Origin of the sequence: Robiginitalea sediminis, from assembly GCF_002198115.1 — a bacterium.
GTDB classification, from domain to species: Bacteria; Bacteroidota; Bacteroidia; order Flavobacteriales; family Flavobacteriaceae; genus Robiginitalea; species Robiginitalea sediminis.
In genome coordinates, this window is sequence record NZ_NGNR01000001.1 from 1,105,332 (window position 1) to 1,220,674 (window position 115,343).

Below are 115,343 nucleotides of genomic sequence, written 5' to 3' on the forward strand. Positions count from 1 at the left end.
GCCCCGGCGCAGGCGGGGCGGTAATCCTGGGTTTTAGGTATTTTGGATGGGGAAGGTATGGTGCTTTCCATGCTTGTCCGGCGCCCTGAACGAGGTAAAGGGATCAGCGCCCCGGCGCAGGCGGGGCGGTAATCCTGAGGGTATGGTATTTTGGATGGGGAAGGTATGGTGCTTTCTATGCTTGTCCGGCACCCTGACCGAGGATAAGGGATCACCGCCCCGTCGCAGGCGGGGCGGTAATCCTGGGGTTTGGAGTTTTTGTAAGGCACGGGGAATAAAAAAAGCCCATAGCCGCCATGGCCGCTATGGTGCTTTCCATGCTTGTCCGGCACCGGGTGTATAAACGACTGGGCGCCTGCCTCTTTATTCCGAATCTTTCCCGGGTAAGTCCCTGCTCTTTTTTTGGAGAAGCTTTTGAAAGATGTGCAACGAATTCGTAAACTTGTCCCCAATGCGTTTGAAAACCCCCCGGAATTTTAGTAAATTCAGGGGTTCGCAACGCCAATTTTAATTTTTTAATTCCAATTTTTTTATATCTTTAGCCGCATAACTAATCTAAATTTAAGTTTGAAAAAAATGAAAAAATTATTCTCATTCCTGGCTATGGCTGGGCTATTTGTAATAGGTACCAATACGGTAAGCGCTAAAGCGTCGGCAGCTGTTGCCAACATGACTTCAACCTTGGCCACAGCCACTATTGCCCTTCAGGATGAGGCCGCTGCGGCTTCTGAGGATAGAGGTTTCACCCAGGTTCTTAAAGAACAATTCATCCAGGGTGGTGCAGGCTTCATGGGGATCGTACTGCTCTGTTTGATCCTCGGACTTGCCGTTGCCATCGAGCGGATTATCTACCTTAATATGTCAAGCACCAACACCGGAAAACTGAAGCAGCAAGTGGAAGATGCCCTTGCTTCAGGAGGGGTGGAAGCCGCCAAAGAAGTTTGCCGCAATACCAAGGGCCCGGTTGCCTCGATCTACTACCAGGGTCTGGACCGCGCCGGTGAGAGTATCGAATCTGCCGAAAAAGCGGTTGTAGCTTACGGCGGTGTCCAGATGGGGCAGCTCGAGAAAAACGTTTCCTGGCTTTCCCTGTTTATCGCCATTGCGCCCATGCTTGGGTTCATGGGTACGGTAATCGGTATGATCCAGGCCTTCCAGAAAATTAGCGCCGTGGGTAACCTGAGTGCATCACTTATCGCCGGGGATATCCAGGTGGCACTTCTTACTACGGTATTTGGTCTGATTACTGCGATCATCCTGCAAATCTTCTACAACTACATCATTGCCAAGATCGACAGCATCGTCAATGATATGGAAGATTCATCGATCTCCCTGATCGATATGCTGGTGGATCACAAGAAGTAAGTCGGACCCCTAATACCACAAGTATGCACAAGTTTGTAAAAATAGGATTAGTCGTATTGGGCGCCATCGGAGCAATCCTCTGGTCCCAGCTGCCGGGCACTGAAGTCCCGGTTGGGGAAGCCGTGGAGAGCGGGGCCGTACACTGGATGTTCATGATTATGTACCTCCTGCTGGCCGTCGCCGTGCTCTTTAGCCTGGTGTTCACCCTGAAGAACCTTTTCGCCAACCCGCAAAGCCTGAAAAAGACCCTCTTCGGAATCGTAGGTTTCTTGCTGGTCGTTGCCATAGCCTACGTGCTATCTGACGGTGCCGATGGCACAGTGGAAGCCATGGCAGACCGCGGTGTAGCGACTACCGAGAGTACTGTGAAGAATATCGGTACGGGTCTGAATGTATTTTTTATACTGGTTATGATTGCCGTGGGTTCCATGGCATGGGGCGGACTTAAGAAGATGACGAACAAGTAAAAAACAGGATTATGCCTAGAAGAGGAGCACCACCGGAAGTAAATGCAGGCTCGATGGCGGATATCGCCTTCCTGCTGCTGATTTTCTTCCTGGTTACCACAACCATCGAAACCGATGCGGGGCTGGACCGGATGTTGCCGCCCATTGAACCGCCGGATACCGATGTGGTTATCAAGCAGAAGAACATCTTTACGGTGAACATCAACAAGAATGGCCAGCTCCTGGTAGAAGAGGAACTGATAGACCTTAAAAACCTGAGACAGGCGGCCATCGATTTCCTGGACAACGGAGGAGACGGTACCTGCAACTACTGCAAGGGCCGTAAGGATGCCAGCTCGTCGGACAACCCGACAAAGGCGATCATTTCCCTTAAGAACGACCGCGAGACCAAGTATGCCACCTACATTACGGTTCAGAATGAATTGGTAGGGGCCTACAACGATCTGCGGAACCGGGAATGCCAGCGCTTGTTCGGCCGGGATTTTACTGAAATGGAGGCGGAATACCTGAACCCTGAAACGCCTTCCGAAGTTCGGGAGGAACTCAAGGACAAGGTTAAGCGGATTCAAGACCTGTTCCCGCAGAAGCTTTCCGAGGCCGAGACATCTACGAACTAAAAAACACGAGCGAGTATGGCTAAGTTTAACAAGAAAAAGGATGGGGATCTCCCGGCGGTATCTACGGCTTCGTTGCCGGATATCGTGTTCATGCTGCTGTTTTTCTTCATGACGGTAACGACTATGAAGGACAGCACCCTGATGGTGGACAATACCCTTCCGAATGCGACAGAGGTCAAGAAGCTGGAGAAGAAGGACCGGGTCATCTACATCTATGTAGGGACACCCACTTCCCAGTACCAGAAGACCTTCGGGACGCAGCCCAAGATCCAGCTGAACGATAAGTTTGCGGATGTGGGAGATGTGGGGGATTTTATCCTCCAGGAGCGTGCCAAAAAGTCCCAGGAACTCCAGAACGTTCTGACCATAGCCCTGAAGGTGGACAAGGAAGCCAACATGGGCCTGATATCGGATATCAAGCAGGAGTTGCGCAAGGTAAACGCCCTGAAAGTGAACTACACCACTTACGAGGGGGACGCCTTCCGGAACCTGCAATAATTTTTTTCAACACTTAAGTAAAAAACGCTTCATTCCGGTGAAGCGTTTTTTTGTTTCACTATGAGCCGTTGCCTTACCTGCTTTACTGCACTACTCCTGCTGATGCTGCCCCTGGGCCTCATCGGGCAAGAGGATTTAAAGGCGGAGCCTTCCGCATCCGATGCCAGGGAGTGGTACCTGGAAGACCAGTTCTATCTGGGCCTTACGTATAACCTCCTGCTGAACGCTCCAGATGATATTGCCTCCAACAACCTCTCCTACGGCGTGTTTACCGGTTTCATCAAGGATATCCCCATCAACCGGCAAGGGACCTGGGCCATTGGAGTTGGTCTCGGCTACGGGGTTAATTCCTATTATTCCAATCTCAGGGCCATCCAGACGGCCGATGGTATCCAATACCTCAATGCGGACTTGGGGGGTTCGTTCAAGCGGAATAAACTGGAAACGCACCTGATTGAGGTCCCCCTGGAATTGAGGTGGCGCAATTCCACACCGGAAGAATATCGTTTTTGGCGAATTTATACCGGCGTGAAATTCGGCTATATCGTCGGGACCCGGTCCAAGTTTGTTACCAGCGACTTTACCGACAGTTTCTTCAACCCCGACACGGAAAACTTCCAATACGGCCTTACGCTGAGTATTGGGTTCAATACCTTTAACCTCCATGCCTATTACGGCCTGAATTCCCTCTTTGAGGATGGGGTCGCAGACCCGCAGGGCGCCCCCTTGGAAGTCGCCGCCCTCCGGCTGGGGCTGGTATTTTATATTCTTTAGTAGGGACTAATCCCTTTCACACCCAGAACTGCAACAGGATGAGTTGGGACACCAGGCCAATAAGCCACCCGGCCAGTACAGCAGCCCGTCCATGGGCGCGGAGGTAGAGCCGGGCGGTCGCTACCAGGCCTGTACAGAAGGTGCAAAGGCTGATAGCCAGGACAATGTTCTTTTCGAAGTGGATGCTCAGGGCAATCATATAGAGCAGGAGGCTGCCTACCCCGGCCATATGCAGGCTTACTACCTTCCCGGCCAATGCCAGGGCCAGGCAGGCTGTAGTTGCCGTGATGATGCCGAGGCAGAAAAAATAGATTTCCGGGGTGTAATGGTTGGGGATGACCCTGAAGAGAATCATAAGCATCAACCCGAGGAAGATCAGCATAGGATAAATCCGCTCCCTCGCCTGTAAAAGCAGATTACTCTTCATAAGCCCCAGGTTCCTGAAAATAAGCAGGCTCACGATAGGGATAATAACGGTCAGGATGAATACGGGGAGCACATTACCGCCCTGGAATTCCAGGGTATGGAACTTGGGGGTCATCCGGAAATAAAAAAGGATGCCGTACACCGGGATAAGCAAGGGGTGGAGGAGGTAGGTGATTACCCGGCTTAAGACCCGCATCATATTTCTTTTCGAAGCCTTGCCACTGGGATGCCCAGCTGTTCCCGGTATTTGGCCACCGTGCGGCGGGCAATGGGGTAGCCCTTCTCCTTCAGGACCTTGGCGAGTTTCTCGTCGGTAAGCGGTTTGCGCTTGTCTTCATCCCCGATTAGGGTTTCGAGGATTTTCTTGATCTCCTTAGTGGAGACATCTTCCCCTTCCACATTCTTCACGGCCTCCGAGAAATAGTCCTTTATAAGGCGGGTGCCATAGGGGGTATCCACATATTTGCTGTTGGCTACCCGCGATACGGTGGAGACATCCATCCCGATCTGGTCTGCGATGTCCTTGAGGATCATGGGCCTGAGGTTGCGTTCATCCCCGGTGAGGAAATACTCCCGCTGGTAGTTCATAATGGCGCTCATAGTCACAAACAGGGTTTGTTGCCGTTGCTTGATGGCATCTATAAACCATTTGGCGGCATCCAGCTTCTGTTTGATAAACAAGACAGCGTCCTTTTGCTCCTTAGACCGGTCCTTGGCGCTCTTATATCCCGCCAGCATATTGGAATACTCCCGCGAGACATGGAGTTCAGGGGCGTTGCGGCTATTGAGGCTCAATTCCAGTTCCCCGTCTACAATCCGGATGGCAAAATCCGGGACCACGTGCTCCACGATCTTGGTGCCCCCGGAGTAGGATCCTCCGGGTTTCGGGTTGAGTTTTTCGATCTCGCCAATGGCATCCCGCAGTTCATCTTCCCCAATGCCGTGTTTCTGCTGGAGTTTGTCGAAATGCTTTTTGGTGAAGTGCTCGAAGGATTTTTTCAGGATCTCCTTGGCCCGTTCCACGGCCGGGGTAGGCGTTTTCCGGTCCAGTTGCAGCAACAGGCATTCGTCCAGGGACCGCGCCCCAACTCCGGGTGGGTCCAGCTGCTGGACTTTTTCCAGGACTTCGAGGATGGATTTTTCGTCTGTAAACACATTCTGGGTGAAGGCCAGGTCGTCCATGATGTCCGAGATGGGACGTCGGATATACCCGCTTTCGTCCACACTCCCTACCAGGAATTCGGCAATAGCCCACTGCTCGTCGTCCAGGTATTCGGTGTTAAGCTGGTTCATCAGGTACTGGTTAAAGGAAACCCCTGCGGCGTAGGGTACCTGACGCTCCTCGTCGTCGTCGCTGTAGTTGTTGGTGCGCACCCGGTAGTCCGGGATTTCGTCGTCACTCAGGTAATCGTCTATATTGATGTCCTCCGCATCGATGTGCTCGCTTCCGCCTTCGTCCTGGTAGAGTTCCGAATAATCATCCTCCAGGGACTCGCTTTCTTCCCTTCCGGATTCCAGGGCCGGGTTCTCCTCCATTTCCTGCTTCAGCCGCTGTTCAAATGCCTGGGTAGGCAACTGGATCAGCTTCATCAGCTGGATTTGCTGGGGCGAGAGCTTCTGGGAGAGTTTGAGTTGAAGGTGTTGTTTCAGCATAAGCCCAATATAAATGCGCCGGGAACTTCCCTAAAATTACGGAATTCCCTTAGAATTCGGCGTTCTGCGGGGTGCGGGGGAAGGGGATTACATCGCGGATATTCCCCATGCCGGTGGCGAATTGCACCAACCGCTCAAAGCCGAGCCCAAACCCGCTGTGTACGGCCGTTCCGAAACGCCTCAGATCCAGGTACCACCACAGTTCCTTTTCTTCGATGCCCAGTTTGGCCATTTTCTCTTTCAGGACCTCCAGGCGCTCTTCCCGTTGGGACCCGCCTACGATCTCCCCGATACCCGGGAAGAGGATATCCATCGCCCGAACCGTTTTCCCATCCTCGTTCAGGCGCATATAAAATGCCTTGATCTCTGCCGGGTAGTTAAAGAGGATTACCGGGCACCCGAAGTGTTTCTCCACCAGGTAGCGTTCGTGCTCGCTTTGCAGGTCTGCACCCCATCCTTCTATGGGAAACTTGAATTTCTTCTTTTTATTGGGTTTGCTGTTGCGCAAAATGTCGATGGCCTCGGTATAGGTAACACGCCTGAAGGGCTGGTCGGTAACAAAGCGGAGCTTCTCCAGAAGGCCCATCTCGGAGCGCTCTGCCTGGGGTTTGCGTTTCTCCTCATCGGCGTATCGCTGGTCCAGGAAGGCGAGGTCCTCCTGGCAGTGTTCCAGGATATAGCGGATAACTTCCTGTATAAAGTCCTCGGCCAGGTCCATGTTCATATCCAGGTCGTAGAAGGCCATCTCGGGCTCAATCATCCAGAATTCAGCCAGGTGCCGCGAAGTGTTTGAATTCTCGGCACGGAAGGTGGGACCAAAGGTGTACACCTTACCCAGGGCCATGGCATAGGCCTCGGCCTCCAGCTGGCCGGAAACCGTCAGGTTGGTTTCCTTCCCGAAGAAATCCTGGGTGAAATCCACCTGTCCGTCCTCGTTCAGGGGAGGGGCTGATGCAGGGAGGGTGGTTACCCGGAACATTTCCCCCGCACCTTCTGCGTCGGAACCTGTTATGATAGGGGCGTGGAAGTAATAAAAGCCCCGGGACGTAAAGTACTGGTGCACGGCAAAGGCCAGGGCCGACCGCACCCGCATTACCGCGCCAAAGGTATTCGTGCGGACCCTGAGGTGGGCCTGCTCCCGCAGGAACTCCATGGAGTGCTTCTTGGGCTGTATGGGGTACTCCTCCGGGTGGGCGTCGCCGAGGATGTCCAGCGCCTTTACCTGGATTTCCACGGATTGTCCTTTCCCCTGGCTTTCCACCAATGTCCCGCTTACACGGATGGCCGCCCCAGTGGTAATGCGCCTTAAGACGTCTTCCTCCATCTGTTCAAAATCGACCACACATTGCAGGTTCTGAAGCGTGGAACCATCGTTCAGGGCAATAAACCTGTTGGAACGGAAGGTACGGACCCAGCCGGATACGGTTACTTCCTGCAAGAGATGGGATCCGCTCAACAAGGATTGGATTGGCGTAGTCATGTGGAAATTGTCATTCGGTTAACGGGGGTTAAAGATACACCATTACCGCAATTGAATGGCTCAAACCCCCCGGATTTATTCGGTATCTTCCTCTGCGAGGATGTCGATCTGCGGTTTTTTCAATACCTGCTTATTGGCAATATTCCGCTCCAGGGACAGTAAGAGGGACGGCAGCAGAATCAGGTTGGCCAGCATGGCGAAAAGAAGCGTTCCCGAAACCAGGGCGCCCAGGGCCACGGTACCCCCGAAACTGGAGATGATAAAAACCGAGAACCCGAAGAACAGGACAATGGAAGTGTAAAACATGCTCACCCCGGTCTCGCGGAGGGCGGCATAAACCGACTGCCGTATTTTCCACTTGTGGGTGGCGAGTTCCTGCCGGTATTTCGCCAAAAAGTGAATGGTGTCGTCCACAGAGATCCCGAAGGCAATACTGAAGACCAGGATGGTGGAGGGTTTGATGGGGACCCCCACAAAGCCCATAACCCCCGCGGTTATAATCAGCGGCAGCAGGTTGGGGATCAGCGAGATAAGGATCATGCGGAACGACCGGAACAGGTAGGCCATAAACAGGGAAATCAGCCCGATGGCCAGGGCCAGGGAAAGGATGAGGTTGCGCACCAGATACTTTGTGCCCTTTAAAAAGAGCAGGGCTTTCCCGGTCATAAAAACGGTATAGCGCTCCTCCGGGAAGATCTTGTCAATTTCGGCCAGGAGGTCGGTCTCGATTTCCTCCATCCGCTCGGTTGGCATGTCCTTCATGTAAGTGGTCATCCGCGCCACCTGCCCGGTGGTGTCCACAAAGCTTTTCAGCAGGTTGCTGTTGCCTTCGGATTTCCGCGCAAAATCCAGGATGAAGTTGCTCTCCTGGGAGGTGGGCAACTGATAGTATTTCGGGATGCCGTTGTAGAACGCCTGTTTGGAGTACTTCACCAGGTTCACCACCGATACCGGTTTAGACAGCTCCGGGGTCTCTTCAATAAACGTGCCCAGCTGGTCCATCCGGCGGAGGGTTGCCGGCCTGATAATACCGTTGCGCCTCTGGGCATCAATGACGATTTCCACAGGCATAATCCCGTCAAATTCGGATTCGAAGAAGCGGATATCCCGGAAGAATTCCGTTTTCTTCGGCATGTCTTCAATAGGGCTCCCGGAAATCCGGATCTGGTAGATACCGATGATGCTTGCCATGAGCAAGACGATGGTGAGCAGGTATACCGCAATGCGGTGGTTGCGTACAATATGCTCCATCCAGTTCACAAAGGCATCTATCCAGCGCTTGTTCAGGTGCCGCAGGTGCTTGGTTTTGGGCAGCGGCATAAAGCTGTACAGGATGGGGATAATCAGCAGGGACAGGATAAAGATCCCCAGGATATTCAGGGAGGCCACAATGCCGAACTCGGTCAGCAGCTTGCTGTCGGTAATGATAAAGGTGGCAAAGCCGGAGGCCGTGGTCACATTGGTCATCAGGGTGGCATTCCCGATTTTGGAAATAACCCGCTGCAGGGACAGGGCCTGGTTCCCGTGCTTGTTTACCTCCTGCTGGTATTTGTTGATCAGGAAAATACAGTTCGGGATGCCAATCACAATGATCACGGGGGGAATCAGGGCCGTAAGCACGGTAATCTCATACCGGAGCAGCCCAAGGGTGCCGAAGGCCCACATCACTCCGATGACCACGACACAGACGGAGATCAGGGTGGCCCGGAAGGAACGGAAGAAAAAGAAAAAAATCAGGGAAGTCACCAGGAGGGCGGCGGCGATAAATATCCCGATCTCATCTATGATGTTCTGGGAATTCATGGTGCGGATGTAGGGCATCCCTGAAATGTGGACATCCAACCCTGTTTCCGCCTCGAACTCGGCCACCAGGGTCGAGAGGTCGTTGAGGACAAAATCCTTTCTTACCGGGGTGTTTACCAGGTCTTTGTCCATGTAAACCGCTGTCTGGAGTGTCCCCGTGTCCGCATTAAAAAGGAGTTTTTCGTAGAAGGGGAGGCGGTGGAACAGCTCTTCCCGGAGGCTGTCCAGTTCGGATTGGCTGCGGATATCGGAGGAAATCCAGGGTTGGAGGGTGAACTCCTGCCGGAGGGTATCCTTGACCAGGCGTTGCAGGTTTTCCGTGGAGAGTACGAAATCGACTTCAGGGAAGGCTTCCAGCTGCCGGCTCAGGACATTCCAGCGGTTAAAGTTTTCCGGGGTGTACAGGGCAGAATCCCGAACCGCCAGGACAATGGTGTTTCCCTCTTCCCCGAATTGCTTCAGGAAGGCCTGGTATTCGAGGTTAGTGGGGTGGTCGTCCGGGAGCAGGTTGGCTTCCGAGTTGGAAAACTGCATGTGCTGCCACTGTGTGGCCAGCAAAACGGTAGCGGTGGCAATCCCCAATAGGATCAGGATGCGGTTGCGCAGAATGATGCGTGCCGTCTTTGCCCAAAAACCCTGTGTCAGTTTTGCTACCATGCCCTGGTTTCGCCGGCAAAGGTAGAAAACTCCGGGCAGTGTACCCAACCCCCGCGCGGTATTCCCTACCTTTATTTGTATACGAAAAGCACCCTGAATACCCCGCACCGGAAATACCGCAAAACCGCCCGGCGGCTCTACCGCCTGCTTATTGTTTGCTGTGCCCTGGCCCTTATCCTTGCCGTGCTCCTTTGGTATTTTGGGGCTCAGGTATAAAAAAACCTCCCGGTAAGGGGAGGTTTGGCGTTTCAGGGTATGCCCTGGTTAGACCTTCATGATTTCTGCCTCCTTGGTCTGGAGGATCTTATCGATGCGTTCCGTGTAGGTATTGGTCAGTTCCTGAATGTCGATTTCCGCGTTTTTTTCCAGGTCTTCGGAAACCTCCAGGTTCTTAACTTCCTTGTTGGCTTCCTGCCGGGCAGAGCGCACGCTTACCTTGGCGTGTTCCGCTTCCGCTTTGGCTTGTTTAACCAATTGAATGCGCCGTTCCTCGGTTAAGGGCGGTACGTTGATGATGACCATTTCCCCGTTGTTCATGGGGTTGAAACCCAGGTTGGCATTCATGATGGCCGATTCGATTTCCGGGATCATGGATTTTTCCCAGGGTTGCACTGAGATGGTGCGGCCATCCGGGGTGTTGATGTTGCTCACCTGCGACAGTGGTGTCTGGCTGCCGTAATAGTCCACCATTACGGAAGACAGCATGGATGGGCTTGCCTTTCCTGCCCGGATCTTTACCAGTTCCTTTTCCAGGTGGTGGATGGCATTTTCCATGTTCTCCTTGGCACTATCGATTACAAAGTCTACTTCTTCGTTCATATCGCTAAGGGTATAAATCAGCGGTTCGTATAGGTTATTTACAGGTTTACCACGGTGCCGATGTTCTCACCGGATACGATTTTCAAAAGGTTGCCTTTTTTGTTCATGTCGAATACCACAATGGGTAATTCGTTTTCCTGGCTCAGGGTAAAAGCCGTGGTATCCATTACTTTCAGCCCTTTTTTGAGCACGTCCTGGAAGCTGATGGTGTCGAATTTTGTGGCGGATTTATCCTTTTCCGGGTCGCTGGTATAGATCCCATCTACACGGGTCCCTTTCAGGATCACATCGGCTTCGATTTCTATGGCCCGCAAAACGGCTGCCGAATCGGTGGTGAAGTACGGATTTCCCGTACCCCCGCCAAAGATGACCACCCTTCCTTTTTCCAGGTGCCGCATGGCCCGCCGGCGGATGAAAGGCTCGGCCACCTCATTGATCTTTATGGCAGACTGAAGGCGGGTATCCATCCCTTTGTTCTCCAGGGCAGACTGCAGGGCCAGGCCGTTGATGATGGTGGCGAGCATGCCCATGTGGTCGCCCTGTACGCGGTCCATCCCGCTGCTGGCACCAGCCACACCGCGGAAGATATTGCCCCCGCCAATAACGATAGCCACTTCCACACCTTTGTCTACCACCTCCTGGATTTGTTCGGCGTAGAGTTCCAACCGTTTGGGGTCTATACCGTATTGCTGTTCCCCCATCAGGGCCTCTCCGCTCAGTTTCAGGAGTATGCGTTTGTATTGCATGTACATTGGGCTTATGTGCTCACAAAAATAACCAAAATTCTTTTGTAAGGGCGCTCCCATTTTACGCACAGAGGTGTCAAGAAATTCTAAAAATAGACGGGAATCCGGCGGGAAATCGATATCCTTGCCTAAATCTTAAGATCCTATGAAAAACTGGATGGCAATGGCCGCAACCGCGGTACTGCTTTGGGGCTGCGGGGCAGCCCGGAATACCGTAACGGTTCGCGAAACCCCAATCCGCACCAGCCTGGACCTGGTGGGCACCGACCAGGACCGGGTCATGGTTTCGGTAGACCCCGGGGCCTTTCCCGAGGGGCCGGTGCGCTTCCTGATCCCCAAAACCGTCCCCGGAACGTATAGCACAGATAATTACGGGCGTTACGTTGAGGGGCTCCAGGCTGTGGACTACAAGGGCAAGCCCCTGGAAGTCCGGCGGGAGAACCCAAACCAGTGGGTGGTGTCGGATGGTGCCAACCTGGACCGGATTACCTACTGGGTAAACGACTCGTATGACGCAGAACAGGGTGGGGAAGAAGCGCCCTTTTCCCCGGCCGGGACCAACATCAAGGCCCCGGACCATTTCATGCTCAACCTCCATGGCTTTGTGGGGTATTTCGAAGACCTGGAGGAGCTGCCCTATGAGTTGGTCATCCGGGCTCCGGGAGCCCTTAAGGCGGCCACCTCACTGCAGGGGACCCGGGGGGAGGACGGGAGCTACATCTACCGCGCGGGCAGGTATTTTGACATTATTGACAACCCCATCCAGTTTACCCCGTCTGCGCCTGAATATTTCCAGGTAGGCGACATTACGGTGGGCCTGAGCGTGTATTCCCCCAACGGGCAGTATACCGCCGCGGATTTCAGGCCTTCCATGCAGCGGATGATGGAGGCCCAAAAAGCCTTCCTCGGCGACATAGACGGCACCCGCACGTACAATATCCTGTTGTACCTCTCCACCATGGAGGAAGACGATGCCATGGGCTTCGGGGCCCTGGAACACCACACCTCCACCGTAGTGGTCCTCCCCGAGCAACTGCCCCTGCCGCAGCTGGAGGAGACCATGATCGATGTGGTTTCCCATGAGTTTTTCCACATCGTAACCCCCCTCAACGTGCATTCGGAGGAAGTGCAGTATTTCGATTACAATGACCCGAAGATGTCGGCCCACCTGTGGATGTACGAGGGCACGACCGAATACTTTGCCAACCTTTTCCAGATCCGGCAGGGCCTGATTGAGGAGGCCGATTTCTATGCCCGCATTATGGGGAAGATCCAGAACGCCATGGCCTACAACGATGCCCTCTCCTTTATCGAGATGAGCCGCAATGTGCTGGACCCGGCCTATGAGCCCCAGTATGCAAACGTGTACGAGAAAGGGGCCCTGATCAATATGGCCCTGGACATTATCCTCAGGGAGCAGAGCGGTGGCAGCATGGGGGTATTGGGCCTGATGAAGGCGCTTTCAGCCAAATACGACCAGGATACGCCTTTTAAGGACGAGGCGCTGATCGATGAGATTGTGGCCATGACCTACCCGGAGGTGAGAACCTTTTTCGACACCCATGTCATTGGGGACACCCCTATTGACTACCAACGCTTTTTTGCCAAAGTAGGCCTGGTAATGGGAGACCGGGAGGTGGAAAGCGGTTACTTTATCAAGGACCTCCAAAGCCAGATGCCCTTCATTGATGTAGACCCTTCAGACACCGACCGCATTTTTGTGCGGGAAGGCATTGACCTGAATAGTTTCCTGACCGGCCTGGGCGCTCAGGGCGGGGATGAGATCAAGGAAATCAACGGGACCGAGATCACCTTGCAGGGGATGCAGATGATTGTGGGGCAGAGCTTTTCCTGGACCCCGGATACCGAAGTGCGCATGGTGGTAGAGCGCGATGGGGAGCGGATAACCCTGGAAGGGCTGGCCGGGTCGCCAACCGTAAAGGAATTCCGCCTGGGCCCGGATCCCGATGCCTCCCCGCAAGCGATAGCCCTTCGGGAGGCCTGGCTTAAGGGCTAAGCTCCTGCTTCAAAAGCAAAAAGCCACCCTGCAGGGTGGCTTTTTTTGTGGTATACATTTAAGGAGTTACCCGAGGGCTACACGCTCAAAACCGGTTACTTCCAGGCCTTTCTCAACAGACTGAACGTACTGCTTTACGCTCATTTTGCTGTCCTTGATAAAATCCTGGTTTACCAGGGTGTTGTCCTTGAAGAAACGCTGCAGTTTGCCTTTGGCAATCTGGTCCAGCATGTTCTCGGGCTTGCCTTCCTTGCGGAGGGTTTCCTTGGCTATTTCGATCTCCTTGTCGATGGTTTCCTGGTCCACACCTTCCTCATTGAGGGCGATGGGGCTCATGGCTGCTGCCTGCATAGCCACGTCTTTGGCGGCGGCAGCGGCTCCCTCTACAGGGGCGGAAAGCCCGACCAGGGTAGCGATTTTGTTTCCGGCGTGGATGTAAGAGCCCACAAAAGGAGCGCTCAGCTTGCGGAAACTTCCGATCTCGATTTTCTCACCGATAACCCCGGTTTGCTCCATGAGTTTTTCCTGTACGGAAATCCCGTTGAAATCCGCGGCCAGGAACGCCTCCTTGGAATCGTACCCAAGGGCCAGATCGGCCAGGTCGTTGGCCAGGGTGACAAAACTTTCGTTTTTGGCCACAAAATCGGTTTCGCAATTCAGGGATACAATCACCCCTGTGGTGTTGTCGCTATTCACCTTGGCGATGGCGGCCCCTTCGGAAGAATCGCGGTCTGCGCGCTTGGCGGCAACCTTTTGACCTTTCTTGCGAAGGATTTCAATGGCTTTGTCAAAATCCCCCTCGGCTTCCACCAGGGCGTTTTTACAGTCCATCATTCCGGCACCAGTGGCCTGTCTCAGTTTATTTACTTCAGCGGCGGTAATCTTTGCCATTTTCCTATTTGGATTTATGGGGTGCCAAACACGCACCCCGTTATCGATATTCAGTGAATGCTATGGGGTTATTCTACCCCGCCTTTGGCGTTGTCCTGCCATTCCTTCAGGGCATCCCACTCCCCGTCTGCGGCCATTTTGGCCTGCTTGGGCCAGGACCCCGGATCCAGGTGTGCCATGCGGGAGCTGGCGTCGGTCAGGATTTCCTTGATGGCTTCGGGATCGGAACCTGCCAGGGCAGCATACGTCCCAAGACCTGCGTTTACAAGGGCCTCGGCAGCCTTCGGGCCAATGCCTTCAATCTTGGTCAGGTCGTCTGCACTTTGGGCAGGAGCAGCCTCGGCTTTGGGGGCTTCGGCCTTAGGGGCCTCTGCTTCAGGGGCCTTTTCAGCCTTGGGCTCGGCGGCAGGTGCTTCCTCCACTTTAGGCTCAGCGGCTGGCTTTTCAGCTTTCTTGGCCGGTTTTGCCGGTGCTTCCTCGGCCTGGTCCTCTGCGGCCTTTTCGGCAGCTTTTTCGCTCTTGCGCTCGGCAAGACCTTCGGAAATGGCACGGGTTACGTGGGTCATGATCAGTTCGATGGATTTCGAGGCATCGTCGTTGGACGGGATCACGAAATCGATCGGACGCGGGTCGGAGTTGGTATCCACCATCGCGAAGATGGGGATGTTGAGCTTCTGGGCTTCTTTCACCGCGATGTGCTCGCGCATGGTGTCTACCACGAAGATAGCGCCCGGCAGGCGGGTCATGTCTGCAATGGAGCCCAGGTTTTTCTCCAGCTTGGCGCGAAGGCGGTCTACCTGCAGACGCTCTTTCTTGGAGAGGGTGTTGAAGGTACCGTCCTTCTTCATCCGGTCTATGGAGGTCATTTTCTTGACCGCTTTGCGGATAGTCACAAAGTTGGTAAGCATACCGCCGGGCCAGCGCTCGGTAATGTACGGCATGTTGGTTTCCGAAACCTTTTGCGCAACGATGTCCTTGGCCTGTTTCTTGGTGGCCACAAAAAGGACTTTGCGCCCGGAGGCGGAGATTTTCTTCAGCGCCTCGCAGGCTTCATCGAGCTTTGCGACGGTTTTGTAGAGGTTGATAACGTGGATCCCGTTGCGCTCCATGTAGATGTAGGGCGCCATGTTCGGGTTCCATTTTCTGGTGAGGTGCCCAAAATGCACCCCGGCTTCCAGTAGGTCTTTTACTTCAGCTTTTTCAGCCATTTTTGAAAACTTAGTTTACGTTCTTTGAATGCGCAATGTACAAGTGGTAGTGCCCATTAAGCGGCACGCGCCTTGTCCATTTAGATGCTAAACTAATTCGGCTACCGGCCACAGGAGCCGGGTTTGCTTTTAGTTGCCCCGAAGGGCAATTTCAAGGAACGGGGTTAATACAATCCTGCCTGGGCAGGGAACTTACACACTATATAAAGGTCCCCGGGCCAGGGCCCGGGGATAAGGCATTAACGCTTGGAGAACTGGAATTTCTTCCGTGCTTTCTTCTGACCAAACTTTTTGCGCTCCACCATCCGCGGATCGCGGGTCAGGAGGCCTTCCGGTTTGAGGGCGCCGCGGTTTTCGGCGTCGATTTCGCAAAGGGCACGGGAAATGGCCAGGCGGATGGCTTCCGCTTGTCCGGTAATCCCACCCCCGTAAACATTGATGTTTACATCGTAGGCATCCTCGTTCTCAGTAAGGGTAAAGGGCTGCTTGACTTTGTATTGAAGCGTGGCAGTGGGGAAATATTCCGCCAGGTCGCGCTTGTTTACAGTAATGGAGCCTTTGCCTTCTGAAACGTAGACGCGGGCAACTGCCGTTTTCCTTCTTCCGATTTTGTGAATTACCTCCATTATTTAAGGTCGTTTAAATTGATGGCCTTCGGTTTCTGTGCTTCCTGGTCGTGCTGGTCTCCGGCGTAAACCCTCAGGTTCCGGAACAGGTCCGCACCCAGACGGTTTTTCGGAAGCATGCCCTTAACGGCCTTTTCCACCATAGCGGTAGGCTTCTTCTCCATCATTTCCCGGGCGTTGCGCACGCGCTGTCCTCCGGGGTATCCCGTGTGCCGGATGTACTGCTTGGACTCCCACTTGTTCCCGGAAAGGGAAATCTTTTCGGCGTTAATGATCACCACGTTGTCACCACAATCCACATGGGGGGTGAATTCGGGTTTGTATTTCCCGCGCAGGATCTTTGCCACTTTAGAGGCGAGTCTGCCCAGCGTCTGGCCTTCGGCATCTACCAGAACCCACTGCTTGTTCACTGTGTTCTTGTTGGCAGATAAAGTCTTGTAGCTCAATGTGTCCACTACTGATGTATTACGCTATTAAACACTTCATTCCCGATAAACGGGCTGCAAATGTACGATTAATAAGTTGAATTACAAATGCCTGCCGGGCAATATTTTTCATGCCAAAATGAAAATAATAGGGGATGCCCGGAAATTTGTTAAAGGTTTGTGAAAATAGGGTTAGGAGTGTCACAGCAGTGCATCCCCCGGGTCTTTACAGGTACATCAATCTGCCTACAGATGAACAAACTACCCTTGTGGGGACTGCTGTTGTCCCTCACAGTGGCCTTGCATGCCCAGGACGCGGCCGAGTATACCCCGGAAGTGGTTCCGACGGAAGAGGCCACCGAGGTTGTGGCCCGGAGGGTCTACACCACCCATTCGGTTCCCCCCCAAACCGCTCCTGCCATAGACGGGATCCTTACCGATTTGGCCTGGGAGCAGGTGGAGTGGGCCGGGGATTTTATCGAGCAACGGCCGGATGAAAATACCCCTCCGGCCCAGCAGACCCGTTTTAAGATCCTCTACGATTCCAAGAACCTCTACGTGGGGATCCGGGCCTTCGATACCGAACCCGAAAAGATTGTCCGGCGGCTCTCCCGCCGCGATGGTTTCGACGGGGACTGGGTGGGTATATTCATAGACAGCTATAATGACAAGCGCACTGCCTTTGGGTTTATCGTTTCGGCAGCGGGTGTAAAGGGCGATGTTTTCGAATCCAATAACGGCAATGACGAGGATGAAACCTGGAACCCTATCTGGTATGTCAAGACCCAAACCGATTCCGAGGGGTGGACTGCTGAAATGCGCATCCCCCTGAGCCAGCTAAAGTTTGGAGATGCCCTTGAGCAAACCTGGGGCCTGCAAGTTATGCGGCGGTTTTTCCGGGAGGAGGAGCGCTCGGTCTGGCAGCGCCTGCCGGTGGACACCCCGGGTTTTGTAAGCGAATTCGGGGAGCTCCAGGGCCTTCGGGAACTAGAGTCCCAGAACCAGTTGGAAATCCAGCCCTATACCGTGGCGCGCAGCAGGAGTTTTGAGGCGGAGCAGGGGAACCCCTTCGAGGATGGTACGGAAACCACCCTTACCGCCGGGTTGGATGCCAAGATTGGGATCACCAACGACCTGACGCTCGATTTAACCATCAACCCGGATTTCGGTCAGGTGGAAGCAGACCCCTCTGCCATCGCCCTGGATGGTTTCCAGATATTCTTCCGGGAGCAGCGCCCATTTTTCATCGAGAACAAAAACATCTTCAATTATCCGGTTTCCGAATCCATAGCCGGGGACACCTTCGGGTCCGACAATGTCTTTTACAGCCGCCGGATAGGGCGCAACCCACAGGGGTTTCCCGATACGGCCGAAGGGGAGTTTGTAGACCAGCCCTCCACAACCCCCATCCTGGGGGCGGCCAAATTCAGCGGAAAGACGCGCAGCGGATGGTCCCTTGGCCTTCTGGAAAGTGTAACGGCCCGCAGGTGGGCTACCATCGATGCCCAGGGAGACCGCAGGCGGGAAGTGGTGGAACCCCTTACCAACTACCTGGTGGGGCGCCTGCAGAAGGATTTTGACCAGGGGGATACCTATGTAGGGACCATCGTTACCGCCACCAACAGGGAAAGCCTGCCGGAATCCCTGGGCTGGCTGCACGAGGCGGCCTATTCCGGGGGAATCGATTTTAAGCACCAGTGGAACAACCGCGACTGGTATGTTGGGGGGAACCTGATCTGGAGCCATGTAGCTGGAAGCCCGGAGGCCATCACCCGGACCCAGGAATCCATAACCCACCTCTTTCAGCGTACCGGGGCCGGATACCTTGAGGTAGACCCTGAGCGGACTTCCCTTACGGGTACGGGGGGCAACCTGCAGATTGGGAAAGTGGGCAATGGGCACTGGCGTTTCGAAAGCGGGGCAACCTGGCGTTCCCCCGAGCTGGAACTCAACGACATCGGTTTCCAGCGCCAGGCAGACGATATCCGGCACTATACCTGGGTGGCCTACCAGAGCCTGAAACCGGACAAGACCTTCCGCCGGGTAGGGATCAATTACAACCATTGGAGCGCCTGGGATTTTGGGGGGAACCACAACCTGCTCCAATTCAATGCCAACAGCTGGCAGAACTGGGCCAACAACTGGTTTACCAACCTGGGCGTTACCGTACTCACTTCCCAGCATTCCAACTTCGCCTTACGGGGAGGTCCCCGGCTGCGGGTTTCCCCGGGGATTACCTTCTGGAACGGTGTCAATACAGACCGCCGCAAGAAAATCCGGTTTAATGTGTTCCACAACGGGAGGAAGGCATTCGACGATTCCTATCGCAGGTATTACGTGGAAGGCGGGTTCACCTACCAGCCCACCAATGCCCTGAGTATTTCCGCCAACCCCAGCTATACCTCCAATCGGGATAAGCTCCAGTTTATTGACAACATCGAAACGGTTAATGGGATCCGGTACCTGAACGGGACCATAGACCAGCAGACCCTGGCCATGTCTGTCCGGTTGAATTATACCATCAACCCAAACCTGACCGTACAGTACTGGGGGCAGCCTTTTATCTCCAGGGGGAGGTATTCCGGCTTCAAACATGTGACGGACCCGCTGGCCGGGCGCTTCGAAGACCGGGTGACGTCCTATGCGTCCAATCAGCTGGAATTCGCCGACGGGACCTACCAGGTAGATGAAAACGCCGACGGTACCCCGGAATTCAGTTTTGGCGACCCGGATTTTTCCTTTGTGCAATTCCGGTCCAATTTGGTCGTGCGGTGGGAGTACATCCCAGGTTCGGAACTCTACCTGGTCTGGTCGCAGGACCTGACCGCCTCGGGAGACCCCGGGAACAGCCTTCTGGGCAGCCTGGACGCCAACATCCTGGGGGGAGCCGCCCAGCCTGCCAACATTTTCCTGCTCAAGGCCACCTACCGGTTTGCATTCTGATGCCACCCGCCAAAATAAACAGCGCCCAAAAACGTTATTAGGGGAAACCTTTGTTATGAAAATGCGCCCCATTGCCCTCCTCCTCTCTTTAGGCCTGTTGTGGTCCTGTTCCAACGACAGCGGAAGTTCCGACCCGGTTTCTATAGAAGGCACCTGGGATGCCGTGGAGTTGCAACTGGATGAAAACACCGCCACCGAAGACGAACTCCTGGCCAGCGATTTCCTCAATATCCTCACGGCCAAGGATTGCTATATCCTGAATGTAACCTTTGGGACGGACGGGACGGCTACGGCCCAGAATTCCTTCGATTTCCTGGATTTAAGCGGGGTATCCCAGGGGAACTTCGACATCCCCTGCCCCAGCCAGTTCGTTTCAGAAAGCGGTCCGTATACCTATGAAAACGGGGTCCTTACCTTTACAGATCCCGATGGGGTTACCTCCTCGGTAAATGCAACCATTTCGGGCAAGACCCTCCGGATGGATCTGGATGGTTCGGTATTCGACGACGTGGTCAGTACCGGCCAGCTTATTTTCCGCAAGCGCTAGCGTTTAGTGCGCTTCCAGCCAGTTGTCGCCTACCCCGATGTCTACCACCAGGGGTACCGCCAGGCTATAGGCGTTTTCCATTTCCGATTTGATCATGGCGCTCACCTGGTCCATCTCCGGGGTATAGACGTCAAAGACCAATTCGTCGTGTACCTGCAGAAGCATTTTGGTTTTGAACCCTCCCGCTTCTAATTTCTGGTATATCCGAATCATGGCGATCTTGATGATATCCGCCGCGCTGCCCTGAATCGGGGCATTCACCGCGTTTCGCTCGGCCGCTCCCCGTACTACCGCATTGCCCGCATTGATATCCTTCAGGTAGCGCCTGCGCCCAAGCACGGTTTGCACATAGCCGTTCTCCCGTGCGAAATCAACCTGTTCGCTGATGTAGTTGCGCAGGCGCGGATAGGTTTGGTAATAGGTGTCTATCAGGTCTTTGGCCTCGGACCGGCTCAGGGTGGTCTGGTTGCTGAGCCCGAAGGCGGAGACCCCGTAAATGATCCCGAAGTTGACCGTTTTGGCCTGGGAACGCTGCTCGCGGGTGACCTCCTCCAGCGGGACCTTGAATACCCGTGCAGCCGTGGCGGCGTGGATATCCTCCCCCCGTTTGAACGATTCGATCATATTCTCCTCCTCGCTGAGCGCCGCGATAATACGTAGCTCTATCTGGGAGTAATCCGCTGCCAGCAATCGGTACTCCTCCGAGCGGGGGATGAAGGCTTTCCGGACCTGCCGCCCCCTTTCGGTGCGGATTGGGATGTTCTGCAGGTTGGGGTTATTGCTGCTGAGCCGTCCGGTGGCGGCCACGGTTTGCATGTAATCCGTATGCACCCGGCCGGTACTGGGTGCCACCTGCTCCGGCAGGGCATCCACATAGGTGCTTTTGAGTTTGGTGAGCCCCCGGTAGTCCAATACCATTTGGATGATCTCGTGGTCCTTGGCCAGGTCCGAGAGCACCTCCTCGGCAGTAGAATACTGCCCGGTACGGGTTTTCTTGGGCTTGTCCACCAGTTTCATCTTGTCGAAGAGGATTTCCCCCAGCTGTTTGGGCGAGCCGATGTTGAAGGTCTCCCCGGCCGCTTCATAAATGCGGGATTCCAGGCTGGCGATATCGCTTTCCAGGTCTCCGGCCAGCCCTTCCAGGAATCCGGTATCGAGGTTGATCCCCTCCAGTTCCATGGCGGCCAGGACCCGAAGCAGCGGGATCTCGATGTCATGAAAGAGTTTCTCCGTACCGGCAGCCTGCAGTTCCGGCTCGAAGAGGGTTGCCAGCTGCAGGGTAATGTCGGCATCCTCTACCGCATATTCGGTTTGCTCCTCCAGGGGCACCTCCCGCATGCTGAGCTGGTTTTTCCCTTTTTTGCCGATCAGGTCGCTGATGGGGACAGGGGTATAGTTCAGATAGGTCTCCGCCAGGACATCCATATTGTGTCGCATATCCGGGTTGATGAGGTAGTGCGCCAGCATGGTGTCGAAAAGCGGCCCTTTCACCCCAATGCCGTAGGTGCTCAGGACCTTGATATCGTATTTCAGGTTCTGGCCCACCTTTTCGATGCCTTCCGCTTCAAAGAAAGGCCGCAGTTGGTCCAGCAGGGCTACGGCCTCCTCCCGCTCCTCCGGGAAGGGGATGTAATAGCCCTTGTGCGGTTCCCAACTGAAGGCAATCCCCACCAGTTCCGCCTTCAAGGGGTCCAGGGAAGTGGTTTCCGTGTCGAAACACACCCGGGGCTGGCCCATGAGGTTTTTCAGAAAAAGTTTCAGGGCCATCCCACCCGCAACGCTCTGGTAGTGGTGGTCTACCTCTTTAATGGTCTTACGGCCCGAATATTCTGTTACGGCTTCAGCTCCGGAGGCCTCCTCCCCGAAAAGGGAGAATTGCCCGCTGCCTGCAGGGCGGTCGAGGTTACGTGCGGTTTCCGTACTGCTCACGGGGGTGTCTTCCGCGGCTTCGCCGGAAAAGAGTTTGAGGAACTGCTCCTTCAGGCGCCGGAATTCCAGTTCCTCGAAAAGCTCCTGAACCTTCTGGCTGTCCGGGACGCTCATTTCGAAATCCTTTTCGTCGAAGAAGACATCGCAGTCGATGCAGATGGTGGCCAGTTTTTTAGACAACTTGCCCAATTCTGCATGCTCAATGATCCGTTCCTTCATCTTGCCCTTCAGCTGGTCGGTATTCTCCAATAAGCCCTCCAGGGAGCCGAACTGTTCGATGAATTTTTTGGCGGTTTTATCGCCCACCCCCGGAAAGCCGGGAATGTTGTCGCTGCTGTCTCCCATCATGCCCAGGTAGTCGATGACCTGTTCCGGGCGTTCCACCCCAAAGCGTTTCTGCACCTCCGGGATGCCCCAGATCTCAATCCCGTTCCCCATGCGCGAGGGGCGGTACATAAAGGTGTTCTCGGTCACCAGTTGCCCGAAGTCCTTATCCGGGGTTACCATAAAGACCTGGTACCCCTGGGTCTCGGCCTGCCGTGCCAGGGTGCCGATTATATCGTCTGCTTCCAGGCCCGATTTTTCGATGACGGGGATGTGCATGGCCTGCAGGATCTGCTGGATCCAGGGGACGGCTACCCGGATGGCATCGGGGGTCTCGTCCCGGTTGGCTTTGTATTCGGGGAACAGTTCGGTGCGTTCGGCGCTGCCGTCCTTGTCGAAACACACGGCCAGGTGGTCTGGTTTTTCCCTGCGGATCACGTCGAAGAGGGAATTCATAAAGCCCATGATGGCCGAGGTATCCATCCCCTTGGAGTTGATGCGCGGGTTTTTGATCAGGGCGTAGTACCCACGGAAAATAAGGGCATAGGCGTCCAGCAGGAACAGCCGTTTCTTTTCAGACATAGGAAGATGCTTTGGCGGTTGGTAAAGCTACTGAATTTATCAGGATTTCAGGGCGCTCTCCGAGGGGATGTTCCGGTGGCCCTTCCCATCGAAGCGCCTGTAGCTAAAGCCCGGGTGGATGCAATAGGCCCCGGTTTCCCCGGCTTTGTTTATGGCCAGGAATCCAATCTGGAAGTCGCGGCGGCCCTTGTTCTTCTCCATAATGCGCCTAACCCCTTCCTCGCAGGCCTCCTGGGGGGTGCGCCCCTGCCGCATGAGTTCTACGATAAGGAAGCTGCCTACAGTCCGGACTACTTCCTCGCCCATACCCGTTGCCGTGGCGCCGCCCACCGCGTTGTCCAGGTAGAGACCTGCCCCGATGACGGGAGAGTCGCCTACCCGCCCCTGCATTTTATAGGCCAACCCGCTGGTGGTACAAGCCCCTGCGATATTGCCGTTGACGTCCAGGGCGAGCATGCCGATGGTATCGTGGTTTTCAATATTGATGACCGGCTTATACTGCGCTTCCACTTTCCATTGTTCCCATTCGGCCCGGGAGGCATCCGTGAGCAGGTCCTGGGTTTCGAAGCCCTGTTCTGCAGCAAAACGGGCAGCTCCTTCGCCCACCAGGATCACGTGCGGGGTTTCCTCCATCACTTTCCGGGCCACGGAAATAGGGTGGACATACCCTTCCAGGGCCATGACGGACCCGCAATTCCCTTCCGGATCCATAATACAGGCGTCGAGGGTAACCCGGCCGTCACGGTCCGGACGGCCGCCGTAGCCCACGGTCTGGTTCCCGGGGTCGGCTTCCTCCACCCGTACACCTGCTTCCACCGCGTCCAATGCGCTCCCCCCGGTGCTGAGGACGCCCCATGCCTTTTCGGTGGCATTCCCAAAATCCCAGGTGCAGACTACCACGGGGCCCGGGGAGGTTGTCACGGGGTTGGCGGCAGGGGCTTCCGAGCAGGAAACCAGGGCCGGGGCACTCAGGATGCCGGCCGTTCCAATGGAGGAATTTTTCAGGAATTTTCTTCTGTGCATGGTGGGAAGGGTTTAAATTCGGATTTTAAAGATACATAAATATGAAAGTAGAAGTCTGCGCCAATTCCCTGGCTTCGGCCCTGGCTGCACAGCAAGGGGGGGCGGACCGGATTGAGCTCTGTTCGGAACTTTCCGTTGGGGGCGTTACGCCTTCGGCCGGTCTGCTCCGGGAGGTGCGCAGGCAAGTGGAGTTGCCGGTGCATGTGCTCATCCGCCCGCGCAGCGGGGATTTCTGCTATTCCGAGGAGGATTTTCAAATCATACTCAACGATATCGCCCTCTGTGTGGAATGGGGTTTTGAAGGCATCGTGTGCGGTTGCCTCCTCCCGGACGGGCGTATGGATGCAGATCGTACGGCCCGCTTGCGGGACGTCATTCCCGGGCACTTCACGTTCCACCGTGCCTTCGACCAGTGCCCGGAGCCCGAGGCGGCGGCGGCCCTCCTGGACCGCCTGGGGGTCGATACCCTGCTGAGCAGCGGCCAGGCCGCAAACGCAATGGAAGGCCTCCCCATGCTGGAACAACTCCAGGGTAGTGTAAAGCGCCTCCAGCTGATGCCTGGTGGCGGGGTAGGCCCGTCTAACGTCTTGAAGTTTGCCCATTCCGGGTTTGGGGCAGTCCACCTGTCGGCTACTTCCGGGTTTACGGCCCGGGATGCGGTTTACGGCCCGCCCATGAATACCCCCGGGATGCTCACCGAAGGGCCTCCCCCTATTTCCGATGCCGCCCTGGTGCGCCGGGTGGTAAAGGCCCTCGATTCTGCATAGGACCTGGTCCGGGCTTGGCCGAAAAAGGGATATATTTGTAAAAACGCCCCGCTATGCTCAGGTGGATCATCTTTGTAGCCCTTTACCTGGCCATGTGCCTCTATACCTTACAGGCCTTGCGTTCGGGTACCCGGTTCCCGTGGGTCTACTACCTCTACCTGGCGGTTTCCCTGCTGGTCCTGGGGAATTTCATCTGGCAGTTTACCGTGGGGGACGATCCCGGCCGGGTCCTGAGCCGGCCCAAGAGCTATGCCTTTGGGTTCCTCCTGGCCGTCCTCACCTTTAACCTCATTACGATTTTCTTCCTTTTTTCCGAGGACCTCTTCCGCCTTGTGGTAGCAGCCTACGACAAACTTTCCGGCAAGTCCCACACCTTCAGCCTCCCGGGCAGAAGGCGGTTCCTGAGCCTGATGGCCCTGGGGATAGCCTCCCTGCCTTTCGGGGCTTTGCTCTACGGGATGTACCGGGGGAAGTACAACTACAAGGTATTGCGCTACCAACTGGAATTCAAGGACCTTCCGGAGGCCTTCCACAATTATACGATCACCCAGATATCGGATATCCACAGCGGGAGTTTCGACAACCGGGCCAAGATCGAATACGGGGTGGAGCTGATCAACCGGCAGAAGAGCAACGCGATTTTTTTCACGGGTGATATGGTCAACAACAAGGCCAGCGAGATGGAACCGTGGACGGCCTTGTTTTCCAGGCTCGAAGCCCCGGACGGGAAATACTCCATCCTGGGTAACCACGACTACGGCGATTACATCCCCTGGGACACAGAGGAGGAAAAGGCGGAGAATCTGGAGCGACTGAAAACTATGCAGCGGGAAATGGGTTTTGACCTGCTGCTCAACGAACACCGCTACCTGGAGCGGGAAGGGGCGCGGATCGCCCTGATAGGGGTCGAAAACTGGGGTCGGGGCGGCTTTAAAAAGGCTGGTGACCTGCAGGCGGCCACCCAGGGGATCGACCCTTCGGATTTCAAGATTCTATTGAGCCACGACCCCTCGCACTGGGAGGACAAGGTGATTCCCGATGCCCTGCACTACCACCTCACCTTAAGCGGGCATACTCATGGGATGCAATTCGGTATCGAGATCCCCGGCTGGGTAAAGTGGAGCCCTGTCAAATGGCGTTACAAATACTGGGCGGGCATCTACGAGGAGCTCGGGCAGTTCATCAATGTGAACCGCGGGTTCGGATTCCTCGGGTACCCCGGCCGCGTGGGTATCTGGCCGGAAATCACCGTGATAACCCTCCGCAAAACGGGTTTAACTTGAATTTAACGCCCGGACCCCCTCAAATACAGGAGGTTTCGGAATCGATTTAACATTTTTTCTTACTTTTGGATGGTAAATCAACGCCTGCTTTATGTCCAAATTCGGTGAACTCATCGATCAGAATGTACCGGTCCTCCTGGACTTTTATGCGGAGTGGAACGACCAATCCACGGCCATGCATCCGGTACTGCGCGACGTTGCCGCTGCACTTGGCGACAAGGGAAAGGTTATTAAAATCGATGTAGACAAGAACAAGGAACTTTCCCAGGCCTTGCGCATCAAAGGCCTTCCCACCCTGATGATCTACAAGAAAGGGGAAATGGTATGGCGCCAGAGCGGCGAGCAGGATGCCAATACCCTGATCGGCATCCTCAACGAATACCTGTAAAAACGTTTCGGACTTTTATGGGTTCTCCGGCAGGTCCGGGGTACTGTCTACCTGCGTCTGCGTGCCGTCCGTGGCGGTGGTGAGCGTATCCACCGCAGCACTGTCTGCCGATGTATCCGGGGCCGCTTCTTCCACCTCTTCCAGGGAATCCAGCAGGCTGCGCTGCCCAAAGATGGCAAAGCGGTCGAACTGGGCGTTGAACACCTCCGTCTCGGTTTCTACCAGGGTTTCGTCCTTATTCGCGATAAGGATGTCCGTAAGGCGCTTGAAGGCCTCGAGGTTGTCCAGGATTTCCTCTGCCCGGTCGTATTGCTCGTCCAGGGGCATGCCGGCATAGTAATCCAAACGGTCCAGGTATATCCCCTTTAGTTTCCGGTACAAAGCGCGCGCTTTGTCGGTTTCCCCCACCTTGTAATACCCGTCCGCGAACGGTTCCACAAAGGTGTAGAAGTCGTAGAATTCCACCGGCATCTGTGTCATGGCCAGGTCGATGATTTCCCGGGCACGGTCTATCTCATTTTCGGCGATGAGGGCTTCCACCAGGCGGGCCAGGTTGGCGCGCATGGAAAGCCCCTGGGAACGGGTTTGCGGGTCGTGGTAAATATCCGGACTTCCGGAATTCCCCCATTCCAGGCCCATCACCACGTCATACATCAGGTCGGTATCGATGCGCCCGAGTTCAAAGCCGTTGCGGTTTTCGGTGCGGATGGGGACCAGTTTGTAGGCCATGCCGTCCAGCTGGAGGTACTCCTTCATCCAGATATACTCGGCCCGGTCAAAACTGCCGCCCGAGAAATAGATGGGCCGCTTCCAGTCGTTATTGGCCAGGATATCCAGCATCAGGATGCGGTGTTTGGGCAATACCCCGGGCAGGTCGATGTCGATGTAATCCACAATAAGGGCAGAGTCCTTTTCCTTAACCAGGCCGGAGGCCAGCACATTTTCCTTGTTGACGGGCACCCGGATTTTGTTGGTAGGGTAGAAGACGGTTTCCAAAGTGCTTTCCGGATATTCGGCCAGGTCTGCCCCGATGCGCTGCAGGTAAGAGCGTATTTTGGTTTCGGGCCTGTCGCTCCCGATCCAGTCCATAAAGTCGCGGATGTCCCAGCGGTTCTCGGTCAGCGGCTGGTGGTAGATTACATCCCGGTTCCCATACCGGTAAAGCTCGTGCGTGAGTTGGGAGGGGATGGGCTCACTTTCGTAAGCCTTGCGTTTCATCTGGTCTACATACCAGTCGGTGGCGAAGAGGCTGGTGCAGATCACCCGTACGTCCGTCCTGTAATTTTCGATCTCCTGGACATACCACAGCGGGAAGGTGTCGTTGTCCCCAATGGTGAAGAGCATGGCCCCGGCATCTTCCTGGCAACTGTCCAGGTAGGCCATGGCGGCAGCCCTGGCCGTGTACCGCCCGGAGCGGTCGTGGTCGTCCCAGTTCTGGTAGGCCATAACCCCGGGCACAGCCAGCAGGCATACCAGGGAAATGACAGGAGCCCAGATCTTGGGAGTGAGCCATTTTCGGAATTCCTCGAAAAGGGCCACCACGCCCATGCCTATCCAGATAGCGAACACATAGAAGGACCCAACCAGCGAATAGTCGCGCTCGCGCGGCTGAAAAATATAGGGGTTCGTGTAAAACTGGATGGCAATTCCGGTGAACAGAAAGAAGACAAAGAGGACCCAGAACTGTTTTGGGTTGCGCCCCAGTTGAAAGACCAGCCCGATGATGCCCAGCAGCAGGGGCAGGAAGAAGTACGTATTGCGCCCCTTGTTGTCCAGCAGGTCCTGCGGGAGGTTTTCCTGGGTGCCCCGGAAAAGGGAATCGACAAAGGGGATCCCGCTTATCCATTCCCCATTGCCGTTGTAGCGCCCTTGTTTATCGTCCTGCTTCCCGACAAAATTCCACATGAAATAGCGCCAGTACATATAGCCGAACTGGAAGCGAAGCATATAATCCAGATTCTGGCCAAAAGAGGGTGGCTGCACCTCCAGGTAGTCGCCGAAGCGGTTCAGGAACCCGATGTACTGTTCCTCGTCCAGCTCGCCGGATGCCAGGCCTGCGCGCAATTGCTGGGCGGCGGCCCGCAGCTCTGCGTTACTTTCGGTAAGCCTGAAATCCAGCGGCCCGAAGTAGCGCATATAATTCTCTGCGTGCTGGTCGCTCCACATGCGCGGCAGCAGCCCCACGTGGTCCGGGTTGGGGCCGGGCAGGGCCTCCTTGTAATGGTTAACGATGACGTATTTGCCTGTAATTGTGTCCTTCTCATACTTGGGCTTGTCGTCCCGGTTTTCACCTGGGGAGGCAAAGCGGTCGGAGTAATACGCGCCGTAGAACGGACTGTCCACCCCGGGGTATTGCTCCCGGTTGTAATAGGCCAGCAGGGCCCGGGCATCGGCCGGGTTATTCTCGTTGATCACCACATTGGCGTTGGCCCGGATGGGCAGCATCAGCCAGGAGGAGAACCCCAGGAACATAAACAGGCCGCACAGGATCAGCGTATTGGCGCGGAGGTAGTTGTTTTTTCGGGTATAGCGCAAACCGAAATAAAAGGCCCCGGCAAAAAGCAGGCCCATGATGAGAGTCCCCGAATTAAAAGGGAGCCCCACGTCGTTGATAAAGAACACCTCGCTCCAGCCAAATAGTTTCAGGACATAGGTGAGCGAGAATTTGTAGACCAGGATGAGGACCCCGACCACGGCCGCATTGGCCAGGATAAAATTGGTGACATTGACTGTTTTATACTTCTTGAAGAAATACAACAACCCGATAGAGGGGATCGCCAGGAATCCCATAAACTGTATCCCGAAGGTGAGCCCTACAATAAAGGCGATCAGCACCAGGTAGCGGTTCCCCCTGGGGTCGTCCAGGTTATCCGTCCATTTAAGCCCAAGCCAAAGCAGCAGGGACATAATCAGGCTGGCCATGGCGTATACTTCGGTTTCCACAGCGTTAAACCAGAAACTGTCCGAAAAGGCCAGGCTAAGGCACCCCACCAGGCCGCTGCCGAGCAGGGCTATGGCCTGGGCATTGCTTAGCTCCTCCCAACCGGTGAGCTTTCGCGTAAGGTTGGTAATAGTCCAGAACATAAACAGCAGGGCAAAGGCAGAGGACACCCCCGACATCAGGTTTACCAGGAAGGCCACATTTTCGGGCCCGGGGGCAAACATGGCAAAAAAGGCGCCCATCATCTGCAAAAGGGGAGCCCCCGGGGGGTGGGCCACCTGTAATTTGGCCGATGTGGCGATGTATTCCCCCGCATCCCAGAAGCTGCCGGTGGGTTCGGTGGTGATGAAATAGACGAGGAATGTAATGGTGAATACCAACCACCCGCCAAGGGTGTTCCACTTGCGGAAATTATTCGCGAACATGTGCGCTGCTTTATCGGACTTGGGGCGAATTTAGTAAATAACCCCCATTCGGACCGGGTTCCTTGGAAAGCTTTAACACCGGGGGCCTTTTCCCTTTTTCCGAAATGCCCATTTTTTGTTTGGCGTAATAAAACTTTGTTTTAAATTTGCCGCTCTTAAGGCGCTGGCCCATGGTGTAATTGGCAACACTACTGATTTTGGTTCAGTCATTCTAGGTTCGAGTCCTAGTGGGCCAACAAAAAACCCGAGCAGATGCTCGGGTTTTTTTATTTCCTGAAGTTTCCAGGTCTGCACAACTACAGGTACATGCTTAGGTCTTCCTGTAGAGGGGTTTTCCATAGGCTACCTAAAAAAAAGGCGGGCATGAAAGGAGTGTGCAGGTCCGGAGGCTAGATTGTGGATGGGAGTGGGGGGTTATGCCCCGGCTTCAAAATGGTAGTAGGTAATTGCCATCCCTTCCGAGGCTTTTTTCAGCTCTTCCGAAGGCGTACCGCATGCCTGCAGGCTGAGCTCGGAAATAGTGAGGAGTTGCCCCAGCATGGGCCCCACATTTTCCATGTGCTGCAGTACTGCCGCCGAATCCCGGTAGATTTCACGCACCAGGCATTCGGATAGCTCCTCGTTGTAAAACCAGTCGTACCGCAGACAGCCTGCTCCCAGTTCTTTTTCCTGCACAGCTGCAATCATCTGAGCGGCTATTTTCTTGAAAGGTTCCATTTGCCCGGGCTTAATACGGAACCGGGCTGTGGCGTCTAGTTGTTTCATGGCTAAGGTTTTGTCGATGTGCGAATTAAGATAGGCAATTCAGGTTTGCTATACTGCGATTTACGTGTGCTCTTTCGGGTTTTTTCGCACTAAGCCCGGGTTTTGAAAGGAAATTGCAGGCAGTTAGGCTATCTTTTGTTCGGGGATATGGGGGTACCCCAAATAAAAATGCGGTATTCTGCCATTTTGCAGTGCCGCTGCCATGACTTATTTTAGAAATCACCTAACAACCAGCAAATAGAACCCAGATGACCCGTTTTTATCTCTGCTTACTGCTCTTTGTTTTCTGTTCCCTTACCCTCACAGCCCAAAGATCTGTTATTGTGGATGCCGATACCGGGAACGAGGTGGATGACCTCTACGCACTGGTGCGCATCCTGATGGATCCTTCGGTTGAGGTAAGTGCCTTATGTGCCGCCCACTGGCAGACCAGCCATTGGAGCGTGCCGAACTCTATGGAGAACAGCCATCGCCTCAATCAGCAATTATTGGGGGAAATGGGCATCTCAGTACCTACCTTAAGGGGAGGTGAAGCCCGCATGTACGATTGGGGGGACCGCGCCCGCCACTCTGCGGCATCCTATGAAATCATCCGGCAGGCAACCGAACGGGATTCAGTGGAAATCCTGGTGCTTGGGGCATTAACCAATGTGGCTTCTGCTGTTTTTATCTCCCCTGAAATTGCGCCCAAGCTCCGGATATACTGGTTGGGTACTACTATGGATTTCGAGTCGGGTATATTGAAACGCAACGACTTCAATGCCCTTATGGACCCCTATGCTTTGGATTTCCTGTTGGACTCCGATGCTCAAATGCAAATCATGCCCATTAATACGGCACAGGCAATGGAGATCAGGCAAGACGTTTTAAAAAGGGAAACCGGGTCTCACCCATTAGGGGCATATTTATTAAGGCGGTGGGAGGACCATTTGGATGGTTCCCGCAATTCCAGGACATTATGGGACCTGGCTTTGGTGGCTGCATTTCTGAGGCCTGAAGTGGCTACTCTGGAGGTGGTCAGGACTTCTAGGGATAGCGGAGACCGTCCTATTCGGTTTTATAGCACAATAAACACAGAAGAGATTTACCGGGATTTTTTTGAGCGTTTGCTCATGTACCAAAGGCCTTAGACGATACTTACCTATCCGAAAACCGGAGCTCGGCCACCCGCTTAAGGACTTTCTCGTCCAGTTTTTTACTCTGGGCATCCATCATATCCGGGCTAACCACCCATTGCATGAAGTCGATCAGCGGTACCCGGGTCATGACCCCGCCCTGGATTTCGGTAATGAGGGTTTCGTCCCTGGAGTGCGCCAGTAATACGGAATCCAGTTGGTAGTATTGCTGGCGGGCAAGAGCCCAGAAGGAATAGGCGCGCACCACCGCGTTCTCGTGCTGGCAGAGCTCCAGGAGTTCGGCCTCGGTGGCCTGTTCACAAAGCAATTGGAAGTTCTGGTATTGGGCTGTAGCCTCCCCACTGAACCCTACATAGGGTCCGTGCACCTGGTTTACGGCAGCCAGGGAATCCGCCAGGGAAGGTATCGCCCCCCCGGTGGCGCCTCCAACTTCCTGGCCCCAGGCACTTAAGGGTATGAGTATAAGAAAGGTCAGCAGGTACTTCATTTCAAAAAGCAATACCAAATACAAAGGTAGTACGGAAAGCCCCGTATTGCCAAATTTCAACTCTTTGGCGGTGGGGATGGGAAGACCCAAAACCGGAGCAGCAATTGTCCGATAAGGGAATAGGCCACCCCGGCAGAGAGGATGACCGGCATCAATTCCCAGTCTGCAGCCATACAAACTACGAGGGTTGCAAGGGCTGCAATCCCATGAACGGCCTGCAAAATAAACCCTGTCGAGGGCTTTTTTCGAAACCGGAAATACACGAAGAGCATAAGGCTCCATGCAGGCAGGGAACAAACAGCTGCAATTAGGAGGAACGCCAGCATTTGTTCGGGCAAGGTATCGATAAGCGGGATGTTGTCAATGCCCGGTAACCGGCGGGTCAACGCAAAAAGAAGCGGTGCCGTCACACTGCCCGATACCAGCGTTACAACCCAGGTAAAGAGCAGGCGGCGCAGAGTTGAGCGTTTGGAATGGATTACGGTCATACGGGTTGTCAGTTGGAATACGATTTCTAAACCTTTATAAAACCCCCGATTCTCAAAATTCTCACATCACTCCTCCTCATACGCCTCATCCCGCAATTCGTATTGCGCATCTATTTCTTCCAGCAGGGTGGTCATTTTCTTCTTGTCCCGAACCATTGCCCAGGTCATGATCAGGCTGGTGGCGATGATGATAAACAAAAGGATGCCCGGCTCAAAACCCGGGGCCTGGGCCTCTGCGGGGATGGCGTAAAACAGCAGGACGGTAATCAGCCCCCGGGGGGCAATAAACAACTGGGGCCGGATATCGCTCCCGAAGACCACCCGCAGCAAGGCAAAACGGATCAGATATATGGAAGCGATAATCAGGATACTCACCAGCCAAACCTTAAGGCTTAGCAGGGACGAAAGCACAATGGTCATCCCGAATACCACAAAAAAAAAGGTCCGCACTACAAAGGCGCTTTCCAGGGTGATGATATGCAGTTCATGGTAGATCTGTTTGGCGCGCTCCTGGTTGAGGTAACGGCGTAGGGGGCCTGCAAAGAACAGCTTCATATTGGCGATTACCAGGCCAAAGACCAGGATGATGATCAGAGAGGAGAGGTGTAGCTTTTTCCCGATAGCGTAGAGCAGGAGCAACACCGCAATAAGCAGGAATTGTTTGGCCTGTGTTTTGATCCCCTGGAAAATGAGGATGAGCACATAACTTACGGCAACAGCCAGTACCACCGTGAGCGCCAGGGTCCCCGCAAAGCCTGCCGGGCCTATTGCCTCGGCAGGGTTCAGCTGGCCGGCCAGGAAGTAGAACAATACAATCCCGGCGATGTCCGAAAAGGTACTTTCGTAAATGTGGAATTCCTTTTTGGCTTCCTCCAGGGCGCCTACGCTGGGGATGATAATGGCGCTGGAGAGAATGGAGAGGGGGGTAGCGTAGAGCCAGGCCGAGGTGCTGTCCATACCGGGGATCAGCCCCTGCAGGATAAGGGCGGCTACCCAGGCCGAGGCCAGCAAGCCCGCCAGGGCTACCGAAAGCGACTTGAGGATGGGCCAGATTTTATTCCGTTTGAGTTCCAGTTCCAGTGCGGCCTCCAGTACGATCATAATAAGGCCCACTATCCCCAGGACCTCCAGGGCCGGAAAAAGGTCCGGGAGTTCGGAGACAAAGGCCCGGGCTGCGTATTGCAGGATGATCCCGAGGGCGATCAGCATGAGCACCGAAGGGATGTTGGTTTTCCTCGACAGGGTATTGAACCAGAAGGACAGGATCAGGATCAGGGCACCTTCTATAATCAGGTTGTAGGAGGAAAAGAGTTCCATGGGCAGGGCTTTGCCCTAAAGGTAGCGGAATTCGGCCGACTGTGCTTTTAAATTACGCCCCCGCCCATTGGTAAATCACGAAAAAAGTAATATCTTTGCAGCACTTATCGAAGCATTGCCACAGATGAGGGGACCTAAAGTCCCCTCTTTTATTAGCGGTCATTTAAGACGATGGAGGACAACAGGTTGCAACAACGCGTAAGCGCTTTGCTGGAGGAAGCCCTTGCCGGGCGGCCAGACCTTTTCCTGATCGAATTAAAGGTGGGTGCGGACCAGAGTATCCGGATTACCTTAGATGGGGATTCGGGCATTAGCCTGCAGGATTGCATGGATGTGAGCCGGGCCGTGGAACACCAGTTGGACCGGGATGCATTCGATTTTTCGCTGGAAGTGGGTTCGGCAGGGGCAACAGCCCCGCTCTTGCTTCCGCGGCAGTATAAGAAGCATATGGGCCGGAAGCTGGAAGTTCACCATGGAGGCCAGGAGATAAAAGGCACCCTGGTGGCAGCAGACGACCAACACATAACCCTGGACTGGAAGGTCCGGGAGCCCAAGCCGGTTGGCAAGGGGAAGCATACCGTTCGGAAAGAGGCGGTAATCCCGTATTCCGAAATTGAACAGGCAAAAGTTGTTTTAACGTTTTAACGGCAGACCGAGTAATGGAAAATCTCGCATTGATCGAATCGTTTTCCGAGTTTAAGGACGACAAATTCATCGACCGGGTGACCCTGATGGCCATCCTGGAGGAAGTGTTCCGTGCCGCGCTCAAGCGCAAATTTGGTTCGGATGAGAATTTCGACATCATCATCAACCCGGACAAGGGCGACCTTGAGATCTGGAGGAACCGCGTTGTGGTCCCGGATGGGGAGGTAGAAGAGCCCAATGAGGAGATTTCCCTCTCCGAGGCCCGGAAAATTGAACCGGATTTCGAAGTAGGGGAGGATGTGTCAGAGGAGGTGAAACTCATCGACCTGGGGCGTCGCTCTATCCTCGCACTGCGTCAGAATCTGATCGCCAAGATCCACGAGCACGACAATACCACCATCTACAAGCAGTTCAAAGACCTGGAAGGGGAGATATACACCGCCGAGGTGCACCATATCCGCCACAAGGCCATTATCCTGCTTGACGATGAGGGCAACGAGATCCTCATGCCGAAGGAAAAACAGATCCCCTCGGATTTCTTCCGCAAGGGAGACAACGTTAGGGGGATTATCGAAAGTGTTGAGCTGAAAGGCAACAAGCCGCTTATTATCATGTCCCGTACCTCCCCGAAATTCCTGGAGCAGTTGTTCCATCAGGAAATCCCCGAGGTATTCGACGGGCTTATCACAATCAAGAAAGCCGTGCGCATTCCCGGGGAGAAAGCCAAAGTGGCCGTGGATTCCTACGACGACCGCATCGACCCGGTAGGGGCATGCGTGGGGATGAAGGGGTCCCGCATCCACGGGATTGTCCGTGAGTTGGGCAACGAGAACATCGATGTGCTCAACTGGACCAACAACCCGCAGCTCATGGTAAGCCGCGCCCTGAGCCCGGCCCGTGTGACCCAGGTGAAACTCAACGACGAGAACATGACGGCACAGGTCTACCTGAAGCCAGAGGAGGTTTCCAAGGCAATCGGAAGGGGAGGCCACAACATCCGCCTGGCGGGGCAGCTCACCGGCTATGAGATAGACGTATTCCGCGAAGGGGTCGAAGAGGATGTGGAACTCACCGAGTTCCGCGACGAAATTGAAGAGTGGATCATCGAGGAGCTTCGTAAAATTGGTTTGGATACGGCCCGCGCCGTTCTGGAACAAGACCCGGAAGACCTCGTAAAACGCACCGATCTGGAGGAGGAAACCATCCTGGATGTGATGCGGATCCTCAAGGAAGAATTTGAAGATTAAGCTATATATTAGCACCTTAATAGTAAGAACGCTGGATTTCTTTTATGGCAGAAAACGCAACCATAAGGCTTAACAAGGTCCTCAGGGAACTGAATATTTCGTTGGACAGGGCAGTCGACTTCCTGGCCTCAAAAGGGCATCAGGTAGAGGCGCGCCCTACCACCAAAATCTCCGACGAAGTATATCAGGTCCTCCTGGGGGAGTTCAAGTCCGACATGAGCAAGAAGGTTGCTTCGCAGGAGGTTGGTGAAGAAAAGCGCAAGGAGAAGGAGGCCATCCGCCTACAGCAGGAACAGGAACTGGAGGAACGCCGTATTGCCCGCGAGAAGCGGCAGGCGCGCACCGAGGTTGTCCGTGCTAAGGCAGAGCTGGCAGGGCCCAAACAGGTCGGGAAGATAGACCTGGATGGCCCCAAGGAAAAGCCGGCCGCAGTCGTTGCCGAGGCGGAAGCAGAAGAAGCCCCCAAAGCAGAAGCGCCCAAGGAAGAAGCGCCCGTTACAGAAGCGCCCAAGGCAGAAGCTCCTGCGCCTGAAGCCGCGGCTCCCGAGGCCCCGGCTAAAGAGGAGAAGGCGGCCGAGCCGGAGAAGATCCAGACCGAATACAAGAAACTCTCTGGTCCTAAGATCAAGGACAAGATCGACCTGTCTCAGTTCGATAAACCCAAGAAGAAAAAGGAGGCCGACGACAGCGACCGCAAACGCCGCCGCCGCCGGATCGCCAGTAAATCCGATGCTCCGGGACGGGGTAAAACCGGTGGCCGCAAGCAGCACCAAGCCGGGCCCAAGGTAGAGCCTACAGAAGAGGAAGTGCAAAAGCAGGTCCGGGAAACCCTGGAGAAGCTTCAGGGCAAGTCCAAGAAAGGTAAGGGTGCCAAGTACCGCCGCGACAAGCGGGATATGCACCGCCAGCAGACCGAAAAGGACCTCGAACAGCAGGAAAGGGAGAGCAAGACCCTGAAGGTGACCGAATTTGTTACCGCCCAGGAGGTTGCTACGATGATGGACGTACCTACTACCGATATTATTTCGGCCTGTATGTCCCTGGGCATCATGGTGACCCTCAACCAGCGCCTCGATGCGGAAACACTGAGTATCGTAGCCGAAGAATTTGGTTTCGAAGTGGAGTTTGTCACGGCCGAGATTGAAGAAGCCATCGAAGAGGTGGAAGATGCGCCGGAAGACCTGAAACCCCGTGCTCCTATCGTTACGGTAATGGGTCACGTAGACCACGGAAAAACCTCCTTGCTGGATTACATCCGTAAGGAAAATGTAATTGCCGGGGAAAGCGGGGGCATTACCCAGCACATCGGAGCCTATGGGGTAACCCTGGACAGTGGCCAGCGCATTACCTTCCTGGATACCCCGGGTCACGAGGCGTTTACCGCTATGCGTGCCCGTGGGGCGCAGGTTACCGATATTGCGATTATCGTTGTGGCTGCAGACGACGACATCATGCCGCAGACCAAGGAAGCCATCAGCCACGCCCAGGCTGCAGGCGTCCCTATTGTCTTTGCGATCAACAAGGTGGACAAGCCCACGGCCAACCCGGATAAGATCAAGGAAGGCCTGGCCAATATGAACCTGCTGGTGGAAGACTGGGGTGGGAAAATCCAGTCCCACGATATCTCAGCCAAAACCGGGCAGGGTGTCAAGGAACTCCTGGAAAAGGTACTCCTGGAGGCGGAACTGCTGGAACTGAAGGCCAACCCCGATAAGCTGGCGAATGGTACGGTGGTAGAAGCCTACCTGGATAAGGGCCGCGGATATGTGTCCACGGTACTGGTACAGGCCGGAAGCCTGAAAATCGGGGATTACGTACTGGCGGGTACCTGCAGTGGTAAGGTAAAAGCCATGCAGGATGAGCGCGGGAAGACTATTAAAGTGGCCGGTCCTTCGGTGCCGATTTCCATTTTAGGTCTGGACGGCGCCCCCCAGGCGGGTGATAAATTCAACGTACTTGAGGACGAGCGGGAAGCCAAGCAAATCGCTTCCAAACGCGCCCAGTTATTGCGCGAGCAGAACGTCCGTACCCAGCGGCACATTACCCTGGACGAAATCGGCCGGCGTATTGCGCTTGGAGATTTCAAAGAGCTCAACATTATACTTAAAGGGGACGTGGATGGTTCCGTGGAAGCCCTTTCGGATTCCTTCCAGAAACTCTCCACCGACGAGATTCAGGTCAATATCATCCTGAAGGGTGTAGGTGCCATTACCGAATCGGACGTACTGCTGGCTTCTGCCTCAGACGCTATTATCATCGGGTTTAACGTTCGCCCCATGGGTAATGCCCGCGATTTGGCCGACAAGGAGGAAATCGATATCCGGACCTACTCCATTATCTACGACGCTATCAACGATGTAAAGGATGCCATGGAAGGCATGCTTTCTCCGGAGATCAAGGAAGAGGTTACCGGAACGGCCGAAATTCGCGAGACCTTCAAGATATCCAAGATCGGAACTATTGCAGGGTGTATGGTTACCAGCGGCAAGATTTTCCGCAACTCCAGTATACGCCTGATCCGCGACGGGGTAGTGATCTACACCGGAGAACTCGCTTCGCTCAAACGCTTTAAGGACGATGTGAAGGAAGTTTCCAAAGGGTACGATTGCGGTATGCAGATCAAGAACTACAACGACATCCGGGAAAGTGACATTGTGGAAGCCTTCCAGGAAGTAGCAGTTAAAAAGACTTTGTAAAAGGTCTATTTACAAATTCCAAATTCCAAATCCCAAATTCCAAGAGAGTTTGGGATTTTTTGTTTGCAATGGTTTGTGACTTTAAGGCTGGTCAATGCCAAAATATCCACCGCCGATAGCTTCGCATTTGGCCAGGTAGCGCAGCAATTGTTCTTCGTCGATTAATCCCCGGGATTCGAAAAAGCTAATGTCATTGTCGTCCTTATGCACCAGAATAACAGCTGGGTCGCCTTCATTTAGCGGGAATGAGGTTCCCCTTTCCATATTTTGCTTTGGGGCTGCTGAATCCAGCTGGTAAATAAAGCGAAGGTCTGTAACCCGTTTATCTGGGTATACACTGCGATGCAATACACGTGTAATGATACCCTGTACTTCAATAAAGTTGTCCGGGTCGTAATCTTGGTATTGCTTTTCTGAAGTTAACCCGCAGCCAGGCAGCAGGAATAAAAGGCATATAATGCGCGGGTTGTTCAGCAAGGTACGCTGGTTTGGAATTTGGAATTTGGAATTTGGAATTTGGAATTTGGCCCCGACAGCCATGGAGGGGGTGTAGCCTCTCGGTTACCTATCCGCCTTCTCAGGCCTGAGGATTAAGGAGGCCGGGTATTTTTTTCTAACTTCTTGATACTCCCGCTCCGCTTCGAGGCGGTCCTTGAACTGCCCTACCTGTACGCGGTAAGTGGGGGAGTCAAAGACAATTTTGGCTTTCCATTGCGGGAAGTCTATTTCGACCTCTTCTTTAAGGGTTTCGGCCTCGGAATAGGTTCCGAAGCCCACCTGTATAGTAAAAAAGGAGGTGTTGGAAATGCCCTGGGCGTAAATGGCCATCAGTTTGTCAATGCCCGGTTCCTGGTCAATGCGGATCTGTCCGTTTTGGGCATGGGCGACTAGGGCAAAGAGCAACAGGCAGGCGGTGGTGATAAGTGGGGTGCGCATAGGGTAAAACCGTTGATAACCAATGGCCGTAAAGGTACTTTTTTTAGGGCTTTTCAGGAGGTGCAGCATCATTATTTAGAATAATTATAAATTATATATTATAAAACCTTTAAGATTTTCAGAATAAAGTCTAGTTCGTATTTTTGCTGACAATTTGAACCGACCCAGACCGCTTTAAATGCCTACGTTTTCAGTAGGTTTTTAAGGCCAGAAAACGGAACAAAAAGCCCTGAATCCGGCCCTTAAGCCAAGATTCCTCCAAAAGTGTGCCACAAGCGGCCACAACGGTGAAAAGGGTACAACATATTTTGAACAGCAACACATGAAAAAGGTTTCGAACCGCCATCCGAACTTTGCGATTTTTGCTTTTTCTCTTGCCCTCTCCCTACTGGTTTCTACTTCCCTGATTGCCCAGGATGACGCTGCCGCGGCGGCTACTACTGAGGCAGCTGCCCCTGCCGGGGATGGAAGTCCTTGTGGCCCTGGGGATGTGGCAAAAGGAAAACAGTTGTTTAACCAGAACTGTGCTGCCTGCCACGCCCTGGAGCGCCGGATGACCGGTCCTGCCCTGGCCGGGGTAGCCACGCGGCTTTCCGAGGATGAAGGTCTGGATTGTGACTGGCTCTACAGCTGGATCCGGAACAGTGCGGGGATGATCGCCTCCGGAGACGCCTACGCCAACCGGATCTACAATGAATACAACCAGGCGGCCATGACGGCCTTCCCGACCTTGAGCGACCAGGATATCAATGACATCCTCGCCTACGTGGAGGCACCGCCCCCTGCACCTGTTGCAGCTGCGGCCACGGCAGGTGCCGAAGGCGGAAAGGCGGACTCTGGTGGTATTTCCAATGAGCTGATCCTCGGCGCCCTTACTCTGGTTTTCGCCCTGCTGGTGATGATGCTGTTCCTGGTGAATCGTACCCTTCGGCGCATCGCCGAGGCCAATGGGGTGGTACTGGAAAAAGAGAAGGCCGAAAAGGGACTTCCCATTTGGAAGGCCTTTGCCCAGAATCAGTTCCTGGTTTTGGTTACGGTCATTTTCCTGATGCTCAGCGCGGCATACTTCGCCTATGGCTGGTTTATGCAGGTAGGGGTAGACCAGGGGTATGCGCCCATCCAGCCCATCCACTATTCCCATAAAATCCACGCGGGGGACAACGGCATAGACTGTAAGTACTGCCACTCTTCTGCACGCGTTTCAAAGCACTCGGGAATCCCTTCCCTGAATGTGTGTATGAACTGCCACAAGTCCATCTACGAGTACAAAGGCAACCCGGAAGGCCCTTCTGCCGAAGATCTGGCCATGGGGTACACCAACGAGTTCTACACGGGGGAGATCAAGAAACTCTACGAGGCGGTAGGTTGGGACGAAGAGACCCAGAGCTACGCCAACGAGCCAAAGCCTGTTGAGTGGGTTCGGATCCACAACCTCCCGGACTTTGCCTATTTCAACCACAGCCAGCACGTAACGGTGGGCCAGATCGAATGTCAGACCTGCCACGGCCCGGTAGAGGAAATGGAGATCATGTACCAGTATTCTCCCCTGACTATGGGGTGGTGTGTGAACTGCCACCGCGAGACCAACGTCCAGATGGAAGGCAACGACTACTACGAGAAAATTCACGAGGAACTTGCCAAGAAGTACGGAGTGGAAAAGGTTACGGCAGCCCAGATGGGTGGCCTGGAATGCGGCAAGTGTCACTATTAATATCAGCAGCTAAATAGACCCATAACAAATGGCATCAAACAAAAAATACTGGAAGAGCGAGGCGGAACTCACGCCGGGCAATTCCATTGTTGAACAGCTGAGACAAAACGAATTCCCGGAAGAAATCCCCGTGGATGACTTCCTTGGCGACAAGCAGGAACTGGCTTCCAGCCAGACCAGTCGGCGGGATTTCCTCAAATACGTGGGCTTCAGCACCGCGGCCGCTTCCCTGGCTGCCTGTGAGGGCCCGGTTCACAAGTCTATTCCCTATGTGGTACAGCCCGAGCGTATTGTGCCCGGGGTGGCAAACTACTATGCCACCAGCATCGCGGACGGCTTCGATTTTGCCAGCATTCTCGTTAAAACACGGGAAGGGCGACCCATTAAGATAGAGCGCAATAAGGAAGCCGGTTTTAAGGGCGATTCCAACGCCCGGATTCAGGCTTCTGTTCTTTCGCTATATGACAGCACCCGCCTGCAAGGCCCCCGCAACGCCGAGGGAGATGTAGATTGGGACGTGCTGGATGCCAGCGTGAAGGCCCGCCTGGCTGCCATGGCTTCCGGCGGAAAGAAGGTTGCCCTGCTGACACAGACCTACGCCAGCCCTTCCACGAACCGGTTGGTCGCACAATTCTCTGAGAAATACGGGAACGTTACCCACGTTACCTACGATGCCATTAGCGAGGATGCTGCCCTGAATGCCTACCAGGCGAAATACGGGGATCGCGCCCTGGCCGATTACGATTTTTCCAAAGCCGATGTGATCGTGTCCTTCGGGGCCGATATCCTTGGCGACTGGCAGGGAGGTGGTTTCGACGGCGGATACGCCAAAGGACGGGTGCCGGCCAACGGCAAGATGTCCCGCCACATCCAGTTCGAATCGAATATGACGCTTTCCGGGGCCAATGCCGATAAGCGCGTACCCCTTACACCTGCACAGCAGAAGGTAGCCCTTGCACAGCTTTTTGCCCGCTTGAACGGGATGAGCGCCGGCGGGGAACTCCCAGAAAAAGCTGCCGCCGCTGTTGAACAGGCCGCTGCGGCCATTCGCGCTGCAGGTCGCAAGGCCGTTGTGGTATCCGGTCTGCAGGACCAGGATGCCCAGGCTGTTGTCCTTGCGATAAATGAAATGCTTGGAAGCGAGGCCTTCCAACCGGAATCTCCCCGCTACGTGCGCCAGGGGAATACAGCGGCCCTGCAGCAGCTCATCGCTGACATGCAGGCCGGAAATGTAGGTATGCTCCTTATGGATGGTGTAGACCCGCTGTACACCCTGCCCAATGCCGCCGAATTTGCCGAGGCCCTGGGAAAGGTAGACCTCTCCGTGGCCTTTGCCACCAACCGTACCGATACAGCCGAGGCCTGCACCTTTGCAGCTGCCTCCAGCCATTTCCTGGAATCCTGGGGCGATGCCCAGTTCAAAAAGGGACATTACAGCCTGATGCAGCCCGTTATCCGGCAGCTCTTCGATACCCGCCAATTCCAGCAGTGCCTGCTGAGCTGGTCCGGGGAGGAGCAAAGCTGGTACGACTTTATCCGCGAGACCTGGGAAGGAAGCATCCTGGCCGGGGCCGACTGGAACCAAGCCCTACACGACGGGTTTTTTGCCGCCTCCATGGATGCGGATCCGCAGGAAGCTGCTGCTGCCCAGACCGATAAGGAACAGGAAAGTGAAGCAGAGGAACCTGCTTCCGTGGGTAGTATTGCCGCCGCTGTTCGGCGTTTGGCCGGAGCTACCCAGGACGGCATGTCCCTGGTGCTCTATTCCAAAGTTGGGATGGGCGATGGCCGTCAGGCAGGCAACCCCTGGCTGCAGGAGTTCCCCGACCCTATTACCCGGGTTTCCTGGGACAACTACCTGACCGTTTCCAAAAAAGATGCCCAGGAACTGGGCCTTGTGAATGAATATGTGGCCAACGGGGGTCTGGATGGCAGTTATGCCAACGTAACGGTAAATGGCGTAACGGTTTCCAATGTACCGGTAATTATCCAGCCTGGTCAGGCCGAAGGAACCTTCGGGCTCGCCTTCGGATATGGCCGCAAGACCGGCCTGAAGGCCGATATGCAAACCGGGGTGAATGCCTTCCCGCTCTACCAGGGCTTCGATACCGCCCAGGGGGTGACTATCGAGAAGGCCGCTGGTATGCACGAGTTTGCCTGCATCCAGTTGCAAAAAACCCTTATGGGTCGTGGGGATATCATCAAGGAGACTACTCTTGAAATCTTCAATACAAAGGATGCTGCCGAGTGGAACCACGTGCCGCAGGTATCCCTCAACCACAATGAGGTGCCCGCTACCACAGTAGATCTCTGGGAGCCTTTCGACCGCTCCGTGGGGCACCATTTCAATATGTCTATTGACCTGAACTCCTGTACGGGGTGCGGGGCATGTGTGATTGCCTGCCACGCCGAGAACAACGTGCCGGTGGTCGGGAAAAAAGAAATCCGCCTTTCCCGCGATATGCACTGGCTGCGTATTGACCGGTACTATTCCTCCGAGGATACCTTTGAGGAAGACAATATCAAGAAAGACGGCTTCTCAGGTGCCATGGAGTCCAAGCGGGGCTTTGAGGAAATGGAAGATCCGGCTGCGAACCCGCAGGTGGCCTTCCAGCCTGTTATGTGCCAGCACTGTAACCACGCCCCCTGTGAAACCGTTTGCCCGGTTGCCGCTACGGCCCACAGCCGCCAGGGACACAACCACATGGCGTACAACCGCTGCGTGGGCACGCGCTACTGTGCGAACAACTGTCCGTACAAAGTGCGTCGCTTTAACTGGTTCCTCTACAACGACAATGACGAGTTCGATTACCATATGAATAACGACCTGGGCAAAATGGTGCTGAACCCGGATGTGAACGTGCGTTCCCGCGGGGTTATGGAGAAGTGCTCCTGGTGTATTCAAATGACTCAGAAAACTATCCTGGATGCCAAGCGCGAAGGCCGGCCTGTAAAGGACGAAGAGTTCCAGACCGCCTGCTCAAATGCCTGCAGCACAGGGGCCATCGTCTTTGGGGATATCAACGATCCGGAAAGCGAAGTTTCCAAGTTGAAAGCGGACGACCGTATGTACCACCTGCTGGAGCATGTAGGCACACAGCCGAATGTCTTCTACCAGGTTAAGGTCCGCAACACAGACGAAGCATAAAACACTAAGCAACGAAAACGATATTCTATGGCGTCGCATTACGAAGCACCGATACGTAAACCCCTGGTACTGGGCGATAAAGGTTACCACGATGTATCCGTGGATATTGCCGCTCCGGTTGAGGGTCGGGCCAATAAGCAATGGTGGATTGTCTTTACCATTGCCCTGGTCGCATTCCTCTGGGGTGTCGGGTGTATAATCTATACGATTTCCACGGGGATCGGTACCTGGGGTCTGAACCGTACGGTAAACTGGGCCTGGGACATCACCAACTTTGTATGGTGGGTGGGTATTGGACACGCCGGTACCCTGATTTCGGCCGTACTGTTGCTCTTCCGCCAGAAGTGGCGTATGGCCATCAACCGTTCTGCGGAGGCCATGACCATTTTCTCGGTTATACAGGCGGGCCTTTTCCCTATCATCCACATGGGGCGGCCCTGGCTGGCCTACTGGGTGGTTCCCATCCCGAACCCGCTGGGTTCTCTTTGGGTAAACTTCAACTCCCCCCTGCTTTGGGACGTTTTCGCAATCTCTACCTACCTGTCGGTATCCCTGGTATTTTGGTGGACGGGTCTTTTGCCGGATTTCGCCATGATCCGCGACCGGGCCGTGAAGCCTTTCCAGAAAAAGATTTACAGCCTGGTGAGTTTTGGTTGGAGCGGCCGGGCCAAGGACTGGCAGCGTTTTGAGGAAGTATCCCTCGTACTGGCCGGTCTTGCTACCCCCCTGGTACTCTCGGTTCACACCATTGTATCCTTCGACTTTGCTACCTCGGTCATCCCCGGGTGGCATACCACCATATTCCCGCCCTACTTTGTGGCCGGGGCCATCTTCTCCGGGTTTGCCATGGTACAGACCCTGCTGATTATCATGCGGAAGGTGAGCAACCTGGAGGCTTATATCACCATCCAGCATATCGAGCTGATGAACATCGTTATCATGATTACGGGCTCCATTGTTGGCTGTGCCTATATCACGGAGTTGTTCATCGCCTGGTATTCCGGTGTGGAATACGAACAATACGCCTTCCTGAACCGGGCCACCGGTCCTTACTGGTGGGCCTATACCCTGATGATGACCTGTAACGTGGTCTCCCCTCAGGTCATGTGGTTTAAGAAGATCCGTACCAGCATCATGGTGTCTTTCATCATTTCCATCGTGGTAAACGTGGGGATGTGGTTCGAGCGTTTCGTGATTATCGTAACCTCCCTGCACCGCGATTACCTCCCGTCTTCCTGGACCATGTTCTCGCCTACTTTTGTGGATATCGGGATCTTTATCGGGACCATCGGGTTCTTCTTCGTCCTCTTCCTGCTTTACGCGCGTACCTTCCCGGTTATCGCCCAGGCGGAAGTGAAGTCGATCTTGAAATCCTCCGGGGAGCGCTACAAAAAATTGCGCGATGCGGGTAAACCCCTGTACCAGATTTCCGGTACAGCCCAGGTGAATGCGCCTGCAAAGGCGGAGGCACCGGCTGCCCAGAAAGAGGAACAGGTGAGTGACCTGCTCAAAACCCTCGGCACCTTCGACCCGGCTACCCAGAAACCCGATGACCTGAAAAAGGTGAAGGGAATTGGCCCGCAAATGGAGAAGGCCCTGAACCAGATCGGGATTTACACCTTTGCACAGGTGAGCCGGATGACCCAGCGTGAGTATGACCTGCTCGATTCTATTACAGGCTCCTTCCCGGGCCGCGCGCAACGCGACGACTGGGCAGGGCAGGCCAAACAGTTAAATGAAAATAAGTAAGCACAGATGGCATCTAAAGTGATACAGGCATTCTACGACGACGACGACGTGCTCATGCACGCGGTCAAAAAAGTCCGTGCCGCCAAGCACCATATCGAAGAGGTGTATTGCCCCTTTCCGGTTCACGGCCTGGACAAGGCCATGGGCCTTGCTCCCACCCGGATCGCGATTACCTCCTTCATGTACGGCTGCCTCGGGCTTACCGTGGCTATCGTAATGATGAACTATATCATGATTGTGGATTGGCCACAGGATATCGGAGGAAAGCCCAGCTTCAGCTACCTGCAGAATATGCCGGCCTTTGTGCCCGTAATGTTCGAGATGACGGTTTTCTTTGCGGCCCACCTTATGGTTATTACCTTTTACCTCAGGAGCCGCCTGTGGCCTTTCAAGAAGGCCGAGAACCCGGACGTCCGCAGTACGGACGACCATTTTATCATGGAGATTGAGGCCCATGGAAACGAAGCCGAACTCACTGCCTTGTTGCAGCAGACCGGTGCCGTAGAAATCAATACTGTTGAAAAGTAACTTCGGATGATGAAGAACACGATACAAGGTCTTATGGTAGTGGCCGCCGCGGCCCTCCTGGCATCCTGCCAGGACACCCGGGAGCCCAACTACCAGTATATGCCCAATATGTACGAATCTGTGGGGTACGATACCTACCAGAAAGTAGAGTGGCTGCCGGGAGGTTCCGCTGCCTTGCTGCCTGCTGACAATACGGTGGCACGGGGCAAAATGCCTTACCGATACGAAAACTCCCTGGAAGGCAAGGAAATGGCCCTGGCCATGGCAAGTCCGCTGGACTCCCTTAGCCGGGAAGAAAACCTTGAAGTTGGCGCCGAGTTGTACGGGATTTACTGTGCGGTGTGTCACGGCAACAAAGGGGATGGCCAGGGGAACCTGGTCAAGCGGGAGAAGATCCTCGGGGTACCTTCCTATGCAGACCCGGGCCGCAATATTACCGTTGGCAGCACGTACCACGTTATCTATTACGGGCTCAACGCCATGGGTTCCTACGCCAACCAGCTCAACGAAACCGAGCGCTGGCAGGTGTCGGAGTACGTGATGAAACTTAAGGAAGACCTAACTCAATAAGAAAGCATTGAAGATGTATACCTTCTCGAACAGACTTAAAATAGGATCCCTTGTCCTGATGGCCCTCGGCCTGCTGGGTATGGGGATCGGATTTGTCTCTGCACCTTCCACTGTCGAAGAGGCCAAGGCCATGGTAGCCGCGGCTCACGACGACGGGCATGGCGGCGGACACGGCGAGGCGGCCGAAGCTTCCCACAATACCGGTCATACCGAGGCGGGTCACGAGGCGGGTTCGCACGATGCCTCCCACGATGAGCACCTGCTGCACCAGTTGCAAAACCGTCCCTGGGCGGCCCTGTATGTTGCTGCGTTCTTCTTCTTTATGATCGCCTTGGGGGTATTGGCCTTCTACGCCATCCAGCGCGCGGCACAGGCCGGGTGGTCCCCTCTGTTGTTCCGCGTTATGGAGGGGATTACGGCTTACCTGGTTCCCGGGGGGATAATCGTCTTTGTAATCCTGGTTATGTCCGTACTGCACTGGAACCACCTCTTTGTTTGGATGGACGCAGAGACCGTAGCCCACGATGAACTGCTACAGGGAAAAGCCGGGTACCTGAACCCCACCTTTTTCCTGATCCGCGCGGCTATTTTCCTCGGTGGCTGGATTGCCTACCGGGAGATTTCCCGCAGGTTATCCCTGGCCCAGGACCAGGCCAGCGATAACAGCAATTTCAAAAAGAATTTTAAGTGGTCGGCCGCGTTCCTGGTATTCTACCTGGTATCCGAATCCATGATGAGCTGGGACTGGATTATGAGTGTGGACCCGCACTGGTTCAGCACCCTCTTCGGATGGTATGTTTTTGCCAGTATGTTTGTATCCGGGATCACAACCATTGCCCTGATTACTATTTACCTGAAATCCCGCGGGTACCTTCCCGATGTGAATGACAGCCATATCCACGACCTGGGTAAATTCATGTTCGGGATCAGCATTTTCTGGACCTACCTCTGGTTTGCGCAGTTCATGCTTATCTGGTATGCGGATATCCCCGAGGAAGTCACCTATTTTGTGACCCGGATTGAAGACTTTAAATTGCCGTTCTTCGGAATGCTCGCCATGAACTTTATCTTCCCCTTGCTGGTGCTTATGAACAGCGATTACAAGCGGGTGAACTGGTTTGTGGTTATGACTGGTATTGTGGTGCTTCTGGGCCATTACCTGGATGTGTTCGTCATGATCATGCCTGCTACCGTAGGAGATCAGTGGCACATCGGGATTCCCGAGATCGGAGCCGTGCTCTTTTTTGCAGGCGCCTTTATTTTCTGGGTATTCAATACCCTCACCAAAGCCCCCCTGCAACCCACGCGCAACCCGTATATTGAGGAAAGCAGGCAGTTTCATTATTAATAGCGTTAGCGATTTATATCCGTTAAGACAATGACAGCAGTATTGACGATTTCAGTTTTGGTTCTTGTGGCCATCGCCATCTGGCAGATGACCAAGATTTTTGAATTGTCTCAGGTCAAGGCCAAAACATCGAATTCGGAAGTAGCCAACAACGAGGACAACAAGAACAACGGGTACCTGATGTTTGCCTTTTTGGTATTCATCTACCTGCTTACCATCTTCAGCTTCTGGAAGTACAGCAAATTCATCCTCCCCGAGGCTGCAAGCGCCCACGGGGGCCAGTACGATACCCTGATGCTGTGGAGTTTCGTCATCATTTTCATTGTACAGATCATTACCCAGGCCCTGCTGCACTACTTTGCCTTTAAGTACCGCGGGAAGGAAGGGCAGAAGGCACTGTTCTATGCCGATAACGACCGCCTGGAATTTATCTGGACCATTATCCCGGTAATTGTACTTGCCGGACTCATCCTGTGGGGCCTTTATACCTGGACCAATATCATGGATGTCAACGAAGAGGACGACCCGCTTATCGTGGAGCTCTACGCCCAGCAATTTAACTGGACGGCGCGTTATGGCGGAGACGACAATGTCCTCGGGGATGCCAATGTCCGGATGATTGATATCAACAAAGCGAATATCCTCGGTGTGGACGAATCGGACCCCAACGGGGCCGACGACATCATCGTCAAGGAACTGCACCTGCCCAAGGGGCGGAAGGTGAATTTCAAAATCCGTTCCCAGGATGTCCTGCACTCTGCCTACATGCCCCATTTCCGGGCTCAGATGAACTGCGTGCCCGGGATGATTACGGAGTTTTCCTTTACGCCCACGGTGACCACAGCTGAGATGCGCCAGCGCCCGGAGATTATCGAAAAGGTACAGCGCACCAATGCCATCCGGGCGGAACGGGCAGCCATGGGCGAGCCCAACTCCGACCCCTGGGAATTCGATTATGTCCTGCTCTGCAACAAGATCTGCGGGAAATCCCACTACAACATGCAGATGAAAATCATCGTGGAGAGCGAGGAGGATTTTAACCAATGGCTCAGCGAACAGCCGACTTTTGCAGAGACCGTTGCCGGAAAATAAAATTGCTATTTTAGAAAGAAGATAAAACACAAGAAGGACTATGTCAGCACATGCACATGCAGTCGCCGATGATCACGCCCACGATCACGGTCACCACCACAAGGAAACGTTCATCACCAAATACATCTTCAGCCAGGACCACAAGATGATTTCCAAGCAGTACCTGATTACAGGTCTGATTATGGGCTTCATCGGAATTGCAATGTCCCTGCTGTTCCGGATGCAACTGGCCTGGCCGGGGGAATCGTTCCCCATCTTTGAAGCGTTGCTGGGTAAGTGGGCTCCCGACGGCGTAATGGATGCGGATATTTACCTGGCGTTGGTAACCATCCACGGTACCATCATGGTGTTCTTCGTTCTTACCGCCGGTCTTAGTGGTACCTTCAGTAACCTGCTTATCCCGTTGCAGATCGGTGCCCGGGATATGGCCTCCGGATTCCTGAACATGCTTTCCTACTGGATGTTCTTCCTCTCCAGTGTCATTATGGTTATTTCCCTTTTTGTAGAAGCCGGACCGGCCGCTGCAGGATGGACGATTTACCCGCCCCTGAGCGCCCTGCCCATGGCCCAACCCGGGTCTGGTGCCGGGATGACCCTGTGGCTGGTTTCCATGGCGATCTTTATCGCCTCCTCCCTGCTCGGGTCCCTGAACTATATCGTAACCGTATTGAACCTTCGGACCAAGGGGATGTCCATGACCCGCCTCCCGCTGACCATCTGGGCGTTTTTTGTGACCGCTATTATCGGGGTGATTTCCTTCCCGGTACTGCTCAGCGCGGCCCTGCTGCTTATCATGGACCGGAGTTTCGGAACCTCTTTCTTCCTGTCGGATATCTTTATCCAGGGCGAGGTATTGCACTATCAGGGCGGATCTCCCGTCCTTTTTGAGCACCTGTTCTGGTTCCTGGGGCACCCGGAGGTGTATATCGTTATCCTCCCTGCCATGGGAATCGTTTCCGAGGTGATGTCTGTCAATGCGCGGAAGCCTATTTTCGGGTACCGGGCGATGATTGCCTCCATCCTGGCGATTGCCTTCCTCTCGACTATCGTTTGGGGGCACCATATGTTCGTTTCCGGGATGAACCCGTTCCTCGGCTCGGTATTTACCTTTACCACCCTGCTGATTGCTATCCCATCGGCTGTAAAAGCCTTTAACTGGATTACGACCCTCTGGAAGGGGAACCTGCAGCTCAACCCGGGCATGCTGTTTTCCATCGGGATGGTATCGACCTTTATAACTGGAGGTCTTACCGGGATTATCCTGGGAGACAGTACCCTGGATATCAACGTACACGACACGTATTTTGTGGTAGCCCACTTCCACCTGGTAATGGGTATTTCTGCGCTTTACGGCCTGTTTGCCGGAGTATACCACTGGTTCCCGAAAATGTTCCAGGGCCGCATGATGAGTAAGAACCTGGGCTATGTCCACTTCTGGATTACCGCCGTGGGCTCCTACGGGGTATTCTTCCCCATGCACTTTATCGGTATGGCCGGGGTGCCGCGTCGCTACTATGAAAACACCGCCTTCCCCATGTTCGACGAACTGGTGGACATTCAGGTACTGATGACGGTGTTTGCCATTATCACCGCCGCCGCCCAGCTCGTATTCGTATACAACTTTATCCGCAGCATATTCTACGGCAAGCGTGGCCCGCAGAACCCCTGGGGTGCTACTACCCTGGAGTGGACCACCCCCCAGGAGCACTTCCATGGGAACTGGGCCGGAGCTATCCCGGAAGTACACCGCTGGCCTTACGACTACAGTAAGACCTATGAGAACGGGGAGTACATCCTGGAAGGGCAGGACTTCGTTCCCCAGACCATGCCCCTGCAGGACGGGGAGGAAGAGCTGCAGCATTAAGCAGTGCACTAAACAAAAAAAGGCCCATCTTTTGATGGGCTTTTTTTGTGCGGCCCTGTTCCGCCCGAATTGTAATATCTTTAAGGTGCTTCAAAGCCAGAGCGTATGAAACGAAAACTCAGATTTCTGTTGGCAGTAGTAATGGCAGTGGTCCTGGCCGGGACACAGGCCTACGGCCAGCGCAAACCCCGGATTAAAGGGAGCCGGTCGCCCATAACTGTAAACCAGGACCTGCCCGAGTTTCGATTCCTGAAACTGGCAGACGACCTGGAAGTGGAAGTGCGCAACGGCGCTCCGGGTTATGAGCTGGAAGTGGACGATAACCTGGTGGATGTCCTGAGTTTCCAGGTACAGGACAGTACCCTGGAAATCACCTCCTTTTACCAGATTTCATCCAGCAAGGCCCTCAAAATCATAGTCTACGCACAGGGCCTCAATGCGGTGGAAGCCCGGGCTGGCCGTTTGTTTTCGGAGCAACCCATTACGACAGACCTGCTCAGCGCCCGTGCCTCGGACAATGCTAAGCTTGGCCTGCACGTACGGGCCGGTTGGGTAGACCTGACCCTGTCGGACAACAGTTCGGCCGACCTTCGCATAGAAGCCGACACCCTTTCCATGAGCCTGGGCGGCCGTACCGATACCCGGGTATATGCCAACGCAGGTGGCCTTTCGGCAGCCCTTTCCGAGAATGCCTCCCTATCCCTGGAGGGTGTGGGAGCCCAGGTACGTCTGGAGGCAGCCGACAATTCCTCCATAAAGGCGTCGCGCATGGAGGCCCAGGAGCTCAGTGCCCGCCTGGAAGGTGCCGCCACCAGCCGTGTATTTGCCAGTGAAACGGCCAGATTGGACCTCAGCGGCCAGGCCCGTCTCTACCTCTATGGGGAGCCCGCCCTGAACATCACCCGTTTTTCGGACCGGGCGGAACTTCACAAGGAACCCGAATAGAAAAAGCCCCCGCCAACGCGGGGGCTTTTTTGGTATTGCAGGATCCGGATTATTCCATATCCGGGCCGGCAGCTATGATTTCCGGGTTTACCCCGGCTTCGAACTTCTTGAAGTTCTTTTTGAAGAGTGCCACGAGTTTGGCCTTGGTGGCCTTGTAGGCAGCCTTGTCGTCCCAGGTGCTTTCGGGCATCAGGACGGCATCCGGTACCCCGGGGCATTTCCCTGGGATCTCGAAGCCAAAGGCCTCGTCACGGGTGTAGGCAACCGACTCAAAATCGCCATGGTGGATGGCGTCGATCATGGCACGGGTGTACTTCAGTTTAATACGGGAGCCCACACCGTGCGCGCCACCTGTCCATCCGGTATTCACCAGCCATGCGGTAACATTGTGTTTGCGCATCTTTTCGGCCAGCAATTCTGCATACTTATTGGGGTGCCACATCATGAAGGCAGCCCCGAAGCAGGCGCTGAAGGTGGCCTGGGGTTCGGTTACCCCCATCTCGGTTCCCGCTACCTTTGCGGTATAACCTGAAATAAAGTGGTAACTGGCCTGTTCCGGCGTAAGCTTGCTTACTGGGGGCAGTACACCAAAGGCGTCGCAGGTCAGGAATATGATGTTTTTCGGGTGTCCCGCCACACAGGGGATCTGTACATTCTCGATGTGTTCAATGGGGTAGGAGGCCCGGGTGTTCTGGGTAATGGAGGTATCGGTATAGTCTACCTCCCGGGATTCTTTATCGTAGACCACATTTTCCAGTACGGTGCCGAAACGGATGGCGTTGAAAATATCCGGTTCGCTTTCGGCGGAAAGGTTGATGGCCTTGGCATAGCAGCCGCCTTCTATGTTAAAGGTGCCGTCGTCTGTCCAGCAGTGCTCATCGTCCCCGATCAATTTGCGTTTCGGGTCTGCACTAAGGGTGGTTTTCCCGGTCCCGGAAAGCCCGAAGAGGATACTGACATCCCCGTCCTTGCCCACGTTGGCCGAGCAGTGCATGGGAAGTACTCCCTGCAGCGGCATGAGGTAATTCATAACCCCAAAGATGCCTTTCTTCATCTCCCCGGCATATTGGGTGCCCAGGATGACAATTTCCTTGCGCTCCAGGTTCACATCCACAGAGGTTTTGGAGGTCATTTCGGAGGTGTAAATGTTGGCGGGGAAACCACCTGCGTTAAAGACCACATAATCCGGTTCCCCGAAACTGGCCAGTTCCGAGGCGGTTGGCATAATGAGCATATTCTGCATAAAGAGGGCATGGTAGGCCCGGGTACAGATAATGCGGACTTTAATCCGGTATTTGGGGTCCCATCCGGCGAAGGCATCCACAACAAAGAGTCGTTCGCAGATATTCAGGTAATCGATAGCCCTTTCGTGGTTTACCATATAGGTATTCTTATCCAGGCCTATGTTGATGTCGCCCCAGTCTATGTTCTGTTCGGATTCCGGGTTGCGCACAATGCGTTTATCCTTGGGGCTGCGGCCCGTTTTCTCACCGGAATACACCAACAGTGCCCCTACATCGGAGATAGCGGTTCCCGCTTCTTTGCGTAGCCCGATTTCGTAAAGGATGGGTACAGAGGTGTTCCGGTGGATTTTTGTCACTTTGATCCCGTACTGGGAGAGGTTGAATGTTGCCATTGACAATGGTTTAAATGATTGCTACTACCCCGGCCATCGTTGCCGGGAATGTCTTCTGACACCACAAAGGTAGGGCAGGACAGCAGGCTTAAATATGACAAAAATCAAAGATTATCCGGATCCTTCCCCCTTTTGAACTGTTCGGCGGATGGGCGGTTTTGTTATCTTTGTTTTACGATGAACGAACACCTGGACCCATCCTCCGAAAACCTCTCCCAGGAAGAACTCGATATTGAACGGGCCTTACGCCCTGTTTCCTTCGATGATTTCACCGGGCAGCAGCAAGTACTGGCCAACTTGCAGGTATTTGTACAAGCAGCCAACCTGAGGGGGGAGGCCCTGGACCATACCTTGTTGCACGGCCCCCCCGGGCTCGGGAAAACCACCCTGGCCCATATCCTGGCCAACGAGCTGGGTGTGGGCCTGAAAGCCACTTCCGGGCCGGTATTGGACAAACCGGGAGACCTGGCCGGACTGCTCACCAACCTGGAGCCCCGGGATGTCTTGTTTATCGATGAAATCCACCGGCTGAGCCCCGTGGTGGAAGAGTACCTGTATTCGGCCATGGAGGATTATAAGATCGACATCATGATCGAAACCGGGCCCAATGCGCGTTCGGTACAGATCCATCTGGAGCCGTTTACCCTGGTTGGGGCCACCACCCGTTCCGGGTTGCTGACAGCCCCCATGCGTGCGCGCTTCGGTATTTCGAGCCGGCTGGAATACTATGGTACGGAATTGCTTTCCACCATTGTGCAGCGCTCTGCCGATATCCTGAAAGTACCCATTACCGAAGAGGCCGCCATTGAGATAGCCGGGAGAAGCCGCGGTACCCCGAGGATCAGCAACGCCCTGCTGAGGCGGGTCCGGGATTTTGCCCAGATCAAAGGGGATGGCAACATCGACATGGAAATTGCCCGTTTTGGCCTTAAGGCCCTGAATGTGGATGCCTATGGGCTGGATGAAATGGACAATAAAATCCTGGCTACCATCATCGATAAATTCAAAGGCGGCCCGGTAGGTATTACCACCCTGGCCACGGCCGTATCGGAAAATGCCGAAACCATCGAGGAGGTGTACGAACCCTTTCTGATCCAGCAGGGGTTTATCATGCGCACCCCCCGCGGACGGGAAGTGACCGAACTGGCCTACCGGCACCTGGGCCGGTTAAAAGGCGGCGCCCAGCCGGGCCTTTTCTAGTCAGAGGCGTATCCCAACCCCTTCACCCGTTATTTTTGTATTTTTCCGAAGCCCCCTTAAAAGAGGGCCCAACCCACCTGTCCCCATGCGGAAGACCTTTGCCATCCTCGCACCCCTGTTCCTGTTCGCCACAGGCCTGATGGCCCAAAGGGAGTACACCCTGGACCCACGTTACCCCGTACACGACCTGGACCCGTTCCTGGAAGTCTTTCCGGACCCGGAAGGGTTGTATACCCCTATGGCGGTTTTGCAGAAATCGACCACCCCTCCCCAAATGGGAGATCAGTTGCCCCGGTATGGACAGGTAGGGGTCCTGTACTGGGGTCGGCTCCGTCTGAAGGCTGTGGATTCCCTTCGGGGCTGGACCCTCCAGATGGAGGATAAATGGCTGGGCCCCCCGGCCTGGACCAAAAGTAACGGGGAGGTAGATGTCTATGGGTATTCGGGGGGTGTCCGCATATTCCACAAGAAAACCGGGGTGGAAGTCCCAAGGCAGGAACGGGATACGGATTTGCATTGGACCCTGAACAGTATTTCCCTGGAAGCCCTCCCCCCGGGGGAATCCGTTACCCTTGTTTTCCGGGTGCGAGGCAACAGCCTGGGGTATCCGGCCTACTTCAACCTGTCGGCGCGTGCCCCGGAGTATACCTTTTACCACGAACCGTATTTTTTCAACCGGAGCTTCAACATCTTTATGTTCGGGGTTACCCTGATCATTTTCCTGTACCACTTATTGCAATTCCTTTACCTCAGGGAGAAAGTCATTTTCTGGTTTACCCTCTGGTTGCTCTTCTGCTGTATCACCCAGGCCATGACTGCCGGGTTAGTCATTGGCTCCTTTACCCGGTCTCGGTTTCCTGTACAAATCTTTATCGCCAACGGGATTTTCTATATTTTCTGGTTCTTCGGAAGGGCCTTTACCGATTCGGCACGAAAGTTTCCTGTCCTGGACCGCCTGGTGCTGGTCCTCACCGGGTTGATTTTTCTGGAAATCTGCGGGGCCATCATTGCCCTGCTCTTTTTGGATGCGCAACCCTGGATGACCGGGGTAGGGAACCACTATGTCTTCCTGTGCATCTATGCCGTTCTCAGTGCCCTGCTATCCATTGCCTTCCTGATTCAAAAGGACCGCTTTGCGCGGTATTTCGGGGTGGGCTCCCTGATTGCCAACCTGGCGCTGATTGTCGGTACCCTATGGTCCATGGGATATATAGGGATGCCCCTGGGGTTTGACCCGTACGCCTCCGGTATCCTTTCTCAGATTATTATTTATTCCTTTGGCATCGTGTACCGGCGCCGGAAACTGGCCCGGCAGGCCGAAGCAGAGCGGATTGAGGTGGCCCGTTCCCAGGCAGAGGTGGCACGGATCCGGGACCTGGACCAGCTCAAGTCCCGCTTTTTTACCAACATCAGCCATGAATTACGCACGCCCCTAACCCTGATACAGGGTCCTATCCGCCATGCCCTTCGTAAAGAGGACGAGGCTGATGCCGTGATGTTGCCGCGCAAGGCCGTCAATACCGTCCTGCGGAACACCGACCGGCTGCAGTCCCTGGTAGACCAGTTATTGGAACTCTCCAGGATTGAGAGTGGGAAAGTGAGTATCGGGTTGCGCTTCGGGGATCTTTCGGGCCCGGTAAAGTCGCTGGCCCATTCCTTCGAAAGCCTGGCCGAGCGGGAGAATATCCGCTATACGACCGACTTCAGCGCGGGGGAACTGGAAGGCTGGTACGACCGGGACAAGCTGGAAAAGATCATTTACAACCTGCTCTCCAATGCTTTCAAGTACACCCCTAACGGGGGCGAGGTCCGCTTTGGGGTGTCCCGGGACGCAGGCAGGCTCGTGCTTCAGGTGGAAGATACGGGCAAAGGGGTTGCTCCGGAAGACCTGAACCACATTTTTGAACGGTTTTACCGGGTGGAGGGCAATGAGGAAAAGGGCAGCGGGATTGGCCTGGCCCTCTGCAAGGAACTGGTAGAGCTGCAAAGCGGCGTAATCCGGGTAAGCAGTGCCCTGGGTAAAGGAACCACGTTCCGGGTAGACCTGCCCCTGCAACGGGAGGACTTCCCCAGGAATGCCGTGGTCCTGGAGAAGGCTGGGGATGCTGCCGGCCTGGCAGAAACAGCTCCGGCACAAGAAGCGGTGACCCATACCACTGCCCAGCTGCAGGATATGGAAAAAGAGAAACCCGTTGTATTGCTGGCGGAGGATAATCCGGACCTGCAGGAATATATCTCGGAAATCCTGGCCCGGGACTATTGCGTGCTTCAGGCTTCGGACGGTCTGCAGGGGGAACGGATGGCCATTGAACACATCCCGGACCTGGTGGTTTCCGATGTTATGATGCCGCAAAAAGATGGCTTTGAATTGTGCCACGCCATAAAGACAAATGCCAAGACCAGCCATATCCCTGTGGTCTTGCTCACGGCCAAAGCCGGACACGAGAATAAGATGGAAGGCCTTTACCAGGGGGCCGATGCGTACCTGACCAAACCGTTCGACCCGGAGGAACTCCACCTTCGCCTGCGCAACCTGCTGGACTCCAAAATGCGCCTCTGGGAAACCTTTAAGGCTTCCGGGTTGGTCTTGGTTGACGACCTGGGGGTAGGATCCCTGGACGATGCCTTCCTGCGGAAAATCATGAATACGGTAACCGGGCAATTGGATTCTGAATCCCTTGGGGTGGAAACCCTGGCCAGGGAGGTGGGTTTCAGCCGGGCACAACTCAACCGGAAGCTAAAAGCGCTGACAGGTAAATCCCCCAACCAGCTCATCATGGAGACCCGGCTGAAACGTGCCTACCAATTGCTGGAGGAGGGAGCCGGGTCTGTATCTGAGGTAGCGTACTCGGTGGGCTATTCCAACCTTTCCTACTTCACCAAACGGTTTAAGGCCTTCTATGGCTGTGCTCCAAGCCAGGTTATAAAATCCTGAACCTACCGTAAACAGGGCGTTGCCAGTACCATGATTCAAATGTGCCAGGAATTGCGTCAATAGTGACAAAGGGGTTAGGGGGAAACCGGGAACTTCGTCCCAGAGGAAAGCAAGAGAACCTTTCCAGATTGTTTCAACCAAAAACCCTTTCATTATGAAACCCATTAGTTATCTGGCCTCCATGGCCTGTTTGTCTTTGATTGTTCTCCTTGGGTCCTCGTGCACCCAGGAAATCCCGGACCCGGAACTGGAAGTATCTGCAGTTTCCCTTAAGGCCGGAGCCACCACCTTCGAGGGGGAACTTAAAACCGTACGCAAGGCCGCCATGCGCTACCACAGTTTTCAGCAGGCTGTCCGCAACGGCTATGCAGATTCCTATCCGTTTAACCCTTCCCCTTATGTGCCACAGATGGGCTTTCATTATATCAATGTTGGCCTGATGGATGGTACTTTCGATATGGAGAACCCCGAGATCCTGCTCTATGTGCCCGATGCGCAGGGCAACCTGAAACTGGCCGGGGTGGAATACGCCGTACCGGTAGCCCTCTCCCCGGAAGCCCCCGAAGGATTTACAGGGTCCGAGGACCATTGGGAGTATAACCCCAACGTAGCCGGCGGCGCATGGACCCTGCACGCCTGGGTAGTCCTGGAAAATCCCGAGGGTGTTTTTGCCCCCCACAACCCGAATGTACCAGTATCCGACCCTTCGCTCGATTAGGCGCTACCGGCCACACCCGAAGAATCATTAATTTTTAATCCCTACCCATATGAAATCGAAGTCCTTATTATGGGGCCTGGCTATCCTCCTGTCCCTTGGAATAATCGCCTGCCAACAGGGGCCCAAACCCGAAGTGGTAACCCAGGTGGCAGAACTCACCACCCAAGACCCCATCCAGCGTGGAAAATACCTGGTGGAAGCCATCGGGTGTGCAGACTGTCATTCCCCCAAGAAGATGACCGAGCAGGGTCCCGTACTGGACATGGACCGCTATATGATGGGGTATGATGCCTCCATGCCCTTACCCCCTGTGCCCCAGGAAGTACCCCTTGGCCCGTGGATCCTGATGACGGGAGACCTTACCGCCGCCGTAGGCCCATGGGGGGTGTCCTACGCCGCCAACCTCACCCCCCATGCCAGCGGCCTGGGGAACTGGTCTATAGAGCAATTCAAAAAGGCCCTCCGGGAAGGCAAGTACAAGGGCCTGGATAACAGCCGACCCCTTATGCCGCCTATGCCGGTACAGGCCTTTCGCAACCTCACCGACCAGGACCTGGAAGCCATGTTTGCCTACCTTCAGTCGCTCCGGCCCATAGATAATGTGGTCCCGGCCTACCAGCCGCCCGGTTCCTGAGGTTTTTTATTCAGGGCTAATGGAGTAACTTGGCCCTATGGACCCGTCTCGTTACAGCCAAATGATCAAAGCCGAAGCCAAGCGCCTCGGCTTTTTGTCTTGCGGTATATCCAGGGCCGATTTCCTCGAAGAAGAAGCCCCACGCCTGGAGCGCTGGCTCCGGTCTGGCATGCATGGGGAAATGACGTATATGGAAAACCATTTCGACAAACGCCTCGACCCGCGAAAACTGGTCCCGGGAGCCCGGTCGGTGGTGTCGGTCCTGCTCAATTACTTCCCGGAAAACCAACAACCGGATGGCACGTACAAGGTTTCCAAATATGCCTATGGCAAGGACTACCACCACGTGATCAAAGGCAAGCTTCGCGAGCTCCATCATTTTATAGAATCGGAGATAGGCGAGGTGGGGGGCAGGGCCTTTGTGGATTCTGCCCCGGTGCTTGACAAGGCCTGGGCGGCGCGAAGTGGCCTGGGCTGGATTGGGAAAAACAGCAACCTGCTGACCCGCCAGGTGGGGTCCTTTTATTTTATCGGGGAGCTTATCCTGGATTTGGATCTGGCCCCGGACGCCCCGGTCACAGACCATTGCGGCAGCTGTACGGCCTGCCTCGATGCATGCCCTACCCAAGCCATAGTGGCACCTTATGTGGTGGATGGCAGCAAATGTATCTCCTACTTTACCATAGAACTGAAAAATGAGATTCCCGCCGGCTTCCGGGGCGAATGGGACGATTGGATTTTCGGATGCGATATTTGCCAGGATGTCTGCCCTTGGAACCGCTTTGCCAAACCCCACCAGGAACCCGACTTTGACCCCCATCCGGATTTGCTCACTATGGAAAGGAAGGATTGGGAGGAGATTACCGAGGCGGTATTTGGCCGGATATTCCAGAAATCTGCGGTAAAGCGAACCAAGTTTGCCGGCCTCAACCGGAATATCCGCTTTCTGAATGGCGATACCTGAAAAGTACCATCCGCCGATGGGATAAATCCATCTTTCGCAAACGTTTTCGTTGCTTTTTATGGCTGAAATCTTTGCCGCGCATGCCCCAAGCATGTGTCGAAAACACTATATTGACCCTAAACTAACAACCGGCTAAAGGCAACAAATCATGAAAATTCCAAAGCCAAAATTATCGTTCTGGCAAATATTCAATATGAATGTTGGGTTTTTGGGAATCCAATACAGTTTCGGGCTGCAACAAAGTGCAATCAATCCGATCTTCCTGTTTCTGGGGGCAAAGGAGGAGATCCTTCCCATCCTGAATATTGCCGGGCCGGTTACGGGCCTTATCGTTCAACCCATAATCGGGGCCATTTCCGACAAGACCTGGTCGCCGCGCTGGGGTAGGCGTAAACCGTTTTTCCTGATTGGCGCCCTGTTGGGAAGTATCTGTTTGTTCCTCTTCCCGCTTAGCCCCGCACTCTGGTTTGCGGTGGGTCTGTTGTGGATTCTGGATGTTGGCAATAATATGGCAATGGAGCCTTACCGTGCCTTTGTGGGCGATAAGCTCCCCGACCAGCAGATGAACCTCGGCTACCAGATGCAAAGCCTCTTCGTGGGGGCGGGTATCCTGTTGGCCAATGCCTCCATATTTATTTTTCAGGACTGGTTTGGCGGGGGTGAGGAAATCACGGGTGCCGTACCCAAATGGCTGTATTATTCCTTTTTTATCGGCTCCTTTCTCTCATTAGCCACCATCCTCTGGTCAGTCCTGAAAACTCCAGAGATTCCTCCCAGCCAGGAAGAGTTCGAAGTGATCCGCAGGCATCGAACCCTGCCGTTTTGGGAGCGTTTTAAAATCCCGTTTATCGAGATCAGCGAAGCGGTTAAAGATATGCCTAAGTTCATGTGGAAACTGTCTGGGGTCTATCTGTTTCAATGGTATGCCTTGTTCATATACTGGCAGTTTATAACCCCACTTTTCCGCACCACCATGGGGTTTGATACATCCCAGGCAGCCGCCCAGGCAGCCAAGATGAGCACGACCTACAATATTGTGACTACTGTGGTGGCCCTGGTCTTGGTTCCGCTTACGATGCGCTACGGGGGCAAACGGGTCTACGCCCTGAGTCTTTTCGGGACGGCCATTGCCCTTTTTGCCATCCCTTATATCTCCGATCCGGTATATGTGTTAATGCCCATGGTGTTGTTTGGCGTGGGGTGGGCCGCCATGATGGGGATTCCTTACAGCATGGTTTCCAAAATTGTCCCGCAGGACCGGCGGGGGGTCTATATGGGCATCCTCAATATGATGATCGTGATCCCTATGGGTATCGAAACCCTGAGTTTCGGCCCCATTTTTAAAAACCTGCTGGGTGAAAGTTCGGTTAATGCCATGTTGTTTGCAGGAACCTTTTTTACTATCGCTGCGGTGCTGGCGCTGCGCCTGAATGTTAAAGCGGAACAGGATGAGGAGGTAGAACAAGCCTGAGGTGGCGGGTAAAGGCGGAAGCGGTTTTTCCTCTCGGGGGGTCCCCCCACCCGCCCACCCAATACCAAAATACCTTCCCTCCCTGCAACCCCCAATCAACGATGGCCCGGATGCTCCCTGAAACCTGTCCCACATCAGGCTACCCGAGATATCCGGACTCCGGGGAAGATAAAATTCCCATGATTCTCATCCCCAGATTGGATACTCCCGTGTACCTTTGTGAAACAATGAAGCCGTCATGAGCAAGGAAAAAAAGCGCCGGGAAGCATTGATCTACCATGCCAAACCCACCCCCGGCAAAATAGCCATAGTACCTACCAAACCCTACACCACCCAGAGAGACCTGGCCCTGGCCTATTCCCCCGGGGTGGCAGAACCCTGCCTGGAAATTGAAAAAGACAAAGACCAGGTCTACCGGTATACCGCAAAGGGGAATCTGGTGGCTGTGATCTCCAATGGAACGGCTGTTCTGGGCCTGGGCGACATCGGCCCGGAGGCCTCCAAGCCGGTCATGGAGGGGAAAAGCCTGCTTTTTAAAATCTTCGCCGATATCGACAGTATGGATATCGAACTCGATACCAAGGATGTGGACCGTTTTGTGGAGACGGTCAAGATATTGTCTCCCACCTTCGGGGGGATCAACCTGGAAGACATCAAGGCCCCGGAGGCCTTTGAGATTGAGCGCCGGCTTAAAGAAGAGCTTGATATTCCTGTGATGCACGACGACCAGCACGGCACGGCCATCATCTCTGCTGCAGCCCTGCTCAATGCCCTGGAACTGGCCGGGAAAAAGATCGACCAGGTGAAGGTGGTAATCAGTGGTGCGGGGGCGGCAGCCATTTCCTGCAGCCGGCTCTACCGCGCTTTTGGGGTTAAGCAGGAGCACATGGTGATGCTGGACAGCAAGGGGGTCATCCGCAGCGACCGGGAAAACCTGAGCCCCGAAAAAGGGGAGTTCGCCACAGACCGCAAGATAGACACCCTGGAGGAGGCTATGGTGGGGGCCGATGTTTTTATCGGGCTTTCCATTGCAGATATCGTAACACCGGATATGCTTCGCAGCATGGGGGAGAACCCTATCGTTTTTGCCATGGCTAACCCCAACCCGGAAATTGCCTACGACCTGGCCCTGGAAACCCGGGACGACATTATCATGGCCACCGGCCGGTCCGACCACCCCAACCAGGTAAACAACGTCCTCGGCTTTCCCTATATCTTCCGGGGTGCCCTGGACGTAAGGGCAACCAAGATCAATGAGGCCATGAAAATGGCCGCGGTGAAGGCGTTGGCCCAACTGGCCAAGCAGCCCGTCCCGGAACAGGTCAATATTGCCTACGGGGAAATGCGGCTGACCTTCGGGCGGGAGTACATCATCCCGAAACCCTTCGACCCCAGGCTTATTGCGGAAGTCCCACCGGCGGTGGCCCGCGCAGCCATGGAGAGCGGGGTGGCCAAATCGCCCATCCAGGATTGGGACCGCTACCGGGAGGATCTCCTGCAGCGCTCCGGGGATACCAAAAAGGTGATGCGGATGATGATGAACCGGGCCAAGGCCAACCCCAAGACCATCGTATATGCCGAAGCGGACCAGCTCGATGTGCTCAAGGCGGCGCAGATCGCTTACGAAGAGGGCATCGCGCATCCCGTATTGCTGGGTAACCGCAAGACCATAGAAGCATTGAAGAAGGAGCTGGAATTCGATGCGGATATCCCCATCGTGGACCAGTACGAAGAGGCCTCGCAGCAGAAACGGGAGCAGTATGCCCAGAGCTATTGGGAGATGCGGCGCAGGAGCGGGTGCACCCTCTACAGTTCCCGCATCCGGATGCGGGAGCGGAATTATTTCGGGGCCATGATGGTCCGCGAGGGGGATGCCGACGGGATGATTACCGGATACTCCCGGGCCTTTAATACCGTGGTAAGGCCAATTTTCGAGGTTATTGGCAGGGCCAGCGAAGTGCGCAAAGCGGCCACAGTCCATATTATGATCACCTCCCGGGGGCCGTTATTCCTGGCCGATACGTCCATCAACATTAACCCATCGGCCGAGGAACTGGCCGAAATTACCCGGATGACAGCCAACCTGGCGCGGGCCTTTAATTTTGACCCGGTAATGGCCCTGTTGTCTTACGCCAACTTCGGGTCTTCCAAAGACCCCAATGCGATCAAGGTCAAGGAAGCGATCCGCATCCTGCACGAGGAGAACCCGGAACTGGTGGTAGACGGGGAGATCCAGACGGATTTTGCCCTGAATAAAAAGCTCCTCCAAAGCCAGTTTCCCTTTTCCAAACTGGCCGGGGAGCAGGTCAACACCCTTATTTTCCCCAACCTGGAATCGGCCAATATCACCTATAAGCTGATCAAGGAACTCCAGGCCTCGGATACCATCGGGCCCATAATGCTGGGCCTCCGCAAGGCGGTGCACGTCTTGCAGATGGGAGCCAGTGTGGAGGAGATGGTGAATATGACCGCCGTTGCGGTTATCGATGCCCAGGAACGCGAAAAGCGCCGAATGGCCAAAGCCCAATCTAAGTAGTCCAGGCCCATGGCGGCCGGGACCGGACCAAAACCCAATCCCATGATTGACCACCTAAATGGCAGACTCGTAGAGAAACACCCGACCCACCTGGTGGTGGAATGCTCCGGCGTGGGGTACTTTGTGAATATTTCCCTGAACACCTATGGAAGCCTCCCCGAGGGAGAGCAACTGCGGATCTATACCCATTTCCAGGTACGGGAGGATGCGCATATCCTGTTCGGATTCAGTACCCTGGCAGAGCGGGAAATATTCCGCCTGCTCCTCTCGGTAAGCGGGGTAGGTTCTTCCACAGCGCGCACCATGCTTTCCTCCATGACGCCCGCCCAGGTCCGCGATGCCATTGTTTCGGGCGATGTCCCTGCTATTCAGTCAGTTAAGGGTATCGGATCCAAAACGGCTCAACGGGTGATCCTCGATTTGAAGGACAAGATTTTGAAATTATACGACCTGGACGAAGTTTCCCACAAAACAGACAATACAAACAGAGAAGAAGCGTTATCTGCTTTAGAGGTTCTCGGGTTTGCCAGAAAGCAATCGGAAAAGGTTGTGGACAAGGCACTCAGTAACGACCCGGGCCTGAGCGTAGAGGGCATTATTAAGCATGCGCTTAAAAATCTGTAAAAAGTTTGAAAACAGGGGCTTCAGCATTTTACACTGCTTGGCGTAAACCGTTTTTTTTTCTGACCCTTCTTTTGCTCGGTGTATGGAGCACCGCGCAGGGGCAGGATACGGAGACGCCGGCCGATTCGGTGCGCACGGGGTTTTCCCTGGGGCGCATTGAACTGCCGGACCCCGGAAGCATTGTTTCCAAGTACACCTACGATCCCAACCTGGACCGGTACATCTACACCGAGTCGGTTGGGGATTACGATATTTCATATCCTGTTATCCTGACCCCGGAGCAATACCTGGAACTGGTCCGCAAGGAGGATATGAAATCCTATTTCAAGGAGAAGATCGATGCCTTCAGCGGGAAGAAGGCCGGCAGTGAGGAGGCCCGCAAGAACCTCCTGCCCAACTTTTACGTCAACAACAGTTTTTTTGAATCGATTTTTGGCGGGAACACCATTGAAGTAATCCCCCAGGGATCCGTGGCCATGGACCTTGGCGTGATCTGGCAGAAGAACGACAACCCGGCCCTTTCCCCCCGTAACCGGACCAACCTGGCCTTCGATTTCGACCAGCGCATCAGCCTGAGCCTGCTGGGCCGGATCGGGGAGCGCCTGCAGGTAACCGCCCAGTACGATACCGAGGCCACCTTCGATTTCCAGAACCTGATCAAGCTGGACTATACTCCTACCGAGGACGACATCCTCAGGAAGATAGAGGTGGGTAACGTAAATATGCCCCTGAACAGCTCCCTGATTACCGGGGCCCAGAGCCTCTTCGGGGTCAAGACCCAACTGCAGTTTGGCCGGACCACCGTAACGGCGGTCTTCTCCGAGCAGCGGTCCCAGAACAATACCGTTGTGGCCCAGGGGGGCGGAACCCTGAATGAATTCGAGCTCACGGCCCTGGACTACGACGAGGACCGGCACTTTTTCCTATCCCAGTACTTCCGCGACCAGTACGACGAGGCCCTGGAGAATTATCCCTATATCACCAGCCAGGTACAGATTACCCGGTTGGAAGTCTGGGTGACCAACCGCAGCCAGCAAACCCTAAATGTGCGGAATGTGGTGGGGATCCAGGACCTGGGGGAGGCCCTTCCGGATCAGACCCGGATTGGCCGACAGGGTGGGGACCCGGCCGGTTTTTTCAACGTTTCGGCCACGGCGGGCAACCTGCCCAGGAACGCCGCCAACGACTACGACCCGGCACAGATTGGGAGTGGGGGAGTCCTGACCCAGGCCGTTCGGGATATCGCCACGGTAGACAACGGTTTCCAGATTCCCGGAGGGTATACCGCCAACCAGGGGTTCGATTACGCCATCCTGGAAAACGCCCGCAAGCTGGACCCGGGCCGCGACTATACCCTGAATTCCCAATTGGGTTATATCTCCCTGAACCAGCGCCTGAGCAATGACGAGGTCCTTGCGGTGGCCTTCCAGTATACTTTTAACGGGCAGGTATTCCAGGTAGGGGAGTTTGCCAACGGGGGGTTGGATGCCACCACGGTAAGCCCCGGCGCCCAGGTCGAGATCAACAACAATACCCTGGTGCTGAAACTGCTCAAGAGCAATATCACTAACGTGGGCGATCCCATCTGGGACCTCATGATGAAGAACATCTACGCCACCGGTGCCTTTCAACTAAGCCAGGAGGATTTCAAACTCAACATCCTGTACTCGGACCCCACCCCCAGGAACTATATTTCCCCGGTAGACCCCAATGCAGGCTGGCCCAATACCCCAAAACCCCTGCAGGAACGGATCCTTCTGGATGTGTTCAACCTGGACCGGCTTAACGTGTATAACGATGTGCAGCCGGGTGGGGACGGGTTCTTCGATTTTGTGCCGGGCATCACGGTCAATACCCAGAACGGGCTTATCATCTTCACCAAGGTGGAGCCTTTCGGGGAATTCCTCTTCGATTTGCTGGGAGGGGGGAACTACGAAGTGGCAGACGATGCAGGCTACAACGTAAACCAGCAGAAGTACGTATTCCGCAACCTCTATACCCAGACTAAGGCGGCCTCCCTGGAGGATGCGGAGAAGAACCGCTTCCGCCTGAAGGGGCGCTATAAGTCCGAATCTGCGAACGGGATCCCCATAGGCGCCTTCAACGTGCCTCAGGGGTCGGTCCGGGTGACCGCCGGGGGGCGCACCCTGCTGGAAAATGTGGACTATACCGTCAACTACGCGGCCGGGACCGTGCAGATCCTGGACCCCAGCCTGCAGGCTTCCAACACCCCCATCAATATCTCGGTGGAAAACAATGCTGTCTTCGGGCAGCAAACCCGACGGTTTTCAGGGGTCAATGTGGAACACCGCTTCAGCGAGAACTTTATCCTGGGCGGAACCCTCCTGAACCTGAACGAACGGCCCCTGACCCAGAAGGCCAATTTCGGGATAGAGCCTGTTAACAACACCATTTTCGGCCTCAATGGGATTTTCTCCACTGAGGTACCATTCCTGACGCGCCTGGCCAATAAACTGCCCAACATAGACACGGACGTGCCCTCCAACGTATCGTTACGGGGGGAAGTGGCTTTCCTGAGCCCCGGTTCCCCGAAGAACGCCGATTTCCGCGGGGAGACCACCAGTTACCTGGACGATTTTGAAGGGGCCCAGGCCCTGATCGATATCCGCTCCTCCTTGGGGTGGACCCTGGCCAGTACCCCCCTGGAATTCCTGGACGAAGGGGAAAGCGACCTGGCAACGGGATATGAACGCGCCAAGATGGCCTGGTACACCATCGACCCCATTTTCTATACCAACCAGCGCCCGGCCGGGATTTCCGATAACGACATCTCCCTGAACGCTACCCGGCGGGTGTTCATCGATGAGGTTTTTCCGCGGATCGACATTGCCCAGGGGCAGACCACGGTGCAGAACACCCTGGATATCGTCTACTATCCCAACCTGAAAGGCCCCTATAACGCCAACCCCAATTTTGAAACCGAGCCGGCCACCGACAAGTGGGCGGGGATTATGCGCCCCCTGACCAGTACGAATTTTGAACAGGCCAACGTGGAGTTTATCCAGTTCTGGGTCCTGGACCCCTACGTAGACGGGCAGGCCACAGGGCCGGGGGAACTGGTGATCAACCTGGGGAACATCAGCGAGGATGTGCTGCAGGACGGCCGCAAGCAATACGAGAATGGCCTTCCGGGTACCAACTCCAACGACCTGACCACCGGGACGGTCTGGGGGACGGTCCCCGCCACCCAGGCCCTGGTGTATGCCTTCGATGCCAACGAAGCCAACCGTTCGCTTCAGGATGTCGGTTTCGACGGCCTGGACGATGCGGGGGAAGCGGCCCAGGGGTATAACGGGCCGGTCTCGGACCCTGCCCTGGACAACTACGTCTATTACCTGAACCGCGATGGCGACATCCTGGAGCGCTACCTGGATTTTAACAACACCCAGGGCAACTCCCCGGTTGCGGTAACCAATACAGACCGCGGCAGTACGACCCTGCCCGACGTGGAAGATGTGGACCGGGACCTCACCATGAATACGGTGAATTCCTATTTTGAATACCGCATCCCCATCCGCCCGGGAATTTCCGTGGACGACCGCTATGTGACCGACATCAAGGAGGGGGTAACACCCACCCTGCCCAACGGGGACCAGCTCAACCGGCGCTGGATCCAGTACAAAATCCCGCTGAGCGATTTTACCGATGCCATCGGAGGTATTACCGATTTTCGCTCGGTGAGTTTTATGCGGATGTACCTGACGGGCTTCGCCGACCCGGTGGTCCTGCGTTTTGCCACCCTGGACCTGGTCCGGGGCGACTGGCGGACCTACACCCGCTCATTGCAGGCCAACAACGATAACCCGGACGACGACGGGACCCAGATCGACGTCAACGCCGTCAACATAGAGGAGAACAACGCCCGGGTACCGATTCCCTATGTCCTGCCTCCCGGGGTGTTCCGCGAACAGCTTAACAACAACAACACCATTGTAAGACAGAACGAACAGTCCCTCTCCTTCCTGGTCGAAAACCTCGAGGCCCAGGACGCCCGGGGGGTATTTAAAAACGTCAATATGGACATGCGCCAGTACGAGCGCATCAAGATGTTTATGCACGCCGAGAAGGTGGTGGAGTCCGACCCCTTCCTGGACGGGCAGTCCCTGGTTGGGTTTTTGCGGATCGGGACGGACTTTTCCGAGAACTACTACCAGATAGAGGTCCCCCTGGAATTTACGCCTTTTTCGGCTGTCACGGCCGAACAGGTCTGGCCGGCGGCCAATGAGCTGGACCTGGCCCTGAGCGACCTGAATAAGGTAAAGTCTTTGGCGATTGCCAACCAGACCCTTGGGCAGGCAACCTATTACGAGGTCGTCGATGGCCAGCCGGTGGAGGTTGCGGAATTCGCACCCCGCCAACCCGGACGGCTCCGCATCGGGATCCGCGGGAACCCCTCTTTGGGGAGCATCCGCAGCATGATGGTAGGGGTGAAGAACATCGACAATATCCCATTGCGGGCAGAGGTTTGGTTCAATGAGTTGCGCCTCGCCGGGTTGGACAACCAGGGTGGGTGGGCAGCCATTGCGGCCCTGGATGCGAATATGGCGGATTTCGCCAACGTTTCGGCCACGGCCAATACAAGTACTTCAGGCTTTGGGGCCATAGACCAGATGCCCAATGAACGGGCCCGGGAGGATGCCATTGGGTACGATATGGTCACCAATGTGGAGCTGGGGATGCTTTTCCCTCAGAAATGGAACCTTCAGATCCCATTTAATTACGGGATTTCCGAGCAATTGATTACCCCGGAATTCGACCCGGTTTACGACGACTTAAAACTCGAGGACCGCATCGATGCCGCGGCCAATGCCCAGGAGGCCGATGCCATCCGCGAGCAGGCTGAGGATTACACCAAGCGCACCAGCATCAATTTTATCGGAGTGCGTAAAAACCGTGGAGAGGAGGCGGAGGCCAATTTCTTCGACGTGGAGAACTTCACCTTCAACTACTCCTATAACGAAACCCGCCACCGCGATTTTGAGATCGCCAGCCTCCGGGACCAGAACGTCCAGGCCGGAGTGGTGTACAATCATAATTTCAAACCGGCCCCCTTTGCACCATTCGCTAAGAACGATTCCCTTTTCCGGGGCGAATACCTCAGGTGGCTGAAGGATTTTAACTTCAACCTGCTGCCCACCAGCATCTCGCTCCAGTCCGACATCAACCGCCAATTCAACCAGCAGCGTTTCCGGGACGTGTTGGAACCGGGGGTGGATGCCCTCGAACTCCCGTTGCTGCAGCAGCGCAATTACCAGTTCAACTGGCAGTACAACCTGAACTACGCCATTACCCAGGCCCTTCGGGTGCAACTTACCGGGTCCAACAACAATATTATCCGCAACTATTACGAGGAGTTCGGCAACCCGTTTTCGACCATTCTCGAAGACCGCACATTGTGGGACGGGTTCTTCAACATAGGGGAACCCAACCGGCATAGCCAGCAGCTTACCCTGAATTACGAATTGCCGCTTTCCAAGATCCCCATCCTGGATTTTATCAATGCTCAGTACACCTACACCAGTAATTTCGACTGGCAGCGCGGGGGGGATGCCTTAAACCTGGCCGTCGCCAAAGCGCAGAACCCGGGCGTCCCGGAAGAGCAGCTTACCCTGCCCTCCATCAACACCATCCAAAACGGGAGTACGCATACCCTGACGGCGGCCCTCAGTATGCAGCGCTTCTACGACCGCATCGGTCTGAAAAAGCGGGATGGCAAAGTACCCACTTCGGGAATCGCACCGCCCCGCACGGACAAGGCCGGGAACACGCGTGAAGGGGAAGGCGCCGAAAAGACCGGGAAAACCAGCAAAGGGTTCAATGCCCTGGTCGATTTCCTGACCATGGTGAAGCGGATCAACGTAAACTACAGCCAGAACGACGGTACCGTCCTGCCGGGATATACCCAGTCCATAGGCTTTATCGGGACCACCCGACCCACCCTCGGGTTTGTGTTCGGCAGCCAGTCCGATATCCGTTTTCTGGCCGCCCGCAATGGCTGGCTGACCAATTTCAATGCCTTTAACGAACAGTTTGTGCAGCGGGCCAACCAGGAACTCAATATTACCGCCACCGCCCAACCCGTGCCGGAACTGACCATAGACCTGATTGCCAACCGGCAATACGCGGAAACCCTTCAGGAGAATTTCGAGGTCACGGACGGGGAGTACATCCCTCAGGCCCCCAACACGTATGGGAATTTCAGTATTTCCGCCATGATGCTTGGGACGGTCTTCTCCAAAAGCGATGAGCTGGGCTCGGAAGTATTCGAGACTTTTAAGGAGAACCGCCTGATTGTTGCCAACCGCCTGCTTGCAGACCGGGGCGGGGCAGATGAGGGGGTCGATGCCGACGGGTTCCCCATCCGCTACGGAAAAACCCACCAGGATGTGTTGCTGCCGGCCTTCTTTGCGGCCTATTCCGGGCAGGATGCGGGCCGTGTGAATCTGGATGCCTTCCGGCAGATCCCCATTCCGAACTGGAACATCAAGTACACCGGGCTGATGAAGAACAAATGGTTTAAGAAAACCTTCAAGCGCTTTTCCCTACAGCACAGTTACCGGGCGGTCTATACGGTCAATAATTTCCAGACCAACCTGGAGCGCTACCAGCTGATTCGGGAAGGGACGCGTCCCATTGAGGCCGAAACGCTGGATATCATGCCGGAGAATGTCATCACCAATGTGGTGCTCAGCGATGCCTTTAACCCCCTGGTTCGGGTCGATTTCGAAATGCAGAATTCCCTGAGTATCCTGGCAGAGGTGCGCACCGACAGGGCCCTCTCGCTGAGCTTCGACAACAACCTGCTCACCGAGATTAACGGGAAGGAATATACAGTTGGGGTAGGGTACCGGATCAAGGATGTACAATTCGTAACCCGGATAGGGGGCGAACGCACCCGCCTGAAAGGGGACCTGAACCTCAAGGCAGACGTGAGCCTGCGGGACAACATCACCATTATCCGGAACCTGGACATCGACAACAACCAGATCACCTCGGGCCAGAACCTGTTCTCGGTGAAGTTTACAGCAGACTATGCCCTGAGCAAGAACCTGAACGCCCTGTTTTTCTACGACCACACCTTTTCCCAGTTTGCCGTTTCCACAGCCTTTCCGCAAACCACCATCAATACCGGGTTTACCCTCCGGTACAACTTCGGGAATTAAGCCTTTCCAGCCCGTTGGGCAGGAGCTTCTAAAATTGGGGTTGGGAGGTTTGGCGCTTCCCGGGGGAATACGTTACATTTGCGGGAATGACTAATTCCGTATTCTAATGAATATCCCATCCGAACTTAAATACACCAAGGACCACGAATGGGTCCGCATCGAAGGCGACACGGCAACTGTGGGGATCACCGATTTTGCCCAGGGAGAACTGGGGGACATCGTCTACGTAGAAGTGGACACTCTGGATGAAACCCTGGACCGGGAAGAGGTTTTTGGGACCGTGGAGGCGGTGAAAACCGTTTCCGACCTGTACCTGCCCCTTAGCGGTGAGATTGTCGAGTTCAATGAGGTCCTGGAAGAGGAGCCCGAAAAAGTAAACGCCGACCCGTACGGGGAAGGCTGGATGGTTAAAATCAAACTCAGCGACCCTTCGGAAGCAGACGACCTGCTTTCCGCGGAAGATTACAAAGCCCTTATTGGTGCGTAAATGGGTCTTTAGCCTGCTTTTCCTGGTGTGGATGGCTCTGGTCACAGCGGCCTCCCTGCTCCGGATGGAAGATGTGGGCCCCGAGGCCTTTGAAATACCCTACGGCGATAAGCTGGGCCACTTCCTGTTTTATGCGGTAGCCATGTTCCTGGCGCTAATGGCCCTTGGCGAATGGTTACGGGGAAAGATGGGTTTTCGCCGCGCAGCTGCAACGGCCTTTGCAGGGTTGCTGGCTTACGGCCTCCTGATGGAAGGCCTGCAATGGGCCATGCAGGCGGGAAGGTCGGCCGAATGGGCAGACGTGGTGGCCAATAGTCTGGGTCTGGTGGCGGGGCTTTACTCAGCCAAAGGGGCCTTTCACTCATTGAGGGGACTAAATTGGCCGGATTAATTGCATATTTCACAAAAGAATAGTTAAATTAGCGAGCATCAAATTGACGATAACATGGAATTGAAAAAGAGTCCGAAAGCCGACCTGAGAAAGAACAGCAGCCTGTACTTTGTGCTGGGTCTGGCCGTGGTGATGGGGCTGGTCTGGGTAGCCCTGGAATGGAAAACCTACGACGAGGCGAATGATTACGACATCTCCATGGATGTTGAGGAACTGCTGGACGAAGAGGTGCCGATGACCGAACAGATCAAAACCCCTCCGCCCCCTCCGCCTCCTGCTGCCCCTGAGGTAATTGAGGTCGTTGAGGACGAGGAGGAAGTGGAAGAGACGGTTATCGAATCTACGGAAACCAGCCAGGAAGAAGAGATTATCGAAGTAGAAGACGTCGAGGTTGAAGAAATCGAGGAAGATATAGAAGTGCCCTTTGCAGTCATTGAGGACGTGCCGGTTTTCCCCGGGTGCGAAAGTGCCGGAGACAAAAAGGCCTGCTTTAACGAAATGATGCAGAAGCATATCCGCAAGAACTTCCGCTATCCTGAAATTGCCCAGGAAATGGGAATTCAGGGACGGGTAGCCGTAATGTTTACCATCCAGAAAGACGGAAGCATTGGCAATATCCGCCTCCGTGGCCCGGATAAAAACCTGGAAGCTGAAGCACGTCGCATTATCGAGAAACTGCCGAAGATGACCCCGGGAAGGCAACGTGGGCGTCCGGTACGCGTACCGTTCTCCATCCCGATTATGTTTAAGCTTCAGTAAGCGCTTTTCGAAGTATAACAAAGGACCCCGGCCCACAGGCCGGGGTCCTTTGTTTAAGGATAATGCGCTATACGGATTTTGCCTGTATCCCCGTACCTGTTCGCTATACAGTCCCCATCCACTTTCTATTGGATTGACCTGTCGGGATTTCCGCAAAAAGGACGTTGGAAAGAAGCAGGTCGGTCCGTATCTTTGCACGCCGACAGGAAACGTGTATGAAATCCGCCACCGGGGCTGTCCGGGCTAGTGCCCTCCAGACAGCCTATTCCGACTTTAAAGAGATCACCAAGGCCAAACTGGCTTTAAGTGTGGTCTTCTCGGCCGTGGCCGGCTATTTCCTGGGGGCGGAAACCCCCGGTCTCCAACCCCTGGCCCTGCTCGTAGTGGGAGGGTATTGTATGGTAGGAGCCTCCAATGCCTATAACCAGGTCATTGAACGGGAACTCGATGCCCTCATGCACCGGACCCGCCACCGACCTATCCCCTCGGGCCGCATGAAAGTCCCCACGGCCCTTATTATTGCCATCCTTATGACCCTTGCAGGTGTGGCCATGCTGTACCAGCTCAACCCGCGTACTGCACTGTTCGGCGCCCTGTCCATTTTCCTGTATACCTGTGTGTATACGCCCTTGAAGACCATTACCCCCCTTGCTGTATTTGTAGGGGCCCTGCCCGGGGCTATCCCCTTTATGCTCGGGTGGGTGGCGGCCACCGACGATTTTGGCATAGAACCGGGGACGTTGTTTATGATCCAGTTTTTCTGGCAATTCCCGCACTTCTGGGCCCTTGGCTGGATGTTGGACGAAGACTACCGCAGGGGTGGGTTTAAAATGCTGCCCACCGGGAAAAAGGACACGGGAACGGCAGTACAGATTATTATGTATACCATTTGGATGATTGTGATCTCCATCATCCCCGTTTTTGGCATAACCGGCAGGCTTTCCCTTACCGTGCCATCGGCTGTGATTATTTTCCTGATGGGCCTGGTCATGCTGTGGTTCGCCCTGAGGCTCTACGAGAAGAGAGACCGGCAGTCTGCACGGAGCCTGATGCTGAGCAGCGTTACCTACATCAGCCTGATGCAAATCGTATATGTAGCAGATAAATTCCTCTCATGAAGAACGATACCGTGAAAACACAGAAAGAAAACCCCCAGGCGCGCGCCCAAAAGATGATGCTTTGGTTTGGCATTGCCAGCCTTCTGATGACCTTCGCGGGCTGGACCAGTGCCTACATTGTGAGCAGCACCCGGGAAGATTGGCTGCGCGATTTCCAGTTGCCCGGGGCCTTTTGGGTCAGTACCGGGTTGCTCCTGGCCAGCAGCCTGACCTATTGGCTGGCGGTTCGCGTGGTCCGGGCCAATAACCAGCAGTCTGGCCGGCTCCTGCTGGGTCTTACCCTCCTGCTGGGGGTAGCCTTTATCGTTTCCCAGTTTATGGGGTTTTCCGAAATGGTCGGGTACGGGTATTATTTTACCGGCCCCACCAGCAGCGTGACCCTTTCCTATATCTTCCTGATTGCCGCCGTGCATATCCTGCACGTGGTGGCCGGGATTATCTCCCTGCTTGTGGTGATCTACAAACAGTTTCGCGGGCGTTACGGCCCGGGCCGCATGCTGGGGATGGAACTCGGGGTAACCTTCTGGCATTTCCTGGATTTGCTGTGGCTTTACCTGATCCTGTTCTTTTATTTCTACCGCTGAATCCGGTGCGGACAAATGCGCGGAAACAGGGCTTTTGAAACAGATAAAAAAATGTATTTTTGCTAAAATTCTCTTAACACCCTAATTGAATCTATGGAATCAACGGTAACGACCGGTACGGAAGGCAGAGTTTGGGGAGGCGGTAACCGCCCGCTCGGGGCCAGCTACGGAAAATTGATGATGTGGTTTTTCATCGTTTCCGATGCGCTTACCTTTTCCGGATTTCTGGCCTCCTATGGCTTTTCCCGATTTAAGTTTATCGAAACCTGGCCGATTGCCGATGAGGTTTTCACCCACGTGCCCTTTTTCCATGGGAATTTCCCCATGTACTATGTGGCCTTTATGACCTTTATCCTCATCATGTCCTCGGTGACCATGGTACTCGCGGTAGATGCCGGTCACCGGATGATGAAAAACCGGGTGATCCTCTACATGTTCCTGACCATCATTGGGGGTGCAATCTTCGTGGGTTCCCAGGCCTGGGAATGGGCTACCTTTATCCGCGGCGACTACGGCGCAGTGGAAACCCGGGGCGGCCGGATCCTGCAGTTTGTTAAGGCCGACACCGGGGAACGCGCAGCCCTGGCAGATTTCGCGGTTTCCCTACCGGAGACCCGCGAAGCCCACCAGAGCAGTAAGGGGCTTTGGTTCGAATCCGAAGGCAGCCTGCCGAGTTATTCCCTGGAGGAAGTAGCAGAAGGCCTTCGTGCCAACCCGAACATCCTGATCCGTACGGAGCAACTGAATGAGGCCGGGGAGAAAACCGTCCTTAACCGGGAAGAGTCCCTGCAGAAAATCAAGGATGGCCGCCTGGTAGTGGAAGGTGCGAACCTGATCCGCAACGAATACGGCAGCCGCCTGTTTGCCGACTTCTTTTTCTTTATCACCGGCTTCCACGGCTTCCACGTTTTTTCCGGGGTGGTGATCAACGTGATCATTTTCTTCAATATCATCCTGGGCACCTACGAGCGCAGGGGACATTACGAAATGGTGGAGAAAGTGGGGCTTTACTGGCACTTTGTGGACCTGGTATGGGTCTTCGTATTCACCTTCTTTTACCTGGTATAATTCTAACGCACGCAAAATAAGACCTGTTTAAATGGGACACGATCATAAACTCGAAATATTCAGGGGGCTGCTCAAGTTCAAGTCCAATACCCAAAAGATCTGGGGCGTCCTGATTTTCCTCTCTATCGTAACAGCTATAGAAGTAGCTCTGGGGATTACCAAGCCGGAGTTCCTGACGGATAATTACTTTATCGGGATGAAGCTCCTGAACTGGATCTTTATCATCCTGACCCTGGTGAAGGCCTATTATATTGCCTGGGACTTTATGCACCTTCGGGATGAGAAAGCTTCCCTGCGCCGGGCCATTGTCTGGACACCGGTTTTCCTGGTGGCCTATCTGGTGTTTATCCTCCTCTTTGAAGCGGATTACATTTACAATGTCTGGAAGGACGGGTTTATGGCCTGGAACTTCTAAGGGAAAATAAAGCATTTGGAAAGACGGTCTTACGGCCGTCTTTTTTTATTTTTGTACTCCCGTTTGCTCATGAAAAAGACAGTTGTTCTTTCGGTCTTATTTATCCTCCCCCTGGTGGTGTACCTCTTCTTTGCCTCGGGGGTAAACCGGTTTGGTCGCCTGCCGGTACTCAGTGGGCCTGTGGCTACCCTTCAGGACTTCGGGACGCAGGAGCAGCTTCAGGGCAAGATTACCATCCTGGGGTTCCTGGGCACGGATATCGACAACAAAAAGGGTGTGGCCTTTAACCTGAACCAGAAGATCTATAAGCGGTTTTACGAGTTTACGGATTTCCAGATGCTCATGGTGGTTCCCAAGGGTTCCGAAACGCAGGTAGAAGGCCTGAAGAAGGAACTCGCAGCTTTTACAGACCTGAAAGGCTGGCGGTTTGTCTATGGTGATAGCGGGGAAATACAGCACCTCTTCCAAAGCCTTGGGACCAACCTGAACCTGGACGCATCCGGTGCCAGTCCCTATGTTTTTATTATCGATAAGGACCGAAACCTCAGGGGGCGCTCCCAGGACGAGGATGAGGGACTGAAGTTTGGGTTCGATGCCACCTCTGTGGCAGACCTGAATAACAAAATGGTAGACGACGTTAAGATAATCCTGGCCGAATACCGGCTGGCCTTGAAAAAAAACAGGTAAGCTCACGCCCGGGCGGGCAGGGGTAGGACAATGCCATGGCAGCAAAAAAGAAATACAACTATATCTGGGTCGGAGCTGTGATCCTGGTTTTCGGGATCATTTTCGTCCCGGAGATTATGGAACGTCTCGGGCGGGGAGCCGTAGTAGAGCGGGACCGCATGAGCAATGCCCCCCTGGAGTACATCACCCTGAACGGGGAGCGGCGCAAGGCACCGGCCTTTACCCTGCTCAACCAGGACAGCCTGATGATTTCCGATGCCGATTACAGGGGCAAAGTATACGTGGCTGAGTTTTTCTTTACCACCTGCCCCACCATTTGTCCGGTGATGACCCGGAACCTGCTTACCCTGCAGGAGGCTTTCGGGGACCGGGACGATTTTGGGATCGCCTCCTTTACCATCAACCCCAGGTACGACACTCCGGCCGTGCTAAAGGCATATGCCGAGCGCTATGGCATTACCGATATGGACTGGCACCTGCTTACAGGGTCTCAGGACAGTATTTACGCCCTGGCCAATGCGGGGTATAACATCTTTGCGGCTGAAATGCCCGAAGTGCCCGGCGGGTTCGAGCACTCCGGCCTTTTTGCCCTTATAGACAAGGAGGGGTATATCCGCTCTCGCAAGGACGATTATGGAAACCCCATTGTATACTACAGGGGCGCCATTACTCCGGGGCAGGAAACCAACGAGATTGGGGAAACCGAACAAATCAGCATCCTGCTGGAAGATATTGAGAAACTTTTGGAAGCACCTTATGGGAACTGAAAGCACGCAGAAAGAACGCCTTTTTAACCGATGGATCTGGATTATTTCTATCGCTATCCCGGTTGTGGTGGCCATCCTCTTCGGGGTGAAGATCCCGGGGGCTGAACCCCTTGGTTTTTTACCTCCTATCTACGCCACAATCAACGGGCTTACGGCCGTCTTGCTGGTAGCGGCCCTCTGGGCCATCCGCAACGGTAAACGCCGGACGCACCAGAACCTGATGGGCACCTGTATCGGGCTGTCCCTGCTTTTCCTGGTCATGTATGTGGTATACCATATGACCTCCGAATCTACCCCCTACGGTGGGGAAGGGTTCCTCCGGTTGCTGTACTATTTTATCCTGATCAGCCATATCCTGCTCTCCATAGCTGTCGTACCCCTGGTATTGCGGACCTATGCCAAGGCGTACCTCTCGGATTTTGCAGGGCACCGCAAACTGGCGCGCATCACCTTCCCTATTTGGTTTTACGTGGCGGTAAGCGGGGTAGTGGTCTACCTGATGATCTCACCCTATTACCCCTATTAGGCCATGAAAAAGACCCTGCCGCTACTGGTATCCCTCTTTTTTGCAGCCCCGGCTGTGCAGGCCCAGTGCGCCATGTGCCGTGCCGTCCTCGAAAGTGGGGGAGACAACGCAGTGGCCGAAGGGATCAACAACGGGATTGTGTACCTCATGGCCATCCCCTATATCCTGGTTGGGGCCATCATCTTCCTGGTGTACCGGAAGCTCAAGTCCTGAAACTTTAACATATTTTCCCGAACTGCCGGTGTAACAAATGACTGGCCCTGAAGTCTATTAGATAGGCCTGCAGGCTTTTCATCAAATCAAAAAACACCAACCCCATGTTCGACATAGAACGATGGCAGGAGATTTTCGATACCATTCGAAAAAACAAGTTGCGCACCTTCCTCACGGGTCTCTCCGTTGCCTCCGGCATCTTTATCCTGGTAATCCTTCTCGGCTTCGGCCAGGGAATGCGCAATGGCATTGCCCATGAGTTCGAACAGGACGCGGCCACCTCGGTCTGGGTATGGCCGGGGATGACGTCCATGGAGTACAAGGGGATGAACCCGGGCAGGCGAATCCAGCTGCGCAACGAGAATTACGAAAACTGGGACCAGATGAACCGGGAGAGGATCGAATTCAGCTCGCCCCGGAATTTTGTCAATGGCATATCGGTAACCTACGGAAACGAAGCCCTGGTTTACGGGGTGCAGGGGGTTTCTCCCCAGTTCCAGTTCATCGAGAACGCCAAAATGAGCGAAGGCCGTTTCCTGAACCAGACCGACCACGACAATACCGCCAAGGTGGTGGTTATCGGCCAGAAAATCCGCCAGGATGTCTTCGGGAGCCTGGAGACCCCCATTGGGGAGTATATCGACATCTCCGGCCTCCCGTTCAAAATAGTGGGGGTTTACAAGGAGCAGGAGGAGCGGGAGGAAGAACGGATGTATATCCCGCTCAATACCGCCCAGAAAGTCTTTAACGGGGGAGACCGCATCAACAACCTGGCCTATACCCTGCCGCCGGCCGAAACGTTCGACCAGGCTGTTGCCGAAGCCGTAGCCTTCAAGGACCAGTTGCAGTCGTACCTGCAGCAGGCGCATACCGTGGCCCCGGAAGATACCAGCGCCATCCAGGTCTGGAGCGCCCTGGAGGAGGCTAAGCGCTATTACAGCCTCACCAGAAACATTAAGCTCTTTTTCTGGTTTGTCGGGATTTGTACCATTATAGCCGGGGTAGTAGGAGTGAGTAATATCATGCTGATCGTGGTCAAGGAACGCACCCGGGAAATCGGGATCCGCAAGGCCCTGGGCGCCAAGCCCTGGTCTATTGTGGGGATGATTCTGCACGAAGCCATCTTCGTTACCGCCATCTCCGGATTCCTTGGGCTCATTTTCAGTATGGGGCTCCTGGAGCTGGTTGGCCCGCATGTGGAGGTGGACTACATCATGAACCCCTCGGTAAACCTCAGCGTGGCCCTCTCCACGGTTGCCGTGCTTATCCTGGCAGGGACCATAGCGGGCTTTTTCCCGGCCTGGCGCGCGGCCAATGTACAGGTCATCACAGCCCTGCGGGATGAATAATAACAACGCCATTTACAAACCGAGCCATGTTTAACAGAGATCGTTGGAAGGAAATATTAGAGGTGCTTACCAGCAATTGGTTCCGCACGGTCCTGACCGCTTTCGGGGTGTTTTGGGGTATCCTGATCCTGATTATCCTGCTGGCTGCCGGCCGTGGCCTTGAGAATGGCATCAAGGCCGATTTCGGGGATATCGCCACCAATACCATGTTTATCTGGACCCGCCGTACCACCAAGGCCTATAAAGGCCTGCCCAAGGACCGCGACTTCAACTTTAAGGTGGAAGACCGGGAAGTGCTCCGCACCCGGTTCCCCCAACTGCGCTTTATCTCTCCCCGCAACCAGCTCGGTGGCTTCCGCGGCGGGAGCAACGTAGTCCGGGGCATCAAAACCGGGGCCTACAATATATACGGGGACTACCCGGAGATCATCAACCAGGACCCTATGGGCATCACCTCGGGACGCTTTATCAACCACAGTGATATAGGGGAGAAACGCAAGGTGGCCGTCATTGGTGAAGGGGTGGTAGCCGAGCTCTACGAGCAGGGAGAAGAAGTCCTGGGCACCTACATCAAGATTCAGGGGGTGAACTTTATGGTGGTAGGGACTTATAAGAAAAAATCGAATGACGGAGACGGGGAAGAGGGCCAGAAGCAGATTTTTGTTCCCTTTACCTCCTTCTCCCAGGCCTTTAACCGGGCCGACAACGTGGGCTGGATGGCCATTACGGCCAAGGACGGCACCTCCATCACCTCCCTGAAGGAGCAGATCGTGTCCGTGCTGAAGGAAAAGCACAAGGTACACCCCGAAGACCAGCGGGCCATTGGCTATTTTGACCTGTATGAACAGTACAACCGGGTGGAAAGCCTCTTCGGGGCCATGCGTTTTATCGCCTATTTCGTGGGTATCCTGGTCCTGCTCTCCGGGATTATCGGGGTGAGCAACATCATGCTTATCGTGGTCAAGGAGCGCACCAAGGAAATCGGGATTCGGCGGGCCCTGGGCGAGCAGCCCTGGAGCATCCGCAAGCAGATCCTGCTGGAGTCCCTGTTTTTAACAATTATCTCAGGAATGGCAGGGATTGCCATGGGGGCCTTGTTCATTTACGGGGTCAACTCCCTGTTGGACGCCAGCGGACCCGTAGACATGTTCGCCAACCCCAGCGTTAGCCTGGGCGTGGTAACGGGCGCCCTGGTTATCCTGATCCTCTCGGGGCTATTGGCCGGGTTTATCCCCGCCCAGAGCGCCATCCGCGTGAAACCCATTGACGCACTCAGAAACGAATAATTCATCATCAGAACTAACAGATAAAATACCAACACTGCCATGAAAAAATCCGCAACCATCCTGATCCTGGTACTGATCCTGGTCACCTTTGGGGGAGCCATGTATTACCTGTACCAGAAGAACTCGGAAGACCCGGTGGTATACCAGACCGAGAAACCCACCCGCCAGAATATAGTGCGTAAAACGGTGGCAACCGGGAGTATCCTCCCCCTGGAAGAAGTCCTCATCAAACCCAATATTTCCGGGGTTATCGAAGAGGTCTATGTGGAAGGGGGCGATTACGTGAAGGCCGGCGATCTCATCGCCAAGCTCAAAGTGGTCCCCAACCTCAGTGCCCTGAACGATGCCCAGAACGCCATCCAGGATGCCAAGATTACCCTCAACGACCGCCAGCGTAACTACGAGCGTCAGCTTACCCTTTTTCGAAAGGGCGTCATCTCCCAGGCAGACCTGGACCGCGCCCAGGTAGATTACGACCAGGCCAAGCAGGGCTACGCCGCCGCCAACAAGCGCTACGATATTGTGAAGACCGGGACCACCAGCGGGCTGAGCAGCGCCGCCAATACCCTGATCCGGGCCACTGTTAGCGGCATGGTGCTGGAAGTTCCTGTAGAAGTCGGGAACCAGGTCATCGAGGCCAATACCTTTAACGAGGGCACCACCATTGCCGCTATTGCAGACACTGACAAGATGATTTTCGAAGGGAAGGTAGATGAATCCGAAGTGGGCAAGATCCGGGAGGACCTCCCCCTTGAGATTACCGTTGGGGCCATAGAAGACCAGGTATTCGATGCTGTCCTGGATTACATCGCCCCCAAGGGTAACGAGGAAAACGGCGCGATCCAGTTCGAGATCAAAGGGACCCTGAAGAAAAGCGACAGCGTATTTATCCGCGCCGGCCTCAGTGCCAATGCGTCCATCATCCTGGGGCGTGCAGACAGCGCCCTGGCCCTGAAGGAGGCCCTGGTTCAATTCGACCCGGAGACCAAGAAGCCCTATGTGGAAGTAGAGGTAGGGTCCCAGCAGTTCGAGCGCCGCGACCTGGAGTTGGGCATCAGCGACGGGATTTTTGTGGAGGTCAAGTCCGGCATTGGGGAGGACGATGCCATCAAGGTCTGGAATGCCCTGACCCCTTCGGGTGCCGGCCTCTGATTACTTTAACATAATATTCACAAAAAGGTTGTAACAAAACCGCCCTTGTGTGGTCTAATCCTTTGTTCGGCCTCTTAGAAAGACACCAACCATGATTGAAATCAGAGATCTACACAAGTCCTACCAGATGGGGAGCAATTCCCTGCATGTGCTGAAAGGGATTAACTTTAAGGCAGAGGAGGGGGAGCTCGTGGCCATTATGGGCTCGTCCGGCTCCGGCAAGTCTACCTTGCTCAATATCCTGGGGATGCTCGATGAGGCAGACACCGGGGACTACATCCTCGACGGGGTGAAAATCGAAAAACTCAGTGAGACCAAGGCCGCCCGGTACCGCAACAAGTTCCTCGGGTTCGTCTTCCAGTCTTTTAACCTGATCAACTATAAAACGGCCATGGAAAACGTGGCCTTGCCGCTCTACTACCAGAAAGTAAGCCGGAAGGACCGCGAGACCAAAGCCCTGAAATATCTGGAACAGGTAGGGCTGAAAGAGTGGGCCAACCACCTGCCGAGCGAGTTGTCCGGGGGGCAGAAGCAGCGTGTGGCCATTGCCCGCGCCATGGCTGCCGAGCCCAAGGTGCTGCTGGCCGATGAGCCTACCGGGGCCCTGGACAGTACCACGTCCTACGAGGTCATGGACCTGATCCAACAAATCAACGACCAGGGCAACACCATCCTGGTAGTGACCCACGAGGAGGACATTGCCCATATGTGCAAACGGATTATCCACCTCCGCGACGGTGTTATTGTAGAGGACAAAAAAATCGACCAGGTAAGAGCTTCCGAATATGTTCAGTAGGGATACTTGGCGCGAAATCTTTATCACCCTCCGCAAGAATAAACTACGGACCTTCCTCTCCGGGTTTACGGTTTCCCTTGGGATCCTGATCTTTATTACCCTTTATGGGATGGGGAACGGGCTGATCAATACCTTCGACGAGTTCTTTTCCCAGGACGCCACCAACGTCCTCTATGTCTTCCCCGGACGGACCACCATGCCCTACAAGGGGTATAAGTCCAACCGGACCATCGAATTCGATAACACCGACCTGGAGGACATCAAGAAAAATTTCCCCATGTTCCTTGAACACCTCTCGCCCCGGATTTTCCGCTCGGCACTGGTGAAATACAAGGAGGAATCCAACAACTACACCACCATTGGGGTAGACTGGGGGCAGCAGTTTGCCGAGAAGACCATCATGATGAAGGGCCGGTACCTGAACCAGATGGACGTAGAGGATAAAACCCGCAACGCGGTTATCGGCCGCCTGGTGGAGATCGACCTGTTTGGGACCGAAAATGCCATCGGGAAATACATCGATGTGGGGGGGAGTGTTTTTAAGGTAATCGGCGTTTTTCAGGACGACGGGGGCGACAACGAGGAGCGCCAGATCTACATCCCCTATACCACCCGCCAGCTCATCGAGAAAAATACTGACGAGATCGGCCAGATTGTGGTGCAGTTCAAGCCCGAATTGGGCTATACCGGGGCCATGGCCCTGGAGCGCAACCTGGAGCGCTATATGAAAGACAAGAAATTCATCCACCCGGACGACCGCAATGCGATCTTCATCCGGAACGTGACCGACAACCTTAAGCAAAACCAGGATTTTGCCGGGGTACTGCAGATGATCGTGACCATCGTGGCCTTCGGGACCATTATCGCCGGGATCATCGGCATCAGCAATATCATGGTCTTCGTGGTGAAGGAACGCACCAAGGAAATCGGGATCCGCAAGGCTATTGGGGCTACCCCTCGCAGCGTGATCAACACCATCCTGCTGGAGTCTGTCTTCATAACCACGGTTTCCGGGTTTGTGGGGATGCTCATCGGGATCGGCCTGTTGCGTTCCCTCGGCGATTCCCTGGCCGACGACTACTTTATCACCAACCCCTACATCAGTACCGGGGTGGCGGTATTCGCCACGGTCCTGCTGATTGTATTCGGCGCCATTGCCGGGTATGTGCCAGCACGGCGTGCGGCGCGGATCAAACCCATTGTAGCCCTAAGAGACGAATAAGATGCGATTGTTATTCGATAAAAATACCTGGCAGGAGATTTTCGGTTCCATCGGAAAGAATAAGACCCGTACCATCATTACGGTAATCGGGGTACTCTGGGGGATCTTCATCTACATTGCCCTGGCCGGGGCGGCCAAAGGCCTCGACAATGGTTTTGAACGCAATTTCGAGACTGTTGCCAAGAACTCCCTCTGGGCCTGGACCAACCGGACCAGTATCCCCTACGGCGGGTTTAAGATTGGCCGTGCCGTACCGCTCAAGGTGGGGGACGCCGAAGTGCTTCGCAACCGAATCCCTGAAATCGAGTATATCGCCCCGGTCAATACCAAGGGGGTATTCGGAGGGGAAGCTGCCCTTACCGTCCGGGGCCTGAAATCCAACTCCTATCCGGTTTACGGGTATTTCCCGGAAATCGCCAAAATGGCCACCCAGAAGATCTACGACGGGGGTCGCTTTATCAACGAAGAGGATATGGAGTATTCCCGGAAGGTATGCGTGATAGGCGAGCGGGTGGAACAGGAAATGTTCGAAGAGGACGAAAACCCCATAGGGGCGTACATCCGGGTAGAAAATGTCTATTTCCAGGTGGTGGGGGTCCACAAATTCTCCCAAACCACCCCTTTTGGTACCGACGGCGATATTTTTATCCCCTTCAACACCTTTAAGAAACTATACAATACCGGGGAATCGGCCCAGTTTTTTACCATTGCCGCCTACGACGATGCCGACGTGGTGCAGGTGGAGAAGGACGTAAAACGGGTCCTGAAAAGCATCCACCGGGTACACCCGGACGATGAGCGGGCCATTGGGTCCTTCAACCTGGGTGAGATTTTCGGCCGGATTATGGGCTTTGCCCAGGGGATTACCTTCCTCTCCCTCATTGTGGGTCTGGCCACCATCCTGGCCGGGGTCATCGGTATCGGGAATATCCTGCTGATTTCTGTAAAGGAACGCACCAAGGAACTCGGAATCCGCCGGGCCCTGGGGGCTACTCCCGGGGAGGTCCGCACCCTGATCATCCTGGAATCGGTATTCCTTACCATGCTGGCCGGGGTTATCGGGATTATCCTCGGGGCGGGTGTCCTGAGTATCATCAATATGATGACAGCCAGTAATACAGATTTCCCCTATACCAACCCTACCGTACCCATACCCCTGGTTATCGGGGCCCTGCTGGTGATGGTGATCCTCGGGACGCTTATCGGGCTAATCCCCGCCCAGCGCGCCGTGAGCATTAAACCCATAGATGCCCTCAGGGAAGAATAAAACGTAAAACAGAGAAACATTAAATACCAACAACTACTACGATGAACAAGTTTGTGAAATACGCATTGATCGCCATCCTGGTTTTCGGGGCGATGGGCGCCGCGGTCTTCTTTATCAAGACCAACAGCAAGTCAGCCGTCACCTACGAAACCCAGAAGCCCTTTATTTCCAAAATCGAACGGAAAACCGTGGCAACAGGCAAGGTGGTCCCTGAAGAAGAAGTGGAGATCAAGCCGCAGATTTCGGGGATTATCGACCGCATCTATATGGAAGAGGGCGACCAGGTTCGCGCCGGCGACCTGATTGCCGTCATTAAGGTGGTGCCCAACGAGCAGTCCCTGAACCAGTCCCGCGGGCGGGTGCGCAATGCGGAGATCGCCCTGAACAATACCAAGATCGAATACGACCGGAACAAAACGCTGCATGCACGCGGGGTTATTTCCGACCAGCAGTTCAACAATCAGCAACTGGCGTACGACCAGGCCGTTCAGGAGCTGGAAAATGCCCGGGCAGATTACCAGATCATCCTGAAGGGATCGGCCGGAGGCTCCTCCAGCGCCAACACCAATATCCGGGCCACCGTAAATGGTACCATCCTGGAAATCCCCGTGGAAGAGGGAGACCAGGTTATTCAGTCCAACAACTTCAACGATGGGACCACCATCGCCACCATCGCCGACCTTGGGAATATGATTTTCGAAGGGCAGGTAGATGAAGGCGAGGTAGGCAAGTTGCGCCTGGGTATGCCTTTGGAAATCAGCCTGGGGGCCATCGAGGGGCAGACCTTCGAAGCTACCCTGCGCTTTATCGCCCCCAAGGGTGTGGAAGAGGCCGGTGCCGTACAGTTCAAGATTGAAGGGGATGTAACGGTTAACGACAGTGTGATGGTGCGTGCCGGCTACAGTGCCAACGCTTCCCTTACCCTGGAGAAAAAGGATAGTATCATGGTAATTCCCGAAGCGCTGTTGCAATTCGACCGGGAAACCGACAAACCGTATGTGGAGGTGGCCACCGGCGACCAGCAGTTTGAGCGCCGCGAAATCGAAGTGGGGATCTCCGACGGGGTGAATGTGGAAATCGTTTCCGGCCTCGAGATGGAAGACGAGGTTAAGATCTGGAACAAAACAGAGCCCATAAAGCGGGGGGAAGAGGAAGAGGAGGCTGAAGAGTAGACCCTGACGCAACCTGCTATACAATCAACGCTTTGAATTAATCAAAAAACGAATCATGAAATTTCGACTATTACTTGCCATTGCCCTTTTATCGCTGGGGTCCCTCAGCGGGCAAATGCGCAAATGGACCCTGGAAGAGTGTGTGACCTATGCCGTGGAGAACAACCTGACCATCCAGCAGTTCGAACTGGACCTGGACAATGCCCGGATAGACAAATCCGACGCCATTGGCGGGCTGTTGCCCCGGGTAAATGCCCAGTTGCAGGGTGGCGGGAACACGGGTCTTACCTTCGACCCAACCACCAATGCCCCGGTAACCACGACCATTATTACGGCTACCGGTAACGCAACGGCCACTATGAACCTCTTCGACGGCCTGCGCAACGTCAAACGCCTGCAACGGGCCAAGATGAACGCCCTGGCCAACCAGTATCGCCTGGACAACCTCAAGGACGATATCCGGCTGAATGTGGCCAATTCCTATTTGCAGGTGCTCTCCAACAAGGAGTCCCTGAAGGTTTTCAGAGCCCAGTATGCCGTGACCGAACAGGACCTGATCCGTACCCGCGAGCAGGTCGATGCTGGGGTTTTACCACGGGGAGACCTCTTGGAAGTGGAGGCGACCGCGGCCAACCAGGAGCAGCAGATCGTTAATGGGGAAAACCAGGTTTTGCTCTCCCGGATTGCCCTGGCCCAGCTGTTGCAGATCACGGATTATGAGAATTTCGACATCGCCGACGAGGCGTTCGACGTCCCGGCAACCGAAGTCCTGGATAACAACCCAAAGGTGATTTTCGACAAGGCCATGACCTTCCGCAATGATATCAAGTTTGCGGAGTCTAACGTAGAGCTGGCTAAGAAGGATTTGGAGATTGCCAAAGGCGCTTATTTTCCAACCCTGGGGGCCTTCTTCAACTACAATACCCGGTATTCCGACCAGACCCGCGACCCGCTTACCGGCGGGGAGGTAAGTTTTGCCGACCAGCTTTGGCTCAATGACGGTATTTCCTACGGGGCACAATTGTCTATCCCCATTTTCAATGGCAATACCACACGCAACAACGTGAAGCGCTCCCAGATTGACCTGATGCGTTCCGAATTGCAATTGGAGCAGAACAAACTGGATTTGGAATCCAATATCAATACGGCATATGTGGATGTAAGCAATGCGGCCAAGACTTACGAGGCAGCCCAGAAAACCCTGGAGGCCCGCCGCCTGGCATTCGATTATGCCCAGGAGCGCTATGAAGTGGGTCTGATGAACGCCTTCGATTACAGCCAGGCGCAGGCGCGCGTGGACAATGCCGAAGCCGAAGTGATCCGTTCCAAGTACGACTATATCTTCCGCATCAAGGTGCTGGAATTCTATTTTGGCCTGCCCATACAATTGTAACAGGTCATAGACACGCTTTTCAGGACCCGCCTTTCATAACGAAGGGCGGGTCCTTATCTTTGGGCCATGGCAATACTTCTGTGTTTGGAAACGGCGTCTACCAATTGTTCGGTAGCCCTTTTTGAGGGCGACCGCCTGCTGGCCATGCGGGAGGACCGGACCGATGCGTATACCCATGGGGAGGAGTTGCACGGTTTTATAGCGGAGGTGTTGCGGGACCAGGGTCTGGAACCTGCAGCCCTGGATGCGGTTGCCGTGGGGAAAGGGCCAGGGTCCTTCACCGGTTTGCGCATTGGGGTTTCCGCTGCCAAGGGCCTCTGCTTCGCCCTGGAGATCCCGCTAATCGGGTTGCCTACCCTGGAAATCCTGGCCAGGACCCTCCGGGTGGAACAGGGGGTGTTGGTACCCATGCTCGATGCCAGGCGGATGGAAGTCTATGCTGCGGTGTACTCCAAGGATATCAGTCCGCTTCGGGAAACCCGGGCCGAAATCCTTACAGCGGACTCCTTTGCCGAATACCTCCCGGACGGACCCGTCCACCTGCTGGGCAGCGGGGCTGCGAAAGCCGGCGAACTCCTGCCAGGTCCTTCCTTTCAGTGTTATCCGGAACACATGCCTACAGCAAAGACCATGGGGCCGATGGCCCATGAGCGCTATTCAAAGGGTCTGTTCGAAGATGTGGCTTACTTTGAGCCGTATTACCTCAAAGACTTTATCCCCGGTGGGGGTAAAGGTTAATTCAGGGCCTCCAGGGAATTATAGTAATTGACCACTGCCACGGCATCCGAGAGCTTCCTCAGGTTGAGATCGTTATCCTCGATAAAGGCGGCCAGCTCGCTGCGGTGGGCTTCCAGGTTTCTGAGCAGGTCCCGCTTGTTGAGGGTTACCTCCACCATGGCTGCCCCATCGATACTGAGGTAATAGGTAGAGGCATCGAAATATTCCGGCTCCCGGGCATCTTCATACCCGTGATCCGGCATTTTGGGTTTTCGGAAATGCTTCAGGGGGCGCTGGAACAGGACCACTTTCTGGTCCTTGGCGTTGAGCGGGTTGAAGTAGGCCCGGAAAATTTCCCCCCGCACTTTATACGGATGGACCTCGTAGACCAGGTCTCCCAGGGTTACGGTGATATTTTCCCGTTTCAGCAGGGCTCGGGCAGTGCCTTCCGACAGGTATTCCATGTCTCCGGTAAAGGCGTTAAAGCGCATGAGTTTTTCCTCTACCAGGGTGCCCTGTGGGTTCTCAATTGTTATGGTTCCTTTTTTGTAGAGTTCATCTACATAAGGGCTCCCGTTGATGGGGAGCTCGTATTCCACAATGTGCAGCATCCCATGGTGCCGCATTTCTTTGTTTCCGTTGTACTGTCCAAAAGCGGCCCAGGAGCTGAAAAGCAGCACGGGGGCCCATATCCATGTCTTCATATCATCTGCATTTAACAGTATAAGGTACTAAATTTCAATGAAATATACAACTATTTTGCGCTGGAAGCCATATGCACCTGCCGCTGGGGAAAGGGGATTTCAATGCCTTCGGCGTCGAAACGCAGCTTCAGGGTCTCCAGGACGTGGAAATGCGCTGCCCAGAAATCCTCGTTCTTGGCCCAGAACCTCAGGGAAAGCTCCACGGCGCTGTCTGCCAGGCGGCCCACATAGACTTCCGGTACGGGTTCCTCAAGAATGCGCCCGTCTTCGCGGCATATTTCCAGCAGGATTTCTTTTGCCTTCCGGATGTCCGACCCATAGCCGATGCCGACATCTATTTTATCGCGACGGGTACCCTCTGCGTTGAAATTGATGATGTTCTCATTGGAGAGTTTCCCATTGGGCAGGATAGCCACCTGGTTGCCGAAGGTGTTGAGCTTGGTGGTGAAGATGGATATTTCCTTCACAGTCCCGTCCACCCCCTGGGCGGAGATAAAGTCCCCGACCCGGAAGGGTTTGAAAACCAGGATGAGTACCCCCCCGGCGAAGTTCGCCAGGGACCCTTGCAAGGCAAGGCCTACAGCCAGGCCGGCTGCCCCTACCATCGCCACCAGGGATGAGGACTTCACCCCGAGTTGGGTAATTACCAGCACAAAGAGCAGCAGCTTCAGGCCAATTTTAATGAAGCTTTGCAAAAAGGTTTCCAGTGCCTCATCGTAATCCTTCCGGTCGAAAAACCGGCGTACCCATCCATTGATGATCCGGATAACCCAAAGGCCGAGCACCAGGATAATGGCTGCGGTAACTAGGTTGGGTAAAAATTCCCAGAACCAGCTGATGAATTCGTCCAGGTAGGAGCGGTAGTTTTCGAGAGTTTCCATATAGGTGTACAGTTCGGTTTTTAAGTTTTTTTTGCAGTGCAAAGGTACGCACTGAAGGGACTTCTTCTGTTTAAGGAAGTGTTAAGCCAGAGCGTCCAGGGCTTCGGAAACCGTGGCTACAGGCTGTTTGCAGCTCCCTTCCTCACAGACATAAATCCGGGTTTGCCCGGGGTCGAAGCGGCCCTGGAAAAGGGGAGCCTCGGAAGGGCCTTCCGCCCCTGCGAGCAAAACCTGGGGCAGGTACCGGTTCCCGATTTCGGCCAGCAACCCCCGGGCCTGCGTCCCGCAAATGGCGATTTCCCGCAGAGGCCGGGCGCGCAGCAGCCCCAGGCGCATCCAGTTGGCGTACTGCCCGCTGTAGCGTTCCATAGACGGTACCACGGAGCCGAGCATGGCCTCGGCACGCCGGATCCAGGCGGTCTCCCCATAGAAAACCCCCAATTGTACCAGGGCGTGAGCCACTGTGGAATTGGAGGCAGGGATTACATTGTCTGCCGTTTCCACGCTCCTTCTTATGAGTTCCGGGTCCTGGTCCGAATTGAAGTAAAACTGGGCTTGGCCCGATTCGGAAAAATGGTCCATGACATAGGAGAGCAGCGTCTTTGCCCGTTCCATCCAACATATATCCAGGGTTACGGTATACAGGTGCAGGAACCCTTCCATTACGGCGGCGTAATCCTCCAGGAACCCATTCCCCTTGGGGGAGCCGGAAGCGCACCCATGGGGAAGGCGCCCCTCTGGCTCCATGAGCCCGTAGAGGAATTCCCCGAGAGACACTGCCGCTTCCAGGGCATCCGGGAAACCGCAGTAGCGGTAAGCATCGGCCAGGCCTGTCAGCAAAAGCCCGTTCCAGGATACCAGGACCTTGTTGTCCAGCCTGGGGCGCGGCCGTTTGCTCCGATGGGATGCCAGGGCCTTCAGGGCGGTCTCGAGGCGTTGTTCGAAAGCCTCGGTCTCCATGCCCAGGGCCTGGGCTGCCTCCGGGTTGGTATCGGTGCGGATCAGCACATAATAGCCGTCTTCCCAGTGCCCGAATGCATCGATGTGGAACACCTGGCTGAACCAGTCGAAGTCTTCCCCCAGGATTTCCCGAAGCTCGGCTTCGCGCCACCTGTAGTAGGCCCCTTCGGTCAGGTTGCCCTCAGGGTCCAGGCTGTCGGCATCCAGGGAAGCATAGTACCCACCCTGGGGGCAGGTGAGCTCGGCATAGATGAAATCGATGGTCCCCCGGACCACCTGGCGGTACTGCGCATCGCCGAAGCGGGCGTATCCCTGGGCGTACAGGCCCAGCAGTTGGGCATTGTCGTAAAGCATTTTTTCAAAATGGGGGACATGCCAGCGCGCATCTACGGAGTACCGTGCAAACCCGCCTCCAACAGGGTCGTACAACCCACCATGGGCCATCCGGGTAAGGGTGTTCCTCACGTGCTGAGATACGCCCTGGTCTTCCTGCTCCTGCCCCCAATGCATCAGAAAGCGCAGGGTTACGGGCATCATGAATTTAGGGGCACCCTGGCTGCCCCCATATTCCGGGTCAAACCTGCGGCTCCATTGCCCCACCCAAGTCTCCATGGCCTGGAGGGTAGGAAGGCCTGTTCCGGTTTCCGGTTCCGGGAGGTTGATTTTCCGTACGGCATCGGTGAGGTTCTCCGCATAGTCTGCCACCTTCTGCCCTTCGTTGCGGAAGAGGCGGTCCAATTGCACCAGGGCACTGATCCATTTTTCCCTTGGCACGTAGGTGGCTCCCCAAAACGGCCGTCCATCCGGGAGGGCTACCACGTTTAATGGCCACCCACCCGAACCGGTCATCACCTGGAGGGCATCCATATAGATCTGGTCCACATCCGGCCGCTCCTCCCGGTCCACCTTAACGGGGATAAACCGGGTATTCATGACTTCTGCCACCTCCGGGTCTTCGAAACACTCCCTTTCCATGACATGGCACCAGTGGCAGGCGGCATACCCAATGCTGATCAGCAGCGGTTTGTTTTCGCGGACAGCCCGCTGCAACGCCGCTTCGCCCCAGGGCATCCAGGCCACGGGGTTGTAGGCGTGCTGCAACAGGTATGGGCTGGTCTCCGAGATGAGGGCATTCGGGGTTTTTCCTTCCATTTCTTCAGGGTTGAATTTAAAAAAAGGCGCCCGTTGGGGCGCCTCGTTCCGGTTGCATCGCGCAGGGCGCTACTTCACTTCGAAGGTGATTTTGACATTCACGCGATACTGGTCTATTTTGCCGTCCTTTACCGTGGCGCTCTGCTCGTTGATATACACCGAACGGATATGTTCCACAGATCTGGAGGCCTGGGCCAGCGCCTTTTGGGCGGCATCCTCCCAGCTCTTATCCGAGTTTGCCAATACTTCGATTACTTTTAAAACTGCCATAATTTCTAAAGGGTTAATGGTTCCTCCTCAAAGTAAGAAATCCGGCAGCAAAACACAAGGGTTTCCCGCCTTTTATCCATTGATGGCCACCACTTCGGACACCTTGTCTCCCAGCATGTTCTGCAGCATGGTCTGGATCCCGTTTTTCAGGGTAAAGGTGGAGGAAGGGCATCCGGAACAGGCGCCCTGAAGGATGACATTTACCGTTTTGCTCTCCGGTTCGTAGGACTGGAAAACGATGTTCCCCCCGTCACTGGCCACGGCCGGTTTGACGTATTCTTCCAGGATGCCCACAATTTCCCGGGAGGTCTCGTCCAGATCGGAATCTGCGGCGGTTCCCTGAGGGGTAGCGAACTGCCGGGCCTGGACCGCACCTTCGCTGATCACGGTGCCCCCGTCTGCCAGGTACTCCCGGATAAATTCGCGCAGGGGCATGCTCACTTCGTTCCAGTCTGCCACCTCGTATTTGGTAACCGAGATATAGTTCAGGTCCATAAAGACCTCTTTGACAAAGGGGTATTCGAAGAGTTTGCGCGCCAGGGGCGAATCCTTTGCCTGGTCGATATCCTTGAATTCGAAGACGGTATCGACCAGTTTTTTATTGGCCACGAATTTCATGACCGCGGGGTTGGGGGTTACCTCGGCGTAAACCGTTACGGGGAGGCGTGTGGGTTTTTCCGATTCCAGCACGATGGGCTCCCCTGCGTTGAGGTATTCCACCAGTTGCTGGGCCACGGCATCCTTGACGTCTTCCCATTGCACAATATCAAAGCGTTCCATGGCGATAAAATTGCCGGAGATATATACGGTTTTGATGAAGGGAAGGTGGAAGAGCTGCTGGGCCAGGGGGGAATTCTTGGCCTCATCTATGTTGCCGTATTCGTAGTTGCCGTGCTGTACCAGGGCCTGGTTGGCCTCGAATTTCAGGATAGCCGGGTTATTGGTTTTCTGAACGGTGATGACGTAATCGCTCATAGCTGCTGTTTTGCGTCCAAAAATACGGCTTTTACAGGGTTTGCAGGGCATAATAATGTGCAGATTCTTCCGTTATACACTATATTTAAAGCCCTAACGCCTTTGCGTGCCCAGACCTACTGCATGAAGCGCTTCCTCTCCGCCTTACCTGTCCTGCTTTGCCTTTTCCCGTTCCTGGTGAGGGCCCAGGAAGGAATCCCTGTGTATTTCGACTACCTGGCCGATAATTACTACCTGGTCTATCCGTCCATGGCGGGGATTGGAGAAGGGGGGAAAATCCGCCTTACGGCCCGCAAACAGTGGTTTAGCGTGGAGGAAGCCCCCAATATGCAGACCATTAACGCGCATTACCGCATTCCCGGGACGCGCAGCGGGATAGGGGCAATTCTCTTTAACGATGCCAACGGCTACCATGCCCAAACCGGCGTTAAGTTTACATATGCCCACCACCTGCCCTTCGGGGAGGACATCCGTATCCTGAACCAACTCAGTTTCGGGATCAGCCCGACCATCCTGCAGAGCAGCCTGGACGAAACCGAATTCCGTTCGGTGGTGCCCGACCCTATAGTGACCGGCTCCAAAATCAGTGCCACGTATTTTAATGTGGATCTGGGCATGTCCTATTCCTATATGGAATTCTATGCCCATGCTGCCATCCTCAACCTCTTGGAAAGCAAAAGGGAGCTTTACCGCATTGGCCGGGCAGACCCGGATAACGTCCCGGTGATAGACAACCTAAGGCGGTACCTGTTTTCCGTGGGGTATGTATTTGGGCAGAGTAGCCTTCGCGTAGAACCCTCAGTGTTGTTCCAGCTCACCGATTTTACCCAGGAGAAAACCATCGATATCAACGCCAAGGTCTATAAGGATGTGGGCTTCGGAACCATTTGGGGCGGACTGTCCTACCGGCGCAGTTTCGATGGGGCACAATTTATCACCGCCGGGGAATTCGGCGAGCAGCGCCTGCAGCTGTTTACCCCTATTGTGGGTGTAAACGTAGACCGCTTCATGTTCTCCTATAACTACTCCTATCAAAGTGGTGATATCCGCCTGGACAATGGCGGTTTCCACCAGATTACCCTGGGGTACGACTTTGGCCCGAAGCGGGAGAACCGCTTCGATTGCTATTGCCCGGCAGCCAACTACTAGGGGGCAAAATGAAAAGCCCGGCCCCTGATCGGCAGGAAACCGGACTTCTCTCCAACGTCACCATCCTCCTTCGCGTTTAGCGGATCCAGTGGTACCCACGGGAACCCGCCTGTTTTTTTACGGCCTCAAGCAGGGCCTGTTGCAGGGTTTCCCCCGTCTCATTACGGTTTTCTGCCAGGAAGGCCTCCCGTTGCAGGTTCGCTTCCACGATCTCCTGCTGAATGGCATTCCGCCGGCTTTGCAGGGCTTCCAGGTGCGATTTCAGTGCCCGGGCATCCATATCCCGGAGTTCGGCAGGAAGGGCGTCCGCTTCGAGGGATTCCAGGTCTACCTTCTTATCCTTGTAGGCATCCACCAGGTCCCAGTTGCTGTTGGAATAGAATGCGGAGCTCTTGGAAACCGCCCGGGCCACCATAACCCCTTCTTCCATCTCCATGGCATTCATATCCTGCACGGCCTGTGCGCGCTTCTTTTCGGCCCCCCTACTGCCATAACCGATATAGGTTTTGTTCAGCTCCCGGTTGAGCCGGATAATGATATCGTCGTAAGGGGTGTCTATGTGTACAATGGCCTTGTTGTGGTCTATGGCAGTGTACTCCCCCTTGCCAAGACGTGCTCCGTCTGCCCACAGAGTACGGACCCCCAGGTGGTAGTCCCCGCAGAAAATGGTATTGACCACTACATCCCGCTCGTGTGCCTGGGCCATAACGGTTTCATAGGCGGTGCGCCCCTGGTTGAAGGGCTCGTTCCCTGCGATAAACATCATCTTCAGGTCGCCCGGTCTGCGGCTCCAGCCCAGTTGGTTCATGGCCGTTTGGATGACCTGCCCGCAATACTCCTCCCCCCCGTTGGTTTTCAGGCCAAAGAGCTGGGCAGAGAGTTCGTCCAGGTCGGAGGTAAACGGCACCACCTGCCGGATATACCCCTCCCGTGCCTCAAGGCCGTCATTGCCGTACTCGTAAAGGGCGATTTCCAACAGGGGCGTTTTCGATTCGCGGCACCTGACATAGGTGAATTCATTGACCAAATCCCAGAGGGTGGCCTTGGCCTGGTTGATAAGCCCGTCCATGGAATTGCTGGTGTCCAGCAACAGGGCAATCTGGATTTTCGAAGTTTCGGGGGAGCGGGGCCCGGGTTGCCCGGCCGCGGACAGACTTGATGTTCCTGTTAGCCATATAAGAGGAAACAACAGGGAAAAAATACGTTTCATAGCGGTGTTTTTTCTGGATTAGACCACCAACTTAGGGCGGTATTCCCCGGAAAAAAAAGGGCAATGAGGCAAGGGGTCCGGCGGGTGAGCCAACCGGTGCCCTGTATGAGCCACCCGGGCGATCCGGGCCATAAACCCCATGTTTTCGGTGGTTTTCGGTTTTTTTCTATCCGCTAAATGGACTAAGTTTATCGGGAGTAAACCCATCCTATGCGCCTCCGAATCCTCCTTGTCCTGGCCCTGGTGTCCTCTGTTGCAGTATTGCAGGGGCAGGACCCCGTGGTCCGGGCCGAATTTGACCTGGAGGGCCGGGTGGTAGCCGAGGCCAATGAAGCCCCGATCTTCGGGATAGAAGTGAGCACCGACCGCGGGCCGGTGGTCCGTACCAATGCCCTGGGGGAATTCAGGATCCGCGCTTCCCTGGGCGATGTCCTGATCGTACAGGGGGCCGATATCCAAACCGTCCGCCACCGGATCGGCAGCCGCGAAAGCATCAAGATCGTGGTGCGCGATGCCGAGGGGATCTCCTCCGGCCCCTCTGCCTCCAGGGGGGCGGCCCAGGCGGCGCGCCACCGGCAACTCCTGAATTCGGCCAACCGTTATAAGCGCACGGATATCCGCAAAAGCCTGGACTTCATTACCCGCTCCATTGAAATGCTGGACGGCAATGGCAACCCCCGGGAACTGGCCAGGTCCCTGACCACCCTCGGGGAGATCTACCAGTTCCACCGCCAGTACGACCTGGCCATCTCCAACTACCAGGAAGCCCTGGAGGCCTACGAGACCTTCCAGACGTTGCTCCTCCTGGGTAAGGCCTATGTGCTGGGCGGTTTTCCGGACCGGGCCATAGGCCTGCTGGAACGGGAAGTAGGCCGCAGCGGCCTGGTGCCCTACCAGCGGGTGGAGCTCTATGAAACCCTGGGGGATGCCTACAGGGAGCAGGGAAAAACAGCCCCTTCGGTCTCCTATTACCAGGAAGCCCTTACTATAGCGGAGAAGAACCAGATTGCCCCGAAGGTCCCGGACCTGAATTCCAAGATAGCGGATGCCTACGATGCGGCAAACCGCCCCCGGGAGGCTGAGGCCTATTATGGCAACTCCCTCAGGGAGGCAGAAGCCCAGAACCCTGCCCGGGCGGTACGGGAAAGCGAAAAGGTGGCCGATTTCTACAGCAAGCGCAGCCGGTTCCCAGAGGAAATCGCCCAACGAAAAAAGAGCCTGGAAAAGCTGGAGTCTATGGCTATTCAACCAGGGCTTCTGGAGGGGGACTCCATCACCTCCCAGGGGCTCAACTATAAGATTGGCCGGGCCTATGTGGCCCAATCCCGGTACGAGGAGGCTATCCCCTTCCTCTCCGAAAGTATCGAAGAGGCGAACACCCAGGGCGACCTGGTGGTGCAGAAGGACGCTACCCGGAAGTTGTCGGAGCTCTATCGGGACAGGGGGGATTTTGAAAAAGCCCTGGACCTGTACCAGCAATATGTGGCCCTGGTCGATACCCTTTATATCCGAAAGGAACAGGAGCTGGCCCGGGCGGCCCGCTTCAGCCGGGAAATGGCCAGCAGCCAGAACCGGATCAATTCCCTGGAGCAGGAGCGGGAACTCAACCAGAGCAAATACGACCTGGCCCGGGCCGAGCAGCGCCTGGCTGTTGAGCGGAACAAAAGACAGCAGTATATCATCTATTCCCTGATCTTCGGGATACTGCTTACCGGGCTGGCGGCCTTTTTCTACTACCGCAGCAACCGGCAGAAGGAGCTGGCCAATTACCTGCTGGCCCTCAAAGGGCTGCGCAGCCAGATGAACCCACACTTCATCTTCAACGCCCTGAATTCCGTCAACAATTATATCGCGCGTAACGACGAGCGCAGTGCCAACCGCTACCTCTCGGATTTTTCGCGACTGATGCGCACTGTGCTTGATAACTCGGAAAAGGATTTTATCCCGCTTAGCGAAGAGCTGGAACTCCTGGAGCTGTACCTGAAACTGGAACACGCCCGTTTCCCGGACAAGTTCGAGTACGCCATTTCGGTAGATCCGGGCGTAGATGTGGACGCCTACACCATTCCGCCCATGCTGCTGCAGCCCTACCTGGAGAATGCCGTTTGGCACGGCCTTCGGTACAAGGAGGAAAAGGGCCTGCTGCAGCTCAGCATCAGCCGGGTTTCGGACCAGGCTATCAGCATCAGTATCACCGACGACGGGGTGGGCCGCAAGCGTTCGGCTTCCCTTAAGACCAACAACCAGAAAAAGCAGAAATCCAAAGGGATGAGCAACATCCAAAGACGCATCGGCATCCTCAACCAGATGTACGGCGACCGCATTACCGTATCGGTGTATGACGGGAATGCCGACGGAACGGGGACGCGGGTCGTATTAATTCTCAGAAAGAAATGAACATAAAAGCCGTATTGATAGACGACGAGGCGCAGAGCCGGGAAATTCTGCGCACCTACCTGCAGAAGTACTGCCCCGAGGTGGAACTCCTGGGAGAGGCTGCCGATGTGAACCAGGGGGTGGAACTGATTAGCGCCACCCGCCCTGAACTGGTTTTCCTGGACGTGGAGATGCCGTTCGGCAATGCCTTCGACCTGCTGGACCGCATCCCGGAACGGAACTTCGAAACTATTTTTGTGACTGCCTACCAGCAGTACGCTATGGATGCGCTCAACAGCCATGCGGCCTATTATCTGATGAAGCCGATTTCCATAGACGATCTGGTGGCTGCCGTAAGTTATGTAAAGGATACCCTTGCACGGGAGGCCCGGCTCCACGACCGGGTCCTGAAAGGGGTGCAACGGGCAGAAGGCAAGGTAACCCTGCCCCAGCAGGACGGGTTTGAGGTACTGGACGTTTCTGACATCCATTACTGCAAGGCAGACGACAACTATACGGAAATCCACTTGGAAAAACGGCGGGTGGTGGTAAGCAAGACCCTGAAATATTTCGAGGAAGCGCTACAGGAGTACCCCTTTGTACGCATCCACAAGTCCTACCTGGTGAACGTCTCGGAAGTGGTCCGTTACCGCAGGGGCAAGGGAGGGAGCGTGGTGCTGGCCAGCGGGAAGGAGCTTCCCGTCTCCCCCTCCCGCAAAAAAGACCTGCTGAGTTATTTTGAATAGCCGTAAAATAGAGATACCTATGGCACTGATAAAAGAAGTACGGGGGAAAACCCCGGTAATAGGTCCGGACTGTTTCCTGGCCGAGAACGCCACCCTTGTGGGGGAGGTGGAGATGGGCAGGGAGTGCAGTATCTGGTTCCAGGCGGTCATCCGGGGGGATGTGCACTACATCCGTATGGGAGACCGGGTTAATGTGCAGGACGGGGCCGTAATCCACTGTACCTATCAGAAGGCCCCCACGGAAATCGGCAACAATGTTTCCATAGGACACAAGGCCATTGTGCACGGGTGTACCATAGAAGACAACGTCCTTGTGGGTATGGGGAGCATCATCATGGACCACTGCGTGGTGGGCTCCGGCAGTATAATTGCCGCCGGGGCGGTGCTCACCAAGGGGACCGTCGTTCCCGGGGGCAGCATCTATGCGGGGGTACCGGCCAAAAAAATCGGGGAGGTGGACCCTGACCTGCGCAAAGGGGAAATTGAACGGATCGCTGCGGCCTATGTAACCTATTCGGGGTGGTTTAAACCCTAAGCCCTTCGGACAGCCTAAATTTCGATATATTGGGAACGATTTAAAAAACGTTCACCCGCTATGTTTGCCGATGCACTTCGTGTAACCCCAATTTTTGATGCCGAAATGTCGTATTCCACAGGGGATGTCTATAACCTGATCTGGATTCAGCGCAAGGTAAAGGAAGTTGAGATTGACGGATACGCGGAGGCTGGTGTGGATAATGCCCTTTATTTTTTGGATGCCCGGACCCGTTGGCGTATTGCCAAAGGGGAAGAGGAGGCCTCGGCGGGTTATGTGCTGACCTTGCCCCGCAGGTTGATGGAACACCCAACATTGAAAAATCTGCATATCGCCGAGATTCGGTTGTTGGCCCATGATCAAATACCGAAGATTACGCTAGCCCCGGGAATCGCCATCCGGATCCAGGCGATTATTGAAATGCTGGATGAACTGGCGGGGTCGGAACTGAATCATCGGGAGGAGGCCATGGCATCATTGGTCAAGACCTTGTTTGTCTATACCGATGGCCAGTGTAATATCCGATCGACACTAACGGAGAACAACGCAAAAAAACAATTGGTTTTCAGGTTTAAGAAGCTCGTTGATTCCCACAGTGCCGAGGTACACGAGGTTGCGGATTATGCGCGAAAACTGAATGTGTCCGCTAAATATCTGAATTCCTGTACCCGCGAAGTTTTAGGCACTACCGCCAAAAGCCTGATCGATGAAATCCGCATTATGCGTTCCAGGCACTTATTAAAGTTTTCCGATTTGACCATCAAGGAAATAAGTTATGCCCTTGGCTTTTCCTCCCAGGATTACTTCAGTTACTTCCTCAAAAAACACACGGGGCTTACCCCGAGTACGATCCGTAAAGGGTAGACCTTCCCAAATTCCAAGGAATCCCCGACAAATTCCAAAAACAGATAAAGGGTAGTCAGGATATCTTGCGGCAAAACAATCGATAGTATGAACCGCAAATCCTTTTTGAAAGCTGCCGGTCTTGGAGCAACATTCACATTTTTACCTGTAACCGGAATGGGTAATTACCTGAAAGATATCCGCAAATCTTTCCTTTCTTCTACGCCAAAATTAGTGCGGGACACGGAAGGGGATGTGCTGAACGTGATTGGCGATATTCAAACCCATAAACTGGTAGGAAGCGATACCGCGAACCAGATTGTGGAATGGGTAGATAACGTGGAACCAGGCGTTGGCATCCCGCCTCACATCCACACCCGGGAGGATGAAATATTCCGGGTAATCCGTGGCGAAGTCGAGATCACCATTGATGGAACAGCCCATGTGCTTAAGGCGGGGGATACGGCTTTTGCACCTCGCAATATCCCCCATGCCTGGAGGGTGGTGGGCACGGAAAAGGCCAAAATGATAACCAGTGCCTTCCCTGCCGGAATTGAACATATGTTCGCGGAATTGGCAGCCCTTCCCGAAGGTCCGCCGGATTTCGAAAAGGTTGCCGAGATTTGCGGCAGGCAGGGCATTCAGTTTGTCTGAAAGGAAATAACCCCGGGGGCCAAATGGCTTACCGGGGTTTTTGTTTGCACCTGTTTCGTCAGGGTAACGCCTGATTCCGGGAACCCATGTCCCTGGGGCTGAGATTTGCCAAAATCCAGTATCTTTAAAAGGACAACCTCCGGGGTGAACCCCGGGCTGCAACCAAGGACCATGGCTACCCGTACCTACCAGGGAAAGAAATTCGACGCCCAAGGGGTTACCCCCGTGGAAGACGCCCTCACGGTGGAGGAGGCCCTGGAGATCCGCATCAACGGGAAACCGTTTAGCCTGACCATGCGTACCCCCGGTGCCGACCGCGAACTGATCCGCGGGATGCTGCACGCGGAGGCTGTCATCAATACCACAGGTTACCACCCCGAGGTCCGGGTGGGGAAAGCAACGGATAAAGGCGTTGTTTCCGAAGTGGATCTGAAAATCCCGGAAGCCTATCTGGGCGATGGGTATGCCAATACCCGCAGCCTGCTTTCGGTATCCTCCTGTGGCATTTGCGGGAAGACCGAGCTGGACCAGCAGGGGTTCGACGGGCCGCCTCCAGATGCAGGGGTGTCTTTCGAAGCTTCCCGTTTCCCGGAATTGTTTGCCCAGATGAACCAGCGCCAGCACGATTTTCAGCAGTCTGGCGGGACGCATGCCGCCGCCCTTTTCGATTCGGGAGGCGCCTTGCTGGCCGCACGGGAAGATATCGGCCGCCACAATGCGGTGGATAAGGTTGTCGGGCAATTGCTCCTGGAAGGGAGGCTGCCCCAGGCCCGGGTAATGACCGTTAGCGGGCGGATTTCCTACGAGATTGTCATCAAGGCCTTCAAGGCCGGAATCCCCTTTTTAGCTGCCGTATCCGCCCCGTCTTCCCTGGCGGTGGATTACGCCAAAGAACTCGGCATTACCCTGATGGGGTTTTGCAGGGAAGGCAGGGCCACCTGTTACTCCCATGCGTACCGATTGATCAACCAGCGGGTCCCTGCCCGGCAAACCCAAAGCAAATAGCACTATGTCCGAAAATTTGAGTGAACTCCTGGGCCGAAGGGGCCTGCGCGAAAACCTGTTTGAACGGATGGGCCAGGCCGCTGCAGCCGAGGGCTCCCCCAATACGGAGGCCCTGGCCCGGTTGGCGGATGAATTCCTGGTGGGCAAGGCGAATGCCTTCGGGACGGCCACTTTCTACGATTTTATGAAGCCGGAAAACAAGGGAAAGCAGGTCTACCTCTGCAATGGGACGGCCTGTACCTGCGCCGGGACACAACCCGCAGTGAGGGCTGCGCTGGAATCCCATTTTGAGCCGGATAGCATCGGCCATATGACCTGTCTGGGGCGTTGCCATGAAAATGCGGCCTTCCACTACAAGGGCCGAAATTATTCCGGAGCTGATATCGACGCTATTTCAGAACTTCTGGAAGGTGACACTATATCCAGGGAAACCTATCATGTGGGCTGTAGCCACCAACCGGTCCTTACCCGGCCTTTTGCAGGTGTGGAAGCCTTTTACGCCCCATGGGTGGAAGCCCTTGGCCGGGCCCCGGAGGAAGTGTTGGAACGTATCAAGGCATCCGGGCTAAGGGGCAGGGGAGGCGCCGGCTTTCCCATAGGCCTTAAACTGGAATTCTGCCGGAAGGAAACCTCGGAGGTAAAGTTTATCATCTGCAATGCCGATGAGGGGGACCCCGGGGCCTTTTCGGACCGTTACCTGCTGGAGCAGCGCCCGCACGCCGTCCTGTTTGGGATGCTGATAAGCGGGTATGTGACCGGGGCCCGCCATGGGATCCTCTACATAAGGGCGGAGTACCCCGAGGCAGTGCAAAAAGTCCGGGAAGCTATCGATTCACTCCTGGAGGCTGGGCTTGCCGGTCCGGATATCCGCCAGAGCGGATTCGGGTTTGAATTCAAAATCATACAGGCTCAGGGTTCCTACATTTGCGGGGAGGAAACGGCCCTGATCAATTCCATCGAAGGGCAGCGGCCCGAAGTGCGGGTGCGCCCGCCCTACCCGGCCCAGCGGGGGCTTTTCAACAAACCCACTGTAGTCAATAATGTGGAGACCCTTGCCGCCCTGCACCCCGTCCTGAGCGAAGGGGGCGCGGCCTGGGAGGGGCTCGGTACCGGTAAGTCTGCCGGTACCAAACTCATGTGCCTGGATGGATTCTTCAACCGTCCGGGGGTTTACGAAGTGGTCATGGGGACCCCCTTGAAAACGGTAATCGAAGACTTGGGAGGTGGTTTCCGCAGCCCGGTGAAGGCCCTGCAGATTGGCGGCCCCCTTGGGGGGGTAGTCCCGGTGGAAATGATTGGGGAACTCACGGTAGATTTTGAATCCTTCGCCCAGGCGGGTTTCCTGCTGGGACATGCCTCGGTGGTCTGTATCCCGGCGGATTTCCCTATGATTACCTATATCGAACACCTTTTTGATTTTGCGGCTTACGAGAGTTGTGGCAAATGCTTCCCGTGCCGGCTGGGGACCAAGCGGGGCCATGAACTGGCCCTGAAAGCATCTGCCGGGGGCTATACCATAGATAAAGACCTTTTCGACGACCTTCTGACCACCCTGGAGAAAGGGTCGCTTTGTGCCCACGGCGGGGGTATCCCCCTGCCTGTCAGGAATATCCTCCGGTATTTTAAAGAGGAATTAACCCCTTATTTCAATTAATCCTGCCTCATGGAAACAGCATACATTAACGGCATTGCCCATAAGATTGAGCCCGGGGAAACCCTTTTGGCATTTATCAGAAGGTATGAGGGCCAGGCCCATGTCCCCACCCTTTGCGACGCCCCCAACCTGGACCCGTTCGGCTCCTGCCGGGTGTGTAGTGTGGAAGTCGGGCTTCAGCCCGAAGGGCCCAGGAAGACGGTAGCCTCCTGCCATACCCCGGTTGCTGCAGGGCAATATGTGTATACCAGCAGCCCGGAAATCAAAAAATTGCGGAAGAATATTATTGAACTGGTCCTGACCGACCACCCCCTGGATTGCCTGACCTGCGAGGTAAACGGGAATTGCGAACTGCAGACCGTAGCCGCCCAGGTAGGGATCCGCAGCGTCCGCTACCCGCAGGGGGAGACCCATCTGGAACGGGAAAAGGACCTGTCCCACCCTTACATGACCTCGGATCTGAGTAAATGTATTAATTGCTACCGCTGCGTACGGGCCTGCGATGAGGTCCAGGGCGAATTCGTTTTGAGCATGGCCGGCCGTGGGTTCGATGCCCATATTGTAAAGGGGCTGGGCCAGAGTTTTATGGATTCGGACTGCGTGAGCTGCGGGGCCTGTTCCCAGGCATGCCCTACCTCTGCCATCTCGGATGTCTTCCAGTCTAAGGCGGTACACACTACTGAAAAAACCCGTACCGTTTGTACCTACTGCGGGGTGGGCTGCAACCTGGAGGTGGCGGCAGACCACAATGATATCCTGAGTATTACCGCGCCATACGACGCGGAGGTGAACCAGGGGCACACCTGCCTGAAAGGGCGGTTCGCCTTTAAGTTTTACAACCACCCGGAACGCCTGGACGCCCCCATGATCAAACGAGACGGCCAGTTTGAGAAAGTGAGCTGGGAGGAAGCTTACGATTTTATTTCAGAGCGGTTTCAGCATTACAAGGATACCTATGGCCCGGACAGTCTGGCGGGGATTTCCTCTTCCCGTTGTACCAACGAGGAGAACTACCTGATGCAGAAATTCTTCAGGGCCGTAATCCAGACCAATAATATAGACGGCTGTGCTCGCGTATGCCATTCCCCTACAGCGCTTGGGATGCAGCGCACCTTTGGCACCGGGGCGGCTACCAATTCCATCGCCGACCTCAAACATACGGATTGCATCCTGGTCATCGGGGCCAACCCCACCGATGCCCACCCGGTTACCGGGGCCAAGTTCAAGCAGTTTGCCATGAAGTCCGACAAGGTCTCCATCGTTATTGACCCGAGGCGGACCGAACTGGCCCGCTACGCCACGCACCACCTGGCCCTTCGCCCGGGTACTAATGTGGCCGTCCTCAATATGATGATGTATTACATCGTGGAGGCCGGGTTGGTAGACCAGACCTTTGTGGAAACCCGGACCGAGGGGTATGCCGATTTCGTGAAGGAGCTGATGGCCCTGGACCTGGACCGGATGGAGGAGGTCTGCGGCGTGCCCCGGGAACAGGTGCGGGCAGCTGCCCTGGCCTATGCCTCGGCGCCCAATGCCATGTCCTTCCACGGCCTCGGGGTAACCGAGCATTCCCAGGGGACCTTTACGGTCATGCAGATTGCAGACCTGGCCATGCTAACCGGGAATATCGGCCGGAAAGGAGTTGGGGTAAACCCCCTGCGCGGGCAGAACAATGTTCAGGGCAGTGCCGATATGGGCGTACAGCCCCACCAGGGCGCCGGGTACCTGGATGTGACCCACCCGGAAGTCAACCAGCGTTATAATGCGTTTTACGGGAGGGAAGTCCCTACCCATATCGGGTATAAGATCCCGGAAATGTTCGATGCGGCCCTGGCAGGAAAACTCAAGGCGCTTTGGATTATCGGGGAAGACGTGGTGCAAACCGACCCGAATACCCAGAAGGTCATCCGGGCCCTGGAGGCAACCGATTTGGTCATCGTACAGGAGCTCTTTATGACAGAGACCGCCAAACACGCCGATGTGGTCCTCCCCGGGGCGTCCTTCCTGGAGAAAAGCGGCACCTTCACCAATGGGGAACGCAGGGTGCAGGCCGTGCGGCAGGTGGTGGAGCCCCTGCCCGGCACCAAGCCGGACGGGCAGATCATCGTGGACCTGATGAAACGCATGGGCTATCCCCAGCCGGACTATACCCCCGAGGGGATGCTGGAGGAAATTTCCCAGATTGTCCCGTTTTTTGCCGGGATCCGCTGGGACAGGCTCGGAAACAACGGCCTGCAATGGCCGGTGGCCCCGGATGGTACAGATACGAAAATCCTGCACGAGCAGACCTTTAAGCGCGGGCAGGGGTATTTTGAATTCCACCCCTGGGAGGAAACCCGGGAGATCGTGGATCATGGGAAGGAGTACCCGTATATCCTGACCACCAACCGGGAACTGGAGCACTATAACTGCGGGGCAATGACCCGGCGAACTGCCAATGCGGAAATCCTGGGCAGCGACTATTTGCTGATCCACCCGGAAGATGCGGCAGCCAACCTCATACAGGAGGGAGACCTGGTATGCCTGGAGTCTCCCCGCGGCAGGGTGGATGTAGCTGCCCGCATTACCGATGCGGTGCGGCCGGGGGTTCTAAGTACCACCTTCCACTTCCCCGAAATTATGATCAATAATATTACCGGAGATGTACACGACTCCGAGGCCATGTGCCCGGAGTACAAGGTGGTGGCGGTGCGCATCCGAAAGTCGAAGGGGAAATTCAAGCGGTTGGTTAAAAGTTAGAAGAGTTTTGAAAGGGTTTTGCAGGGGGGATGGTTATGTTGCAGGTGGGGGGAGGGGCCCTCGAAGCGCTGCATTTTGAAAAGCAATAAAGCCCTTCCCGTACACCCCTTCCATCACCCACCCCGCCGTAAAGGGACTTTCACCACCCCGTAAATTCCCTTACTTTTGCCACACCATAACAAAAAACCAATGAAAGCATTTGTCTTCCCGGGCCAGGGGGCCCAGTTCAGCGGCATGGGTAAGGACCTGTACGAAGCGTCCGCCCAGGCCCAGGAACTCTTCGAAGAAGCCAACGATATCCTGGGCTTCTCCATTACCGATATCATGTTCGAAGGTTCTGCCGAGGACCTGAAAGAAACCAAGGTAACCCAGCCGGCTATTTTCCTGCATTCGGTAATCCTGAGCCAGGTCATGGGCAAGGCGTTCGTTCCGGATATGGTAGCCGGGCATTCCCTTGGGGAGTTCTCTGCCCTGGTTGCCAATGGCACCCTGACCTTCCAGGATGGACTTAAACTGGTTTCTCAGCGCGCCCTGGCCATGCAGAAGGCTTGCGAATTGCAGCAGAGCACCATGGCCGCCGTCCTTGGTCTGGAGGATGCAGTGGTGGAGCGCGTCTGCGCCGAAACCCCTGGTATTGTGGTAGCGGCCAATTACAACTGCCCGGGTCAGCTTGTCATCTCCGGGGAGGTCGAAGCGGTAAACACGGCCTGCGAAGCCCTGAAAGCTGCTGGCGCCCGCAGGGCATTGGTTCTGCCGGTTGGGGGAGCCTTCCATTCCCCACTGATGGAGCCGGCAAGGGAAGAATTGGCGGCCGCCATTGAGCAAACCCCCTTTTCCGCACCCCGCTGTCCGGTCTACCAAAACGTGACCACTACGGCAGTAACAGATACCTCCGAAATCCGCCAAAACCTCATTGCACAGCTAACCGCTCCGGTGAAGTGGACGCAGAGCGTACAGCAAATGGTGGCCGATGGCGCCACCGAATTTGTGGAAGTAGGCCCGGGCAAGGTACTGCAGGGATTGGTGCGTAAAATTCACCCGGAAGCCATTACCTCCTCCGGGGAGATTGGGTAGCCCGTTTATCCGAAAAAGCCTGATTTTGACCGCTTAATTTTGGGCGTCCCCCCGTTTTTTTAGTAATATTGATCCTTGCCTTTTTTCGGCTTGAAAAGCCGGAGGGCAGGCCCTGAACAATGGACGCTTTTCTGAGCGAACTATGAATATAAACCCGCCAAATATCCTGCCGCGGCGCCGCATGCCAAGGCTCCGGAGCTTATGGCTCATTGCTTTCGGACTCACCTCTTTTGGTGCTTTTGGGCAGAACCTGACCATTAATGACCCCCAGATCGTTGAGGGCACAGGAGGTTCTACCACCCTAGTCTTTACGGTTTCCTCGGATCAGCTCATTTTCACGGGTGGAGGGTTGTCCTTCGAGATCAACACTGCAGATGGCACTGCCATTGCCGGAAGCGATTATAACGCTATTATCGGAGGTGTTGGAACCATACCATTTCTAGCCTCCAGTACCCAGGTCAATGTGGTGGTCAACCCAGACGGGACAGCAGAACCCATTGAGACATTGAATGTGGTCCTTAGCAACCCCAGCGAGGGGGCCTTTACCAAGGATACCGGTGTAGGAACCATCATAGACGACGACCAGGCCATCAGTGTTTCCAACGCCAGCATAAACGAAGGGGATGCCGGGCAGGTGAACCTGACCTTTACCGTGTCCACCGATAGTGGCGCGGCCCTGGAGGACATATCTTTTACCTTGTCTACTGCGGATGGCACGGCCATTGCTCCAGGAGACTATACGCAGACGACCTTAGGGGGTGTTATTTCCCAGGGCACTACCAACACCTTCATCGACGTTCCGGTAAATGGGGATGCCATTTTGGAAGGGGATGAGACCTTTACAGCCACCCTTAGCAATGTCAGCAATGGTACGCTGGGCGCGAACCCAAGCGCCACGGGAACCATCCTGAATGACGATACCGCTTCGTTTAGCATAGCCGATGCGGCCGCTGCAGAAAGTGCGGGCACTTTAGAATTTACCGTAACCCTCAGCGATGCGGTCCAGGGTGGCACTTCCGTGGACTTTACCTTTGCTGACGGCACGGCAACAGGGGGAGGCACAGATTATACCGGAACCCCGGGCACGTTGAATTTTGCCGGGAATGCCGGGGAAACCCAGACGATAACCGTTTCCCTCAACGATGATGTCATTGTGGAAGGCGCGGAGGACTTTACCGTCACCTTGTCCAACCCTACTGCTGGTGTGACCCTATCCGATGCCTCGGCAACAGGCACGATCAACGACGACGATACCGTCCTGGTTTCTTTCTCCACGGCCGCATCTTCGGACGATGAAAATTCCGGCGGTAACCTGCCCGTGCTTTTTGTAACCGGAACGGTGACTGCTGCCTCCTCGGTAACGGTTACGCTATCCGGAGGCGGAACGGCGACCAACGGGGACGATTTCGATTTCACCACGCCTCAGGTGGTCAATATCCCACCTGGGACCTATGATGGGACTGTGAACACAGCAATAGCGATCCCCACCCTCTCCATTTCAGGAGACAATGACCCGGAATCGGACGAGACCTTCATTCTTGGACTCACGGCGGTTTCCGGCGATGTCTCCCTGGGTGCCATTACCTCCACCACTTACACCATTCTGAACGACGACGACCAGATCCTCCAGATTGCCGGGGTTTCACAGGCCGAAGGTTCCGGAGGGGGGACTACTACGTTTAACTTCCTGGTTTCCATAGAAGGAGGAGGGGATGCCCTGCAGGATATCGACTTCCGGGTGGATACTAATGACGGGACGGCAACCGAGCCATCCGATTACGAAGAACTCAACAACGACCAGTTCACGATACCCGCCGGCCAGAACAGCATTCAGGTGCCGGTGCTGGTAGAAGCCGATGCGGTCCCTGAGGCAGATGAAACCTTTACGGTTACCATCAGCAATGCTTCCCAGGGCGGCACCATTGGGGCCACCGATACCGCTACGGGAACCATTGTGAATGACGACCTGGCGGCTATTTCCGTAGACGATGTTAGCCAGGATGAGGGCGACTCCGGGACCACCACCTTTACCTTTACCGTAAGTATCGCTGGGGGTGCCAGTGCGGTGTCTGATATCACCTTTACGTACACCACCTCCGACGGCACAGCAACAGTAGCCGATGGAGATTACACAGCTGCCTCCGGTTCCGGGACCATCAATAGCGGATCTACCTCCACCACCTTTGAAGTTTCGGTGAACGGGGACACCACCCCGGAATTCGATGAAGATTTTACCGTAACTCTGGGCAACCCCGTAAATGCCACCATTACCGATGGGGTGGGGCAGGGCACGATCCAGAACGACGATGTCAATACCATCAGCATTGCCGACATCGTCCAGTCCGAAGGAAATTCCGGCACCAGCAACTTCGTCTTTACCGTTAGTGTGGACAGCGGGGTGGCCCTGGACGATATCGACTTTGAGGCCAGTACAGCAGACGGGACCGCCACGGTTGCGGGTAACGACTATGTGGCCCTCAGTGGTTTTGCCGCCCAGATCCCGCAGGGCGGGACCTCCACCACCGTGAGCGTAACCGTGAATGGGGATACGGATTTTGAACCCAATGAGACCTTTACTGTAGCCCTGGACAATATCAGTAATGCCACCGCCTCGGACGACACGGCGGAGGGCACCATCCAGAATGACGATTCGTGCAATGCCGGGGCCCAGGCCCCTGAACTGGCTAATGGGGCCCAAACCGTATTTTGTACGGAGGATACCATCCCGTCCCTGGATAGTTTCACCAATACCCCGGCCCCTGCCGGAACTGCCCTGACCTGGAGCCGGAACCCGGACCCTCTGGTTATCAGCGGTCACCTGACTGCCGGGGAAGTAGCGGCCCCCACCGTTGGGACCTATTACGGCTTTTTCTTCGACAGTGTAAACAATTGTGCCAGCCCTACCCTGGAACTCACCCTGGTACGTAATGAAACGCCCACCATCGATTCGGCTATCGGGGATGCCATCTGCGGCCCCGGGCAGGTAACCCTGACGGCTACCGCCAGTTTCCCGACGGTAGTAACCGCACCGGATATTAATTGGTATGATGCCGAGACCGGGGGCAACCTGGTTTTCACAGGTCCCAACTATGTCCTGGACCTGTCCGAAACCACTTCCTTCTGGGTAGAGGCTACCGGAAACGGGTGTACCTCCTCTCCCCGGGTTGAGGTAGTGGCCACGGTGTCTGCGGAGGTCAGCTCCGGAACCCCCCTGAACGGCTCCTCTTGTAGCGATCCCGCTTTTGGGCCAACCACAGTGGACCTCGACAACCGGATTGAAGGGGAAACCGCCGGGTTCTGGACCATTATCACCGATCCTTCCGGAGGGCTTACCTTCGACGCCGAAAATGTCGTGAACTTTACCGGGGTTCCCGATGGGGTCTATGTTTTCCGGTTTACCACCAACACAGCCGAAGCCCCCTGTGTGGATGAATCCACCGACGTGAGCATCAGTGTGAACAACTGCGACGTGGATACAGACAACGACGGGTTGCTGGATGGGGTGGAAGCCGCCCTGGACACGGATCCGAACAACCCGGATACCGATGGGGATGGAATTGACGACGGCACGGAAGTCGTAGATCCGGAAAACCCGGCCGACGAGGACGGGGACGGCATTATCGACGCCCGGGATTCCAACACCGCCGATACAGACCAGGACGGGGTAAACGACCAGCAGGACCCGGCCAACACCGATGCCTGTATCCCCAACCCGGATAACATTAATTGCGACACAGACCTGGGTGTAACCAAAACGGCCAACCGTTCCGAAATATCCCTGGGGCAGAACGTAACCTTTACCATTACCCTGGACAATTTCAGCACGGTAGCCATGACCGATATCCAGGTAGGCGACCTGCTGCAAAATGGCTATTCCTTTGTTTCCGCCACCGCCAGTGTTGGGGCCTATGATGAGGCTGCCGGAATCTGGGCCGTGGCGAGTATCGCGGCCAACAGTACCGAGACCCTCGAGATTGTGGCCACGGCCGTGGAAGGTGATACCTATACCAATACAGCCGAGTTGCTCGCCTCCACCCCGGTGGACGGGAACCCGGATAACGATACCAGCACGGTGGCCCTTGAGGTGGTGCTGCCGGAAAATGCAGACCTCTCGGTGGAGAAGTTTGCCCAGATTACCCCGGGCGGGGATTTCAGCTCCGAGCGAATCACCCCCCTGGTTGGCGACCGGATCCGGTTTGTGGTGCGGGTAACCAACCTGTCCCCGGATGCCGTGGTTTCCGATATCCAGGTGCTGGATGCCATCAGCCCTGAGGCAACTACCGGCTTTGAGTATGTACAGCACACCTACCAGTTGGGGACGTTCCCGGCCGGGGCCTACGACCCGGAAACCGGTATTTGGAACATCGCCAGCCTGGGCCCCGGAGAAGTGGTGGAGCTCAGTATTGTGGCCTTTGTGCGGCGTGCTGGCACCTTTACCAATACCGCTGAACTGGTCGCCCCGGCAGTCGATGCCGATACATCCAACAACCTGGCCAGCGTTGTGGTGGAGGTCGCCGCGCGTAATGAAGGGGATCCGATCTTTAATCAGTTCTCACCCAACGGGGATGGGATCAATGACTTTTTGAAAATTCAGCTGACCCGCCTTAACAGCGTTAGCGGGCTTACCGAACCGGCCATCGAGGCGTATTCCATCCAGATTTTCAACCGTTACGGGCAATCCGTCTTCGAAGGCAACAACCTGACGAATGAGGTGATATGGGATGGAGAGTTCAACGGCACCCCGGCACCGGAGGGAACATATTTCTACGTACTGCTCTACGCTGAAATTACGGATGCCGGCCCGGTGGAAGTAACCAAAAAAGGCTGGATCCAACTGATTCGATGATATGCGAAACCGCAAGGCATACATAACCCGGATTCTACTGCCCTTTTGCGGGCTTGTGGCCCTGTTGGCCGCCAACCCCCTCCACGGGCAACGCGACCCCCAGTACACCCAGTACATGTACAATATCGGAAGCTTTAACCCCGCCTATGTGGGTACGGTGGAATACACGGATATTTCCCTGCTGTACCGGTCGCAGTGGATCGACATCCCGGGGGCGCCCCGCACCATCCGCTTCGGACTCAACGCGCCCATTGGGGAGCGACATGGCCTGGGTTTTAACGCGGTCAACGACCAGCTGGGGCCTACTACCCAGACCTATGTGGATGTCTCTTATTCCTTCCAGATCAAATTTACCTATGATGTGTTCCTGTCCTTCGGCCTGGATGCCGGGGGAACGTTCCTGAATACGGACTTTTCCAAAGGAACCTTTGAAAACCCCGGGGAGCCCATTCTGGGTCAGGAAACCATACAGGAATTCTACCCCACCATCGGGGCCGGTGTATTCCTGTACCAGCGGCACTGGTACCTGGGCGTTTCGGTGCCCAACTTCCTCACCGATGCCCTCTACAGCAACGAAGTGGCCCAGATCGTGGAAGACCAGATGCAGTTCAATGCCATTGGGGGCTATGTCTTTGACCTTTCGGACCGCATGAAGTTCAAACCGGCATTTATGGTTAACTTCATAAGCGGGGCCCCGGTAACGGCAAATGTTTCCGGGAATTTCCTGTGGAACGATGTGTTTACCCTGGGTGCAGCCTACCGTTTCGACAATGCGGTTAGCGGCCTTGCAGGCTTTCAGCTTACCCCCGGGTTGTTTGTAGGCTATTCCTACGATTATAACACCAATGGCCTTGGGGGGTATAACAGCGGCTCCCACGAGGCGATTATCAAATTCTACCTGGGCCGCAAGAGTGCGCGGATTCCGGGCGAGGATAAAGGAAAAGGCAACCAGAAAGGAAAACAGATCGACAGCCCAAGATTTTTCTAAGATGACTGCGTTACTGAAAAGACATACCGTACTCCTGCTGCTTGTTGTAGCCTTCAATGGATGGGCGCAGAAAGCCTCGGAGGCAGACCGGCTCTTTTTCGAATACGACTATGCCGGCGCAGTTACGGCATACGAAGCCCTCAGGCGGTCCGGGGAACTGACCCCCCAACAGCGGCTGAACCTGGCCGAATCCTATTTTCGGCGCAAGGCCTACGACAAATCCTCAGAGGCCTACCTGGAAAGCTTCCGGCAGGACAGCCTGATGGACAACCATCATTTCAATACCATGCTGCAGGCCCTGGCCAAGACCTCCGGTCAGGATCGGGTACAAGCCTTCCTCAGTACCCGGGCCACCTCCCTTTCCGGGGAACTCCTGGAAAATGCGGCATTCAATTACGAACTTCTGGAAAAAGGCGGGGATGCATCTCTGGACTATCGGATTTTCCCCCTGAGCGTCAACAGTGGGCAGATGGACCTTTCCCCTGCGTTTTACGGGGAAGACCGGTTGCTGTTCAGTTCGGCCCGCCCACATAAGAATAAAGAGACCTATAAGCCCACCGGGCAGGCCTTTATGGATATTTATGTAGCAGTGGTGGATCCCGATGGGCAAACCCGTGGCGCCCAACCCATCGGATGGCTCGAAAATACCAAGTACCACGAATCCACACCGTTTTTCAGCCCGCTGCTCAACGGGATTTTCTACGTGCGCTCCAATGAGGAAAACGGGGAGCTCACCTACGATGAAAACGGGAAGAATGCCCTTGCAGTAGCCCTCGGAACCCGCGATGGGGACGACAGGCTCCTGCTCCGCGACCCCGGGACCTCCTTTTACTACCCCTTCTTCGACGATGCCACCGAGCGGCTTTATTTCGCGGCGGACTTCGACCAGGGCTATGGGGGAACCGACCTGTATTATGTGGCCACTAACGAGGGCCGCATTATGTCCTCCCCTGTTAACCTGGGCCCGCGTATCAACACCCCTGGAAATGAGATTGCACCCTTTTTAATGGATGGC

The 115,343-nt window shown here is 55.1% G+C and carries 93 protein-coding genes and 1 tRNA gene (1 of these 94 only partly in view); 68 read left to right on the forward strand and 26 right to left on the reverse strand.

Translation table 11 applies throughout. From position 1 onward, the window contains the following. The first annotated feature begins 576 nt into the window (after positions 1-576). From CA832_RS04960 to CA832_RS04980, 5 genes are read left to right on the forward strand one after another with little or no spacing between them, the layout of a single operon-like run. Positions 577-1,365: a MotA/TolQ/ExbB proton channel family protein gene (locus tag CA832_RS04960; RefSeq protein WP_088340763.1), complete on the forward strand. Its 789-nt coding sequence runs from the start codon at positions 577-579 to the stop codon at positions 1,363-1,365. Between the two features lie 23 nt (positions 1,366-1,388). After that, positions 1,389-1,832: a hypothetical protein gene (locus CA832_RS04965; protein ID WP_088340426.1), complete on the forward strand. Its 444-nt coding sequence runs from the start codon at positions 1,389-1,391 to the stop codon at positions 1,830-1,832. Between the two features lie 11 nt (positions 1,833-1,843). Then, a complete protein-coding gene (locus tag CA832_RS04970; protein ID WP_088340427.1) occupies positions 1,844-2,449 on the forward strand; it encodes an ExbD/TolR family protein in 606 nt (201 codons plus the stop codon). Between the two features lie 15 nt (positions 2,450-2,464). After that, positions 2,465-2,947, forward strand: a complete 483-nt coding sequence (locus CA832_RS04975) for an ExbD/TolR family protein (RefSeq protein ID WP_088340428.1) — start codon at positions 2,465-2,467, stop codon at positions 2,945-2,947. Positions 2,948-3,007: 60 nt separating this feature from the next. Further along, on the forward strand, positions 3,008-3,721 hold the full coding sequence (locus tag CA832_RS04980; RefSeq protein WP_088340429.1) for a porin family protein: 714 nt from the start codon (positions 3,008-3,010) through the stop codon (positions 3,719-3,721). 16 nt (positions 3,722-3,737) lie between these two features. On the opposite strand, the gene CA832_RS04985 is transcribed toward CA832_RS04980, so the two are convergent. From CA832_RS04985 to CA832_RS05000, 4 genes are all read right to left on the reverse strand, one after another. Beyond that, a complete protein-coding gene (locus CA832_RS04985; protein WP_233131734.1) occupies positions 3,738-4,346 on the reverse strand; it encodes a hypothetical protein in 609 nt (202 codons plus the stop codon). Further along, positions 4,343-5,800 carry an RNA polymerase factor sigma-54 gene (rpoN, locus tag CA832_RS04990; RefSeq protein WP_088340431.1) on the reverse strand — a complete coding sequence of 486 codons (1,458 nt, stop codon included), beginning with the start codon at positions 5,798-5,800 and terminating at the stop codon, positions 4,343-4,345. Before rpoN ends, CA832_RS04985 begins: the two co-directional genes overlap by 4 nt. 49 nt (positions 5,801-5,849) lie before the next feature. Next, a complete protein-coding gene (gene asnS, locus CA832_RS04995) occupies positions 5,850-7,280 on the reverse strand; it encodes an asparagine--tRNA ligase (RefSeq protein ID WP_088340432.1) in 1,431 nt (476 codons plus the stop codon). 75 nt (positions 7,281-7,355) lie between these two features. Beyond that, on the reverse strand, positions 7,356-9,740 hold the full coding sequence (locus CA832_RS05000) for an efflux RND transporter permease subunit (RefSeq protein WP_088340433.1): 2,385 nt from the start codon (positions 9,738-9,740) through the stop codon (positions 7,356-7,358). A 75-nt stretch (positions 9,741-9,815) separates the two neighbouring features. On the opposite strand from CA832_RS05000, the gene CA832_RS15000 reads away from it, so the two are divergent. After that, positions 9,816-9,956 carry a hypothetical protein gene (locus tag CA832_RS15000; protein ID WP_158211882.1) on the forward strand — a complete coding sequence of 47 codons (141 nt, stop codon included), beginning with the start codon at positions 9,816-9,818 and terminating at the stop codon, positions 9,954-9,956. Between the two features lie 48 nt (positions 9,957-10,004). Here CA832_RS15000 and frr read toward each other — a convergent pair whose 3' ends face one another. Both frr and pyrH read right to left on the reverse strand, forming a co-directional pair. Continuing rightward, positions 10,005-10,559, reverse strand: a complete 555-nt coding sequence (frr, locus tag CA832_RS05005) for a ribosome recycling factor (RefSeq protein ID WP_088340434.1) — start codon at positions 10,557-10,559, stop codon at positions 10,005-10,007. Positions 10,560-10,597: 38 nt separating this feature from the next. Then, positions 10,598-11,305, reverse strand: a complete 708-nt coding sequence (gene pyrH, locus CA832_RS05010) for a UMP kinase (RefSeq protein ID WP_088340764.1) — start codon at positions 11,303-11,305, stop codon at positions 10,598-10,600. Between the two features lie 145 nt (positions 11,306-11,450). Here pyrH and CA832_RS05015 point away from each other — a divergent pair, with 145 nt between their 5' ends. After that, positions 11,451-13,322 (forward strand): M61 family metallopeptidase, encoded by a 1,872-nt coding sequence (locus tag CA832_RS05015; RefSeq protein WP_088340435.1) that lies wholly within the window; start codon positions 11,451-11,453, stop codon positions 13,320-13,322. A 66-nt stretch (positions 13,323-13,388) separates the two neighbouring features. Here the strand turns inward: CA832_RS05015 and tsf are convergent, their stop codons facing one another. The 4 genes from tsf to rplM all read right to left on the reverse strand — a co-directional run bounded on the left by tsf (position 13,389) and on the right by rplM (position 16,502). Next, the gene (gene tsf, locus CA832_RS05020) at positions 13,389-14,213 is read right to left on the reverse strand and encodes a translation elongation factor Ts (RefSeq protein ID WP_088340436.1); all 825 of its coding nucleotides are present in this window, start codon (positions 14,211-14,213) and stop codon (positions 13,389-13,391) included. A gap of 68 nt (positions 14,214-14,281) precedes the next feature. Further along, positions 14,282-15,421 (reverse strand): 30S ribosomal protein S2, encoded by a 1,140-nt coding sequence (gene rpsB, locus CA832_RS05025; protein WP_088340437.1) that lies wholly within the window; start codon positions 15,419-15,421, stop codon positions 14,282-14,284. A 239-nt stretch (positions 15,422-15,660) separates the two neighbouring features. Then, positions 15,661-16,047 carry a 30S ribosomal protein S9 gene (gene rpsI, locus CA832_RS05030; protein WP_088340438.1) on the reverse strand — a complete coding sequence of 129 codons (387 nt, stop codon included), beginning with the start codon at positions 16,045-16,047 and terminating at the stop codon, positions 15,661-15,663. After that, complete coding sequence (gene rplM, locus CA832_RS05035) at positions 16,047-16,502, reverse strand: 50S ribosomal protein L13 (protein WP_088340439.1); 456 nt, start codon at positions 16,500-16,502, stop codon at positions 16,047-16,049. Before rplM ends, rpsI begins: the two co-directional genes overlap by 1 nt. A gap of 222 nt (positions 16,503-16,724) precedes the next feature. On the opposite strand from rplM, the gene CA832_RS05040 reads away from it, so the two are divergent. Next, positions 16,725-19,415, forward strand: a complete 2,691-nt coding sequence (locus tag CA832_RS05040) for a DUF5916 domain-containing protein (RefSeq protein WP_088340440.1) — start codon at positions 16,725-16,727, stop codon at positions 19,413-19,415. Between the two features lie 55 nt (positions 19,416-19,470). Further along, the gene (locus CA832_RS05045; RefSeq protein WP_088340441.1) at positions 19,471-19,962 is read left to right on the forward strand and encodes a lipocalin family protein; all 492 of its coding nucleotides are present in this window, start codon (positions 19,471-19,473) and stop codon (positions 19,960-19,962) included. Between the two features lie 3 nt (positions 19,963-19,965). Here the strand turns inward: CA832_RS05045 and polA are convergent, their stop codons facing one another. Together polA and CA832_RS05055 are read right to left on the reverse strand one after the other, a co-directional pair. After that, entirely contained in the window at positions 19,966-22,797 is a 2,832-nt protein-coding gene (gene polA, locus CA832_RS05050; protein ID WP_088340442.1) for a DNA polymerase I, read from the reverse strand. Positions 22,798-22,836: 39 nt separating this feature from the next. Further along, positions 22,837-23,820 (reverse strand): isoaspartyl peptidase/L-asparaginase family protein, encoded by a 984-nt coding sequence (locus CA832_RS05055; RefSeq protein ID WP_088340443.1) that lies wholly within the window; start codon positions 23,818-23,820, stop codon positions 22,837-22,839. 41 nt (positions 23,821-23,861) lie between these two features. On the opposite strand from CA832_RS05055, the gene CA832_RS05060 reads away from it, so the two are divergent. The 3 genes from CA832_RS05060 (at position 23,862) to CA832_RS05070 (ending at position 26,258) form a co-directional block, all read left to right on the forward strand. Beyond that, positions 23,862-24,587, forward strand: a complete 726-nt coding sequence (locus tag CA832_RS05060; RefSeq protein ID WP_088340444.1) for a copper homeostasis protein CutC — start codon at positions 23,862-23,864, stop codon at positions 24,585-24,587. Positions 24,588-24,640: 53 nt separating this feature from the next. Next, on the forward strand, positions 24,641-25,870 hold the full coding sequence (locus tag CA832_RS05065) for a metallophosphoesterase (RefSeq protein WP_088340445.1): 1,230 nt from the start codon (positions 24,641-24,643) through the stop codon (positions 25,868-25,870). Positions 25,871-25,961: 91 nt separating this feature from the next. Further along, positions 25,962-26,258: a thioredoxin family protein gene (locus CA832_RS05070; RefSeq protein WP_088340446.1), complete on the forward strand. Its 297-nt coding sequence runs from the start codon at positions 25,962-25,964 to the stop codon at positions 26,256-26,258. A gap of 15 nt (positions 26,259-26,273) precedes the next feature. On the opposite strand, the gene CA832_RS05075 is transcribed toward CA832_RS05070, so the two are convergent. Then, positions 26,274-29,624 (reverse strand): glycosyltransferase family 117 protein, encoded by a 3,351-nt coding sequence (locus CA832_RS05075; protein ID WP_088340447.1) that lies wholly within the window; start codon positions 29,622-29,624, stop codon positions 26,274-26,276. Between the two features lie 164 nt (positions 29,625-29,788). Between CA832_RS05075 and CA832_RS05080 the strand changes: the two genes are divergently transcribed. Beyond that, positions 29,789-29,860: transfer RNA gene (locus tag CA832_RS05080), tRNA-Gln, on the forward strand. A 178-nt stretch (positions 29,861-30,038) separates the two neighbouring features. On the opposite strand, the gene CA832_RS05085 is transcribed toward CA832_RS05080, so the two are convergent. Then, positions 30,039-30,389: a putative quinol monooxygenase gene (locus tag CA832_RS05085; RefSeq protein WP_088340448.1), complete on the reverse strand. Its 351-nt coding sequence runs from the start codon at positions 30,387-30,389 to the stop codon at positions 30,039-30,041. A 248-nt stretch (positions 30,390-30,637) separates the two neighbouring features. Here CA832_RS05085 and CA832_RS05090 point away from each other — a divergent pair, with 248 nt between their 5' ends. Continuing rightward, the gene (locus tag CA832_RS05090; RefSeq protein ID WP_088340449.1) at positions 30,638-31,519 is read left to right on the forward strand and encodes a nucleoside hydrolase; all 882 of its coding nucleotides are present in this window, start codon (positions 30,638-30,640) and stop codon (positions 31,517-31,519) included. Positions 31,520-31,526: 7 nt separating this feature from the next. Here CA832_RS05090 and CA832_RS05095 read toward each other — a convergent pair whose 3' ends face one another. The 3 genes from CA832_RS05095 to CA832_RS05105 all read right to left on the reverse strand — a co-directional run bounded on the left by CA832_RS05095 (position 31,527) and on the right by CA832_RS05105 (position 33,817). After that, positions 31,527-32,012: a nuclear hormone receptor family protein gene (locus tag CA832_RS05095; protein WP_143542335.1), complete on the reverse strand. Its 486-nt coding sequence runs from the start codon at positions 32,010-32,012 to the stop codon at positions 31,527-31,529. A 56-nt stretch (positions 32,013-32,068) separates the two neighbouring features. Continuing rightward, on the reverse strand, positions 32,069-32,500 hold the full coding sequence (locus CA832_RS05100; protein ID WP_088340451.1) for a hypothetical protein: 432 nt from the start codon (positions 32,498-32,500) through the stop codon (positions 32,069-32,071). A gap of 66 nt (positions 32,501-32,566) precedes the next feature. Continuing rightward, positions 32,567-33,817 carry a cation:proton antiporter domain-containing protein gene (locus CA832_RS05105; RefSeq protein ID WP_088340452.1) on the reverse strand — a complete coding sequence of 417 codons (1,251 nt, stop codon included), beginning with the start codon at positions 33,815-33,817 and terminating at the stop codon, positions 32,567-32,569. Positions 33,818-33,988: 171 nt separating this feature from the next. Between CA832_RS05105 and rimP the strand changes: the two genes are divergently transcribed. Genes rimP through infB form a run of 3 tightly spaced genes read left to right on the forward strand, consistent with a single transcriptional unit; the run spans position 33,989 to position 38,405 of the window. Beyond that, positions 33,989-34,462 carry a ribosome assembly cofactor RimP gene (gene rimP, locus CA832_RS05110; protein ID WP_088340453.1) on the forward strand — a complete coding sequence of 158 codons (474 nt, stop codon included), beginning with the start codon at positions 33,989-33,991 and terminating at the stop codon, positions 34,460-34,462. A gap of 14 nt (positions 34,463-34,476) precedes the next feature. Continuing rightward, the gene (gene nusA / locus CA832_RS05115) at positions 34,477-35,709 is read left to right on the forward strand and encodes a transcription termination factor NusA (RefSeq protein ID WP_088340454.1); all 1,233 of its coding nucleotides are present in this window, start codon (positions 34,477-34,479) and stop codon (positions 35,707-35,709) included. A gap of 44 nt (positions 35,710-35,753) precedes the next feature. Further along, the gene (gene infB, locus CA832_RS05120) at positions 35,754-38,405 is read left to right on the forward strand and encodes a translation initiation factor IF-2 (protein WP_088340455.1); all 2,652 of its coding nucleotides are present in this window, start codon (positions 35,754-35,756) and stop codon (positions 38,403-38,405) included. A gap of 81 nt (positions 38,406-38,486) precedes the next feature. On the opposite strand, the gene CA832_RS05125 is transcribed toward infB, so the two are convergent. Together CA832_RS05125 and CA832_RS05130 are read right to left on the reverse strand one after the other, a co-directional pair. Then, positions 38,487-38,945: a hypothetical protein gene (locus CA832_RS05125; protein WP_088340456.1), complete on the reverse strand. Its 459-nt coding sequence runs from the start codon at positions 38,943-38,945 to the stop codon at positions 38,487-38,489. Positions 38,946-38,966: 21 nt separating this feature from the next. After that, a complete protein-coding gene (locus CA832_RS05130; protein ID WP_088340765.1) occupies positions 38,967-39,341 on the reverse strand; it encodes an SPOR domain-containing protein in 375 nt (124 codons plus the stop codon). 322 nt (positions 39,342-39,663) lie between these two features. On the opposite strand from CA832_RS05130, the gene CA832_RS05135 reads away from it, so the two are divergent. The 9 genes from CA832_RS05135 (at position 39,664) to CA832_RS05175 (ending at position 52,296) form a co-directional block, all read left to right on the forward strand. Continuing rightward, on the forward strand, positions 39,664-41,052 hold the full coding sequence (locus tag CA832_RS05135; protein ID WP_088340457.1) for a c-type cytochrome: 1,389 nt from the start codon (positions 39,664-39,666) through the stop codon (positions 41,050-41,052). 28 nt (positions 41,053-41,080) lie between these two features. Further along, a complete protein-coding gene (locus CA832_RS05140; RefSeq protein WP_088340458.1) occupies positions 41,081-44,200 on the forward strand; it encodes a TAT-variant-translocated molybdopterin oxidoreductase in 3,120 nt (1,039 codons plus the stop codon). Between the two features lie 27 nt (positions 44,201-44,227). Continuing rightward, entirely contained in the window at positions 44,228-45,949 is a 1,722-nt protein-coding gene (gene nrfD / locus CA832_RS05145) for an NrfD/PsrC family molybdoenzyme membrane anchor subunit (protein WP_088340459.1), read from the forward strand. A gap of 6 nt (positions 45,950-45,955) precedes the next feature. Further along, on the forward strand, positions 45,956-46,477 hold the full coding sequence (locus CA832_RS05150) for a DUF3341 domain-containing protein (RefSeq protein ID WP_088340460.1): 522 nt from the start codon (positions 45,956-45,958) through the stop codon (positions 46,475-46,477). Between the two features lie 9 nt (positions 46,478-46,486). Then, a complete protein-coding gene (locus CA832_RS05155; protein ID WP_088340461.1) occupies positions 46,487-47,047 on the forward strand; it encodes a c-type cytochrome in 561 nt (186 codons plus the stop codon). 13 nt (positions 47,048-47,060) lie between these two features. Beyond that, the gene (locus CA832_RS05160) at positions 47,061-48,395 is read left to right on the forward strand and encodes a quinol:cytochrome C oxidoreductase (protein WP_088340462.1); all 1,335 of its coding nucleotides are present in this window, start codon (positions 47,061-47,063) and stop codon (positions 48,393-48,395) included. A 30-nt stretch (positions 48,396-48,425) separates the two neighbouring features. Then, positions 48,426-49,487, forward strand: coding sequence for a cytochrome c oxidase subunit II (locus tag CA832_RS05165; protein ID WP_088340463.1), 1,062 nt, complete (start codon positions 48,426-48,428; stop codon positions 49,485-49,487). A gap of 40 nt (positions 49,488-49,527) precedes the next feature. Next, positions 49,528-51,351, forward strand: a complete 1,824-nt coding sequence (locus CA832_RS05170) for a cytochrome c oxidase subunit I (RefSeq protein WP_088340464.1) — start codon at positions 49,528-49,530, stop codon at positions 51,349-51,351. A 105-nt stretch (positions 51,352-51,456) separates the two neighbouring features. Next, complete coding sequence (locus tag CA832_RS05175) at positions 51,457-52,296, forward strand: GIN domain-containing protein (RefSeq protein WP_088340465.1); 840 nt, start codon at positions 51,457-51,459, stop codon at positions 52,294-52,296. Between the two features lie 49 nt (positions 52,297-52,345). Here the strand turns inward: CA832_RS05175 and pckA are convergent, their stop codons facing one another. Beyond that, complete coding sequence (pckA, locus tag CA832_RS05180) at positions 52,346-53,932, reverse strand: phosphoenolpyruvate carboxykinase (ATP) (RefSeq protein WP_088340466.1); 1,587 nt, start codon at positions 53,930-53,932, stop codon at positions 52,346-52,348. Between the two features lie 177 nt (positions 53,933-54,109). Between pckA and ruvB the strand changes: the two genes are divergently transcribed. From ruvB to tsaB, 29 genes are all read left to right on the forward strand, one after another. Further along, entirely contained in the window at positions 54,110-55,132 is a 1,023-nt protein-coding gene (ruvB, locus tag CA832_RS05185) for a Holliday junction branch migration DNA helicase RuvB (RefSeq protein ID WP_088340467.1), read from the forward strand. Between the two features lie 85 nt (positions 55,133-55,217). Further along, positions 55,218-58,067 carry an ATP-binding protein gene (locus CA832_RS05190; RefSeq protein WP_088340468.1) on the forward strand — a complete coding sequence of 950 codons (2,850 nt, stop codon included), beginning with the start codon at positions 55,218-55,220 and terminating at the stop codon, positions 58,065-58,067. Between the two features lie 154 nt (positions 58,068-58,221). After that, positions 58,222-58,785 carry a hypothetical protein gene (locus tag CA832_RS05195; protein WP_088340469.1) on the forward strand — a complete coding sequence of 188 codons (564 nt, stop codon included), beginning with the start codon at positions 58,222-58,224 and terminating at the stop codon, positions 58,783-58,785. A gap of 49 nt (positions 58,786-58,834) precedes the next feature. Beyond that, positions 58,835-59,419, forward strand: coding sequence for a c-type cytochrome (locus CA832_RS05200; RefSeq protein WP_088340470.1), 585 nt, complete (start codon positions 58,835-58,837; stop codon positions 59,417-59,419). A gap of 37 nt (positions 59,420-59,456) precedes the next feature. Beyond that, on the forward strand, positions 59,457-60,383 hold the full coding sequence (queG, locus tag CA832_RS05205) for a tRNA epoxyqueuosine(34) reductase QueG (protein WP_088340471.1): 927 nt from the start codon (positions 59,457-59,459) through the stop codon (positions 60,381-60,383). 148 nt (positions 60,384-60,531) lie between these two features. Continuing rightward, positions 60,532-61,854 (forward strand): MFS transporter, encoded by a 1,323-nt coding sequence (locus CA832_RS05210; protein WP_088340472.1) that lies wholly within the window; start codon positions 60,532-60,534, stop codon positions 61,852-61,854. 238 nt (positions 61,855-62,092) lie between these two features. Further along, the gene (locus tag CA832_RS05215; protein WP_088340473.1) at positions 62,093-64,390 is read left to right on the forward strand and encodes an NADP-dependent malic enzyme; all 2,298 of its coding nucleotides are present in this window, start codon (positions 62,093-62,095) and stop codon (positions 64,388-64,390) included. A gap of 42 nt (positions 64,391-64,432) precedes the next feature. Continuing rightward, on the forward strand, positions 64,433-65,014 hold the full coding sequence (gene ruvA, locus CA832_RS05220) for a Holliday junction branch migration protein RuvA (RefSeq protein ID WP_088340766.1): 582 nt from the start codon (positions 64,433-64,435) through the stop codon (positions 65,012-65,014). Positions 65,015-65,019: 5 nt separating this feature from the next. After that, on the forward strand, positions 65,020-72,198 hold the full coding sequence (gene sov, locus CA832_RS05225; RefSeq protein WP_088340474.1) for a T9SS outer membrane translocon Sov/SprA: 7,179 nt from the start codon (positions 65,020-65,022) through the stop codon (positions 72,196-72,198). Between the two features lie 106 nt (positions 72,199-72,304). Then, positions 72,305-72,685 carry a glycine cleavage system protein GcvH gene (gene gcvH, locus CA832_RS05230; protein WP_088340475.1) on the forward strand — a complete coding sequence of 127 codons (381 nt, stop codon included), beginning with the start codon at positions 72,305-72,307 and terminating at the stop codon, positions 72,683-72,685. After that, positions 72,678-73,076, forward strand: a complete 399-nt coding sequence (locus CA832_RS05235; protein ID WP_143542336.1) for a VanZ family protein — start codon at positions 72,678-72,680, stop codon at positions 73,074-73,076. Before gcvH ends, CA832_RS05235 begins: the two co-directional genes overlap by 8 nt. Before the next feature lie 54 nt (positions 73,077-73,130). Next, entirely contained in the window at positions 73,131-73,835 is a 705-nt protein-coding gene (locus tag CA832_RS05240; protein WP_088340477.1) for an energy transducer TonB, read from the forward strand. Positions 73,836-74,050: 215 nt separating this feature from the next. After that, positions 74,051-74,953, forward strand: a complete 903-nt coding sequence (gene cyoE, locus CA832_RS05245) for a heme o synthase (protein WP_088340478.1) — start codon at positions 74,051-74,053, stop codon at positions 74,951-74,953. Then, positions 74,950-75,537 (forward strand): cytochrome c oxidase subunit 3, encoded by a 588-nt coding sequence (locus CA832_RS05250; protein ID WP_088340479.1) that lies wholly within the window; start codon positions 74,950-74,952, stop codon positions 75,535-75,537. The genes cyoE and CA832_RS05250 overlap by 4 nt, the downstream gene beginning before the upstream one ends. Before the next feature lie 93 nt (positions 75,538-75,630). Next, complete coding sequence (locus CA832_RS05255; RefSeq protein ID WP_088340480.1) at positions 75,631-76,605, forward strand: cytochrome c oxidase subunit 3; 975 nt, start codon at positions 75,631-75,633, stop codon at positions 76,603-76,605. 31 nt (positions 76,606-76,636) lie between these two features. Beyond that, the gene (locus tag CA832_RS05260; protein ID WP_088340481.1) at positions 76,637-77,020 is read left to right on the forward strand and encodes a cytochrome C oxidase subunit IV family protein; all 384 of its coding nucleotides are present in this window, start codon (positions 76,637-76,639) and stop codon (positions 77,018-77,020) included. Positions 77,021-77,089: 69 nt separating this feature from the next. Beyond that, the gene (locus tag CA832_RS05265; RefSeq protein WP_088340482.1) at positions 77,090-77,707 is read left to right on the forward strand and encodes a hypothetical protein; all 618 of its coding nucleotides are present in this window, start codon (positions 77,090-77,092) and stop codon (positions 77,705-77,707) included. 35 nt (positions 77,708-77,742) lie between these two features. Continuing rightward, positions 77,743-78,474: an SCO family protein gene (locus tag CA832_RS05270; RefSeq protein ID WP_088340483.1), complete on the forward strand. Its 732-nt coding sequence runs from the start codon at positions 77,743-77,745 to the stop codon at positions 78,472-78,474. Then, complete coding sequence (locus tag CA832_RS05275; protein ID WP_088340484.1) at positions 78,464-79,000, forward strand: DUF420 domain-containing protein; 537 nt, start codon at positions 78,464-78,466, stop codon at positions 78,998-79,000. The genes CA832_RS05270 and CA832_RS05275 overlap by 11 nt, the downstream gene beginning before the upstream one ends. 3 nt (positions 79,001-79,003) lie before the next feature. Next, entirely contained in the window at positions 79,004-79,213 is a 210-nt protein-coding gene (locus tag CA832_RS05280) for a hypothetical protein (RefSeq protein ID WP_088340485.1), read from the forward strand. 104 nt (positions 79,214-79,317) lie between these two features. Beyond that, positions 79,318-80,562 carry an ABC transporter permease gene (locus tag CA832_RS05285; RefSeq protein WP_088340486.1) on the forward strand — a complete coding sequence of 415 codons (1,245 nt, stop codon included), beginning with the start codon at positions 79,318-79,320 and terminating at the stop codon, positions 80,560-80,562. 26 nt (positions 80,563-80,588) lie between these two features. Beyond that, complete coding sequence (locus tag CA832_RS05290; RefSeq protein ID WP_088340487.1) at positions 80,589-81,848, forward strand: ABC transporter permease; 1,260 nt, start codon at positions 80,589-80,591, stop codon at positions 81,846-81,848. A gap of 39 nt (positions 81,849-81,887) precedes the next feature. After that, complete coding sequence (locus CA832_RS05295; protein WP_088340488.1) at positions 81,888-83,000, forward strand: efflux RND transporter periplasmic adaptor subunit; 1,113 nt, start codon at positions 81,888-81,890, stop codon at positions 82,998-83,000. A 91-nt stretch (positions 83,001-83,091) separates the two neighbouring features. Beyond that, complete coding sequence (locus CA832_RS05300; RefSeq protein WP_088340489.1) at positions 83,092-83,796, forward strand: ABC transporter ATP-binding protein; 705 nt, start codon at positions 83,092-83,094, stop codon at positions 83,794-83,796. Continuing rightward, the gene (locus tag CA832_RS05305) at positions 83,786-85,018 is read left to right on the forward strand and encodes an ABC transporter permease (protein WP_088340490.1); all 1,233 of its coding nucleotides are present in this window, start codon (positions 83,786-83,788) and stop codon (positions 85,016-85,018) included. The genes CA832_RS05300 and CA832_RS05305 overlap by 11 nt, the downstream gene beginning before the upstream one ends. Before the next feature lies 1 nt (position 85,019). After that, positions 85,020-86,285 (forward strand): ABC transporter permease, encoded by a 1,266-nt coding sequence (locus CA832_RS05310; protein WP_088340491.1) that lies wholly within the window; start codon positions 85,020-85,022, stop codon positions 86,283-86,285. A gap of 41 nt (positions 86,286-86,326) precedes the next feature. Then, positions 86,327-87,457, forward strand: coding sequence for an efflux RND transporter periplasmic adaptor subunit (locus CA832_RS05315; RefSeq protein ID WP_088340492.1), 1,131 nt, complete (start codon positions 86,327-86,329; stop codon positions 87,455-87,457). A gap of 55 nt (positions 87,458-87,512) precedes the next feature. After that, positions 87,513-88,850 (forward strand): TolC family protein, encoded by a 1,338-nt coding sequence (locus tag CA832_RS05320; protein ID WP_088340493.1) that lies wholly within the window; start codon positions 87,513-87,515, stop codon positions 88,848-88,850. A gap of 66 nt (positions 88,851-88,916) precedes the next feature. Continuing rightward, a complete protein-coding gene (gene tsaB / locus CA832_RS05325; RefSeq protein ID WP_088340494.1) occupies positions 88,917-89,588 on the forward strand; it encodes a tRNA (adenosine(37)-N6)-threonylcarbamoyltransferase complex dimerization subunit type 1 TsaB in 672 nt (223 codons plus the stop codon). On the opposite strand, the gene CA832_RS05330 is transcribed toward tsaB, so the two are convergent. From CA832_RS05330 to CA832_RS05350, 5 genes are all read right to left on the reverse strand, one after another. Continuing rightward, positions 89,585-90,271: a hypothetical protein gene (locus tag CA832_RS05330; RefSeq protein ID WP_088340495.1), complete on the reverse strand. Its 687-nt coding sequence runs from the start codon at positions 90,269-90,271 to the stop codon at positions 89,585-89,587. The genes tsaB and CA832_RS05330 overlap by 4 nt on opposite strands. A gap of 50 nt (positions 90,272-90,321) precedes the next feature. Further along, entirely contained in the window at positions 90,322-91,152 is an 831-nt protein-coding gene (locus CA832_RS05335) for a mechanosensitive ion channel family protein (protein WP_088340767.1), read from the reverse strand. Positions 91,153-91,233: 81 nt separating this feature from the next. Next, positions 91,234-93,264 (reverse strand): thioredoxin domain-containing protein, encoded by a 2,031-nt coding sequence (locus tag CA832_RS05340; protein ID WP_088340496.1) that lies wholly within the window; start codon positions 93,262-93,264, stop codon positions 91,234-91,236. A 69-nt stretch (positions 93,265-93,333) separates the two neighbouring features. Then, on the reverse strand, positions 93,334-93,534 hold the full coding sequence (locus CA832_RS05345; RefSeq protein WP_088340497.1) for a dodecin family protein: 201 nt from the start codon (positions 93,532-93,534) through the stop codon (positions 93,334-93,336). A 72-nt stretch (positions 93,535-93,606) separates the two neighbouring features. Further along, on the reverse strand, positions 93,607-94,509 hold the full coding sequence (locus CA832_RS05350; protein ID WP_088340498.1) for a NifU family protein: 903 nt from the start codon (positions 94,507-94,509) through the stop codon (positions 93,607-93,609). A gap of 123 nt (positions 94,510-94,632) precedes the next feature. Here CA832_RS05350 and CA832_RS05355 point away from each other — a divergent pair, with 123 nt between their 5' ends. Continuing rightward, positions 94,633-95,658, forward strand: a complete 1,026-nt coding sequence (locus CA832_RS05355; RefSeq protein ID WP_088340499.1) for a PorP/SprF family type IX secretion system membrane protein — start codon at positions 94,633-94,635, stop codon at positions 95,656-95,658. A gap of 76 nt (positions 95,659-95,734) precedes the next feature. Here the strand turns inward: CA832_RS05355 and CA832_RS05360 are convergent, their stop codons facing one another. Then, entirely contained in the window at positions 95,735-96,868 is a 1,134-nt protein-coding gene (locus CA832_RS05360; RefSeq protein ID WP_088340500.1) for a vWA domain-containing protein, read from the reverse strand. Between the two features lie 210 nt (positions 96,869-97,078). Here CA832_RS05360 and CA832_RS05365 point away from each other — a divergent pair, with 210 nt between their 5' ends. From CA832_RS05365 to CA832_RS05425, 12 genes are all read left to right on the forward strand, one after another. Further along, positions 97,079-99,265, forward strand: coding sequence for a histidine kinase (locus CA832_RS05365; RefSeq protein ID WP_088340501.1), 2,187 nt, complete (start codon positions 97,079-97,081; stop codon positions 99,263-99,265). After that, complete coding sequence (locus CA832_RS05370; RefSeq protein ID WP_088340502.1) at positions 99,262-99,990, forward strand: LytR/AlgR family response regulator transcription factor; 729 nt, start codon at positions 99,262-99,264, stop codon at positions 99,988-99,990. The genes CA832_RS05365 and CA832_RS05370 overlap by 4 nt, the downstream gene beginning before the upstream one ends. A 19-nt stretch (positions 99,991-100,009) precedes the next feature. Further along, complete coding sequence (locus CA832_RS05375) at positions 100,010-100,525, forward strand: gamma carbonic anhydrase family protein (protein ID WP_088340503.1); 516 nt, start codon at positions 100,010-100,012, stop codon at positions 100,523-100,525. 60 nt (positions 100,526-100,585) lie between these two features. Continuing rightward, entirely contained in the window at positions 100,586-101,389 is an 804-nt protein-coding gene (locus CA832_RS05380) for a helix-turn-helix domain-containing protein (RefSeq protein WP_198944441.1), read from the forward strand. An 87-nt stretch (positions 101,390-101,476) separates the two neighbouring features. Next, the gene (locus CA832_RS05385) at positions 101,477-102,022 is read left to right on the forward strand and encodes a cupin domain-containing protein (protein ID WP_088340504.1); all 546 of its coding nucleotides are present in this window, start codon (positions 101,477-101,479) and stop codon (positions 102,020-102,022) included. 171 nt (positions 102,023-102,193) lie between these two features. Then, positions 102,194-103,027 carry a formate dehydrogenase accessory sulfurtransferase FdhD gene (fdhD, locus tag CA832_RS05395; RefSeq protein ID WP_088340506.1) on the forward strand — a complete coding sequence of 278 codons (834 nt, stop codon included), beginning with the start codon at positions 102,194-102,196 and terminating at the stop codon, positions 103,025-103,027. Between the two features lie 4 nt (positions 103,028-103,031). Continuing rightward, positions 103,032-104,681: an NADH-ubiquinone oxidoreductase-F iron-sulfur binding region domain-containing protein gene (locus CA832_RS05400; protein ID WP_088340507.1), complete on the forward strand. Its 1,650-nt coding sequence runs from the start codon at positions 103,032-103,034 to the stop codon at positions 104,679-104,681. 9 nt (positions 104,682-104,690) lie between these two features. After that, entirely contained in the window at positions 104,691-107,420 is a 2,730-nt protein-coding gene (fdhF, locus tag CA832_RS05405; RefSeq protein ID WP_088340508.1) for a formate dehydrogenase subunit alpha, read from the forward strand. A 189-nt stretch (positions 107,421-107,609) separates the two neighbouring features. Next, on the forward strand, positions 107,610-108,494 hold the full coding sequence (fabD, locus tag CA832_RS05410; RefSeq protein WP_088340509.1) for an ACP S-malonyltransferase: 885 nt from the start codon (positions 107,610-107,612) through the stop codon (positions 108,492-108,494). Positions 108,495-108,675: 181 nt separating this feature from the next. Then, on the forward strand, positions 108,676-113,340 hold the full coding sequence (locus tag CA832_RS05415) for a Calx-beta domain-containing protein (RefSeq protein WP_158211883.1): 4,665 nt from the start codon (positions 108,676-108,678) through the stop codon (positions 113,338-113,340). Position 113,341: 1 nt separating this feature from the next. Next, the gene (locus CA832_RS05420) at positions 113,342-114,328 is read left to right on the forward strand and encodes a PorP/SprF family type IX secretion system membrane protein (RefSeq protein WP_088340511.1); all 987 of its coding nucleotides are present in this window, start codon (positions 113,342-113,344) and stop codon (positions 114,326-114,328) included. Position 114,329: 1 nt separating this feature from the next. Next, positions 114,330-115,343 carry the 5' portion of an OmpA family protein gene (locus CA832_RS05425; protein ID WP_088340512.1) on the forward strand. It continues 921 nt past the right edge of the window, so the window shows 1,014 of its 1,935 coding nt (coding positions 1-1,014); its start codon is at positions 114,330-114,332; its stop codon lies beyond the right edge, outside the window.

Excerpts from the sequence above, each read along its gene's own strand:
- CA832_RS05250 (WP_088340479.1), top strand. The coding sequence starts at position 74,950 with ATGAAGAACGATACCGTGAAAACACAGAAAGAAAACCCCCAGGCGCGC.
- CA832_RS05345 (WP_088340497.1), bottom strand. The coding sequence starts at position 93,534 with ATGGCAGTTTTAAAAGTAATCGAAGTATTGGCAAACTCGGATAAGAGC.
- ruvA (WP_088340766.1), top strand. The coding sequence starts at position 64,433 with ATGATTGACCACCTAAATGGCAGACTCGTAGAGAAACACCCGACCCAC.
- CA832_RS05130 (WP_088340765.1), bottom strand. The coding sequence starts at position 39,341 with ATGCGCACCCCACTTATCACCACCGCCTGCCTGTTGCTCTTTGCCCTA.
- pyrH (WP_088340764.1), bottom strand. The coding sequence starts at position 11,305 with ATGCAATACAAACGCATACTCCTGAAACTGAGCGGAGAGGCCCTGATG.
- CA832_RS05195 (WP_088340469.1), top strand. The coding sequence starts at position 58,222 with ATGAAACCCATTAGTTATCTGGCCTCCATGGCCTGTTTGTCTTTGATT.
- CA832_RS05075 (WP_088340447.1), bottom strand. The coding sequence starts at position 29,624 with ATGTTCGCGAATAATTTCCGCAAGTGGAACACCCTTGGCGGGTGGTTG.
- rimP (WP_088340453.1), top strand. The coding sequence starts at position 33,989 with ATGGAGGACAACAGGTTGCAACAACGCGTAAGCGCTTTGCTGGAGGAA.
- CA832_RS05375 (WP_088340503.1), top strand. The coding sequence starts at position 100,010 with ATGGCACTGATAAAAGAAGTACGGGGGAAAACCCCGGTAATAGGTCCG.
- CA832_RS05305 (WP_088340490.1), top strand. The coding sequence starts at position 83,786 with ATGTTCAGTAGGGATACTTGGCGCGAAATCTTTATCACCCTCCGCAAG.
- gcvH (WP_088340475.1), top strand. The coding sequence starts at position 72,305 with ATGAATATCCCATCCGAACTTAAATACACCAAGGACCACGAATGGGTC.
- tsaB (WP_088340494.1), top strand. The coding sequence starts at position 88,917 with ATGGCAATACTTCTGTGTTTGGAAACGGCGTCTACCAATTGTTCGGTA.
- CA832_RS05090 (WP_088340449.1), top strand. The coding sequence starts at position 30,638 with ATGACCCGTTTTTATCTCTGCTTACTGCTCTTTGTTTTCTGTTCCCTT.
- CA832_RS05380 (WP_198944441.1), top strand. The coding sequence starts at position 100,586 with ATGTTTGCCGATGCACTTCGTGTAACCCCAATTTTTGATGCCGAAATG.
- CA832_RS05045 (WP_088340441.1), top strand. The coding sequence starts at position 19,471 with ATGAAAATGCGCCCCATTGCCCTCCTCCTCTCTTTAGGCCTGTTGTGG.
- CA832_RS05240 (WP_088340477.1), top strand. The coding sequence starts at position 73,131 with ATGGAATTGAAAAAGAGTCCGAAAGCCGACCTGAGAAAGAACAGCAGC.
- nrfD (WP_088340459.1), top strand. The coding sequence starts at position 44,228 with ATGGCGTCGCATTACGAAGCACCGATACGTAAACCCCTGGTACTGGGC.
- CA832_RS05385 (WP_088340504.1), top strand. The coding sequence starts at position 101,477 with ATGAACCGCAAATCCTTTTTGAAAGCTGCCGGTCTTGGAGCAACATTC.
- CA832_RS05085 (WP_088340448.1), bottom strand. The coding sequence starts at position 30,389 with ATGAAACAACTAGACGCCACAGCCCGGTTCCGTATTAAGCCCGGGCAA.
- CA832_RS05190 (WP_088340468.1), top strand. The coding sequence starts at position 55,218 with ATGCGGAAGACCTTTGCCATCCTCGCACCCCTGTTCCTGTTCGCCACA.
- CA832_RS05200 (WP_088340470.1), top strand. The coding sequence starts at position 58,835 with ATGAAATCGAAGTCCTTATTATGGGGCCTGGCTATCCTCCTGTCCCTT.
- CA832_RS05335 (WP_088340767.1), bottom strand. The coding sequence starts at position 91,152 with ATGGAAACTCTCGAAAACTACCGCTCCTACCTGGACGAATTCATCAGC.
- fdhF (WP_088340508.1), top strand. The coding sequence starts at position 104,691 with ATGGAAACAGCATACATTAACGGCATTGCCCATAAGATTGAGCCCGGG.
- CA832_RS05210 (WP_088340472.1), top strand. The coding sequence starts at position 60,532 with ATGAAAATTCCAAAGCCAAAATTATCGTTCTGGCAAATATTCAATATG.
- CA832_RS05355 (WP_088340499.1), top strand. The coding sequence starts at position 94,633 with ATGAAGCGCTTCCTCTCCGCCTTACCTGTCCTGCTTTGCCTTTTCCCG.
- CA832_RS05420 (WP_088340511.1), top strand. The coding sequence starts at position 113,342 with ATGCGAAACCGCAAGGCATACATAACCCGGATTCTACTGCCCTTTTGC.
- CA832_RS05415 (WP_158211883.1), top strand. The coding sequence starts at position 108,676 with ATGCCAAGGCTCCGGAGCTTATGGCTCATTGCTTTCGGACTCACCTCT.
- CA832_RS05060 (WP_088340444.1), top strand. The coding sequence starts at position 23,862 with ATGAAAGTAGAAGTCTGCGCCAATTCCCTGGCTTCGGCCCTGGCTGCA.
- CA832_RS05160 (WP_088340462.1), top strand. The coding sequence starts at position 47,061 with ATGTATACCTTCTCGAACAGACTTAAAATAGGATCCCTTGTCCTGATG.
- rpoN (WP_088340431.1), bottom strand. The coding sequence starts at position 5,800 with ATGCTGAAACAACACCTTCAACTCAAACTCTCCCAGAAGCTCTCGCCC.
- CA832_RS05040 (WP_088340440.1), top strand. The coding sequence starts at position 16,725 with ATGAACAAACTACCCTTGTGGGGACTGCTGTTGTCCCTCACAGTGGCC.
- fabD (WP_088340509.1), top strand. The coding sequence starts at position 107,610 with ATGAAAGCATTTGTCTTCCCGGGCCAGGGGGCCCAGTTCAGCGGCATG.
- CA832_RS04970 (WP_088340427.1), top strand. The coding sequence starts at position 1,844 with ATGCCTAGAAGAGGAGCACCACCGGAAGTAAATGCAGGCTCGATGGCG.
- CA832_RS05070 (WP_088340446.1), top strand. The coding sequence starts at position 25,962 with ATGTCCAAATTCGGTGAACTCATCGATCAGAATGTACCGGTCCTCCTG.
- CA832_RS05365 (WP_088340501.1), top strand. The coding sequence starts at position 97,079 with ATGCGCCTCCGAATCCTCCTTGTCCTGGCCCTGGTGTCCTCTGTTGCA.
- CA832_RS05315 (WP_088340492.1), top strand. The coding sequence starts at position 86,327 with ATGAACAAGTTTGTGAAATACGCATTGATCGCCATCCTGGTTTTCGGG.
- tsf (WP_088340436.1), bottom strand. The coding sequence starts at position 14,213 with ATGGCAAAGATTACCGCCGCTGAAGTAAATAAACTGAGACAGGCCACT.
- CA832_RS05285 (WP_088340486.1), top strand. The coding sequence starts at position 79,318 with ATGTTCGACATAGAACGATGGCAGGAGATTTTCGATACCATTCGAAAA.
- CA832_RS05135 (WP_088340457.1), top strand. The coding sequence starts at position 39,664 with ATGAAAAAGGTTTCGAACCGCCATCCGAACTTTGCGATTTTTGCTTTT.
- CA832_RS04980 (WP_088340429.1), top strand. The coding sequence starts at position 3,008 with ATGAGCCGTTGCCTTACCTGCTTTACTGCACTACTCCTGCTGATGCTG.
- CA832_RS05255 (WP_088340480.1), top strand. The coding sequence starts at position 75,631 with ATGGAATCAACGGTAACGACCGGTACGGAAGGCAGAGTTTGGGGAGGC.
- CA832_RS05100 (WP_088340451.1), bottom strand. The coding sequence starts at position 32,500 with ATGACCGTAATCCATTCCAAACGCTCAACTCTGCGCCGCCTGCTCTTT.
- frr (WP_088340434.1), bottom strand. The coding sequence starts at position 10,559 with ATGAACGAAGAAGTAGACTTTGTAATCGATAGTGCCAAGGAGAACATG.
- nusA (WP_088340454.1), top strand. The coding sequence starts at position 34,477 with ATGGAAAATCTCGCATTGATCGAATCGTTTTCCGAGTTTAAGGACGAC.
- CA832_RS05260 (WP_088340481.1), top strand. The coding sequence starts at position 76,637 with ATGGGACACGATCATAAACTCGAAATATTCAGGGGGCTGCTCAAGTTC.
- CA832_RS05095 (WP_143542335.1), bottom strand. The coding sequence starts at position 32,012 with ATGAAGTACCTGCTGACCTTTCTTATACTCATACCCTTAAGTGCCTGG.
- queG (WP_088340471.1), top strand. The coding sequence starts at position 59,457 with ATGGACCCGTCTCGTTACAGCCAAATGATCAAAGCCGAAGCCAAGCGC.
- CA832_RS05150 (WP_088340460.1), top strand. The coding sequence starts at position 45,956 with ATGGCATCTAAAGTGATACAGGCATTCTACGACGACGACGACGTGCTC.
- CA832_RS05320 (WP_088340493.1), top strand. The coding sequence starts at position 87,513 with ATGAAATTTCGACTATTACTTGCCATTGCCCTTTTATCGCTGGGGTCC.
- CA832_RS05265 (WP_088340482.1), top strand. The coding sequence starts at position 77,090 with ATGAAAAAGACAGTTGTTCTTTCGGTCTTATTTATCCTCCCCCTGGTG.
- asnS (WP_088340432.1), bottom strand. The coding sequence starts at position 7,280 with ATGACTACGCCAATCCAATCCTTGTTGAGCGGATCCCATCTCTTGCAG.
- infB (WP_088340455.1), top strand. The coding sequence starts at position 35,754 with ATGGCAGAAAACGCAACCATAAGGCTTAACAAGGTCCTCAGGGAACTG.
- CA832_RS05360 (WP_088340500.1), bottom strand. The coding sequence starts at position 96,868 with ATGAAACGTATTTTTTCCCTGTTGTTTCCTCTTATATGGCTAACAGGA.
- CA832_RS05170 (WP_088340464.1), top strand. The coding sequence starts at position 49,528 with ATGTCAGCACATGCACATGCAGTCGCCGATGATCACGCCCACGATCAC.
- CA832_RS05400 (WP_088340507.1), top strand. The coding sequence starts at position 103,032 with ATGTCCGAAAATTTGAGTGAACTCCTGGGCCGAAGGGGCCTGCGCGAA.
- CA832_RS05340 (WP_088340496.1), bottom strand. The coding sequence starts at position 93,264 with ATGGAAGGAAAAACCCCGAATGCCCTCATCTCGGAGACCAGCCCATAC.
- CA832_RS05290 (WP_088340487.1), top strand. The coding sequence starts at position 80,589 with ATGTTTAACAGAGATCGTTGGAAGGAAATATTAGAGGTGCTTACCAGC.
- CA832_RS05015 (WP_088340435.1), top strand. The coding sequence starts at position 11,451 with ATGAAAAACTGGATGGCAATGGCCGCAACCGCGGTACTGCTTTGGGGC.
- CA832_RS05140 (WP_088340458.1), top strand. The coding sequence starts at position 41,081 with ATGGCATCAAACAAAAAATACTGGAAGAGCGAGGCGGAACTCACGCCG.
- CA832_RS05275 (WP_088340484.1), top strand. The coding sequence starts at position 78,464 with ATGGGAACTGAAAGCACGCAGAAAGAACGCCTTTTTAACCGATGGATC.
- CA832_RS04960 (WP_088340763.1), top strand. The coding sequence starts at position 577 with ATGAAAAAATTATTCTCATTCCTGGCTATGGCTGGGCTATTTGTAATA.
- fdhD (WP_088340506.1), top strand. The coding sequence starts at position 102,194 with ATGGCTACCCGTACCTACCAGGGAAAGAAATTCGACGCCCAAGGGGTT.
- CA832_RS04965 (WP_088340426.1), top strand. The coding sequence starts at position 1,389 with ATGCACAAGTTTGTAAAAATAGGATTAGTCGTATTGGGCGCCATCGGA.
- rpsB (WP_088340437.1), bottom strand. The coding sequence starts at position 15,421 with ATGGCTGAAAAAGCTGAAGTAAAAGACCTACTGGAAGCCGGGGTGCAT.
- CA832_RS05055 (WP_088340443.1), bottom strand. The coding sequence starts at position 23,820 with ATGCACAGAAGAAAATTCCTGAAAAATTCCTCCATTGGAACGGCCGGC.
- CA832_RS05165 (WP_088340463.1), top strand. The coding sequence starts at position 48,426 with ATGACAGCAGTATTGACGATTTCAGTTTTGGTTCTTGTGGCCATCGCC.
- CA832_RS05300 (WP_088340489.1), top strand. The coding sequence starts at position 83,092 with ATGATTGAAATCAGAGATCTACACAAGTCCTACCAGATGGGGAGCAAT.
- CA832_RS04985 (WP_233131734.1), bottom strand. The coding sequence starts at position 4,346 with ATGATGCGGGTCTTAAGCCGGGTAATCACCTACCTCCTCCACCCCTTG.
- CA832_RS05270 (WP_088340483.1), top strand. The coding sequence starts at position 77,743 with ATGGCAGCAAAAAAGAAATACAACTATATCTGGGTCGGAGCTGTGATC.
- CA832_RS05155 (WP_088340461.1), top strand. The coding sequence starts at position 46,487 with ATGAAGAACACGATACAAGGTCTTATGGTAGTGGCCGCCGCGGCCCTC.
- CA832_RS05310 (WP_088340491.1), top strand. The coding sequence starts at position 85,020 with ATGCGATTGTTATTCGATAAAAATACCTGGCAGGAGATTTTCGGTTCC.
- ruvB (WP_088340467.1), top strand. The coding sequence starts at position 54,110 with ATGAACGAACACCTGGACCCATCCTCCGAAAACCTCTCCCAGGAAGAA.
- cyoE (WP_088340478.1), top strand. The coding sequence starts at position 74,051 with ATGAAATCCGCCACCGGGGCTGTCCGGGCTAGTGCCCTCCAGACAGCC.
- CA832_RS05330 (WP_088340495.1), bottom strand. The coding sequence starts at position 90,271 with ATGAAGACATGGATATGGGCCCCCGTGCTGCTTTTCAGCTCCTGGGCC.
- CA832_RS05295 (WP_088340488.1), top strand. The coding sequence starts at position 81,888 with ATGAAAAAATCCGCAACCATCCTGATCCTGGTACTGATCCTGGTCACC.
- CA832_RS05000 (WP_088340433.1), bottom strand. The coding sequence starts at position 9,740 with ATGGTAGCAAAACTGACACAGGGTTTTTGGGCAAAGACGGCACGCATC.
- CA832_RS05215 (WP_088340473.1), top strand. The coding sequence starts at position 62,093 with ATGAGCAAGGAAAAAAAGCGCCGGGAAGCATTGATCTACCATGCCAAA.
- CA832_RS05175 (WP_088340465.1), top strand. The coding sequence starts at position 51,457 with ATGAAACGAAAACTCAGATTTCTGTTGGCAGTAGTAATGGCAGTGGTC.
- CA832_RS05105 (WP_088340452.1), bottom strand. The coding sequence starts at position 33,817 with ATGGAACTCTTTTCCTCCTACAACCTGATTATAGAAGGTGCCCTGATC.
- CA832_RS05125 (WP_088340456.1), bottom strand. The coding sequence starts at position 38,945 with ATGGCTGTCGGGGCCAAATTCCAAATTCCAAATTCCAAATTCCAAATT.
- CA832_RS04975 (WP_088340428.1), top strand. The coding sequence starts at position 2,465 with ATGGCTAAGTTTAACAAGAAAAAGGATGGGGATCTCCCGGCGGTATCT.
- CA832_RS05280 (WP_088340485.1), top strand. The coding sequence starts at position 79,004 with ATGAAAAAGACCCTGCCGCTACTGGTATCCCTCTTTTTTGCAGCCCCG.
- CA832_RS05350 (WP_088340498.1), bottom strand. The coding sequence starts at position 94,509 with ATGAGCGATTACGTCATCACCGTTCAGAAAACCAATAACCCGGCTATC.
- rpsI (WP_088340438.1), bottom strand. The coding sequence starts at position 16,047 with ATGGAGGTAATTCACAAAATCGGAAGAAGGAAAACGGCAGTTGCCCGC.
- CA832_RS05065 (WP_088340445.1), top strand. The coding sequence starts at position 24,641 with ATGCTCAGGTGGATCATCTTTGTAGCCCTTTACCTGGCCATGTGCCTC.
- pckA (WP_088340466.1), bottom strand. The coding sequence starts at position 53,932 with ATGGCAACATTCAACCTCTCCCAGTACGGGATCAAAGTGACAAAAATC.
- CA832_RS05370 (WP_088340502.1), top strand. The coding sequence starts at position 99,262 with ATGAACATAAAAGCCGTATTGATAGACGACGAGGCGCAGAGCCGGGAA.
- polA (WP_088340442.1), bottom strand. The coding sequence starts at position 22,797 with ATGTCTGAAAAGAAACGGCTGTTCCTGCTGGACGCCTATGCCCTTATT.